This window comes from Pseudothermotoga hypogea DSM 11164 = NBRC 106472 (genome assembly GCF_000816145.1).
GTDB lineage: Bacteria > Thermotogota > Thermotogae > Thermotogales > DSM-5069 > Pseudothermotoga_A > Pseudothermotoga_A hypogea.
The window spans coordinates 691,634-806,976 of sequence record NZ_CP007141.1 but is presented as its reverse complement, the minus strand read 5'-3'; the positions used below and the strand labels follow the sequence as shown (position 1 = coordinate 806,976).

The 115,343-nt window shown below is 49.1% G+C and carries 109 protein-coding genes, 3 pseudogenes and 1 riboswitch (2 of these 113 running past the window's edge); of the genes and pseudogenes, 74 read left to right on the top strand and 38 right to left on the bottom strand.

All coding sequences use genetic code 11. The features are described 5' to 3' along the window. Nucleotides 1–214, bottom strand: the 5' end (the start) of a protein-coding gene (locus AJ81_RS04100; protein WP_031504708.1) for a PASTA domain-containing protein. 308 nt of this gene lie to the left of the window's left edge; only the first 214 of its 522 coding nucleotides appear in the window; the start codon lies at nt 212–214; the stop codon falls past the left edge of the window. Next, a complete protein-coding gene (gene rlmN, locus AJ81_RS04095; RefSeq protein ID WP_031504706.1) occupies nt 172–1,185 on the bottom strand; it encodes a 23S rRNA (adenine(2503)-C(2))-methyltransferase RlmN in 1,014 nt (337 codons plus the stop codon). Before rlmN ends, AJ81_RS04100 begins: the two co-directional genes overlap by 43 nt. A 139-nt stretch (nt 1,186–1,324) precedes the next feature. Here rlmN and AJ81_RS04090 point away from each other — a divergent pair, with 139 nt between their 5' ends. The 11 genes from AJ81_RS04090 to AJ81_RS04040 all read left to right on the top strand — a co-directional run bounded on the left by AJ81_RS04090 (nt 1,325) and on the right by AJ81_RS04040 (nt 11,632). Further along, entirely contained in the window at nt 1,325–2,389 is a 1,065-nt protein-coding gene (locus tag AJ81_RS04090; protein WP_031504705.1) for an AAA family ATPase, read from the top strand. Then, entirely contained in the window at nt 2,389–3,564 is a 1,176-nt protein-coding gene (locus tag AJ81_RS04085; protein WP_031504703.1) for a vWA domain-containing protein, read from the top strand. The genes AJ81_RS04090 and AJ81_RS04085 overlap by 1 nt, the downstream gene beginning before the upstream one ends. Then, on the top strand, nt 3,558–4,349 hold the full coding sequence (locus tag AJ81_RS04080; RefSeq protein ID WP_031504702.1) for a DUF4895 domain-containing protein: 792 nt from the start codon (nt 3,558–3,560) through the stop codon (nt 4,347–4,349). Before AJ81_RS04085 ends, AJ81_RS04080 begins: the two co-directional genes overlap by 7 nt. 382 nt (nt 4,350–4,731) lie before the next feature. Beyond that, nucleotides 4,732–5,805, top strand: coding sequence for a tetratricopeptide repeat protein (locus AJ81_RS04075; protein WP_031504701.1), 1,074 nt, complete (start codon nt 4,732–4,734; stop codon nt 5,803–5,805). Then, on the top strand, nt 5,790–6,503 hold the full coding sequence (locus AJ81_RS04070) for a prepilin peptidase (RefSeq protein ID WP_031504700.1): 714 nt from the start codon (nt 5,790–5,792) through the stop codon (nt 6,501–6,503). Before AJ81_RS04075 ends, AJ81_RS04070 begins: the two co-directional genes overlap by 16 nt. A gap of 23 nt (nt 6,504–6,526) precedes the next feature. Beyond that, nucleotides 6,527–7,027, top strand: coding sequence for a lytic transglycosylase domain-containing protein (locus tag AJ81_RS04065; RefSeq protein ID WP_038059814.1), 501 nt, complete (start codon nt 6,527–6,529; stop codon nt 7,025–7,027). Continuing rightward, a complete protein-coding gene (locus AJ81_RS04060) occupies nt 7,008–8,537 on the top strand; it encodes a bifunctional ADP-dependent NAD(P)H-hydrate dehydratase/NAD(P)H-hydrate epimerase (RefSeq protein ID WP_031504697.1) in 1,530 nt (509 codons plus the stop codon). The genes AJ81_RS04065 and AJ81_RS04060 overlap by 20 nt, the downstream gene beginning before the upstream one ends. Further along, complete coding sequence (locus AJ81_RS04055) at nt 8,534–9,220, top strand: tetratricopeptide repeat protein (RefSeq protein ID WP_031504696.1); 687 nt, start codon at nt 8,534–8,536, stop codon at nt 9,218–9,220. The genes AJ81_RS04060 and AJ81_RS04055 overlap by 4 nt, the downstream gene beginning before the upstream one ends. Beyond that, complete coding sequence (locus tag AJ81_RS04050) at nt 9,220–9,696, top strand: tetratricopeptide repeat protein (RefSeq protein WP_041425772.1); 477 nt, start codon at nt 9,220–9,222, stop codon at nt 9,694–9,696. The genes AJ81_RS04055 and AJ81_RS04050 overlap by 1 nt, the downstream gene beginning before the upstream one ends. Further along, the gene (gene trmB / locus AJ81_RS04045) at nt 9,696–10,625 is read left to right on the top strand and encodes a tRNA (guanosine(46)-N7)-methyltransferase TrmB (RefSeq protein ID WP_051368678.1); all 930 of its coding nucleotides are present in this window, start codon (nt 9,696–9,698) and stop codon (nt 10,623–10,625) included. The genes AJ81_RS04050 and trmB overlap by 1 nt, the downstream gene beginning before the upstream one ends. Further along, a complete protein-coding gene (locus AJ81_RS04040) occupies nt 10,622–11,632 on the top strand; it encodes an NAD(P)H-dependent glycerol-3-phosphate dehydrogenase (protein ID WP_031504690.1) in 1,011 nt (336 codons plus the stop codon). The genes trmB and AJ81_RS04040 overlap by 4 nt, the downstream gene beginning before the upstream one ends. Here AJ81_RS04040 and dnaA read toward each other — a convergent pair. Then, nucleotides 11,601–12,923 (bottom strand): chromosomal replication initiator protein DnaA, encoded by a 1,323-nt coding sequence (gene dnaA, locus AJ81_RS04035; RefSeq protein ID WP_031504689.1) that lies wholly within the window; start codon nt 12,921–12,923, stop codon nt 11,601–11,603. The genes AJ81_RS04040 and dnaA overlap by 32 nt on opposite strands. 144 nt (nt 12,924–13,067) lie before the next feature. Then, a complete protein-coding gene (locus tag AJ81_RS04030) occupies nt 13,068–13,250 on the bottom strand; it encodes a ferredoxin (protein ID WP_031504687.1) in 183 nt (60 codons plus the stop codon). 87 nt (nt 13,251–13,337) lie between these two features. On the opposite strand from AJ81_RS04030, the gene AJ81_RS04025 reads away from it, so the two are divergent. From AJ81_RS04025 to AJ81_RS03940, 19 genes and pseudogenes are all read left to right on the top strand, one after another. Continuing rightward, entirely contained in the window at nt 13,338–14,009 is a 672-nt protein-coding gene (locus AJ81_RS04025) for a lipid-binding SYLF domain-containing protein (protein WP_031504686.1), read from the top strand. Nucleotides 14,010–14,025: 16 nt separating this feature from the next. Next, complete coding sequence (uvrB, locus tag AJ81_RS04020) at nt 14,026–16,002, top strand: excinuclease ABC subunit UvrB (RefSeq protein WP_031504684.1); 1,977 nt, start codon at nt 14,026–14,028, stop codon at nt 16,000–16,002. Beyond that, complete coding sequence (locus AJ81_RS04015) at nt 15,986–16,750, top strand: inositol monophosphatase family protein (RefSeq protein WP_031504683.1); 765 nt, start codon at nt 15,986–15,988, stop codon at nt 16,748–16,750. Before uvrB ends, AJ81_RS04015 begins: the two co-directional genes overlap by 17 nt. Further along, nucleotides 16,747–17,406 (top strand): deoxynucleoside kinase, encoded by a 660-nt coding sequence (locus AJ81_RS04010; RefSeq protein ID WP_031504682.1) that lies wholly within the window; start codon nt 16,747–16,749, stop codon nt 17,404–17,406. The genes AJ81_RS04015 and AJ81_RS04010 overlap by 4 nt, the downstream gene beginning before the upstream one ends. Next, complete coding sequence (locus tag AJ81_RS04005; protein WP_031504680.1) at nt 17,399–18,073, top strand: deoxynucleoside kinase; 675 nt, start codon at nt 17,399–17,401, stop codon at nt 18,071–18,073. The genes AJ81_RS04010 and AJ81_RS04005 overlap by 8 nt, the downstream gene beginning before the upstream one ends. Before the next feature lie 22 nt (nt 18,074–18,095). Next, nucleotides 18,096–18,671: a helix-turn-helix domain-containing protein gene (locus AJ81_RS04000; RefSeq protein ID WP_031504679.1), complete on the top strand. Its 576-nt coding sequence runs from the start codon at nt 18,096–18,098 to the stop codon at nt 18,669–18,671. Next, nucleotides 18,659–19,297, top strand: a complete 639-nt coding sequence (locus AJ81_RS03995; RefSeq protein ID WP_031504677.1) for a DUF4416 family protein — start codon at nt 18,659–18,661, stop codon at nt 19,295–19,297. Before AJ81_RS04000 ends, AJ81_RS03995 begins: the two co-directional genes overlap by 13 nt. Beyond that, nucleotides 19,209–20,501, top strand: coding sequence for a 30S ribosomal protein S12 methylthiotransferase RimO (gene rimO / locus AJ81_RS03990; RefSeq protein WP_031504676.1), 1,293 nt, complete (start codon nt 19,209–19,211; stop codon nt 20,499–20,501). Before AJ81_RS03995 ends, rimO begins: the two co-directional genes overlap by 89 nt. Beyond that, entirely contained in the window at nt 20,498–21,016 is a 519-nt protein-coding gene (gene pgsA / locus AJ81_RS03985; RefSeq protein WP_031504675.1) for a CDP-diacylglycerol--glycerol-3-phosphate 3-phosphatidyltransferase, read from the top strand. The genes rimO and pgsA overlap by 4 nt, the downstream gene beginning before the upstream one ends. A gap of 2 nt (nt 21,017–21,018) precedes the next feature. Next, nucleotides 21,019–21,582, top strand: a complete 564-nt coding sequence (gene thpR, locus AJ81_RS03980; RefSeq protein ID WP_031504673.1) for an RNA 2',3'-cyclic phosphodiesterase — start codon at nt 21,019–21,021, stop codon at nt 21,580–21,582. Next, nucleotides 21,575–22,618: a recombinase RecA gene (gene recA / locus AJ81_RS03975; RefSeq protein WP_031504672.1), complete on the top strand. Its 1,044-nt coding sequence runs from the start codon at nt 21,575–21,577 to the stop codon at nt 22,616–22,618. Before thpR ends, recA begins: the two co-directional genes overlap by 8 nt. After that, nucleotides 22,605–23,039, top strand: coding sequence for a regulatory protein RecX (locus AJ81_RS03970; protein WP_038059809.1), 435 nt, complete (start codon nt 22,605–22,607; stop codon nt 23,037–23,039). The genes recA and AJ81_RS03970 overlap by 14 nt, the downstream gene beginning before the upstream one ends. Before the next feature lie 2 nt (nt 23,040–23,041). Further along, nucleotides 23,042–24,565, top strand: a complete 1,524-nt coding sequence (rny, locus tag AJ81_RS03965; protein WP_031504669.1) for a ribonuclease Y — start codon at nt 23,042–23,044, stop codon at nt 24,563–24,565. A gap of 41 nt (nt 24,566–24,606) precedes the next feature. Then, complete coding sequence (locus AJ81_RS03960) at nt 24,607–25,197, top strand: cysteine hydrolase family protein (protein WP_031504667.1); 591 nt, start codon at nt 24,607–24,609, stop codon at nt 25,195–25,197. Further along, nucleotides 25,158–25,955 (top strand): NAD(P)/FAD-dependent oxidoreductase, encoded by a 798-nt coding sequence (locus AJ81_RS03955; RefSeq protein WP_031504665.1) that lies wholly within the window; start codon nt 25,158–25,160, stop codon nt 25,953–25,955. The genes AJ81_RS03960 and AJ81_RS03955 overlap by 40 nt, the downstream gene beginning before the upstream one ends. Further along, a pseudogene (locus AJ81_RS03950) lies at nt 25,952–26,455 on the top strand (radical SAM protein); the annotation flags it as partial. The gene AJ81_RS03955 and the pseudogene AJ81_RS03950, both read left to right, overlap by 4 nt. Nucleotides 26,456–26,548: 93 nt before the next feature. Then, nucleotides 26,549–26,823: pseudogene (gene tnpA, locus AJ81_RS11095) on the top strand (IS200/IS605 family transposase). Beyond that, nucleotides 26,808–28,025, top strand: coding sequence for an RNA-guided endonuclease InsQ/TnpB family protein (locus tag AJ81_RS03945; protein WP_039658577.1), 1,218 nt, complete (start codon nt 26,808–26,810; stop codon nt 28,023–28,025). Before tnpA (AJ81_RS11095) ends, AJ81_RS03945 begins: the two are co-directional and overlap by 16 nt. Nucleotides 28,026–28,057: 32 nt before the next feature. Continuing rightward, nucleotides 28,058–28,945, top strand: coding sequence for an ABC transporter ATP-binding protein (locus tag AJ81_RS03940; RefSeq protein ID WP_051368875.1), 888 nt, complete (start codon nt 28,058–28,060; stop codon nt 28,943–28,945). 40 nt (nt 28,946–28,985) lie between these two features. Here AJ81_RS03940 and AJ81_RS03935 read toward each other — a convergent pair whose 3' ends face one another. The 4 genes from AJ81_RS03935 to AJ81_RS03920 form a co-directional block, all read right to left on the bottom strand. Next, complete coding sequence (locus AJ81_RS03935) at nt 28,986–29,348, bottom strand: hypothetical protein (protein WP_031505230.1); 363 nt, start codon at nt 29,346–29,348, stop codon at nt 28,986–28,988. After that, nucleotides 29,345–30,274: a cytochrome b5-like heme/steroid binding domain-containing protein gene (locus tag AJ81_RS10925; RefSeq protein ID WP_051368873.1), complete on the bottom strand. Its 930-nt coding sequence runs from the start codon at nt 30,272–30,274 to the stop codon at nt 29,345–29,347. The genes AJ81_RS03935 and AJ81_RS10925 overlap by 4 nt, the downstream gene beginning before the upstream one ends. A gap of 92 nt (nt 30,275–30,366) precedes the next feature. After that, entirely contained in the window at nt 30,367–31,551 is a 1,185-nt protein-coding gene (gene rmuC / locus AJ81_RS03925) for a DNA recombination protein RmuC (RefSeq protein WP_051368871.1), read from the bottom strand. Between the two features lie 19 nt (nt 31,552–31,570). Next, complete coding sequence (locus AJ81_RS03920; protein WP_031505233.1) at nt 31,571–32,323, bottom strand: acyltransferase; 753 nt, start codon at nt 32,321–32,323, stop codon at nt 31,571–31,573. Nucleotides 32,324–32,670: 347 nt separating this feature from the next. On the opposite strand from AJ81_RS03920, the gene AJ81_RS03915 reads away from it, so the two are divergent. From AJ81_RS03915 to AJ81_RS03905, 3 genes are all read left to right on the top strand, one after another. Then, nucleotides 32,671–32,883 (top strand): hypothetical protein, encoded by a 213-nt coding sequence (locus tag AJ81_RS03915; protein ID WP_031505234.1) that lies wholly within the window; start codon nt 32,671–32,673, stop codon nt 32,881–32,883. A gap of 5 nt (nt 32,884–32,888) precedes the next feature. Next, nucleotides 32,889–33,197 carry a hypothetical protein gene (locus tag AJ81_RS03910; RefSeq protein WP_051368869.1) on the top strand — a complete coding sequence of 103 codons (309 nt, stop codon included), beginning with the start codon at nt 32,889–32,891 and terminating at the stop codon, nt 33,195–33,197. Between the two features lie 436 nt (nt 33,198–33,633). Next, nucleotides 33,634–35,271 carry a hypothetical protein gene (locus AJ81_RS03905; protein ID WP_031505236.1) on the top strand — a complete coding sequence of 546 codons (1,638 nt, stop codon included), beginning with the start codon at nt 33,634–33,636 and terminating at the stop codon, nt 35,269–35,271. Between the two features lie 78 nt (nt 35,272–35,349). On the opposite strand, the gene AJ81_RS03900 is transcribed toward AJ81_RS03905, so the two are convergent. The 4 genes from AJ81_RS03900 to AJ81_RS03885 form a co-directional block, all read right to left on the bottom strand. Then, entirely contained in the window at nt 35,350–36,048 is a 699-nt protein-coding gene (locus tag AJ81_RS03900) for an ABC transporter ATP-binding protein (protein ID WP_031505237.1), read from the bottom strand. A gap of 15 nt (nt 36,049–36,063) precedes the next feature. Beyond that, nucleotides 36,064–38,625, bottom strand: coding sequence for an FtsX-like permease family protein (locus AJ81_RS03895; RefSeq protein ID WP_144316878.1), 2,562 nt, complete (start codon nt 38,623–38,625; stop codon nt 36,064–36,066). A 425-nt stretch (nt 38,626–39,050) separates the two neighbouring features. Next, complete coding sequence (locus AJ81_RS03890) at nt 39,051–40,514, bottom strand: M16 family metallopeptidase (protein ID WP_031505239.1); 1,464 nt, start codon at nt 40,512–40,514, stop codon at nt 39,051–39,053. A gap of 20 nt (nt 40,515–40,534) precedes the next feature. Next, on the bottom strand, nt 40,535–41,842 hold the full coding sequence (locus tag AJ81_RS03885; protein ID WP_081708897.1) for a M16 family metallopeptidase: 1,308 nt from the start codon (nt 41,840–41,842) through the stop codon (nt 40,535–40,537). A 67-nt stretch (nt 41,843–41,909) separates the two neighbouring features. Between AJ81_RS03885 and AJ81_RS10995 the strand changes: the two genes are divergently transcribed. After that, nucleotides 41,910–43,463 (top strand): diguanylate cyclase, encoded by a 1,554-nt coding sequence (locus AJ81_RS10995; RefSeq protein ID WP_038059875.1) that lies wholly within the window; start codon nt 41,910–41,912, stop codon nt 43,461–43,463. Between the two features lie 115 nt (nt 43,464–43,578). Here AJ81_RS10995 and AJ81_RS03875 read toward each other — a convergent pair whose 3' ends face one another. Together AJ81_RS03875 and AJ81_RS10940 are read right to left on the bottom strand one after the other, a co-directional pair. Beyond that, nucleotides 43,579–43,851: an HD-GYP domain-containing protein gene (locus AJ81_RS03875; protein WP_081708895.1), complete on the bottom strand. Its 273-nt coding sequence runs from the start codon at nt 43,849–43,851 to the stop codon at nt 43,579–43,581. Continuing rightward, nucleotides 43,820–43,966: an HD domain-containing phosphohydrolase gene (locus tag AJ81_RS10940; RefSeq protein WP_157724355.1), complete on the bottom strand. Its 147-nt coding sequence runs from the start codon at nt 43,964–43,966 to the stop codon at nt 43,820–43,822. The genes AJ81_RS03875 and AJ81_RS10940 overlap by 32 nt, the downstream gene beginning before the upstream one ends. Before the next feature lie 479 nt (nt 43,967–44,445). On the opposite strand from AJ81_RS10940, the gene AJ81_RS03865 reads away from it, so the two are divergent. Both AJ81_RS03865 and AJ81_RS03860 read left to right on the top strand, forming a co-directional pair. Then, complete coding sequence (locus AJ81_RS03865; protein ID WP_031505242.1) at nt 44,446–45,147, top strand: hypothetical protein; 702 nt, start codon at nt 44,446–44,448, stop codon at nt 45,145–45,147. A gap of 341 nt (nt 45,148–45,488) precedes the next feature. After that, a complete protein-coding gene (locus tag AJ81_RS03860) occupies nt 45,489–46,805 on the top strand; it encodes an MFS transporter (protein ID WP_051368861.1) in 1,317 nt (438 codons plus the stop codon). A 276-nt stretch (nt 46,806–47,081) separates the two neighbouring features. Here the strand turns inward: AJ81_RS03860 and AJ81_RS03855 are convergent, their stop codons facing one another. The 13 genes from AJ81_RS03855 to AJ81_RS03795 all read right to left on the bottom strand — a co-directional run bounded on the left by AJ81_RS03855 (nt 47,082) and on the right by AJ81_RS03795 (nt 63,739). Further along, entirely contained in the window at nt 47,082–47,702 is a 621-nt protein-coding gene (locus tag AJ81_RS03855; protein WP_031505244.1) for a WD40 repeat domain-containing protein, read from the bottom strand. Between the two features lie 50 nt (nt 47,703–47,752). Beyond that, the gene (locus tag AJ81_RS03850; RefSeq protein ID WP_031505245.1) at nt 47,753–48,223 is read right to left on the bottom strand and encodes a pyridoxamine 5'-phosphate oxidase family protein; all 471 of its coding nucleotides are present in this window, start codon (nt 48,221–48,223) and stop codon (nt 47,753–47,755) included. Nucleotides 48,224–48,305: 82 nt separating this feature from the next. Continuing rightward, nucleotides 48,306–50,189, bottom strand: a complete 1,884-nt coding sequence (locus tag AJ81_RS03845) for a carboxypeptidase-like regulatory domain-containing protein (protein WP_031505246.1) — start codon at nt 50,187–50,189, stop codon at nt 48,306–48,308. A gap of 185 nt (nt 50,190–50,374) precedes the next feature. Further along, complete coding sequence (locus AJ81_RS03840) at nt 50,375–51,862, bottom strand: GLUG motif-containing protein (RefSeq protein WP_031505247.1); 1,488 nt, start codon at nt 51,860–51,862, stop codon at nt 50,375–50,377. Between the two features lie 244 nt (nt 51,863–52,106). Further along, a complete protein-coding gene (locus AJ81_RS03835; RefSeq protein WP_051368859.1) occupies nt 52,107–53,924 on the bottom strand; it encodes a WD40 repeat domain-containing protein in 1,818 nt (605 codons plus the stop codon). Nucleotides 53,925–53,942: 18 nt separating this feature from the next. Continuing rightward, on the bottom strand, nt 53,943–54,497 hold the full coding sequence (locus AJ81_RS03830) for a hypothetical protein (RefSeq protein WP_144316877.1): 555 nt from the start codon (nt 54,495–54,497) through the stop codon (nt 53,943–53,945). Between the two features lie 5 nt (nt 54,498–54,502). Further along, nucleotides 54,503–55,423: a hypothetical protein gene (locus tag AJ81_RS03825; RefSeq protein ID WP_031505250.1), complete on the bottom strand. Its 921-nt coding sequence runs from the start codon at nt 55,421–55,423 to the stop codon at nt 54,503–54,505. An 11-nt stretch (nt 55,424–55,434) separates the two neighbouring features. After that, nucleotides 55,435–58,224 carry a hypothetical protein gene (locus AJ81_RS03820; RefSeq protein ID WP_144316876.1) on the bottom strand — a complete coding sequence of 930 codons (2,790 nt, stop codon included), beginning with the start codon at nt 58,222–58,224 and terminating at the stop codon, nt 55,435–55,437. Between the two features lie 11 nt (nt 58,225–58,235). Next, nucleotides 58,236–58,784: a hypothetical protein gene (locus tag AJ81_RS03815; protein WP_031505252.1), complete on the bottom strand. Its 549-nt coding sequence runs from the start codon at nt 58,782–58,784 to the stop codon at nt 58,236–58,238. Between the two features lie 10 nt (nt 58,785–58,794). Continuing rightward, nucleotides 58,795–59,364 (bottom strand): hypothetical protein, encoded by a 570-nt coding sequence (locus tag AJ81_RS03810; protein ID WP_031505253.1) that lies wholly within the window; start codon nt 59,362–59,364, stop codon nt 58,795–58,797. Between the two features lie 12 nt (nt 59,365–59,376). Then, a complete protein-coding gene (locus AJ81_RS03805) occupies nt 59,377–59,688 on the bottom strand; it encodes a hypothetical protein (protein ID WP_144316875.1) in 312 nt (103 codons plus the stop codon). Between the two features lie 249 nt (nt 59,689–59,937). Further along, complete coding sequence (locus AJ81_RS03800) at nt 59,938–61,866, bottom strand: S8 family peptidase (RefSeq protein ID WP_031505255.1); 1,929 nt, start codon at nt 61,864–61,866, stop codon at nt 59,938–59,940. A gap of 16 nt (nt 61,867–61,882) precedes the next feature. Further along, a complete protein-coding gene (locus AJ81_RS03795) occupies nt 61,883–63,739 on the bottom strand; it encodes a fibronectin type III domain-containing protein (RefSeq protein ID WP_031505256.1) in 1,857 nt (618 codons plus the stop codon). Nucleotides 63,740–64,104: 365 nt separating this feature from the next. On the opposite strand from AJ81_RS03795, the gene AJ81_RS03790 reads away from it, so the two are divergent. The 8 genes from AJ81_RS03790 to AJ81_RS03755 all read left to right on the top strand — a co-directional run bounded on the left by AJ81_RS03790 (nt 64,105) and on the right by AJ81_RS03755 (nt 72,402). Continuing rightward, nucleotides 64,105–64,671, top strand: coding sequence for a YkgJ family cysteine cluster protein (locus AJ81_RS03790; protein WP_051368857.1), 567 nt, complete (start codon nt 64,105–64,107; stop codon nt 64,669–64,671). Nucleotides 64,672–64,714: 43 nt separating this feature from the next. After that, entirely contained in the window at nt 64,715–66,079 is a 1,365-nt protein-coding gene (locus AJ81_RS03785; protein ID WP_031505258.1) for an MATE family efflux transporter, read from the top strand. Nucleotides 66,080–66,082: 3 nt separating this feature from the next. Beyond that, nucleotides 66,083–66,143: riboswitch (Fluoride riboswitch) on the top strand. Nucleotides 66,144–66,172: 29 nt separating this feature from the next. Beyond that, nucleotides 66,173–66,823: a DUF6062 family protein gene (locus AJ81_RS03780; protein ID WP_031505259.1), complete on the top strand. Its 651-nt coding sequence runs from the start codon at nt 66,173–66,175 to the stop codon at nt 66,821–66,823. Next, the gene (locus tag AJ81_RS03775; RefSeq protein WP_031505260.1) at nt 66,820–67,761 is read left to right on the top strand and encodes an AAA family ATPase; all 942 of its coding nucleotides are present in this window, start codon (nt 66,820–66,822) and stop codon (nt 67,759–67,761) included. Before AJ81_RS03780 ends, AJ81_RS03775 begins: the two co-directional genes overlap by 4 nt. Then, on the top strand, nt 67,758–69,035 hold the full coding sequence (locus AJ81_RS03770; RefSeq protein ID WP_031505261.1) for a DUF58 domain-containing protein: 1,278 nt from the start codon (nt 67,758–67,760) through the stop codon (nt 69,033–69,035). The genes AJ81_RS03775 and AJ81_RS03770 overlap by 4 nt, the downstream gene beginning before the upstream one ends. Continuing rightward, a complete protein-coding gene (locus AJ81_RS03765) occupies nt 69,013–70,380 on the top strand; it encodes a hypothetical protein (RefSeq protein ID WP_031505262.1) in 1,368 nt (455 codons plus the stop codon). The genes AJ81_RS03770 and AJ81_RS03765 overlap by 23 nt, the downstream gene beginning before the upstream one ends. 72 nt (nt 70,381–70,452) lie before the next feature. Then, on the top strand, nt 70,453–71,211 hold the full coding sequence (locus tag AJ81_RS03760; protein ID WP_031505263.1) for an alpha/beta hydrolase: 759 nt from the start codon (nt 70,453–70,455) through the stop codon (nt 71,209–71,211). 12 nt (nt 71,212–71,223) lie between these two features. Continuing rightward, nucleotides 71,224–72,402, top strand: a complete 1,179-nt coding sequence (locus tag AJ81_RS03755; protein ID WP_064462316.1) for an EamA family transporter — start codon at nt 71,224–71,226, stop codon at nt 72,400–72,402. A 106-nt stretch (nt 72,403–72,508) separates the two neighbouring features. Here AJ81_RS03755 and AJ81_RS03750 read toward each other — a convergent pair whose 3' ends face one another. From AJ81_RS03750 to AJ81_RS03740, 3 genes are all read right to left on the bottom strand, one after another. Further along, a complete protein-coding gene (locus AJ81_RS03750) occupies nt 72,509–74,044 on the bottom strand; it encodes a glutathione ABC transporter substrate-binding protein (protein ID WP_031505265.1) in 1,536 nt (511 codons plus the stop codon). A gap of 114 nt (nt 74,045–74,158) precedes the next feature. Beyond that, on the bottom strand, nt 74,159–75,346 hold the full coding sequence (gene folP / locus AJ81_RS03745) for a dihydropteroate synthase (protein WP_081708892.1): 1,188 nt from the start codon (nt 75,344–75,346) through the stop codon (nt 74,159–74,161). Beyond that, entirely contained in the window at nt 75,318–75,827 is a 510-nt protein-coding gene (locus tag AJ81_RS03740) for an NUDIX hydrolase (RefSeq protein ID WP_038059885.1), read from the bottom strand. Before AJ81_RS03740 ends, folP begins: the two co-directional genes overlap by 29 nt. 146 nt (nt 75,828–75,973) lie before the next feature. Here AJ81_RS03740 and AJ81_RS03735 point away from each other — a divergent pair, with 146 nt between their 5' ends. The 9 genes from AJ81_RS03735 (at nt 75,974) to AJ81_RS03695 (ending at nt 84,949) form a co-directional block, all read left to right on the top strand. Next, nucleotides 75,974–77,056 carry an NAD/NADP-dependent octopine/nopaline dehydrogenase family protein gene (locus tag AJ81_RS03735; protein WP_031505268.1) on the top strand — a complete coding sequence of 361 codons (1,083 nt, stop codon included), beginning with the start codon at nt 75,974–75,976 and terminating at the stop codon, nt 77,054–77,056. After that, the gene (locus tag AJ81_RS03730; protein ID WP_031505269.1) at nt 77,053–78,687 is read left to right on the top strand and encodes a cobalamin-dependent protein; all 1,635 of its coding nucleotides are present in this window, start codon (nt 77,053–77,055) and stop codon (nt 78,685–78,687) included. Before AJ81_RS03735 ends, AJ81_RS03730 begins: the two co-directional genes overlap by 4 nt. Next, the gene (locus AJ81_RS03725; RefSeq protein ID WP_031505270.1) at nt 78,684–79,601 is read left to right on the top strand and encodes a D-alanine--D-alanine ligase family protein; all 918 of its coding nucleotides are present in this window, start codon (nt 78,684–78,686) and stop codon (nt 79,599–79,601) included. The genes AJ81_RS03730 and AJ81_RS03725 overlap by 4 nt, the downstream gene beginning before the upstream one ends. A gap of 81 nt (nt 79,602–79,682) precedes the next feature. Beyond that, nucleotides 79,683–80,363, top strand: coding sequence for a ribonuclease HII (locus tag AJ81_RS03720; protein ID WP_031505271.1), 681 nt, complete (start codon nt 79,683–79,685; stop codon nt 80,361–80,363). A 72-nt stretch (nt 80,364–80,435) separates the two neighbouring features. Then, nucleotides 80,436–81,755, top strand: a complete 1,320-nt coding sequence (gene glnA / locus AJ81_RS03715; protein ID WP_031505272.1) for a type I glutamate--ammonia ligase — start codon at nt 80,436–80,438, stop codon at nt 81,753–81,755. Nucleotides 81,756–81,786: 31 nt separating this feature from the next. Further along, complete coding sequence (locus AJ81_RS03710) at nt 81,787–82,398, top strand: response regulator (RefSeq protein WP_031505273.1); 612 nt, start codon at nt 81,787–81,789, stop codon at nt 82,396–82,398. Then, nucleotides 82,385–82,810, top strand: a complete 426-nt coding sequence (locus AJ81_RS03705) for a potassium channel family protein (protein WP_031505274.1) — start codon at nt 82,385–82,387, stop codon at nt 82,808–82,810. The genes AJ81_RS03710 and AJ81_RS03705 overlap by 14 nt, the downstream gene beginning before the upstream one ends. Then, on the top strand, nt 82,807–83,466 hold the full coding sequence (locus AJ81_RS03700) for a potassium channel family protein (protein ID WP_031505275.1): 660 nt from the start codon (nt 82,807–82,809) through the stop codon (nt 83,464–83,466). Before AJ81_RS03705 ends, AJ81_RS03700 begins: the two co-directional genes overlap by 4 nt. A gap of 73 nt (nt 83,467–83,539) precedes the next feature. After that, the gene (locus tag AJ81_RS03695) at nt 83,540–84,949 is read left to right on the top strand and encodes a TrkH family potassium uptake protein (protein ID WP_231845501.1); all 1,410 of its coding nucleotides are present in this window, start codon (nt 83,540–83,542) and stop codon (nt 84,947–84,949) included. On the opposite strand, the gene AJ81_RS03690 is transcribed toward AJ81_RS03695, so the two are convergent. Continuing rightward, the gene (locus tag AJ81_RS03690; protein ID WP_031505277.1) at nt 84,929–86,860 is read right to left on the bottom strand and encodes an outer membrane protein assembly factor BamB family protein; all 1,932 of its coding nucleotides are present in this window, start codon (nt 86,858–86,860) and stop codon (nt 84,929–84,931) included. The two genes, AJ81_RS03695 and AJ81_RS03690, sit on opposite strands and share 21 nt — an antisense overlap. A 16-nt stretch (nt 86,861–86,876) precedes the next feature. Next, the gene (locus AJ81_RS03685) at nt 86,877–88,028 is read right to left on the bottom strand and encodes an MFS transporter (RefSeq protein WP_031505278.1); all 1,152 of its coding nucleotides are present in this window, start codon (nt 88,026–88,028) and stop codon (nt 86,877–86,879) included. A gap of 110 nt (nt 88,029–88,138) precedes the next feature. Between AJ81_RS03685 and AJ81_RS03680 the strand changes: the two genes are divergently transcribed. From AJ81_RS03680 to AJ81_RS03645, 8 genes are all read left to right on the top strand, one after another. Next, a complete protein-coding gene (locus AJ81_RS03680; protein WP_306452431.1) occupies nt 88,139–89,233 on the top strand; it encodes a GntR family transcriptional regulator in 1,095 nt (364 codons plus the stop codon). A 199-nt stretch (nt 89,234–89,432) separates the two neighbouring features. Further along, entirely contained in the window at nt 89,433–90,749 is a 1,317-nt protein-coding gene (locus tag AJ81_RS03675) for an ABC transporter substrate-binding protein (protein WP_231845418.1), read from the top strand. 38 nt (nt 90,750–90,787) lie between these two features. Further along, nucleotides 90,788–91,678 (top strand): carbohydrate ABC transporter permease, encoded by an 891-nt coding sequence (locus AJ81_RS03670; RefSeq protein WP_031505281.1) that lies wholly within the window; start codon nt 90,788–90,790, stop codon nt 91,676–91,678. Then, nucleotides 91,675–92,526 carry a carbohydrate ABC transporter permease gene (locus AJ81_RS03665; protein WP_031505282.1) on the top strand — a complete coding sequence of 284 codons (852 nt, stop codon included), beginning with the start codon at nt 91,675–91,677 and terminating at the stop codon, nt 92,524–92,526. Before AJ81_RS03670 ends, AJ81_RS03665 begins: the two co-directional genes overlap by 4 nt. A 42-nt stretch (nt 92,527–92,568) precedes the next feature. Further along, nucleotides 92,569–94,008 carry an alpha-N-arabinofuranosidase gene (locus tag AJ81_RS03660; protein WP_031505283.1) on the top strand — a complete coding sequence of 480 codons (1,440 nt, stop codon included), beginning with the start codon at nt 92,569–92,571 and terminating at the stop codon, nt 94,006–94,008. A 20-nt stretch (nt 94,009–94,028) separates the two neighbouring features. Beyond that, entirely contained in the window at nt 94,029–94,673 is a 645-nt protein-coding gene (locus AJ81_RS03655; protein ID WP_031505284.1) for an L-ribulose-5-phosphate 4-epimerase, read from the top strand. Between the two features lie 37 nt (nt 94,674–94,710). Beyond that, complete coding sequence (locus AJ81_RS03650; RefSeq protein ID WP_038059876.1) at nt 94,711–96,144, top strand: L-fucose/L-arabinose isomerase family protein; 1,434 nt, start codon at nt 94,711–94,713, stop codon at nt 96,142–96,144. 3 nt (nt 96,145–96,147) lie between these two features. Beyond that, on the top strand, nt 96,148–97,668 hold the full coding sequence (locus tag AJ81_RS03645; protein ID WP_031505286.1) for an FGGY-family carbohydrate kinase: 1,521 nt from the start codon (nt 96,148–96,150) through the stop codon (nt 97,666–97,668). Nucleotides 97,669–97,712: 44 nt separating this feature from the next. Here AJ81_RS03645 and AJ81_RS03640 read toward each other — a convergent pair whose 3' ends face one another. Then, nucleotides 97,713–98,366, bottom strand: coding sequence for an endonuclease III domain-containing protein (locus AJ81_RS03640; RefSeq protein ID WP_031505287.1), 654 nt, complete (start codon nt 98,364–98,366; stop codon nt 97,713–97,715). 50 nt (nt 98,367–98,416) lie between these two features. Here AJ81_RS03640 and AJ81_RS03635 point away from each other — a divergent pair, with 50 nt between their 5' ends. The 6 genes and pseudogenes from AJ81_RS03635 (at nt 98,417) to AJ81_RS10870 (ending at nt 102,209) form a co-directional block, all read left to right on the top strand. Beyond that, a complete protein-coding gene (locus AJ81_RS03635) occupies nt 98,417–99,298 on the top strand; it encodes a DUF4438 domain-containing protein (protein WP_031505288.1) in 882 nt (293 codons plus the stop codon). A 98-nt stretch (nt 99,299–99,396) separates the two neighbouring features. Next, a complete protein-coding gene (locus AJ81_RS03630) occupies nt 99,397–99,864 on the top strand; it encodes a methyl-accepting chemotaxis protein (RefSeq protein WP_031505289.1) in 468 nt (155 codons plus the stop codon). A 72-nt stretch (nt 99,865–99,936) separates the two neighbouring features. After that, on the top strand, nt 99,937–100,275 hold the full coding sequence (locus tag AJ81_RS03625) for a Panacea domain-containing protein (RefSeq protein ID WP_031505290.1): 339 nt from the start codon (nt 99,937–99,939) through the stop codon (nt 100,273–100,275). 85 nt (nt 100,276–100,360) lie between these two features. After that, nucleotides 100,361–100,751, top strand: a pseudogene (gene tnpA, locus AJ81_RS10720) (IS200/IS605 family transposase). Next, nucleotides 100,736–101,953, top strand: a complete 1,218-nt coding sequence (locus AJ81_RS03620) for an RNA-guided endonuclease InsQ/TnpB family protein (RefSeq protein ID WP_039658576.1) — start codon at nt 100,736–100,738, stop codon at nt 101,951–101,953. The pseudogene tnpA (AJ81_RS10720) and the gene AJ81_RS03620 overlap by 16 nt, the downstream one beginning before the upstream one ends. Before the next feature lie 73 nt (nt 101,954–102,026). Then, nucleotides 102,027–102,209 (top strand): hypothetical protein, encoded by a 183-nt coding sequence (locus AJ81_RS10870; RefSeq protein ID WP_051368793.1) that lies wholly within the window; start codon nt 102,027–102,029, stop codon nt 102,207–102,209. Between the two features lie 209 nt (nt 102,210–102,418). On the opposite strand, the gene AJ81_RS03610 is transcribed toward AJ81_RS10870, so the two are convergent. From AJ81_RS03610 to AJ81_RS03590, 5 genes are read right to left on the bottom strand one after another with little or no spacing between them, the layout of a single operon-like run. Continuing rightward, complete coding sequence (locus AJ81_RS03610) at nt 102,419–104,002, bottom strand: CTP synthase (RefSeq protein ID WP_031502191.1); 1,584 nt, start codon at nt 104,000–104,002, stop codon at nt 102,419–102,421. After that, on the bottom strand, nt 103,999–104,931 hold the full coding sequence (locus tag AJ81_RS03605) for a carbohydrate kinase family protein (protein ID WP_031502192.1): 933 nt from the start codon (nt 104,929–104,931) through the stop codon (nt 103,999–104,001). The genes AJ81_RS03610 and AJ81_RS03605 overlap by 4 nt, the downstream gene beginning before the upstream one ends. 24 nt (nt 104,932–104,955) lie before the next feature. Then, nucleotides 104,956–105,693 carry an NAD-dependent protein deacylase gene (locus AJ81_RS03600; protein WP_031502193.1) on the bottom strand — a complete coding sequence of 246 codons (738 nt, stop codon included), beginning with the start codon at nt 105,691–105,693 and terminating at the stop codon, nt 104,956–104,958. After that, nucleotides 105,690–106,271 (bottom strand): DUF4897 domain-containing protein, encoded by a 582-nt coding sequence (locus tag AJ81_RS03595; RefSeq protein WP_031502195.1) that lies wholly within the window; start codon nt 106,269–106,271, stop codon nt 105,690–105,692. The genes AJ81_RS03600 and AJ81_RS03595 overlap by 4 nt, the downstream gene beginning before the upstream one ends. A gap of 30 nt (nt 106,272–106,301) precedes the next feature. Continuing rightward, complete coding sequence (locus AJ81_RS03590) at nt 106,302–106,676, bottom strand: cyclophilin-like fold protein (protein WP_031502197.1); 375 nt, start codon at nt 106,674–106,676, stop codon at nt 106,302–106,304. Nucleotides 106,677–106,774: 98 nt separating this feature from the next. Between AJ81_RS03590 and AJ81_RS03585 the strand changes: the two genes are divergently transcribed. The 7 genes in view from AJ81_RS03585 to dxs are tightly spaced (at most 13 nt apart) and all read left to right on the top strand, a layout consistent with a single transcriptional unit that may run on beyond the window. Continuing rightward, nucleotides 106,775–107,932: a DegT/DnrJ/EryC1/StrS family aminotransferase gene (locus tag AJ81_RS03585; protein ID WP_031502198.1), complete on the top strand. Its 1,158-nt coding sequence runs from the start codon at nt 106,775–106,777 to the stop codon at nt 107,930–107,932. Beyond that, on the top strand, nt 107,926–109,230 hold the full coding sequence (locus AJ81_RS03580; RefSeq protein ID WP_031502201.1) for a nucleotide sugar dehydrogenase: 1,305 nt from the start codon (nt 107,926–107,928) through the stop codon (nt 109,228–109,230). The genes AJ81_RS03585 and AJ81_RS03580 overlap by 7 nt, the downstream gene beginning before the upstream one ends. A gap of 13 nt (nt 109,231–109,243) precedes the next feature. Further along, complete coding sequence (locus AJ81_RS03575; protein WP_096325180.1) at nt 109,244–111,295, top strand: sodium-translocating pyrophosphatase; 2,052 nt, start codon at nt 109,244–109,246, stop codon at nt 111,293–111,295. Between the two features lie 4 nt (nt 111,296–111,299). Next, nucleotides 111,300–112,799 (top strand): MutS-related protein, encoded by a 1,500-nt coding sequence (locus AJ81_RS03570; RefSeq protein ID WP_031502204.1) that lies wholly within the window; start codon nt 111,300–111,302, stop codon nt 112,797–112,799. Further along, a complete protein-coding gene (xseA, locus tag AJ81_RS03565) occupies nt 112,786–113,994 on the top strand; it encodes an exodeoxyribonuclease VII large subunit (protein ID WP_038059519.1) in 1,209 nt (402 codons plus the stop codon). Before AJ81_RS03570 ends, xseA begins: the two co-directional genes overlap by 14 nt. Further along, a complete protein-coding gene (gene xseB, locus AJ81_RS03560; protein WP_051368794.1) occupies nt 113,963–114,199 on the top strand; it encodes an exodeoxyribonuclease VII small subunit in 237 nt (78 codons plus the stop codon). The genes xseA and xseB overlap by 32 nt, the downstream gene beginning before the upstream one ends. Next, on the top strand, nt 114,165–115,343 hold the 5' portion of the coding sequence (dxs, locus tag AJ81_RS03555) for a 1-deoxy-D-xylulose-5-phosphate synthase (RefSeq protein WP_161687852.1). It continues 699 nt past the right edge of the window; only the first 1,179 of its 1,878 coding nucleotides appear in the window; its start codon is at nt 114,165–114,167; the stop codon falls past the right edge of the window. Before xseB ends, dxs begins: the two co-directional genes overlap by 35 nt.

Sequence of the window (115,343 nt, the reverse complement as noted above, 5' to 3'; positions counted from 1 at the left end):
GTCCCACCTTGAGCCCAGCATTTTGGAGAATTTGTTTTGCTCGATCAACGCTCATACCCGCCACGTCGGGAACGATCACTTGGGCTGGCCTGAACCAGAAAAAGATCAAAAAAACGAACGTCCCAAGCAAGGAACCGATGAGAAAGAAGAGGATGAATCCAAAGATTGCTTTCAAGACTTTGCTTGCATTCTTCTCAACCTGAGCTGACCGCATGCCGCTTCTATGTCCGCTCCTTTCTCCTGCCTGAGCTCTGCCTCGATACCATTTTCAAGCAGAATCTCCTTGAATCTGACCATTTTCCAGTGCGATGGTCTTTCGAAACTGGCCGAGGTTGCATTGACGGGAATCAGGTTGACATAGGCCTTCAGATCTTTCAACAGCTTCGCGAGCCTGCGAGCGTCTTCGTCAAAGTCGTTGAATTCCTTAATGAGGATGTACTCGATCGTGATTCGTCTGTCGGTCTTTTCCTGGTAGATCTTTGCGGCCTGCAACACTTCCTCGATCGAGTATTTTCTGTTGATGGGCACTATCGTGTCTCGTTTCTCGTTACTCGCAGCGTGCAACGATATGGCCAGTCGAACATCGAGGCCTTCATCGGCGAACCTGGTTATCTTGTCTGGTATCCCCACCGTGCTCACGGTGATCCTTCTAACTCCCATGTCTTTCATCTTCGGATGGATCAAAATCTTGATGCTCTTCACCACGTTATCGTAGTTCAGAAATGGTTCTCCCATGCCCATGTAAACGACGTTTCTGATGTTCCTACCCGAATCGTTCTCTACCGCGAGCACCTGTCCGACGATCTCGGCAACGGTCAGGTTCCTAACATAACCACTTTGGCCGGTTGCGCAGAAAGCACATTTTATGGGACAGCCCACCTGCGTGGAGATGCATGCGGTGGCATAGCCTTCGTGGAACAAAAGCACCGATTCGATGGTGTTGCCATCTTCCAGCTCGTAGAGAAATTTCGTTGTCTTATCTATCTTCGACACTCTCTTTTCGATCAACCTTGGCAACTTTACAGTGAACTTCTCTCTGAAGAGCGCTCTGTGCTCCTTGGAAAGGTTCGTCATGCCTTCGAAGGTGAAGACACGCTTCTTGTAAACCCAATCCAGCAACTGGTCCGCACGGTATTTTTCCAAACCCATCTGCTTAACAACGTCCACAACTTCTTCGTAACTCATCTCGAGTAGGTTCAATTTATCACCTCAAGAACGATTATAGACCGCAGAGGAGAAATTCACATGAATTTTGTTCGATGGTGTTTTGAACTGAACAAAAGTTTTCAACTGTTCTATAATCTTTTGGTCGGGAGTGATGAACGTGACGGTCAACGAGGCGAAGTTTCTGTGCAAGAAGATCATGCAAGCAGGCGAAGTTCCTCTGCTCGTGGGACACTTCGGTGTGGGCAAGACCGACATAGCAAGACAGATCGCAGCGGAGAATGACAAAAAGATCGTCATTCTCGTTCTCTCACAGATGGAGCCTGGTGACTTGATAGGACTTCCTGCGAGAGGGGAAGACAGAACGACCTTCTTGAGGCCGGATTGGTGGCCAGAGGATGGGAACTATCTCATCGTGCTGGATGAGATAAACCGTGCCCACAGGTCGATAAGGAACGCAATCATGCAACTTTTGATAGACAAGCGCATACACAACCACGTGTTGCCAGACGGAGTCTGGATCATGGCCACGATGAACCCGCCGGATGAGGAGTACGACCAAGCAGACCTCATCACGGATCCAGCCTTCATATCGCGTTTCTTTGTCCTGCACGTGAACCCCACGGTGGATGAATGGAAAGAGTGGGCACAGATCAACGGTGTCGACCCAAAGGTGATAGATTTCGTAGCGAGTTATCCTGAGTTTCTCTACACGAGTTCGCCACTATCCCTCAGAGTGGAGTTGAGACCAAGCCCGAGGAGCTGGTACAAGCTCAGCAACGTTCTGAGACTGCTTTCGAAGGATGAGATCGACAAGTACGGTTACATCCTCGCTTCGGCGATCGTTGGTGCCGAAGCTGCGAAGGCGTTCGTTGAATTCAAGAAATCTGAATACGTGCCCATGCCACGCAAAATCTTGCTGGAGGGTCTGGAAGCATCTTACAAGGACGATGTGGACAGATCGAACTCGTTGGTGGTCCGGCTCATAGACTACTTCTCCAAGCTGAGCGATGAAGAGATAGAATTGCTGTCTGCACACATCTCGAGGGTGGCGCAGAATTTGGATAAACTCGCTTCAATTCTGCCAAGAGATTCCTTCTACGCACTGGTGAGATTCATCGTTGACAGGGCAAACCAAGATGAGAACAGCTCGCAGTTTTTCGAAAGACTCCTCGAAAGACTCTCGAACCTTAACAACACGAAAACGGTGCTCAGAGACCTATGATGGAAAAGATCTTCATCAACCTCGCGCGGCGTTCACCGTTCTACATGTATTTGCTTTTGAACATGTCCGTTCAGCCTTCAGTTGAGGCTGAGAAAATGCACGTGTCCTTCAGGAACGGAAGGTTCACCGTCGTTTACAACCCACGGTGGGTGGAGCGAAAGTCCGAACAATTTATCGAGGCGTTTCTTTTACACCAGCTGATGCACCTGATAAACCTTCACTTTCTCATCAGACCCAAGAACGATCGTGACAGAGCCGTGTGGGACCTGGCGATGGATGCTGCGATCAACCAGCATATCCCCGAACTGGCGGCGTTCGGTGTACCGTTGAATCTGCTCGTTGAAGAAGGGCATGGTGTGGACAACGAGAATCTTTTCGTCCTTCCGCCAGACTGGATGCCCGATAGATCGGCCGAGGAGTACCACGCGTGGATTCTTGAAGAAATGGAGAAACTTGGCAGGTTTGACGTGTTGATCGTTGCAAGATCACGCGAGAACAGTTTGGATTCTCACGAGAAGCTTTACACGCAGGACAGTGTGGACATGGTGCTCGAGTTGAGCCAGAGCCTGCTATCGAAGGCGTTCAACCTCTACGGGAAAGAGCTACCTTCCGGTGTGAGAAGGATGGTGGAACTTTCGATATTCAAACCGTTTTTGAACTGGCGAGACACGCTCAGGAGATTCGCCGGCGTTTCCGAACATGGAGAGAGATACCTGACGCCCCTGAAACCCAACAGGCGTTATGCGGACCAACCGGGTTGGAAAACAGAAAGCGCCGCGAGGCTCGGTCTCATCGTCGACACGAGCGGAAGCATAGTGCAGGAAGAACTGGACGCTTTTTTCACCGAGATCGAAGCGCTCTCACGCTACGTTGATACGAGTCTGGTACTCGTGCAGGTGGACCGAGCTGTGAACTTGAAGGTGAATTACACCAAGGGTATGTGGAGGAACATGCAGATCGTGGGTGGTGGTGAGACGGACTTGCAACCAGCTGTGGATTATCTCGAGCACAACTACAGACCTGAAGGTTTGATCGTCTTCACGGACGGTTATGCGGACCTGCCGAAAGTGAAGAGGAGGGTGCTCTTCGTGCTTTCGAAGTATCACAACGACGAATTTCTGCTTCAGGCTCGTGAAACGTACGGCCGTTCGAGTGTGGTGGTGCTGGAATGGTGAGCCTCGGCTCCAGTGAAGTTGTGGACCATTTGAGACGTGTTCTCGAGAGAATCGATGCGAATCAGCTTCTGAGCCACATGGAGGTTTTCAAAGAGAAATTGGACCAATATCACAGACACGCGTTGTTGTTCTGTACAGGAAATCCCGATAACTTTCATCTGTTCGTGGCTGTGGACCATCTTGCAAGGCGGATGGTGGGCGTTTCGATCGTGAACCCTTTCGAGAAGAACCTTCCCATATACTCGTTGCAACTGACAGTTCCGATCGATGACGTTTATGAAAAGCTCTTCTCGGTCCAATCGAACTACCACAAATGTGGCATCGTGCGACTTCCGTTTAAGTTCAAAATGATCAGTGGCTTGGGTGATGAAGACTTTTTGGCCAAGGAGATCTTCAAGGAGAAGGTCTATGGGGAAAGAAAGTTGTCCTTTGCAGAACTCATAAACGATTCGATCTACAAACAGCTGGTTTCTCTCAACAACTCTTCGATAGATCTGATGACAATTCGATTGCTGGACGAAGGTATTTTGTGCTTGCTGAGGGCACCAAACGAAGTGGAAAGATCGCGCGTTCCTCTGCTTGCCGAGATGGCACAGATTTTAAAGTCAAGGTACAGATTCGCGTGCGAAGCGAAGTTCAAGAGCATCACCTCAACGTCACCGATCTTGACGAGCGTTTGCATAGAGTACGATAAGTTCTTCTCAGGCTTCGATGTTCAAACCTTCTGTCACGAATTTTCGAGAAAACTGATGCAGGCCTACGAATGCGTGGTGCGAAACATTTGAAAAAAAACGGGGGCACTGCCCCCAAATGTGTGAGAAGGTGCTTGTATGGGTAGAGGTTGCTGGTGGCCGTCAATATTTTCACTTTCATAATAACATTGCTTCGCACCACTTTTCAGTTCCTTAATCCTCGCTTATCCGTCACGTTTCGCACCTTAACATCGATTTCCACTGAATCATGTGGAATTCACGCTTCATCTGTCGCATTTGCCTCACGATCTGGCATACTTTAATTGGATGCGAATGAAGGTTGTATCTCGAAAGAGAATGGGGCTCAGTGCGCAAGAGAATGGTGAAAGGGATGCGCGTGAGGCTGGTTGTATCTTGAAGATATGGGTTATAATGTAAAGTAGAGGTGAAGCGAAGATTTCAAGGGAGTGGTTCGGTGGAACGAGTCATCGATCTCATCATTGGTGACAGAAGGATCGAGGTTACGACGGATACGCCTATGGTTGTGATGGTTAGAGACCTGCTCTACGATGGTGACTGGCACACCATGAAGCAGGATCTCAAGGAAAAGAAGGACGTGGTCGAGGAGATCGAGAAGTGCGCTTTTATCGAAGAAAACGTTGTGTTGCTCGATGAGAGAATCTACGACCCGGTCTGTTTCGACGAACTCAAAGAATGGCTCGAGTGTAAGAAGATTTTCCCGAAAGACTTCGTTCACGCATCTTTGGCTGGCCTTTACGATCTGGCTCTGGATTACGCCGACAGGGACCTTCACGAAGAGGCTTTCAAGGTGGTCAAGTACATTCTCGAAGTGGACAAAAATTATGCCCCCGCGTACGAACTTTACGGGTCGCTTCTCATCGAAAAGGGAGAAATCGAGCAGGGAATCAAGTACTTAGACAAAGCGATCGAGATAGACCCGTGGCTTGTACCTGCCTATTCTTCACTCGGTGAGGCTTACTACAACAGTGGTGATTATCTGAGGGCTGCTTCTTATTGGGAAAGGGAAATCGAGTACGCACCGGACAACAAGCTCACTTACTTCATGCTCGCCGACGCCTACAGAAAGCTCAAAGCTTACGACAAAGTGTGCGAGGTTCTGGAGCGTCTGTTGAAGAGAGATCCGGATAGTATCATGGCGATGTTTCAGCTCGTACAGGCCTACGGGGACGCTGGAAGGCTCGAGGACGCAAAACGCATGGAGGAGCAGATACTCAGCTTGAGACCAACACGTGCAGAAGATGTTGAGCCCTGGGCGAGGATACAGTTGAAGCATGGTAACTACAAACGTGTCGAAGAATTTTTGAACCTGTTACCGGATTCGGAGAGGATGAAACCTTACGTGAAGTTGCTGTTGGCGCTCTGCGCCTTGAAACAGGGAAATCTGGAACAGGCCAAGCGCACATTCTTTGAGGTCAAGGATCACAGTCCTTGGTATCTGTACGGTAACAAAGACTTTCTTTCCGAGTTCCTGAACGAGGAGGAAATGCGTGCTTGTGGCATTTCTTGAACTTTCTGCTCGGAGCGGCGATTGGAAGTTTTCTAAACGTGGTCATATACAGACTGCCAAGGGTGCATCTGAGCATAGTTAAGCCTGCAAGATCACTCTGTCCCAAGTGCGGAGCACAGATCCCTTGGTACGACAACGTTCCGATCTTGAGCTACTTTCTGCTGAAGGGAAGATGTAGGAGCTGTGGTTCACCCATAAGCGTCAGATACCCGTTGGTGGAAATCGTGAGTGCGCTCGCTTTTCTGGCCAACTCTTTCATTCCCAACGTGGTCCTCTATCTCTCCATGTGTTTGTTCTTTTCCTCTGCGATAGTCATAAGCTGCATCGATCTGGAGTTCCTCGCCATACCCGATGTGACGCTTGCTCTCAGCTGGGTCTCGGGTCTTCTCATCTGGTGGGTGCGGGGTTTTCCCGTGTGGAACGTCCTCGGTGCGGTCGTAGCGATGATCCTTCTGTGGCTTTTGGGCGTTGCGTACAAAGGTGGTATGGGTGAAGGTGACATCATTCTCATAGGTGCGATCGGTATAGCGCTCGGGTTCATCGAGTCTTTCTACGTGTTGCTGTTGTCTTCGGTGTCTGCGATAATCTACGCACTTGTGAGGGGAAAAGGAAAACTGGATCCGAAGCAGAAGATCCCCTTTGGAACGTTCTTGGCACCGGCTGGATACACCATCTTGCTGATAAACTTGTTGATGTGAGTGTGTTCTGAAGGGGGTCACGGATGGAAAATTGGAAGTACGTTCTTGCGTTTTTGCTTTTCTCGATGTGTATCGTGGTCTTCATGTTCTACAAACTTTTTCCTATAAAGTATTACGAGGTTGTGCTCAGAGAAGCTCAAGGTGTTGATCCTTTACTCGTCATGGCGCTGATAAAGGTCGAGAGTGGCTTCCGCGAAGACGCAGTTTCCGCGGCTGGTGCGATCGGACTGATGCAATTGATGCCGTCCACGGCTTCGTGGCTGAAAGAGAGGTTCAAACTGGACGGAGACATTCGCCAGGCTGAGGACAACATCGCGTTCGGTTTGTTCTATTTGAGGTACTTGTCGAACCTGTACGACGGAGATCTTGAAAAGGCGCTCGCGGCTTACTACGTAGGACCCTCGCGAGTCAACGATTTTGAACGCGAGGCCAAGAACTATGTGAAAAAGGTGATGAGTTACTATAAGATATACAAAACGCTCTATTTCTGGTTGGGGTGGGGAAATGAAGATCATCAGCGGTGAAGAGATGAGAGAACTCGAACGCATGACGGAGGAGTCTTTGAAGATTCCTGCATCTTTTCTGATGGAACGGGCCGGGCTTGCGGTGGTGCTGGCGCTCGAACAGGAGCTCGGTGATTTGTCTGGCAAATCCTTTCTCGTTCTGTGTGGAACTGGCAACAACGGTGGAGATGGCCTGGTCGTGGCGAGAAACTTGCTGGACCACACAGACATGGTGAGTTGTGTCATCGTAGGTGAAGAAGAAAGAATGACGAACTTGACCCGTGAGAATCTTGAAAGGCTGAGGTTGCTCGGTGTTGACGTCAAAAAGTTCGGAGTGGACATCGACCTCGACGGTTTGGCAGAAATGATAAAAAGAAGCGATGTGATCGTGGATGCGCTGCTCGGCACGGGCAGTCGGGGCGAAGTGAGAAACCCGTTATCGGACATCATAAATCTGGTGAACCTATACGCGGGCTACGTTGTCTCTGTGGACCTCCCCTCCGGCCTGGAGTGCGACACGGGAAGAATTCTCGGTATGGCCATCAAAGCGAATCTGACTGTCACTTTCGTACTTCCAAAGCCCTGTCACGTGCTCTTTCCTGGCAGGGAACTGACGGGCAAACTGAAGGTGGCGAACATAGGAATTCCCAGATCACTGTGCGAATCGATGAACTTGAAAAGAAGCATCATCACCAAAAGCCATGTCAAGAGAATCCTGCCAGAGAGAAAGAAAGATTCGCACAAAAAAACCTTCGGCACCCTGCTCGTGATCGCAGGCTCGCGTCAGTATCTGGGAGCTCCCATACTGACGTGTCTGGGGGCGTTGAGGATTGGCTGTGGATATGTGAGGCTGCTCAGCTGTGAAGAAGTTGGAAGACTGGCGGTGGGTCGGGAACCGGGGCTGGTTTTCACAAGTATTGATGGAGACAGTTTCTCTCTGAAAGAGCTCGATCTGGCACTGGAACTGGCTCAAGAGTCTGACGCGATCGTGCTCGGCCCAGGTCTGACAAATCGGGAACATGTCTGTGAGTTCGTGATGAACTTTCTTATGCAGATTGATAAACCTGTGCTGATCGATGCGGATGGACTGAACTGCATTTCTAAGAATGTGGATGTTCTGAATTCGGTGCGAGCTCCAGTTATAATTACACCACATCCTGGGGAGTTCGCCCGCTTGGTCAAGCAACCAACTGAGCAGGTCAAGTACAACTACTTGCTGGCTGAGAGGTTCGCTTTGGACCACAACGTCATCGTGGTCTTGAAAGGGGCCACAACGATTGTCACTGATGGTAAGAACACGTATTACAATCTGGTTGGAAACACTTCGCTGGCCAAGGCCGGCAGTGGAGATGTTCTGTCTGGTGTCATAGGAGGTTTCCTCGCCCAGGGTGTGGCACCTACGGAGGCTTGTGTTTTGGGCGTTTACGTGCATGGACTTGCGAGCGAAAAATACAGCATGAGGGAAGGGACCATGTTGGTCAGCGAACTGGTGGATCTCATACCGTACGCCGTTGAGGAGGTGGCGAGATGAGCGATGCCGTTGAGAGACTGGTGAGGGAACTGATCAGGGAAAATCAATTGTCTCGTGCGCGTGATGTTCTGAGCATCTTTCAGGAGGATTATCCGCATCTTTTGCTCGAGCTTGAGGCCGCGTCTGGAAACTGGATTGCAGTGCTGAAACTCTACGAACGGTTGAGCGATGAGAAAAAAGAAGAGTACAAGACTCTGTACAAGACCGCTCAGGAGAGGGTGAGGGAGGATTACAGAGAGGACATCAAAGATTCTCTCGAAGAGATTGATAGGACCAACTTCGAAGGCGCGATGGCGATCCTGGAATCCGTATCCAAAGCTTATCCAGAACTGGTCGAAGCGATCGCTCTGAAACTCGAACTTGCACGTAAAAAGGGTGACAAAGCGCGAGAGAAGGTGTTCGAAGAGTTGTTGAAAAAGCTCGATTCTTCACATCCAAGTCTCTCGAAAAAAGCTGAGACTGCACGCAGGAGTCCCGTCGATCTGATCACTCTGATTCTGGTCTGTGCCACGCTCGCTGTTAGTTTCATTGGCCTGATGCTATCAGGTGTGGACAGAGTCTCGATCGGTAGTGTTGTGGAAGAAAAGATCACTCCACTGTCAGAAAAGATAGACAAACTCAGCGTGACATCGAACACGTTGACCGCGAAGACGGCAAACATAGAATCGAGCTTCAAGGTGTGATGCGTTCGCAAAACGAACTGTCTCAGGAGTTTTCGGAACTGAGACTCAGTGTGAACAGTGCGATTACGATGATCCAGTCTTCTGAACAAAGGAACGTCGAGTCAATGGATGAAATCAAACAGACATTGAAACGGATCGAGCAGGTTTTGAACAGTGTGGGAAAAGCTTCTGAAAAGGTTGAATACACGTTGCGCGGGAAGTTCGATATCGAGACCGCACGATCCATCTGGTTGTTCGGCTACAACCTCTACAGGAGGGGATACTATCTCGACGCCGCAGAGATACTCAGAAACCTGCTCGATCAATTGAGTGACGATGTCTATTTCAAAGACGATGTGCACTATTACATGGCTCTGAGTTATTATTCTGCTGGTAATAGCGATGAAGCAAAGAAGAGCTTCGAGAGCTTTTTAGAAAAATATCCAGAGAGTGTATACGTTGTGCATGCGAGGAATTTCTTGAATCGCATAGAGTGATGAACAAAAACGTCTTTTCGTACTGCATCGATGCCAAAAAGTTGACTCTTCCAATAGATTGGAGGAGCGTTTTCAACAGGGAGGCCGAGCTCGTCGTGGAGCTCGGTTTTGGTAATGGGGAATTCCTGGTGAACCTCGCGAAGGAGAATCCTTCAAGAAATTATGTTGGTTTCGAGACATCCCTCACGAGCATCGTCAAGATCCAGAAGAAAATTCAAGTAGAAGGCCTTGAAAACGTTCGAGTCTTCATCGTGGACGGGCAGTTCGGCCTTAGAGAATTTTTCGAGGACGAATCCATCCAGGAGATCTATGTGAACTTTCCATGCCCCTGGCCCAAGAAATCTCACGAGCACCGGAGGTTCACGAACGAAGAGTTCGTTCGGATCGTGGCTGCCGTTCTGAAGAAGAACGGTTTTTTTCAACTCACGAGCGATGTCGACTGGTACGTCCATGACATGGCGAAACTGATCGAAGCGAGCGGATGTTTCGGTGAGATCTTTGTCTGGAAGAACGAACGTGTTGTTTTGGGAACTCGGTACGAAAAGAAGTGGTTCTCGCAGGGGAAGGTGAGTTTCACGGTCAAAGCTGTTAAAGTGAATCACAGAAGGGTAGAAAGATGGACGTGGGGAGAGATAACCATGCCGCACGTACACGTCAAGAACGTAGATGTCGAAAAATTGCTTCGATTGAAAGAACAAGTTTTTCACCACGAACGTGGGGTGTTTGTCGTTAAAGGTGTTTACGCCTCAGAAAATGAATATCTTTTGAGAATAGTGTCGAACGAATCGAACTTTCAACAGAGATACTTCGTAAGTGTTGAGAAGAAACAGGATGGTTGGTTAGTTAAGCTGGACCCCGACGCTCTCGCGTACAGAACGTATGTGGTCAAGTTCTCCGTCAGAAAGATCGCTGAGGTGATAACCACGTGAAGTTCTCGATCCTCGGTGCTGGTAGCTGGGGAACTGCGTTCGCGAAGCTTTTGGTTGAAAACGGGCACGATGTGCTGTTGTGGGCGAGAAGAAAAGAGGTGGCCCGGAAGATAAACGATGATCACAAAAGTGAATACCTTGAAGGCATCGAGCTTCCAGTCGAACTGAGAGCGACAACAGATCTCCAAGAGCTCAGTCGTTTTTCCGATCTGGTCGTGATAGCAGTGCCTGTGAAGCATGTGAGAAAAGTTTTGAAGAGGTTATGGCCTGCTCCAAGAATGGTTCTGAATCTGTCCAAGGGCATCGATGAAAGTTTGAAGACTGTGAGTCAAATCGTTCAAGAGATTTGGCCCGATACGACCTATGCGGTGCTGTCTGGTCCCTGTCACGCGATAGAGGTTGCCAGGAAACTACCCACGGCTGTGGTCGTCGCGTCCAGAAACTTGGAAGTTGCCAAAACACTGCAAAAAGCGGTGAGCAACTCTTACTTCAGAGTTTACCTCAGTCACGATGTGCTCGGTGTGGAAGTCAGTGGTGCTGTGAAAAACGTGATTGCCATTGCGGCCGGTGTTGTGGACGGGCTGGGAGGATGGCACAACGCCAAGGCTTCGCTCATCACTCGTGGTTTGCACGAGATGGCTCGCTTTGGGTTGGCTTTTGGGGCAGAGAATCCTCTGACGTTCATGGGCTTGGCAGGAGTCGGTGATCTCATCGTCACGTGCAACAGTCCTTACAGCAGGAACAGATACGTTGGCGAGATGGTTGCGAAGGGGGCCGAACTATCACAAGTGCTCGAACACATGAAGATGGTTGCAGAAGGCGTTCACACCGTGGGACCGCTCTTGAGACTGGCGAGAGATTTGGACGTTGAGATGCCCATATGCGAGCAGGTGTATGAGATCCTCTTCAAGAAAAAGAATCCAGCTTCGAGCATTAAGGAATTGATGGAACGCCCATTGAAGCTGGAGAGTTGTCTCACAGCGTTTGATTTGCCGTCTTCTCTCTGAACTGTTCCAAGAGTTTGTTGAGTATGGTCTCGAGCGATTTGTTGCTCTTCGCGTTCAGTTCGAACCTCTGGATCGCGTTGGATACGGTCGGATGTGATTTGTTGAACATCTCGGCGACCTTCCTCAGCGACAGACCCAGGTAGTTCTTCGCAACGTACATGCCCATTTGGCGGGCAATCAACACGTTGCTTTTCCTGCTGTTTCCCCTGAGTTCTTCCGTGGTGACCCTAAAGAACTGGCACAGCACTTCGAACAATCTTTCTTCTACTGTCGTAAACTTGGTGGATGGTTCTATGGAGAGTATCTGCCTCGCTTTGGCAAGGTCGATGTCTTCGTTGTGGATCTGCTTGTACATCAAGAGCTTGACGATCGCACCCTTAAGCCTCCTCATGTTGTCGCTGAACTTTTCTGCGACGAGCATCAAAACGTCTTCAGGCAGTTCTGCGCCCTCGAGCTTGACCATCTTCTGCGCTATCTTAAAACACGTTTCGATGTCTGGTTTTTCGATCTTCACGACCACGCCCATCTGGAAACGGCTTATCAGTCTGTCTTGAAAACCATCGAGCATCTGCGGGTCTCTGTCAGAACAAATCACGATCTGTTTGCCAGCGTTGTAGAGTTCGTTGAAGGTGTGGAAGAGTTCGGTCTGAATGCCGTTTTTCCCGATGAGAAATTGCACGTCGTCCAGCAACAGGACGTCTATCTTCGTTCTGTAGCGTTCCCTGAACTCCTGTGTCGTGCCCCTCTGAATGGCCTCTATCAACTCGTTCAGAAAGCGTTCACTCGTCAGATAAACGACCCGCATCTCTGGCTGGTTTTTGAAAAGGTAATGCCCTATAGCTTGCAGCAGATGAGTTTTACCGAGGCCCACACCCCCATATAGGAACAGCGGATTGTACTTGCCGGGATGCTTTGCTGCCTCAAGACATGCACTGTAGGCGAACATGTTGCCTGTACCTACCACGAAGTTTTCAAAGGTGAAGATGGGGTTGAGCGGTGTCAAAACGAGTGGCCTCTTCCTCACCAAAGGTTCATGCTCGTCTTCCTCGGGTTGGTTCTGTAGCGGTGCGTGCTCTATCTTGAACTCGATCGGACGATTGAAGACCTCTCTCAATGTGCGCGCTATGAGGCTACCATACTTCATCTCGAGCCAGTCTTTGATGAAGAGGTTACCAACCTCAAAAACGACGAGATTCTCCCCAATGTCCTTCACATCAAAAGTGCTGAACCAGCTGTCCCAAACCCGACGATTAAGTTTGGCCTTCAAAGCCTCTATGATCTTTTCTTTCATAGTGAAACCCCAATCTGTGTGAGAGGTGAGCAATTACTATTATCCAACCGGGGTGGGGAAAGATCAAGGAACAGAATTGTTTATGTTCTAAAAAAGTTCCACCGACTCCCAGAAAAAAGAAAAGAGGCGGATCTCCGCCTCTTTTCACTCCTCGATGTGGATCGCGCCTGTTGGGCAGCTGTCGGCAGCGTCGCGCGCACAGCTTTCCTCTGTCTCTGGCTGGAGAACCTTCGCCTTGCCATCGTCTGACATTTTGAACACCTCAGGACAAAGGCTTTCGCAGACGCCGCAGCCGATGCAAGCAGCTTCGTCAACCCTGACTCTCATTTCAAACACCTCCTGTGTTCTTTGAACCTAAGTCTTATTATAGTAGAAACACCCTAACGTAGTAAACTCTTTCCGGGAGGTGTTAACATGAAAAAGGCGGTGGTCCTCATGTTGTGCGTGCCTTTGGTGATATTCGCGGTTCCCGCGAACGAAAGGCTCAGTTCCGCACTCTCGATCCTGAGAGAATTGTCGAGCATTCCAGACAGCGGGGCTTTCGTGGAACTGTTGAGACAGTCCGAGGGCGTCGCAATCTTTCCATCGCTGATCAGAGTTGGTTTGGTCATAGGTGGGCAGTACGGAGAAGGTTTTCTGCTCAAACGTGACGTTCCAAGTGGTAAATGGTACGGACCTGTTTTTTTGAAGCTCACGGGCTTGAGCCTCGGAGCGCAACTGGGAATTCAGAATGTCGGATTGGTCCTCGTGTTGATGAACGAACAGGCGGTGAAAAATCTCGTGTCGGGCAACGTGACACTCGGTGGCAACATCAGCATCGCGGCAGGACCTATGGGAAGATCGCTGTCAGCGGAAACGGACTACAGACTCCAATCTTCGATCTATTCCTACTCCGTGAGCAAAGGATTCTTCGCAGGTTTATCCTTGCAGGGTTCAATCGTCCAAGTTGACAACGACGCGAACAAGGAGTACTATGGCTCTCTGCTGACAAGCGATGAGATGATGAGGCGCGAACCTCAAACAAAAGAAGCCGTCGAACTGATCAAGTACCTCAACAGCATGATCTATCTACAGCCGGGTGAGTGATCGGAGGTATCACAATTTGTTCGAACTGATAAGCGATTTCGAACCCACGGGTGATCAACCTCAAGCGATAGAAAAGCTCGTTGAAGGAATCCTGAAGGGTTACAGGTTCCAGACGCTCATAGGCGTCACGGGCAGTGGTAAGACCTTCACGATGGCCAACGTCATCGCACGGTTGAACAGACCAGCACTGGTCATCTCACCGAACAAAACGCTCGCCGCACAACTCTACGGAGAGTTCAAGACCTTCTTTCCGAAAAACAGGGTCGAATACTTCATCAGCTACTACGATTACTACCAACCCGAGGCGTACGTGCCCTCGAAAGACCTCTACATCGAAAAGAACGCCGACATAAACGACGTTCTGGTGCGCATGAGGATGTCCACGTTCAAGTCCGTGAGGACCAGAAGGGATGTCGTGGTGGTTGCGAGCGTTTCCTGTATCTACGCCTCGGGTGATCCAACGGATTTCGACACGATGAACATCCAGTTGCACGTTGGACAAAGGATCGATCCGCACGAGGTGGCTCAAAAGCTTGCGAGGATCGGTTATTCCAGAAGCAGTGAGATCACTCTGAAAGGATGTTTCAGGCTCGCGGGAGACGTGCTGGAAATTTATCCGACATATCAGGACGAGGGTATACGTGTCGAATTCTTCGGTTCAAATGTGGACAGGATAGAATCCTTCGACAAAATGAACAGGACCAGCATCGAAGAGTACCAGAAGATCACGATCTATCCAGCGGTGGAGTTCATAACCACCGAAGAAAAGCTGAGACGCGCCGTTGAATCGATCGAGGAAGAGCTCAAAGAGAGGCTCGAGGAGTTGAAAAGACAAGGCAAATTGCTTGAAATGCAGAGGCTTCAACAGAGAACGATGCATGACTTGGAACTCTTGATGTCCATAGGACACTGTCCGGGCATAGAGAACTACTCGAGGCATTTCGATGCTCGTAAGCCTGGCGAACCACCCTACACGCTTCTCGACTATTTTGACGAGGACTTCATAGTCTTCATAGACGAGTCGCACATCGCCGTACCACAGTTGAGAGCCATGTGGCGTGGCGAGTTCTCACGAAAGAAAAACTTGGTGGACTACGGTTTCAGATTACCTTCGGCCTACGACAACCGGCCCCTCACCTTCGAAGAGTTTCTCAAGAAGGTGCCACAGATCATCTTCGTCTCCGCAACGCCCGGTCCGTTCGAATTGCAGGTGAGCGAGCAGGTTGTTGAACAACTCATCAGACCGACAGGACTGGTGGATCCAGAAGTCGAAGTCAGGCCCACGAAAGGACAGATAGACGATCTCGTCTTCGAAATCAGGAAGGTCGTGGAGAGAGGAGAAAGGGCTCTGGTGACCGTTCTCACGAAGAAAACCGCCGAAAGACTCAGCGAATATCTCACAGAACTGGGAATCAGATCGCTGTACATACATTCGGAGCTCGATGCGATCGAGCGAATCGAGGTACTCAAGAAGCTCAGGCGTGGCGATGTCGACGTTGTAGTAGGAATAAACCTCCTCAGAGAAGGTTTGGACCTTCCAGAAGTTTCTCTTGTCGCAATAATGGACTGTGACAAGGAAGGCTTTTTGAGATCAGAAACCACGCTCATACAGATCATGGGAAGGGTCGCGAGAAATCTCAACGGGAAAGTTCTCATGTATGCAGACAGGATCACCCCAGCAATGCAGAGGGCGATAGAGGAGACCAACAGGAGGAGAAAGATCCAGATCGAGTACAACAGAAAACACAACATAACACCCAAACCCATCATAAAGCCATTGCAAATAGAGATATTCGAAAGGTTCATCGAGGAAAAGCCCAAGCTGGAATATCTCGATCTTGTAAAAGATCTCAGCCTGGAAGAACGCATAGCTATCTTGGAGGAAGAGATGTACAGAGCCGCGAGTGAATTGAGGTACGAAGATGCGGCCGTTCTGAGAGATGAGATATTCAGGTTGAAGGAGGAGCTGAGGAAAAATGAGACCCATCTGTGAGGCTGCCAAAAAGGCTGGCGAGATCGCCATGCATTTCTTCGAGAAGGAACTCTCGATAAAGATGAAGAGCATGAGATCTGACGTAGTGACCCAGGCAGACGTTGAGTGCCAGAAGGCCATAGTCGAGGTTTTGAAGAAGTATTATCCCAGCGCCACATTCGTTCTTGAGGAAGGATACGAAGAGGCAAAGATACCCAGCGTCGAAACGGTCTTCGTCGTTGACCCCATCGACGGTACGTTGAACTACTCGCACTCCTTGCCGTACTTTGCTGTGAGCGTGGCCAGACTGAGCTTTGGCAAGATTGTGGAGGGAGCGATCTACATACCCTTCACGAACGAGATGTTCTATGCAGAACTCGGAAGGGGAGCATTCCTGAATGACAAACGTATCGTAAATAAAAAGAGACCGACCATGGATCGATCCCTTTTGGTGACTGGATGGCCTTACGATGAAACAAAGCTGAAATGGTCGATGAGAAGCGTCGAGAAGCTCAGCGAAATGTGCCAGGAAGTCAGAATCATAGGTTCCTCAGCCCTCGAGCTGTGTTATCTTGCCTGTGGCAGGTTCGATGGATACTGGGAAGTTGCCCTTAAGCCTTGGGACGTGGCTGCAGGAGCCTTGATCGCTCAGGAGGCCGGTGTCGTGGTTGGGGGATTGAACGGTGAGTTCGATCTGGAGAGTGGAGAGATAGTCGCTGCCGTGCCATCAATATTCGAGCAGTTGAGATCTGCTCTGATGGAATTGTGAGACCGAAAATCGTTGTCGAAGGAACGGTCGGAGCTGGTAAGACCACGCTCATCAGGGTCATTTCGGAGAGGCTCGGTTTGAAACCTCTCTATGAGTTGACGGACGAAAAGATTGTCGATCTTCTGAGCAACTTCTACGCTGATCCTGCAAAATGGGGTTTCCATCTGCAAATCTATTTTCTGACGAAAAGGTTTCAGCAAATTGAGCTGGCGAAACAGATCGGAAACGTGGTGATGGACAGGTGCATTTTCTGCGATCACATCTTTCCAACGGTACTTTTGAAAAGGAGAGAGATGAACCAGCTCGAGTACGAGATCTATCGGGAAGTTCAGAGGGAGTTTTTGAAGTATTCGGTTCCCCCGCAGTTGATGATCTATCTACGCTGTTCAACCCGAACGGCGATAGAACGAATCAAAAAGAGAGGAAGAAACTGGGAACTCGTGATTGACGAAGCGTACTGGCATGCTCTGAATGTAGAGTACGAGAGATACTTTGCAGATTACGATCTTTCCTCTTTGCTGATCGTCGAGTCCGATTCGATGGACGAAAGTTTTTCCAACATCGAGAACGCCATCGTCTCTGTCTTGGAAACGGAGGAAAAAGGAGTTTGGCTATACGATGGCAAAGAGCTCAAAAGGAGGAATCAACGTGCTTGAAATCATTGTCGAAGGAACTGTGGGAGCAGGGAAGACCGCACTGGTCGAGATACTCGAGAAAGAATGGAATATGAAAGGTTTTTACGAGATGAACGACGAGCTCGCCGATCAACTTCTGGAGAGATACTATGCCGACAGGCACAGATGGTGTCTCACCATGGAACTTTACTTCTTGCACAAGAGATTTCTTCAGTTGCAGCAAGCCAGCCAGATCGAGCGTGCGGTCATGGACCGATCAATGCTCGGAGATTTCGTGTTCGTAAGGATGCAGAAGCATTTGGGTTTCCTTCAGCCGGTGGAGTATACCATCTACGAACAGTTCTACAAGACTATGTCGAAGATCTCGCCACAGCCTAAACTGTTGGTGTACATCAAGTGTGACGTCAGAACGGCAATGCGACGTATCAGAAAGAGAGGTAGACCGTACGAAATGAACGTCGAAGAAGAATACTGGAAACAACTGGTGAAGTTCTATGATGAGGCATTCTTTGCGGATATGAAAGGAAACGTTCTGATCGTGGACGGTGACGATCTGGACTTCGTCGAGAATGAACGGCACAGAACGCTTGTGCTCGAAGCAATTGAGAGAAGCTTGAGGACAGAGGCTGTTCGGTGCTTGGACAGCGGCGGTCTCAGAACCTTAGAGAGCTGGTATAATAAAGTTTAGCCAAGTTTGAGGTGTGGTCTGCGTGGAAAAGGAAAAGTGGATCGTCGTCGGTGAAACGCTGAAAAAAGCGCGTGAAGCGCTTGGTTTGACGCTTGAGCAACTTTCAGAAAAGACGGCCATACCCGTGTGGAAGCTCAGGCTCATAGAAGAGGGACAATTCGACAGGGTCGATGCACCTTTCTACGTGAGGCATTACATAAAGTTGTGCGCAGAACAGCTTGGGCTCGATGCGGGTCAACTGATAGGTACAGAAGACCTCTCGAGAGAGTCGGCTCAGGCAAAGCCGAAAAAGTCTGCGTTCTCCGAGAAAGTCAATTTGCTCATGCTTGCGATGTGCTTGATCGCAGCGATACTGTTTTTCTATTCAGTGGTGAGGTTTTTCAGCGTGCTCGGTCAACCGGGCGCCAAGCTTGTGAACACGGGCGGTCAGGCAATCTTGCTCGATGACAAGCCTGTCGTGCCGGGAGAGTCGGTCTTACTGAAGGTCGGCAACAGGTACGAAGTGAAGAACAACAAAGACGGTTGTGCGATTGTCTCAGCGAACAAACAGTGGCTCATAAGGGTCGAGAACTTTGAGGTGGTCCTGTGGGAGAGGTGAAAAAGCCGGATCTGGTGAACTTGGTCATCTTTGTGTTCTCCCAATACGTCGATTACTGGGTGGAAGCGTTGAAACCCGAGCTCGAGTCGGCCTTCGGTAAGATAGATTACATCTCAAAGAAGTTGCCGTTCAGTGTCTATACCAGCTATTACGACAGAGAGCTGGGTTCAGATCTCTGGGGCGTACTTCTGAGTTTCGAGAATTTGATTCACCCGTCGTTGCTCGCCGACGTGAAGATTTACACGAACGAGCTCGAGAGAAAGTACAGTGTAGAGGGAAAAAGAAAGTTCAATCTTGATCCTGGTTATGTTCATCATTCGAACTTCGTCTTGGCATCGACGAAATCGTGGGGTAACAGGGTATATTTGAAGAACGGCGTGTACGCTGAAGTTACTTTGCTTTATCTTTCTGGAGAATTCAAGCATTGGGAATTCACTTATCAGAACTACAGGAGCGACGAGTACAAGCAGGCGCTGAAGAACATCAGAGAACTCTACATGCGCAAGAGGAAACATTTTTTAAAGGGTGAGGAGATCGATGAAAATAGGTATAAAAGTTCTGGGTTGTCCGAAGAACGAGGCGGACTGCGATGTACTGGAGGCGATCCTTCGGGGCAGGGGCCATGAGATAGTACACAGTGTTGATGCGGCAGACGCCATAGTCATAGACACGTGTTGCTTCATAGAAGACGCGAAGAGAGAGTCAATAGATGAAATACTCGATTTCATAGAGTACAAGAAGAAAAAGCCTTTCTTTCTCTGTGTAAAGGGTTGCCTCGTACAGAGGTATGCTCCGCAACTTGTCGAGGAACTGCCCGAAGTGGATGCCTGGTACGGTGTGCTTTCTCCTCAACGGCTTGCCGAGGCCCTCGAAAAGAGAGTCCGCTTTCTGGTAGAACAGCCAGAGACAGTCTACGAGTGTGCCCCGCGCTCGAGGTTCAACAGTTATGCGTACGTCAAGATCGCGGACGGATGTGATCGAAACTGCACTTTCTGCGCCATTCCGTCGTTCAAGGGAAGGTTCAGGAGTCGCAGCATCGAGAGCATAGAGGCGGAAGTGAGAGAACTCGTTCGAAACGGTGTTAAAGAGATCATACTCGTCGCTCAAGATACGACCGGTTATGGGATCGATCTGTACGGTGAACCTTCCCTTCCAAAACTCTTGAGAGCTCTGGACTCTGTAGAAGGTGAATTCCGCTTGAGGGTCATGTACATGCACCCTGACCATTTCGACGAAGAAATACTGAGCAGTTTCTGTAATGCTCGTAAAGTTCTGCATTATTTTGATCTGCCAGTCCAGCATGGCAGCGATGAGGTGCTCGCTAAGATGGGTAGGGTCAAAAAGAGTGATCAGCTACTGGAAATGATCTTTTCGATACGCAAAGCCCTGCCGGACGCAGCCATTCGATCGAGTGTTATCGTCGGATTTCCTGGGGAGAAGGAGGAAAACTTTGAGGAACTGTTGGAGTTCCTCAAGGTAGCGAAGTTCGAAAGACTTGGCTGTTTTGTTTACTCGGACGAAGAAGGGACCTTGGCGAGCGAGTTGCGAGGCAAAGTGGACGAAGAGATCGCGAAAGAAAGGATGGAAGAGATCCTGGCACTGCAGGCGGAGCTTGCGAGAGAGAGTCTGTCCAGGTTCGTGGGTGAAAAACTGCAGGTTCTCGTGGAAAAAGAGACGAAAAATCACTACATAGCCCGCTCACATCTGGACGCCCCGGAGGTGGATGGAATCGTCAAAGTTCGTAAGAATGGGAAACTAAACCTTCCGTCGTTTCAACTCGTCAGAATACTTGACACAGATGGCTTTGACCTGAGAGGGGTGCTCGCATGAACGTGCCCAACACGGTCACACTTTCGAGACTGGTACTGACTGTTCCAGTCTTCCTTGCGATCGAAGCGAGATCGTGGAAGTTGGCTCTGTTGTTCTTCGTACTTGGAGCGCTCAGCGATTATTTGGATGGTTTCCTCGCCAGGAAGTTGAACCAGGTCACAAGCACGGGCAAAGTCATCGATCAGATCGTCGACAAAGTCTTCGTCAACTCCACACTCATAGCCCTCATACCCCTGGTCCCAGCATGGTTGGTCGCGTTCATCGTGGCGAGGGATACCGTCGTGAGCGCCGTGAGGATCTTGGCAGCCAGCAAGGGAACGATAGTTCAGGCCAACATCTATGGAAAGCTGAAGACAGTTGTGCAGATGATCCTCATAGTCGTGGTACTGTTCTTCAGAAGTCTTTCCGTCTCACTTGCTGCGCTGGAGGTAATCCTGATATATCTGTGTGCGTTCTTCACAATGCTGTCGGCTATAGTGTATCTTTACCAGAACAGGAAAGCGCTGGGGGGATGAACGTGAGAACCTTCATTGCGATCGATGTCAACGACACGGTGAGAGACGTATCACAACAGGTGATCGAGAAACTCATGAGGAGGGGATTCAAGGCGAACTGGGTCAGCAGGGAGAACGTGCACCTGACTTTGTTCTTCCTTGGTGAGGTTGATCCGAAGAGGGTTGCCGAGGCTGTTCAGCACATCTCCCACAGGATCAGAGGTTTCCCCTCGTTTTCGTTCGTGGTCGAAAAGGTGGGTTATTTCGCTCGAAACAATCAACCAAGGGTGATCTGGCTTGGTGTGAGGGCCAATCAACTTCTCCACAGGCTCTACGACGAAACCAAGGCTGAACTGGCCAAGCACAGTTTTAGCTTTGAGGAGAGGTTCTCACCGCACATAACGATCGGTAGAATCAAAGATTTCCCAGCAGCTTGGCAACATCTGATAGAAGACATCACCTACGATCCCATAACAGTTGCGGTGGATCGAATCGTCGTGTACTCTTCCACTCTCACGCCTAAAGGTTCGATCTACAGAAAGGTTTATGAGTGTCTCTTTGAAGGAGGTTTGATTGAGCATGAATGAGAAGGAGCAAAAGGAAAAACTCGAGGTTCTTGAAAAGGCTATCAAGAAGATCGAGAGCAGTTATGGAAAAGGTTCGATCATGATTCTTGGAGAAGAGGCGCAGGTCACACCGGTGGAAGTCATTTCGACAGGTTCACTCGCTCTGGACATAGCCACAGGCGTCGGTGGATATCCCAGAGGAAGGATCATAGAGATCTTTGGCCCGGAATCCAGTGGAAAAACTACTCTCGCACTGCACGCGATAGCTGAGGCGCAGAGAGCAGGTGGTGTGGCAGCGATAATCGATGCGGAGCACGCTCTGGATCCTCTGTACGCGAAGGCGCTTGGAATCGATCTGAAGCGTCTGCTGATCTCGCAACCGGACTACGGCGAGCAAGCTCTGGAAATCGTGGACGAACTGGTTAGAAGCAACGCGGTCGATCTCATCGTCGTTGATTCCGTCGCTGCCCTGGTTCCCCGCACGGAGATCGAGGGAAGCATGGGGGACATGCAGGTAGGTCTTCAGGCGCGCCTGATGTCCCAGGCACTGAGGAAGATCGCCGGTAGCGTGAGCAAATCCAAGACTGTAGTTATCTTCACTAACCAGATCAGGATGAAGATCGGTGTGATGTTCGCCAACCCCGAGACAACAACAGGTGGTCTGGCTCTGAAGTTTTATGCGACGATGAGAATCGAGGTCAGAAGGACGGACACGATAAAGGATGCAACCGAACCGGTTGGCATAACGGTCACGGCGAAGATTGTCAAGAACAAGGTCGCCCCACCTTTCAAGAAGGCTGAACTGGACATCATATTCGGCAAGGGAATCGTGAGAGAAAACGAGTTGTTCAATCTCGGTGTGGCCGAAGAACTGATCCAGAAGAAGGGTAGCTGGTTCTTCTACGTCGCCGACGATGGTAAAGAGTACACGCTTGGGCAGGGCAAGAGCAATGCTGTGTTATTCCTCGCACAGAATCCTCAAATAGCTACGGAGATGGAGAGGAAAATAAGAGAAAAGTACAACTTGCCGATGGGTGAAAAGAATGCAGCTGAATGAGGCGATCAAGTACGCAAAAAGGCTCTTGAAGTTCAGACTGAGGTCCAGAGCGGAACTGAGAGACAGACTTTTGATGAAAGGCTTTGATGCGGAAACGGTCGAAGCAGCCTTGGAAAGTCTCGAGAGAAGTGGCTTTCTCGACGATGAGAAGTTTGCCTATCTCTACGCGGACGACATGTTGACTGTTCATGGCTATGGACCTCTCAAGATAAAGATGAAACTGAAACAGCTCAAGGTGGACGAGGAAGTAATCGAAAGAGTTTTGGAGAGAGTTATGAAGGAAGAGGATGTGAAACAGATAATGAGGAGGATCCTGGAGAAAGAAAAACTTGAAGGCCCCAAGGCGAGAGAATACCTATTTCGTCGCGGTTTTACCGCAAAAGAAATAGATCTGCTCAAAGAAGGAGGTGCTGAGATGTGACGATAGTCATCGCATTGGCCTGTGCTGTAGCAGGCTTGCTGTTAGGATATTTGATCGCAAAATCGAGCATAGAGAGATCCTACAGAAAGGCACAGAAAGACGCTGAAAGCATCATCAAAAAAGCGGAACAAGAGGTTGCGGAGTTGAGGAGAAAGGCGATAGTTGAGGCGAGAGAGGAAGCGCACAGACTCAGAGAAGAGATGGAGTCGGAGCTCCGCAAGAAAGAGCAGGAGATCAGAGCCATCGAGGAAAGACTTCTGAAGAGAGAAGAAATGCTTTCAAGGAGAGAAGAGATCGTAGAAAAGAAGGAAACTCACCTAGAATCCCTGAGGTCCCAGCTCGAAGCGGCGAAGAAGAGGATCGAACAAAGGGAGAAGGAACTCGATGAGAAATTCACGGAACTGGCAGGCATGACCGTGGAAGAAGCGAGAAAGATAGTGCTGGAGGAAGCACGTAACCGCTACGAACACGATCTGGCGTTGATGTTCAAGCAGATCAAGGAACGGTACGAAGAAGAGGCTGAGAAGGAAGCAAAGAGGATCATCGCAACAGCCGTGCAGCGTTACGCACCAGAATACATCGGAGAGATCACCGTTTCAACGGTCAGCTTACCCAACGATGAAATGAAAGGAAGGATCATAGGTCGAGAGGGAAGAAACATAAGGGCGTTCGAAAAGATCACCGGCGTTGATCTTGTGATTGACGATACACCAGAGGTCGTGGTACTTTCGAGTTTTAATCCGATTCGCAGGGAAATAGCCCGCATCACGCTGGAAAAATTGGTCGCGGACGGAAGGATACATCCTGCGAGAATAGAAGAAATGTACGAAAAGGCCAAACAGGAAGTTGAAAAGTCGATCAAAGAGTCTGGGCAAGAAGCTGCGCTGAAGGTGGGCGTGACAGGAATTCATCCGGAATTGATCAAACTGCTCGGCAAGCTCAAGTACAGGACGAGCTATGGACAGAACGTGCTGGCCCACTCGATAGAGGTGGCTCAGCTTGCCGCGTTGATGGCCGAGGAGCTCGGCTTGGATGCGGAGAAGGCAAAGCGCGGAGGCTTGTTGCACGATATAGGCAAGGCTTTGGATCACGAGGTCGAAGGTTCACACACGGAGATCGGAGCCGAGATAGTCAAGCGTTACGGTGAACCAGATTACGTGGTGAATGCGATCATGAGTCATCATGGAGAAGCCGAGCCCTCCTATCCAGAATCGGTTCTCGTGGCCGCCGCAGATGCTCTGTCTGCTGCAAGACCCGGTGCGAGACGTGAAGATCTTGAGAACTACATCAGAAGATTGGTGAAGATGGAAAAGATCGCCATGAGTTTCAAAAACGTGGAAAAGGCCTACGCAATACAGGCGGGTAGAGAAGTGAGAGTCATCGTCGAACCAGACAAGGTGGACGACGCCGAAGCGGACAAGATGGCTTACGAGATCGCAAAGAAAATAGAGGAAGAGATGGAGTATCCAGGAGTTCTCAAGGTGGTTGTGATAAGAGAGAAGAGGTCCGTTGCTTACGCAAAATGAGGGGGCGCTTGTCCCCCTCGTTTTGTCCTTGGGGTGATGGTGTGTACTTCGAAAGGGAAAGGACCAAGCATCCGCTCGTACTGAGTAAACCCGCTTTGCTCCTTATAGACCTTCAGAAGTATTTCTGCCAAAGGGAGGGCAAGGCTTATCTTCCGGGGGTTGAGAGAATACTTCCCACGGCACAAAAGTTGCTGAAAGCGTTCGTTGAGAAGGATTTGCCAGTGATCATGACCATCCACAGGGGGAACAGCCCGTCCATGATGAGATGGTGGAACAACGTTGTTGAAGACGAGCAGTCGGAACCAAGTCTGGACTGCGCAGGTACGATCCTTTTGTACAAAGATTCTTACGATGCCTTCTACATGACGGACTTGGAAGAAACGCTCAGAAAGAGAAGAGTGGAACAAATCATCATAGGAGGAGTCATGACACATTTGTGTGTTGAGACAACGGCGAGGAGTGGATTCGTCAGGGGGTTTGACGTGATCATCGTTGAAGATGTGTGCTGGGACAAAGATGACTGGTATCATTTCGCGGCACTGAAGAACTTGGCACACGGTTTCAGCGTGATCACGAATTCCAATGAACTGCTATGCGCGTTGCGATCGTTGGTGCCGGACCGGCAGGTATAACAGCAGCCGTCTTCTTGAAGAGATACGATTTTGATGTGACCGTCTTCGAAAAGGAAGAGATCGGGGGACTCATCAGAAACGCTTGGAGAATCGAGAATTTACCCATTATTTCGCCCTGTAGTGGAGAAGAGCTGGCCGAGGTTTTGAAGGCGAGACTGCTGGAGTCCAACGCGACGTTAGTCTTCGAAGAGGTTGTGTCCGTGGACAGAAACTTATTGAAGACCAAACTTGGAACCTTCGAGTTCGACAAGATAATAGTGGCGAGTGGAACGGTCCCGAGGAGAATCGAGGAGTTCGAGGTTGATGAAAACGTCGTCTACGAGTTCAGAAAATTGCCAAAGCGATTGAGAACCTTGGCGATTTACGGTGCTGGCGATGTGGCCTTCGATGGTGCGTTAAAGGCCAGAGAATTTGGCGTAGATGTGCATATTTTTAACAGATCCAACACTATAAAGGCTTTGCCAAGGCTCGTCAGTTTGGCAAGAAACAGTGGAATCGTTTACCATGAGCAGGAACCAATAATTGCAGTGGAACGTTCTTGTAACGGTCTGAGAATTTGGACGGAAAAGGGTTCCTACGACTTTGAAGGGTTGCTCATATGCATTGGTAGAATCCCAAACGTTTCTTTTATAAGGACGTCCTTAGAGGGGTTGGAAGTGGTTGGAGATGCGCGTGGTGGATTCAGACAAATTGCCATTGCCATGGGTCAGGCGATCGAAGTTTGTATGAAGATCGTCGAAGAGAGGTGTTTGTCGTGAGGATATTGGCCCAGTTTGGAAAAGAGGACATCGCGATCGTTTATCTTGGGGAAACTTCGAAAGGAAATTTGGTCGAGTTTGTTGAGGCCCTCCAACCTCCCTTTCCGAGGGAAGAAAAGTGGGTACTCATAGTCTCAACGCTCAACGGGTGTCCGGTGAAGTGTAAGATGTGCGATGCGGGTGGATCGTACGCCGGTGTTCTGGACAAAGACGAAATACTCGAGCAGATAGATTTCATGGTGAAAAAACGGTACCCGGCCGGGAAAGTGAACACTAAGAAGTTCAAGGTGCAGTTCGCGAGGGTCGGAGAACCGGCTTTCAACCACCATGTCCTCGAAGTCTTGGAAGAACTGTCATTTTACGACAATCTGATTCCATCCATTTCAACGGTGGCACCGGTCGGTTGCGACCAGTTCTTTGAAGAACTCTTAAGAATAAAGGATCGCTTTTACAAAGGTAGATTTCAACTCCAGTTCTCGATACATTCAACTGACAGAAAATAGTGTTCTGCAAGCCCTTCTCCTTCAGGGGATGGGTAAGGAGCTTGTTCGTTATTAGCATGTGTTATAATTGTATAGGGTGAAAACTATGCAATTAAGAAAAACAACGCCAAAAAACATGGGATTGAAGTCCTATCTCTATCAGTTCAGCCAGACCATGTCCATCTTTTGTTTCAGCACCACCGCGCTTATCCCCAGCTCAAATAGCCAATTTGTTTAAAGGAGTGTCTTCTAAAAAACTTCTTGAGAAGTTTCCACATCTAAGAACAAAGGAAGGATTATGGAGCAGAACATATTATGTTGGCTCAGCAGGAACGGTTTCAGAAGAGACTATCAGGAGGTACATCGAAGAATGTCAAGATATATAGTCAGAACTTACAAAGTGCCTGTTCCGAGAGAATTGTATCCTCTGTGTTCTGAGCTGAACAGGCTCGCTGGTCGAATCTACAACAAAACCATGTCGCTGGTCAAGAAAGTAAAAAGCAAGAAAGGTTTCTGGCTTTCACCAGGAGCAACACAAAAATATATCCTGCGTTGGAGTAGCACTATCAATATCCATACCCATTCCAAACAGGCTATAGTTCAGCAATACTTTCAGGCGCTTAACAGTTACTTTACTGCAGTCAAGACAAACCCACAGTTGAAACCACCACATAAGAAGAAAAGGTTTATGCCGTTCATCTGGAAAGATACTGCTATAAAACTTTCACCAGAAGGGGTTCTGAGACTTTCAATGGGTAGTAGTCAGGAGCCAATTTTGATACAAACGACACTGCCAGCCGGTACAACAATTAGGCAAGTAAGACTTGTGTATGAGGCTGAGAAATATTATCTTCACCTTGCAATAGAGGTGAAGAATGAGCATAAGAAGAAACAGTCTGTTGAAGTTATGTCTGTAGACCTTGGCATACTTCGTCCAATAACTTGCTTTGATGGCTCTGAAGTGATTTCGTATCACGGTGGTATTCTCAACAGTCTAATCAGATATCGCAACAAGAAGTTGGCAGACTTTCAGCGAACGTTAAGCAAATGCAAGAAAGGTTCCAAGAGGTATAGAAAACTGTTGAAAGCAAAGCAGCGAATGCTGAAACGAACAAAACATCAAATAACGGACATACTGCACAAGATAACCAGCAACTTTCTTAAGATGTGTTTACAGAAAGGGTATGGGACTATTGTAATTGGTGATATCACAAATATTCGAGAGCGTGTAGAAGGGAACGATAACTTTAATCAAAAAGTTCATCAGTGGTGTTTCAGAAAGATGGTGGACATGATAACCTACAAAGCACAGCTACTGGGAATTGAAGTGAAACTTGCTTCGGAAGAATATACGAGTCAGGTCTGTCCTGTATGTGGTAGCAAGAATCATGCGGTTGGTCGCAACTATGAATGTAAAAGTTGTGGATTTAGGTATCACAGGGACGGAGTAGGAGCGATAAACATCTGGCAGAGGTATCTTGGGAAGAAGTCCCAAGTAGTAGCGGGATTGGCACCCGTCAGAGGTGTAAGGTTCAAACCACACCTCTGTGGCCATGGAGTATCAAATGCTCCGTGGAAGGCAGCCTAAAGAGCTGCTAAGAATCCCATCCCCTTCAGGGGATTGGGAGTGTCAAGCTCAAAGCTTTACGCGGTGTCGATCTTGAACTGAACGAAAACGAGATTGTCTCGGTGGTCGGCGAGAGCGGCTGTGGGAAAACGACGCTGCTGAGAGTTTTGGCAAGATTGTATGAACCAACAGCAGGAAAGATTTTGCTCTTTGGCGAGGAGTTGCCAAGACGACTCAATCGGAAAGAAGAACTCAAGTTCAGAAAACTCGTGCAGATGGTGTTTCAAGATCCGTTCGCCTCACTCAATCCGACAAAGAGGATATCTCACATACTGGAGAGACCTCTGAAGATTCACAGAATAGAGAACGAAGAACAGATCCTGAAAAATGTTCTCGAAGACGTCGAACTCATCCCACCTGAGAGCTTCTTGGAAAAGTTTCCACACGAACTCTCTGGTGGCCAGAGACAGCGCATCGTTTTCGCGAGGGCGATCATAACGAAACCAAAGATAATTTTGGCGGACGAACCCACATCAATGCTGGATGTTTCGATAAAGTCAGGTATTTTGAACTTGATGCTCAAGCTGAAAGAGGAACACGGAATATCCTTCCTGCACGTCACACACGATCTGGCGGCGGCGAAGTACATCTCAAACAGAATTGTCGTCATGTACGCCGGATTGATCGTCGAAGAGGGAGACGCTAAAGAGATCGTCAACAGACCCATGCATCCTTACACGATGTTGCTCAGAGAGGCCGCACCAGATCCGGACCGAGGTTCGTCCACGACCTTGGTGGACGTCGGTGAACCTCCAAGCTTGATCGATCCCCCTTTAGGTTGTCCCTTCGAACCGAGATGCAAGTACGCAAAAGCAGAGTGCAAAGAGCCGGTCCAGCTAAGAGAAGTGGATGGAAGAAAGGTTAGGTGTGTTTTGTATTGATCTCATGGCCTACTCGCACGTTCTTGACTCACCTACGGTGTCAGAACAACCATGGGAAGAAGAAATGAACGAAGAACCATGCGACAACGAAAAAGTCTGTGAATCTGTGAAGGATCAGCCATCTTCTTTTCAAACGCTTTCTCAGCAAATAGTAGATAAAGAGCAAAAGCACACCGGACCATAGCAACCATCCGGTGTGCAATGTTATCGTTCCGAGCGCGAGATAACCGTGGATCGCACCTGTGATTAAAAGCAGAATACCAGTGAATCGGTGCAGCTTGGATCCAAAAATGAGAAACTTCTGTGCGCCTTTGTAGCGCTTCAAAATCCTGCGCAATGGAAATAGAGAGAAATTGTAGAACAACAGAACCACACTTATCCAAGCGAAAACTTTGTACGTCATTTCACCAGCTCAAAGCCGACGATCTTGAACTCTTTGAGCACATCTGAGTCAGGATGATCGTGACCGCAAGTTTCTTCCAGCTCGCACTCGAATTGGGAAGTGTAATCCTTTCCAGCGACCGCGTCCGGTTCGAGGTGTAACTTTTCCCTCCAGTCCGGAACTTCTGTGACGTCGTAGACAATGTTCCCGACTTTTATGAACGCTTCCACATTTTGCTGACCATCGAACTTGGCAAGGTTTTTTTCATCGAATACCAAAAGTCCTATAGCGTAGGACTTCGAGAGTGTGTCTGCATAGTTTGGGATTTTCAGAAGTTCAGAAGTCGCCTCGGTTCCGAATGGATAGTTCGGAGCAGGCCTTAGGTGGCTCAGATCGTAAACAACACCTTGGAAGGCGATGTAAGACTTTGCACGATTCTTACCGTTGAACTTGGCAAGTTGCTCAATTGTGAAGACCAAAACTCCGAACGGTTTGACGTTGGCGATTTTCCCAACACCGTGTGGAGAATTCCTCACCAGTTCGTGAGTCAGTTCTTCGCCGGCTTTGTGTCTGTTCTTGTGATTACCAGCAGGCCAGTGTCTGGATGGTGTGACATCGTAGACTATCCCGTTCGCCGCAACGAGCGCTTGTTTTTCCTTTCCAGTGAAAGTGCTGAGTTCGTCTATGTCTATGGCTAAGATTCCAACCAAGTTGGACTCGTTTAGGAGCTTCGGATCAACCTCGTCCCTGGTGAGGAATCTCTTCGAAGCACTTATTCTGTAGACGATGCCTTCCACCGACACGAATTCGTCCGTTTCAAGAAGTCTACTCAGACTTATCAAAGGATACTGACCTTTGAACTCTTTGACGTTGAATTGAGCGAGGTTCAGTGGAAAGACGATCGCCACCAGCAGGGACAACAAAAGAAGGACTAAGATGTTTTTCATAGTCAAACCTCCTTTCAGTGATTATTCTAAATTGTGTCTGGAACCATTGAAAAAAATGTGAGTAACTTCTACGTAAAGCAATCTATCGAAACTCATACGCCTTGGTCCATACCTTCATTGCTTTCTGTCTTCACATTTGCAACTGAAAATGCTTGTGAAACCAAGGACTTGATCTCGTTGTTCGCGTTGGTTATCTGTTTCAACGCCCTGTCCAGAGAATGGGTCTTCTGATCCACCTGCTCGAGAAGGTTCAAAAGACTTTGGATCAACTGTTTGTATCTTCCGATTTCGTCTTGTTTCATCGTCATGTGTCTCGCTTCCAGATAGTGCGCGACCGCGAAGATGTCTCTGTATGTGCAGAGGAACACGTTTTGCTTTTTTCCTTCTGCAATCAACTCTGGTGCTATATCTATCACGGCTGAGGGTACCACCATGATGCAACTATCAATGGTATTTGGTTGATTTTGATACTTTCTCACGTTATCTATCTCGCGCCTTATTTTCTGAACGATCTCTTTCTTCCTCTGTTCTCGAATTTCCTGATCTTGTGTGCTCTCAAATTGTGCTACCAAATCCGAAAGGGCCGGCAACTTTGAATCTATCGGGATGTATTTGCCATCATTCAGGTTCCAAGCGAACTCGACAACCATCGAACCAACAGAAAGGTTTTTCACGACGGTACCAACCTTGATTGACTCACTTAGAGCCTCACTCAGAAGCATCTCACCGATTTGGCCTCTCGTCTTGGTCCCAGAGACGGTTTTCACAAATTCTTCTACGATCCTCCTCATGTCCTTGAGTTCCGCGTCTCTTTTCTTCTCGATCTCTTCCCGTGATTGACCCTGTTGCAAAAGAAATCTCTCCATCGCGGCTCGTTGTTCACCGGAAAAGCGCCTCATTTGCTCGAGTAGTTCGGTGATTCGCTTTTCTTTCTCCTCGTCAAGCTTTATGGTTCTGTTGGAAACTTCTTCGAACATCTTTCTCATGTTCTCAATGAACTCTTCAAGTCTCTTATCTCTCTCCGCACTCAATCTCTTCTCTGCTTCCTTCGTCTCCTCGTACCTCGCTTTGAGTTCACTCACCAAGCTCGACAGTCCACTCAGAGTTCCAAGTGAAGAAGATAGAGCGCCTTGTTGGGAAACGAGATAGTTGATCTGTTCCCTCAAATTCTTGATCGATTCTTCGAAGCTCTTTCGCTCACCGCGTAACTTTAAAATCCCCATGTAATAACCAACGAAAACACCGATGAGAATTCCAAGCAGGAACAAGCCGAGCACCTCGACTCCCCCTCAGGATTCAACCTTTGTAATAAACTTGGTTCTCCAACAATTGCTCAGTTGGCACATCTTTCAACTCCTTTGCAGGAATTCCAACGTAGATCTTTCTTGCAGGCACGTTCCTCGTGACCACCGCACCGGCGCCTATCAACGCGTCTTCACCAATCTCTATGCCTGGTAAGATGGTCGCGTTCGCACCTATCCTGGCACCTTTTCTGATCGTAGGACCTTTGAAGTACTTCTTCCTTTCCTCCGTTCTACCCAAAAAATTGTCGTTGGTGAACGTGACCTCTGGTGCGATGAAACAATAATCTTCTATCGTCGACAGAGCCGTGATGTAAGCCTCGGTTTCGATCTTCACGTATTTGCCTATGGTCGTTTTGTTCTCCACGGTGACGCCCCTTCCTATAACTGTGTACTCGCCAATTGTCACGTCCTCTCTTATGCTCGCCAGATCTCCCACGAAGACGTGATCCTTTAAAATCGCACCGCGGTATATGACACAGCTGGCGCCTATTGTGACGTATTTTCCAAGAACGAGAGGGGCTAATTCTTTCTTCTCTGTGGTTGCTGAAATGCTTGCTTTGAAGGGTTCTTTACCCAAAACGGTGTTGTCACCGATCACGCATCCCTCACTTATGATCGTGTCTTTCCTTATTACCACGTTGTGACCTATGGTGACATTGTCACCTATCACCACGTTGTCTTCGATGACCACATTGTGGCCTAAAGTTACGTTGGAACCGATCTTTGCGCTTTGAGAGATGTACATTCGCTCACCCCCCAAGGAGATCTTAACATCTTTGAACTCAAGGTCAGAATTCAATGTGACACGGTGTCTGTATGATTAACGAAGCATTACCACAAGGTGTGATAGACGAAGATCGAGGCCCATTCGTGAAGAGCTTACAAAAAGAGACGCTCTTGGTCTTGGAACAAGAGTTTCAAAGATTTCTGTTTTTGTCCGTCCGTATATTATGAAATGGACAGCAACGCCTGGGCGGTCCGTGTGCACACGGGAAGGTGTACTTTGGGATAGGTCTACCTCGTCGGAGAAATCTTGCAGAAGTTTCCTCCTTTGGAGTTATAATCAGTCAACTCTTCCAAGGGGGATGTCAGGTGAAAGGTGTACTGGTATTTGTTGCCGTGGTAGCGGTTCTGCTCTTTGCCAGCTGTGGTGGAATTTTTCCCACTGGTCCGAAACCAGAAGATCTCGCAAAAGCCTTGGCGGACAAGATCATGGAGTTGGTTGAGTCGGGTGGAGTCCAACTTACGAGGAACTACGCGAGCTCATCTATGTACCAGACGAAGATGCTTCGAACGAGGATGTAGAGGATTTGGCTTTCGAAGCAACCGAGTTTGTCGTCTTCACGTTGTGTACACCATCTATACCGACATCGATCAGCGTGGCTGGTGTGAGTAAGATCGAAACGAAGCTGATACCTTGGTTCAGCGATGGAAAACCAACTTTCGTCGAGAACGTCTATTCAGTCACATACGTGTGCACAAGAAGCGCTTCGACAACGGTGGTCAACCTTCCGATGATAATCGTGCAAGACAAGGGGTATTACTTCGCAACTTGGATCCAGGAAACGGGTGGAGCGACTGAGCTAAAGTATTATCCTACATTTGTACCATTCCTGTAGTGAGAAAAACAGTTCAGAAGTGATGTTCGAAGAAAGCGGTCCCGTGTGGGACCGCTTTTTGTTTGCATGTCTCTTCTTTTTGACACTCCCAATCCCCTGAAGGGGATGGGATTCTTAGCAGCTCTTTAGGCTGCCTTCCACGGAGCATTTGATACTCCATGGCCACATAGGTGTGGTTTAAACCTTACACCTCTGACGGGTGCCAATCCCGCTACTACTTGGGACTTCTTCCCAAGATACCTATGCCGAATGGCATAGTTCCCACGCTATGATGATAACACAAGTGCTAATAATCAAGCCTCTTACCCATCCCCCTGAAGAAGAAAGGCTTGCGAGGCAGTATTTTCTGTCAACCTCGGTGTGTTGAAGAAACCTTCTAACGATTTTCTAATTAGTTCGTGCAATAATCGGTCATCCCACAAAAGGAGGGGTCGCGGTGACCCGAAGGATCGTATTCGTACTGATCTTGGTTTTTTCGATCGTCGTCGGTGCAGTTGAGTACAGAAGGACGATCGAAGAGAGAATCGAGATCCAACAGGATGGTTCCGCTTTGATAACACGAAAAGAGTACTTGCCGGCGTCCGAACTTTCGAAGATCTACGTCACACACTACCGTGAGATGAGTGCGCCAAGCAGCTTGGCGGCGAGGATCTCGGAGCTTCAGCAAGAATACATCAACGAGATCGCCAAAGGTTATTACTTTCTGTACAACACCGCTCCCACGCTCGTCCAAAATGGTATGAGCGTCACCATCGACGGTGCGGGCAACTACACCTGTGTTCTTCAGCTGAGGGCGAACGGCTTCGTCACGGCCAAGGGTGGAAACTTCGCGATCTCGAGAAAGATGTTTGGGGATGAAACGTTGGCGGAAAAACTCATACCGAAGTACTTCGAGTACGAGATAGACGCCAGAATCTTCGAATCGATCTTTCTGAAATCAGGGCGCGACACGATCGTCACAGAAAAAACAACGGTCGTGGTCTTACCCGCTGGTTCGCAGATACAACAAATAAATCCCATCTTTGAAAGTGCTTTCACTGGTAGTTGGTCTGTGGACTTTGGAGGGGGGACTTCTTACAAAGCAACTTTCGAAAAACGTCCAGATGGTTTCGTTCTCAAAGAAACCATCGTGAGCAGTGGGGCAAATCCGTCGAACCTCGCGGATGAAAAACGGAGCGAGATCGTCCTCGAAAAGCTTAGAGATTACACCGCTTTCCAAGTCGTTTTTTCGACCAACAAGATTTCTGCGCTCACCAAACCCACACCGCACCCTGTGAAGGATGACTTTTCCAAAAGCTGGAACTACGATGTGTGGAACCAGAGGGAGTTCTCAACCACCTTCACTGAGCAAAATTCGTCCATCACCACGAAGATCGTCGTGACGTTGAGCATGAATACCAAGATCCTCTGGGAACATCACTGGGTCAAGACTGGCAAGTTCAAATGGAGCTACAAGCTCAAAAGGTTCGAAACGACGCTGACTTTTTCTCCATCCTTCACACCTTCGTTGCAAGTGCGCGCCAACGGGAACGTCGACAAGAGCTGGTCTAAAGAACTCTTCTCAGTGGGTCAAACCAAGACCTTCACGGTCTCTGGGATCCCAGTCGTGATAGTCTTTCAAGCCAGGTTGAACGCGCAGACGAACACGAAGATGAACGGAAGGATGAACATAGACGCATCCACGACTTTCGGTGCGACAGCCGCGGTCACAGTGAAATACCAAAACGGTTGGAGCTTCACACCCACCTACAGCGTGAACTACTCGAACATAAACTTCGACGCCAACGCGAAGCTGAACAGTGAGAACAAGGGTGAGCTTCCCATCACATTCAGTGCCTACCTCTACGATGTCGCTGGGCCATTCTTGAGGTTGACGCCGTGGATAAAGTCAGAGACCAACGCTTCAATGGGCGGGGCGAACCAGGTGGGTTACACGATCAGCGGCGGCGTGAAAGCTTCAGGTGGTGTGGAGATGGCGGGTTGGTTGAAAACGCTCTGCGGAAACGTGCCTTCTGTCAGCTACACCTTCTGGGAATGGAGCAGGACGCTGGCGAGTGGCACGAAGACGTTTTGAAAAAACAGGGCCGGGGTCGTCCCGGCTCTTTTGTTTACATAGAGAGGCTCTTACGATCATCAGATCGAAGATCAACGTTCAACTTTCATTGTTCAAATTCTCTTTTTCACGCACCTCTGTTATCCGGCCGTCCCTCATGAACAGGATTCTATCGGCTCTCTGGGCGATGCGTTCATCGTGTGTCACAACGACGAGTGTGGTGCCAAGTTCTTTCTTCATCGACTCCAGAAGTTCTATCACGTTCATGCCAGTTTCGGAATCCAGATTACCCGTAGGCTCATCCGCCCAGACGACCTTAGGGTTGTGCACCAAAGCTCTGGCTATGGCGACTCGTTGCTGTTCTCCACCGGAAAGCTGCGATGGAAACCTGTCGATCTTGTCGCGTAAGCCAACCCTTTCGAGCATAGCCACCACGCGCTGTTTTGCCTCACCGTGGTTGATTCCCAGAATCTTGAGTGGCAACAGGACGTTCTCCAGTGCGGTGAGCACGGGTATGAGGTTGAAGAACTGAAAGACAAAACCCATGTGACGGGCACGGAACTGCGTCTTTTGCTCTTCGCTGAGGGTGTGAAACGGCAAATCGTCGAAGTAGATCTCTCCATTCGTTGGTGAGTCTATTCCAGATAGACAATTCAAAAGCGTGGTTTTTCCAGATCCAGACGGTCCGAAGATGGCGACGAACTCACCGTCCTTTATGGTGACGTTTATTCCTTTCAGCGCTTCCACCTTTCTTTCTCCTTTTCCATAGATCTTCCAGAGCTCTTTAACAACTATCATAGTCTTGTCCTCCCGTTAATCCTGGGTTCTCAAAGATTCAGCTGGGTTTGCTTTATTGAGGATTACTGGTAGAGCGATCGTAACAGTCACGATCACATAGAGTCCTGCCATGAAACTGAGTACATTCCAACCAGGGAAAACGAACTGTCCAGATCCGATCATTGAAAATATCTGGTCCATCACGTCCTTCGAGAACAAAACTGCGGCGAACACGCCTACGAGAATCCCGAGTGACGCCATGGCAACGTTCTCTACGATGAACGCAAGCCCGACACTCTTGTTCGTCATTCCAATGGCTTTCAGGACTGCGGTCAGTCTCCTTCTCACCACGATACTCCTCATCGTGTGGAAAACGACACCGCAGAGTCCACTCAACAGTCCGAAGTAAAGCAAGATCAATCCCGTCTTTATAAGAAAATCGATACCGGAAAACATACGATTCAACTCTTCGGCTATGTGCATGGGAAAGTCGAACCTTTCGCTGTAGAAGTCCTTGACCTTCGATACGTTTTGTTCATCGACCTTGGCGAGCAGAACGGGTACCAACTTCACGTTCTTGGGCATGCTGTTGATCGATGCGACGTATTTGATCGGCACCAGGATCTGCCTGAGATCGAATTTGCCTATGATTTGGAAAGTCAAGTTTTCCGATCCACCAAGGCCAAAAAGTGGACGAATTCTACCGTTGATCTGCTCTGGGACGGATTCGTCCCCGAGTACGCCCACCGCGATTGTTCCAGTCTCGAGCAGGATCTTCCTCCATTCGTTGTTCTTTATACTCTTCACCAGCGCATCCCTCAGGAAGTTCTCATCCACGAACGCTATCGGATCGTTGTTCAGCTGCGCCACGTATACTCTCGCATATTTCTCGATCCCTTCCGCTATCTCAAGTTCAGTCCTTGTGAAGATCAGCTTCAAGGGATTCTGCACAACCATGAAGTTGTAACCGAAGATGCCCGTTTCGAGTTGCTCGCTGACGAACATTCGCAGATTGTAGGGAATCACCAAGGTCAATATCACCACGAAAACGATCAGGCTGAACATCAGTGCGATGATGAAGCTGTTTCTCTTGTTCCTCTGTACGTAAGAAAGTGCCACGAACGTTGAGACGGAACCTTCGAAGGCCGATCTTGAAAAAAGCTTCCTCAACAGCGTAAGGAGCGAGAAAAAAAGAAGCCAGCTCGCCAAAAAGAAAGCTCCACCCCTTTGAAGAACGTCCCAACTTGTTAGGTCGGCTGGCCGGAACCAAATCACGTAGGCGAAAAGCCCTGTTGCGAGAAAGATTCCAAGATAAGAAGAAGGAAAAGCTATGAGAACACCTATAACGGCCAATAAGATCAATGCGATGGAAAATCTCGGATATAAGAACATCAAAAGAATCGCAAGCATGGTTGTGGCTAACCCAACATATCTTATGCTGGATTTCTTTAAAGAGAACTGACCCTCTTCCTCAAAGCGGAGCAAGCGAACGGCTGGACCCGAGACGATCTTTCTGGCCTTCAGAACGAATATCATCAGAGGCATCGCTAATCCGCCGAGAACACCCGTCAAGATCGACAAGAACGACACTCGTAGCTCCAGCTTCGACAGCCAGAGCGTACCACTCATCATAGCGCTTGAAAAATTCTTCAACCTCTCGAGCAGAAATTGAGCCAACAACATCCCAACGCTCGCACCGAACAAGCCAGAGACCAAAAAGTAAGCGAATCCCTCCAAGATCAAGAGGAGAAGGACGTGGGAAGATTTAAAACCGAGGATTCTCAACGTGACGAGCGTCGTGTTGCGTTCATCCAAAAAGCTTTGCACGAAGAGATAGACCAAGATCAGAGAGGCCAGTATCGAAAAACCACCGAAGGCGATCGTCAGATAGCCGAGAGCCTTGTTGACAGGCGAATTCAGAAGCCTCGATTTCATGGCGACAGCGGAGACTCTAACCTGCTGTCTCAAATTGTTGACGAAAGCTTCGTGCTCTTCAATCTTTCCGCCTATGTGAAGGTACACGCGCGTTGGAAAACCCACGACTCCAGTCAATTCGTCTACGTTCATGAAAATGACGCCGGGCAGCTGAAGGTGATCTCCTTTGAAGTTGAGGAAACCTTCCTCACCTATCTGAACCACTTTGAACTCACTGGCTTGACCCGTCATGTTGATTGAAACGATGTCATTTTGTTTGATATTCAAAGCTTCCGCGAGATCCCTTGAAACTATCACGCTCCATGGAGGAATGTTGATCTCTTTTCCCACGAAATTACTGAGATCTTCAGATCTCACACCCATTGCGAGACAGTCGATCGTTTTGTCGTTGTGTTTCAGCCGGACGAGCGATTCTGAAACTGGGAGGATCGCCAAGACATCTTGTCCCGCTTTGATCGCATCTACCGTCTGTTGATCGAGCGTCAACCTCACGAAGATGTTGTTCCTCGGATTTTCCACGTACACATCTGCGGGTCCGAAGTTTTCCTTCAAGCTCCTATTCACCCAGTTCGCGACGGTGTCGTTCAGCGATAAACCACCCACCAACAACATCGCGGGAATGCTCATACCGACTATCAGCACAAAAGTCGATTTGAAACGCATCAAGAAATTTCTCAACGCTATTTTGACGATGGCCTTGAAGATTCAAATCACCTCGGTCTTCGTGTAAGATTTTACTCCTGAGCCCCAGTGCGACGATCAAGTCTTTGAATGATTCCCAGCCGAGGCCGTTTTTGGTTCAACGGCGACTCAAGAAAGTCGAAACGAACCTATGAGAGGAAACGGATGGTGCGCCGACAGTACAGCTCTACACCGAGAGTTTATAGCCCACCATCTCAAGCATTCAGCACTCTGAGGACGAGCCGAACTGAACAAAAGGCGGTTCCTTACGGAACCGCCCTCTGGTTCATTTCTGTGGGTCACTGGGTTACCTTGGTTCACCTTCGTTCGGTATGGTGGTGAAGATCGGCACGGAATTTCTGAACATCAGCTGATCGTGAGGAAGAATCGGTGTTTTGTTCGACATTTCACTTACCGAACTCAATCACTTCGTAATTTGTGTATCCATTCGCTTCCAGATTCTGGACGATTTTATCCTTTTGTCCAACCAAAACGACAACGAATTTCTCGGGATACGAATATTTGGAAAAGACCTCGTTTGCTGTTTTCGCATCCAGTGCGTTGTAGGCTTGAATGAACTCGTTGACGTAGTTTGGGCTTCTACCTCTGATCTCTGCGTTCAGCACGACGCTGTCCAAGATGGATATGGTGTCCTTGTAGGCGTCTGGGAACTGTGCGTTGTAGAGATTTATGACTTCGAACAGCTCGTCCTCACCGATCGCTTTTTCTCCACTCTTGATGGCCTTCATCTCTTCGATGATCGAGCGTATGGTGTCAGCGACCGCGTCGTATTTGACGGAAGTTGTAACGTAATATTCGCCACCAAGCTCGTAGAGTTGCATCGAAGAGCTCACACCGTACACGTAGCCTTTCTCTGTTCTGAGGGATTTCATCAACCTGCAGTTGAACATGCCGCTGCCGTAGACCCTGTTCGCCATCAAGAACGCGATTCTCTCTGGGAATCTGTGGTCGAAGAACTCGTATCCCATCATGAGATATGCCTGTGTGGAGGTCGGTCTGTCGAGGACAAAAACTTTGCCATATGGTGGAGTGTGCTCGATCTTCGGTAGCTCAAACCTTTCGGACTCGGGTGATTTCCAATCGCCAAAGTATTTCAACAGCAGGTTCTTGAGCTCTTCTATTTCGAAATCACCAGCGATCGCCAGAACGATTCTGTCAGGAACGATGACTTTGCTGTAGAACTCCTCCACGATGTCTGGCGTCAACGTCGGCATGACTTTCGATAACAACGCGTAGTTCGTTGAGAACGAGTAGGGATGGTTCTCGCCGTAGATTGCTGTGTAGAAATATCTCCTCGCCATTGGTTGCTCTTGAGTTTTCGCCTGAGCGAAGCTCTGCATGTATTCTTGTTGTTTTCTGGCGAAGTTGTCCGCTCTGAATTCTGGATTTCTCAGCTCGTCCGAAAGCAGTTCAAACAAGGCTTCCACATCGTCTGATAGAGCAGAGGCACTAATCTGGTAGTAATCTGGCTGAGCGAAGAAAGAGATCGAAACTCCTTTCAGCTCCTTCTCCTCGGCGAGGGTGAACTCGTCGCGGTTCTTGGTCGCTGAGTTCATCAGATCGAGCATGAAGGCGGATATTCCAGCGATCTCAGGTGTTTCATTCAAAATGCCGTACCTTACGTACCCTTTTATTTCCACGATTGGCAGACGCTTATCCTGGGCTATGTAACACACCATCCCGTTCGGTAGAACGAATCTCTCGTACGCGGGGATAGGTATCGTGGGTATCTTGTTCTTCGCACCCGCCAATTGTTTGAACAGCTCAGGTGTGAATTTGGATGCGTAAACTAAGACAGACAGAACGACGAGTAGGATAACAAAAACTTTTCTCAGAACGTCTCTTTTCATCTCGCTTCACCCCCCTCGTCTCAGTTCTTGGGAACGATGTAACCGACGTATCGATCCTTGCAGAGGAAGTACTGTCTCGCGACGCGTTGGATGTCTTCACTGGTGAGCCTGGATATGGTCTCGATCTGTTTCTTGTAGAGATACGGATCGTCGTATCGCAGAGCGCTGAGAACGATCACGTCGGAGAACTCCCGTATGTCCTTCAAGCCAAAGATGATCTCTTTAAGGCGGGCTTTCTTCACTTTTTCGAGTTCCTCTTCGGAAACTCCTTCTTCTGCAATCTTTCTTAGTTCTTCGTCCATCGCCGCTTTTATCTGGTCCAGATCATCCTCCTTGTAGCCGAAGGCGTAGACCAAGGCGTAGCCTGGTATCCTCAGTGCGGTGGTGAAGCCTCCACAGCCCAGGATCATACCCCTCTTGTAGTAGAGTTCATTAACCACCCTTGAGCTTTCACTGTTCAGCCAGATGTCGAGTAGGGCTTCGATCGCAGGTAAATCCTCGTGGTCACCACGTGGGATTTGGTACAGTTGCAACATCAGCGCGTACCTCGTGATCCTCGGGAGTCTGAGAACCTTCTCTCCCTCGAACTTCGTCCTTGCATAGATTGGTCGTTTGATCTCCATGGGCTCGTAGTCACCGAAGTATTTCTCAACGAGCGCTATGGCTTCCTGAGGATCCACATCCCCGGATATGGCAACGATCGCGTTGTTCGGAGCGTAGAACATCTCGTAGAAACTTCGTATGTAATCGTGCGTCATGTTGTTGAGATCTTCCATCCATCCGATGACGAAATGTCCAAGCGGTGTCCCGGCGAAAGCGGCGCTTTGAAGCTCTTCCCAGCCAGATTGGATGTAGTTGTTCTCGATTCGCTGTCTTCGTTCTTGTTTGACGACCTCCAGTTCTCTGTAGAAGTCAATTGGGTCGATCTTCAAATTCCTCATCCTGTCCGCTTCTATTGCTAATGCGAGCTCGAGCTTTGCAGAGGGCACGATTTCGTAATAGACGGTGTAATCGTAGTAAGTTCCTGCGTTGAGTTGACCTCCGACCGAGGTGATGAGCTCGTCGATCTCGCCTTTTTCAAGAGCTTCCGTACCGTTGAACATCTCGTGTTCCAAAAGGTGAGCTGACCCCGTTCGTCCCTCTTCTTCGTCGATCGATCCAACTTTGTACCAAACCTGAACTTTTACCAGTGGAACGGTGTGATCTTCGAAGACGTAGATCTGCAACCCATTTGGAAGCCGGTGGTAGACGTACTGAACTGTGGGCACTTCGATGGCCAAGAGTGTCAGCGTGAGGAGAACAAACACGGTCAAGAGCAACCTCTTCAAAGTGACCACCTCCCACGTTGAATTCAATTCCATTATAATAGAGAAATAGATATGAAACACACAGGGAGTGAAGCAACTGGAGCTTCTAAAATACTACTCAAAGGTGCTGTTTCTCTCAACCTTAGCCTTCTTAGGACTGTTTTTACTCTTCAGATGGGCTCTGAATGCGCATGGTGTTCAGCTACTCTCTTGGCAGGTTCTGAGTGACGAGAATCGTCTTTTTCAAGCTCAGAACGTTACAGCACCTTTCTACAAGCTGTTGCGAAAACCTTCCACTGTGATTCTCACGACTACAGTCGAGAAAACCTCAAAACCGCTCTATCTTTATCTGCCACAAGTGAGCGGATCATTCTGGGCTGTTTATTCAAACGATCATCTGATCGGCTCGATGGGTTTCAGAAACGATAGGACCGGGCATTTTTGGTATAAACCCTTTTTGTTGGAAGTGCCAGCCAATACAGAAAGCATAACGATCGAGTTGAGCGGTATCTACGAACTTGGTTTGGATATAGTGCCACGTCTGATCGAAGAAAAAGAAAGATTTAGATTCAGTGTCCTGAACTTCTTGTGTGATAATTTCTTGAATATCAGCATGGGCTTATGTGTCACTCTTTTTCTGGTGCTTTACCTCGTTTCTCGTAGTATGCCTCAAAACAAACGAAGATCGAACCGACTATTCGCTATATCAACGTTGCTTGCAGCTTTATGGATGCTTGATTTGATCACTCTCTCCTCGATGTACAGCGTCGGTGGGATGCTTCTTTTAAGAAAGATTTTTGTGACCTCGGCTTATTTTGGCTTTGCCTGTCTTTTTACAGCAGTTAGTTTGGGATTCTTCGAGAAATTGTCCCGCATTGATCTTGCAATGATTTTTCTCAACCTTTCGGCTGCGATCGTTCTATGGTTTGCACCAGACAACTACACGTTCAAGCTCACAACATCAAGATTCGGGCTGGTACTGCTCTTAAATGCTTTCCACATTGGCTACAAGATTTTCCATAGTTACTCGAAGATTCTGTTTGGATTTTCGTTCTTCTTCGTTTTGACCGTCGCATTCGACGCGTTCATACTTTTGTTCAACGTGAAATTCAAACTCCTATCAAACTTTGGTGTTGTGTCGCTCTTTTTCGGCTTTTCCTACAATCTGGTCCTCGAATACAGAGAAATGATGGTCCAAGCGACCGTTTCACACATGAGGAGTCTGGTGGATCCATTGACGGGTGCCTACAACAGAGGCATATTGGTTGAAACTGCCTTCAATGAAAAAGATTGCTTCGTCTATCTTGATCTGAATTCTTTCAAGCAGATAAACGACACACATGGACACGAAGTTGGTGACAAGATCTTGGTCTTACTCGTCAACACGATAAGAGCGAAGATAAAACAAAACGACATCGTGGTGCGCATGGGTGGCGACGAGTTCTTGGTGATTGTGAGGGACTGTGATCCTGTGAGTGTGAAGAAATTGTTCGATGAGGCCCTCGTTGAGTTCCAGAACTCACATGAGTTGAAACCCACGTTTTCGTACGGGATCAAGAGATTTGAAGGCTCCTACCAGCAAACTCTGCGTGCCGTTGACACAGAGATGTATAGAATGAAGGCAGAGTTCAAAAGGTCCTGAAAAAATCGCTGACGACGTTCATGTTCAGCATAGTGCAGAACGATTCGTAGAGCTTGTGCCTTTGTGTTTCCATATTGTGTGGATTAGCAGAAAAATTCACGAGCATGATCGATTGTCACAGATGCAATTTGATTTCTCCAGGTTCGATATCTATGAGTTCTTGGTATATCGCGTAGATCTTGTCGATGTTGTCTTTAAAGGCTTTCACCACCGCTGGGTCGAAATGTTTATCACTGTTTTCTTCGACGATCCTGACTGATTCTTCGAAAGGATACGGATTCTTGTAAGGTCTTTTGTTGGTGAGCGCATCGAAAACGTCAGCAACCGCAACTATCCTTCCTTCGATACTGATATCCTCACCTTTTTTCTGGCAGGATACCAGTTCCATCCCAACGTTCGTGGTGGTCCGCAACGATGTTGATCGCCGTCTGCAAAGCCCGCCTATCGACAAGGGTTCTATTGTTTTCCAAAACTCTCACGCCGATCTGAACGTGTGTCTTCATCGTCCCCCATTCCTGTTCGTCCAACTTTCCGGCTTCAACAATATGGGGTCCTGACGATATTCCGCGTTCGCCCTGTAAGTCATCCAACCCGCGAACGAGGTGATGAGAATCGCTGAAGAGACTATCAGAGCGAACTTTTTTCGACTCTCGCGATCGTTTGAGCCAAGAGTTTCTTCTTTTCCGCCCTTCGTATCTGATACCCCCTTCAACAATGAAAAACTCGCACTTCACGAATTGATTCCTACAAAATACCATTCTCGTTGTGACAGTACATAACATTCCTGATGAAACCCTAATAGTTGGACGAAATGATCAGGAATAGTTATGGAAAGCCCTCATTTTATAGTCCTTCAAAGATTGAGTAGGAAGTTAAATAAATTATATTTCTCGACACATCGAACCCAAATTCAACGAAGGGTTCAAAGCTTCACTCGTTGTTGTATAATTATTTCAACATCTTCCAGAGGGGGGTGATCAGTGTGAGGGCGTTGGTGATTTTTTCGCTCATTCTTCTTGCGACGATCTACCTCGCTGCAAACTACGTAATCTACTACGACTGCACACCTGATTACAAGACCAGCGTACTGATATCGAATCTGAGCGATGAGAAGGCGTACTTCAGAGTGACGGTGTACGACTCCAACGGTCAGAGACTGTGGAGGGAAACTTACAACAAACCACCGTACAGTTCGGTCTTCATCGACCTTTCGCAAGTTGTGAATCGTTCCGAAAGTAGCTGGGGGCTGGTGCTGGTTCAGTGCGATCAACTCTTGCACGTGATGGTCTTGTACCGAGAAGAGGAGGGAACTCTGCTCAACAGTAACCACATCATTGAGCCACTCAACTTTTCTAAGGACGCAAAGTATTATTGGTACTCGGCTGGTTATGTGAACGCTGAAGAGTCACAACCAGCTTTGATCTTGGTTAATCCCAACGACAAGACTATCGACGTGGCCGTTTGGATCTACGATGAAGCTGGACAACTTGTCAAGGACCTGGAAGGAGAGATAGAGCCTTTCGCTGCGGCTTACGTCAATTTGATCAAGTACGTACAACAGGGTAGTGGAGTTGTGGACATCCGAAGCACCTTGCCAATTTTGTTGGCCGTTGAGCATTACGACGATGGACTGCTCTGGAACATCAACAACATAGTGGATTGGTACACGACGACGAGTTGGTGAACGCCGACAGATTTTGATCTTGCGTTCGTGAACTCACTTCCATTGGTTTGGAATTGTTCTTTCTGAGCGCGCTCGTCTAAGCGCACGTGTTTTGTTGGAACGTTCTTTGAGCACAGTTGTGCCTCGAGTCGCTCGCGTGATCTGCATGATTATAATCAAATACCTTCCTTTTACGCTCGCACAATTTGCTTGAAAGTGTGTGATTCAAACGGGTTGTTGTGATTTTAAAACTTGTGACTATTCTTGATCGATCCATCTGGACAGAGAGTGTTTGAAAATGATGTGGCTTGGTATAATTTTCATCGAGAGTTCTTGATTGCTCAAAAGAGGGAGGATTCGAGATGAAGGATTTTTTGTACAGTCTCGGTTCTTTCAGCGCTGGCTTACTCTCAAATCCCATCTCAACTTTCGCAATCTTCTACTACGTGGATGTTTTGAAGGCACCCGTGGAAAAGATCAGCCTGGTGATGCTTCTGTATGGTCTGTGGAACGCGGTGAACGATCCTCTGTTCGGTTATCTGTCAGACATCACTAAAACAAGGTGGGGAAGACGTAGACCGTACATTTTCTTTTTCTCTCTTCCACTCGCTTTGAGTTTTGCGTTCTTCTGGGCTCCACCCTTCGACGCTTCCAAGCCCACAGCCTTGGTCCTGTACTACGCTGTGATGATCTTCCTCTTTGACAGTTTCTTCACCATCGTCATACTGAACTGGACTGCTCTCTTTCCAGAGATGTATCCAACGTTGCAGCAAAGGGCAAAGGTATCCGCGCTGAGGCAGATCCTCGGCATTCCGAGTTTGCTCATAGGTGTCGCCGCCACACCGATGATCGTTGCGAGGCTCGGCTGGCAGAAGATGGGTGTGATCTTTGCGATTGTGGGAGGCTCACTGCTGTATCTCTCGCTGCTCGGTGTGAGGGAGAATCCCAAGTTCTACAGCAAGGAGACTCTCAAGCTCTCAGAGGCTATCAAGCACACGTTTCTCAACAAATCTTTCATCACGTATGTTTCCGCTTCGTTTTTGCTCCAGTACACCTACACAGCCCTCCTCGCCGCACTGCCTTTCTACGCGAAGTACGTCCTCAAGCTGAACGAGACACAGACCACGCTCTTGCTCGCTATGATCTTCGTCTTCACCTTCCTGCTCGTACCAGTTTGGCAGAGGTTCACGCCGAAACTCGGCGCGAAGAAAACGATGATGGTCTCGATGATCCTCTGGGCGATCCTGTTGAGTGGCTTTGCGTTCATCAAAACGTTCGTTCAGGGTCTGATCTTGGCCTGCTGTTTGGCGCTGAGTCTCGCGGGAGCCTTCATCATATTGGACATAATGATCGCGGAAATTGCGGACGAAGACGAAGTCAAGACAGGAAGAAGAAGGGAGGGCATGTACTTCGGGGCGAACGCGTTGATTATAAGACTTGGAATATCGTTGAACTCTCTGATCATGGGTTTGGTTCTTTCAAAAAGTGGCTACGATCCGAACTTGCCTGTGGAAGGCCAGCCTGCGAGTGCGATCCTTGGAATCCGTGCTCTGTGTAGTTTCATACCGATTGCCGCCACCTTGTTGGGCATATTCGTACTCAGAAAGTATCCACTGGAAGGTGAATATCTCGAGCAGGTCAAAGAGAGACTGAAACAGATGCACGCTACTGAGACGTGAAAAGAACGACAATTTGGAAAGCGGCGTTGTTTCGCGCCTGTTTGGTAGCGCGCCGAATCAACTTGATAGTCCGTTAGAGCGGGCCATTATTAGTACCGTCCAGGCAGAACCACGCCTTGACACTCCCAATCCCCTGAAGGGGATGGGATTCTTAGCAGCTCTTTAGGCTGCCTTCCATGGAGCATTTGATACTCCATGGCCACAGAGGTGTGGTTTAACCTTACACCTCTGACGGGTGCCAATCCCGCTACTACTTGGAACTTCTTCCCAAGATACCTATGCCGAATGGCATAGTTTCCACGCTATGATGATAACACAAGTGCTAATAAAAATCAAGCCTCTTACCCATCCCCCTGAAGAAGAAAGGCTTGCGAGGCAGTATTTTCTGTCAGGTGTGAAGGCGACGGTGTGAACCCAGTCTTTGTGACCGACCAAGGTTTGCACGAGTTCGCCCGTCTCGAGCTCCCAGATCGAGACTGTCGAGTCGTACGATCCGGCAGCTATGTACTTCCCATCTGGGCTGATGGCTACAGAACGAACCGTGAAGTTGTGCGCCGACCAACTTCGAATCTTCTGTCTCGTCTCGAAGTCCCAGACAATGATCGAACCGTCTCCCAAGCCCGTGACGAAGTACTTTCCGCTCGCTTCTATGGCAAGACCGTAGACGGTCGCACCACAGCGTATCGTCTCACCCACCTGTTGATTGGTCTGTGCGTCTAAGATCTTCACGTTTCCATCTTGAGTGCCGACGAGGATGTACTTCGAATCTGGACTGATCACGAGTGAAACAACAGGTCCAGCTGCAATTGAGAGGACCGGCCTTGTGATGTCCTGAACGAGTGCAAAAGTGCTACAAACAAACACAAGTACCAGAATCAGTACGTTCAACGATCTCATCTTCATTCCCCCTTGGATGAGCTTCGAACGTAGTCTAACACGATCCGTGATCAGCGGTTTGCCTTGCCTTGTACGTGTTCGATCTTTATTCTTATTACAGCGACATCTTTGAAAGAATCTTGAATGATTCTCTCTGCCTCATTTGTGTAGCGTGGACTGTACTTCTGCGCCAACTTTCTGAGAGCCGGTATGACCTGTTCATCGTGTAAGATGTCTGCCCTGCCAAAGACGACGACACTTTCGTACTTGGTTGAGAACTCGTTCTCCATCACTTGAGAACTCCCAACGACGGTGAAACAAACTCTGTCGAAAGACTTTATACTCTCGATCTTGTGACCTTCTTTTGCGGAATGAATGTAGATGAAACCATCTTCGTAGACGTAGTTCACTGGCACACCGTAAGGATAGTTTCCATCGAAGACACATAATACACCGTAGTTAGACTTTGACAAAATCTCGAGTGCTTCATCGTCTTTCAAAGCTCGGTCCTTTCTGCGCAGGGGTTTGAAGTATTTGCCCACATCGATCACCTCGAGATGATTTTTCAAGATTGTACCAAGAAGAACCGCTGGGAAGCTTCACCCAGCGGTCTTGAAACTTGATTCAAATACCGTCTTCCCACCTGAGATAGGGATAACCATCGTTTTTCACAGCGTTGATCGCCCAAACATTTGTGAAATCCCAAGTTGAATAAGTGCTCTGCGTCTTCATCTGGCTGGTGCCCTTGCCTTCGGCCGTTGAGTGGTCTTGGATCGTACTGGTCAGTTGGTTGTCCCAGTAGCAATGAGGAGTTTGAAGCGAAGAAGATGAAAAGTTGTACAGAAAACCATGATCGGTGTTCGAAACGGCGACGTAGTTTTTTGACACGTCTGGAACTTGATCTAATGTGTTCATCCTCAAAAAACCTGCCGATTGTGCTTGAGCACTCGTTGAACCCTTCGCGTAGCAGTTCTTGATCGTGATGTTGTTTCCATCCGTCATGCTCAAAAATCCGGCGACCCTGGCGTTCGAATCTGCGTTGACTTCGAACCTCGCGTAACATTCTTGAATGTTCACTTCACCAGTTGCTGGATTGTAAGCAAAACCACCAAAACCACCTATGTCGGAAAATTCCTCAGAATTGCCCGTGATCGAACCTTGAAAGCCACACTGGTGGAATGTGTTGAGCCCGCTAATCTCTGCGAAGAAGCCACCCGCAGTGAAACCGTAGTGCGGAACTTCTATGTCCGCTTGAACAACGCAGGTTTTGAAAGAAATTCTCTTCACTGCGTCGATAAAACCAACGAAGCCACCTATTCTGACCATATCCATCGTCGAAGTATCCCTCTGCGCGCTCAAAGAAGCCGACACAGCGCAATCTTCGAAGACGTTCACACTGAGATCTTCGTCCTGTTCAGCATAGGCCACGAAACCACCAACGTAGGTTGCTGTAACATCCTCTATGGTACCTTGGAAACGACAATTCTGAAAGACGCTCGTGTCTGAATTTGCCGCAAAGCCTCCGATTCTTGTAGACTTACCGGTTATCGCGCTCGATCGCACGGTGCAGTTTTGAAAGTTCGAAAAACTCGAATCACCTACGAACCCTCCCACGTAGAACGATGGGTTAGCCTGTGGTGAGTTGAGGATGACTTGAACCGAACAGTTCTTGAAGGTCGAAGAGCTGGCAAACCCCACGAGCCCACCCATGTAGGAAGCTTGAGAGACTCTCGAGTTGAGCACGATCACATTATCGATGGTGCTGTCGTCGATCCTTCCAGCCAGAACACCCGCGTCGAAGGCATCTGCATAGTCAACCTGAGCGTTCTCGAAGACCACGTTGGTGATCGTTGCCTCAAAGAGGCGCCCAAAGAAACCAGAGTATCTGTCGCTGGTGTTGTTGCCCGTCAAAACCACCATGTTCTTTATGGAAAATCCCATCCCGTTGTAGCTTCCGTTGAAGGGTTTGTCTGGACCCATCGAATCGACGGGTGTCCAGTTCGCTTCGGTCGGAGTGACCCTTGCTATCAGATCGTTCAAGTCCAGATCTCTCATCTGTTTGTAATGTCTCGGTGTGGATGGATCGACGTAGTGTCTCATGTTGTCCAACTGCCACACGTTCACAATGATCCAAGGATCGTCTTGTGTACCGTACCCGCCACCGAACTCTTCGGTTTCGGAATAGGCTGTGAAGTTGATCGTCGAAGCGTTCGAAACGTTCTTGGTGGTTTGTACAGTGCCCGCGATGACGATGTGATAATCAGTGTTCTGCGCTCTCACCGTGACCGCACCACTCAAATCTGCGATCGTCCAAGTCCCGTTCGCGTCGGTAGTCGCCGTCTTCGTGCCCGCACTGATCGTGACACCTTGCAATGGTGTGTCGTTCCACAGCTTCACGACGCCTTGGATCGTGTAAGTCGAAGGTTCCCCTGGTACAACTGGTGCGGCGCAACTGAACAGCAAAAACAAAACCAGCGATGAAACCAACAGAATCTGCCACTTTCTCATGAACTCTCCTCCTCTCAGGGTGTGGAACTTCTCTATATTGAACCAAGATCGTTAAAAAACGATTAGAAACTTCGATCGAACAGAAATTCACCTGAGAGGAGGAGAGCAAACCTCACGGTCAGGAACTGTTCGGTCCAGTCTTCTCGCCGTTGACTATGCGTTAATTGTTACCAAATCTCGCAATCCTACTGCTCCCATTGCGCATCGGGCGAACCATTTTGAACCCAATCACCAAAAAAACCTAAGGGTGCCGAACTTATAACATTTGTGTTCCCGTCGGGAGTGATATACTTGGCACGGACGAAACTGTTGTCGAGAATGAGTTTTGCATCATTACCGTAGCCATAACCATATCCTATCAATCCGCAAATATAATTAGTCCCCGCTCGGTCGGCCGTTAGGATGAGCCAAGAGCCCGACAAGACTTTGCAGCTTTCGAAGTTGCTGTTATCCGTGTTCGCATAAGCCAAAGCGGCGAAGCCGGCGATGTATGCCTGTGGGGAATTCGATGTTCCAACTTCCACACGACCTTTGAAAGTGCAGTTTGTGAAGTTGTTTGTTCGTGAGAATCCCACGAACCCGCCCGCGTATTGACAATCACTGGCCGACAGCGTTGCTTCCACCACATCGCAATCGACAAACGAAGAATGCGATAAATGAGCAGCGAAGCCACCAACAGTCGAGCGCAAGTCCTGCATGAGCAGCGTATCGAGATCACAGTTCTCAAAGAAAGAGTTTTCTGCAAGTCCCACGAACCCGCCAGCAAGTTGAGAGAACTTACCTTTGATCGTTGTCGTTCTCAAAAGATTTTCCTCGAAAGAAGAAGAATCCTGAGCAGAACCAACGAAACCACCGATTGCACCACCGATGCTGACATCGTACTCGGCTTCGATCGTCAACTCATCGACCCTGCAATTCGTGATGGTAGAATCGTAAGTTGCACCCACGAGACCGCCTATAAAATCAGGATTCGCAACCCTAATGATCACGCGAGAGTTCCGAACAACGACGTTGTCTATCGTGCAGCCTGAGTAAACCGAGCCAGCCAGGATTCCCGTGTTGGTAAAAGTTTTCGTAGCGACGACAGTGGCGTTCTCGAAGATGACGTTCCGAATAGTTGAGTTCTCAATAGCGTGGAAGAAGCCGTTGCTCAGTGAACCATCGTCGACCACGACCATGTTCTTTATTGAAAACTCCGAGCCATTGTACACGCAGATGTATGGTTGATCAGATCTTCCAAGTGGTGTCCAGTTTGGCTGTGGATCTGAAGATATATTTCTGGGTACAACAGCGTCGTTCAAGTCGATATCCCTTATCTGCGTGAAATACAGAGGTGTTGAATCTGAGCTGTCTGGGACATGGTTCGCCATATTCAGCAACTGTTGCACGTTCACTATGATGTATGGATTCTCTTGCGTGCCATTACCACCGCCGAACTCTTCTGTTTCAGAATAATCTGTGAAGTTTATTGTCCTCTCGTTGGACGCTTCGATCTGAGTTTCATAATTCGTCCCATCCACCACGATGTAGTAGTTCTGCAACTGCGCACTCACCACGACGGTTCCACTCAAACCTGAGATGGACCAATGTCCTTGTGAATCACTCGTTGTGCTGACTCCACCCGCGCTGATCGTCACACCTTGAAGTGGTTCACCGTTCCATTTTTTCACCACACCTTGGATCGTGTAACCAGTTGGTTAGCTCGGTTCCTCACCCGGTGGTTGACTGGGTGGCTGAGTTGGTGGCTGTGTAGGCGGCTGAGTGGGCGGAGGACTCGGTGGATTCTGCGGCGCAGGTTTGAAACATCCAAAGAGAAGCAGAACCACACAAACCATCACCAGATGAACCATCACCCTTTTCATGATAAACCTCCTCTCTCGCCATGAAGGCAGAGTTTTGAAACCAAAAAGACTTCGCTCACTTCACTTTCCATACCTTGACTGTCCTGTCGAAGGAAGCGGAGAAGAGCAGCGTTCCATCTGGGCTGAAACAGACAGAATTGACTGCTTCCCCGTGCCCCACAAGCAAGCTGATCTCTTTGCCCGAGCTGACGTCCCAAAGTCTGATGGTTCCATCGAGCGAGCCAGCCGCCAAGGTCTTCCCATCAGGGCTGAAACAGACTGACGTGACGCTCGATGCATGTCCCACGAGTGTTGCGATCATCTTGCCAGTCGCTGTCTCCCAAATCTTGATCGTTTTGTCGTGCGAACCAGAGGCGAAGGTTTTCCCGTCTGGGCTGAAGGCGACCGTCGTGACGGAACGGTCATGAGCCGGGATGCTGTGGATCAACTTACCGGTTTCTACGTTCCAGACGTTGACAACGTACGAATCATTGGAACCGGCTACGAGCAACTTGCTGTCCGGTGAGAAAGATAGGCATACGAACGTTTCGAAGCCTCCTTTCAAAGTTCTAAGTAGCTGACCTGTTGATGTACTCCAAAGTTCAATGTCGATCAAATTCCCCGGAGAGGCGATCAGTTCGCCGTTGGGACTCATGACAGCGTAGAAGTGTTCCTGTTCAGATTTGAGTTCGCGGACGAGTCTAGCTGAGTTCACCTCCCAAACTCTCACCGTTCCATCGTCCGACGCGGAAACGAGCAACTTGCCGTCTGGGCTGAACGAGATCGTGTTCAAGGTGCTGGTGTGACCTTCGATGGTACGGATCAACTGGTTTGTCTCAATGTTCCAAAGTCTTATTTTGTAGTCATCGGAACCGGACGCGATCGTCTTGCCATCTGGACTGGCCGCAACGACGCGAACTGGGGCGTTGCTACCGTAATGCATTTCTCGCGAGAGTTCCCAGTTTCCCACCTTCCAGACCCTGATAGATCCATCTTCACTGCCTGACGCAATGAGCTTGCCGTCGGGACTGAAGGTGACCGAGTAGGCGTAACTGACACCGCCGGTGAGTTGTACGATCTGTTTGCCACTCGCAACATCCCACACATTTACCGTTCCGTCCTCACGACTGCATGCCAAAACCTTACCGTCTGGGCTGAAAGAGATGGCGAAGATCATTTGGCTACCGGATTCAAGCGTTTTTTCTAACTTACCCGTTTTCATGTTCCAGAGTCTGACTGTACCATCGTCGGAGCATGAGGCAATGAGCTTGTCGTCTTTACTGATCGCAACGTGGTACACGGCTCCTTCGTGTCCTGTGATGGTTCGAACCAAACTACCCTTTGAAGCGTTCCATACCTTGATCGTTTTGTCGCCCGAACTGGACACGAGGAACTTACCATCATGACTGAAGACAACGTGGGAAACACCCTCTGTGTGTCCGGTCAACGTACGGATTTCATTGCCGTTGCTCACGTTCCAAAGCTTTATCGTTTCGTCCGCGGATGCTGAAACAAGGACCTTGCCGTCGGGGCTGAAAGCTACAGAGAAGATCTCGTCTTTGTGGCCTTTGAGGGTGAGTATCTCCTTACCCGTTGCCACGTCCCAGAGTTTTATGGATCTGTCCCAAGAACCACTGGCAAGTTTTTTTCCGTCTGGACTGAAGGATACGCTGAAAACTGGAAGTTTGTGCCCCTCGAAGGTGCGGATCACCTGCCAGGTGTTGGTGTCGATCAGATGAACGGCGATGCTGCCGGCGGCCATGTACTTGCCATCTGGGGAGAAGGCTATCGATGTGACCGGACCCATACCGAGCGTTTTGATGGAACTTTGAGTGAAGCCAAGGACCACGAGTGCGATGACCAAAAGGATCGTGAGTTCTTTCAGCCACCTCATAACGATCACCTCGCAAGTTCAGGTTTTGAAGAAGTTCGTCAAAAACACGTACAACAGTTTTATTCCACCCTCCGCATACAGGGGCAACCTCGCAGCGAAGGCGGAATAGTAGATCCATAGTACAGCAAAGATTGAGCTCACGACGAAAGCTACGATCGTGTTCGCGACCTTCGGTTTTTCTCTGAGCGAGTTCACGCTGTTCGCCGCAGCGAACGCACAGACCACCAAGGCGCTCGAAAACAAAGGAGTGACCAAGGACCAGCCGAGGAAGAACCGTGCGACGAAGGAGACGACGGCGAAGGGGAAAAAGTAGACCAACCCATTCTGCGCGGCCCTCTTGACGGCTTTCTTGTCGTACTTCTGTTTCAGGTCTCGGTTGAAAAGTTTTATGAACCCGACGAGGAAGAGCTGATAAAACCCGCCGAAGAACAGGCCCATCGAGAAACTCAAGAGCGCGTTCAGTGGATCGATCTCTCTGGCGGGTTTTGAGAACGCGACCAAACCAAAGATCGCGAACGACAATGTCTTGATAAGCCCCTTCGAGCGGCTGAACTTCAGAACGTTCTCTCTCAAAGCGATCACCTGCCTTGTGTTGAGCCTTGCTCTATCTCTGGACAGGCCATGGCCAACTCTATCTCCTGAATCTGGTCCCTCGCCGCCACGCTCTCGACGAGAATCTCGTCTTTCAAGAATTGCAACCTGAGAACGTCGTGGACCGAGAAGTTGAAGAACAAAACGCTCAGAACCGAAAGCACGTCCTGCTTCAGAGCGAGGATCTCGAGAAGAGTTATCGAGCGAACGAAAAGCGAGTTTCGAGCCAAGAGCATTGGAACGAGTGTGAACTTCGTTGATCCTTCTTTTTCGATCAGACCTCTCTTTCTCAGTTCCGAAAGCGGTTCGTTCAGATCGAAAAGCGTTAGTTGTTTGTAGTTCGCCTTCAACATGGCCACGAGATCGGTGCTCGAAGGTTTCTCCAACTGCTGAGCGATCTGTTCCAAAGTGAAGCTCTCGGTGGTGGAAGTTTCGTTCAAATACGCGCGCAGTGTGTCTTTCCTGTAGAGATCGACGATGGCGAAGAAGGTGAACAACTCGTTCTTCGAAAACTTCTGAGAAAAATCGACCGTTTTCAAATTCGAGCCACCGAAAAGGTCGATCATCTGGTGGACGACTCTCTTCAGATCATCCGGAACGCTGAGCAAGATATCTCTGTTCTCGTTCTCGACCAAGACGAGCTTGTCTTTCTTGCGGTAGCTGTACTTTTCGACGAACAGATAGCCACTCTGAACGACCAGTCGGCACACTCTTTCAGGCTGAGCTACGATCGCAAGAAACTCTTCGATCCCCGGAGCGAACTTGTCGTTCTCTAAGAAGCCTTTCTTGGTCAGAGTTTCCTGCTCGTTTCCCTTCAAAGGTGCGTTCACGTTCGAAAGCAGTCCTATCGCGTTCTTGTGAGGAAAGATCTTGGAAAGATAACTGATTTCTTCGAGCGTCAGTTTCATGGTTTCACCTCTCATTCACCCAAAATCACGGGTTTAACGGCGAACTCGCTGGTGAGAGCATTAGCTGTCTTTGCGGTCATCTGTGCCGTCTCGTTGACAAGCTTTTTGGCGACGATGCGGGACAGATCCTCTCCGGTTGGGGATGTAAGGATGGAAGCGTTTGAAGGTCTGGCAGGTATGGAAAGCTTTGAGAGCTCGGGATTCCACCATTCGCCGCGAGTTGCCGTGACCTCATCACCGTAGCCTTTGAAGATCGATTTCGCGAGTGCCTCGAAGGAGTTGTCTATCGCCGATTCTATGAAGCTCTCTTTCGCTCCCTCCAACCCTCCGTCGATCAGACCACCGATCGTCGAACCCGCAGTCTTGAAGACGGCTTCTGTCGCAGGTCCCACGATGCTTTTGCCGTATTTGAAACCTTCGCCCAACGAGTCGAAATTTATGAAATCGCTGGCGATGTCCGTGCCCGTGTCGATCAAGGTGCCTATGGTTAGATTACCTTCCGCAGCGGCTCCAGCAACTCCCTTGACACCCTTGTATGCAGCCCTCACCATTCTTCCTGGAAAACCTGTGCAGTTGGCGAGCGCGTCCACGGCATTGTCCGCGACTATCTCCGTCACTTTTGCCACTGTCTCTGCGGTCTCATACCATTCCGCATCACGCTTGTACCTTTCGGCGTCTCTGCTGGAACGTTCCACAGATTGGCTTATCTTATCCTTCAGTTGATCCCTGCTCACGCCGTACTTTTGTTCCAGACGTCTCATGTATTCTTCTCGGGTTAGGTCGATACCCTCCAATTTGGTCGGCTGTTGCATCTTCTGCCTCTGTGCCTCGATGAAGGCTTTGTCTTTGGGAAGGTTCGGCAGGACCACTTTGCTGTAGATCTCCATGTTGAAAATGTTGCCAGTTTCAGTGTTGTACCATTCGTCGGTCAGCGGATCGTAAGCTATCTGGACCGTCCTGCCGTAGATGTCCACGGGAACTTCGAGGACTGTTTGTGGTATCTCTGGGATCGTCACTTCTGGCTCTTTCTGTGAAGGTCGCTGCGTTTCTTCAACTGGTTCTGGCTCGTGGATTGGAGCTTCTTCGTACTCTTCAGTTTCCTCTTCTATCACTTCTGATTCAGTTTCACTGACAGCTTCAGACTGAACAGCTTCACTCGCAGCCTCTCGCGCCGCTGCCCTCCTCGCCGCACCCCTCTGAGCGCGGGTGTAATCTTGAAAGACCTCCGCGACACCGCCGGGTTTCGGTTTCAAAAGTTCTTGGAGCGCATAGCCTATGGCCGCAACGAGTGGTGGAAAGAGCAAGCCCGTCGCCATCTGCTCGGCAGAGGAGGGGCCTGGGATGTTGCCGGCGCTACCGAGTTTCTTGTTCATGGCGTAGGTGACGAAGGGAGGAAGTTGCTCCATGAACCTGTATCCATCGCCGCTGATAACGTAGTCGTTGACGTCGGTTCCAAGGTGTGGATCGTCGATTCTTATGTATTTCGCGGAACCTGAGATCATCACACCAGGTGTCAAGCCTGGTCGTGTCTTGAAGGTCAAAACGACCGCTACCGTAGTAGTACCAACTATGAACCTGTTCACAGCGGGCATGTCACTGAAATTCAAGCTCAAGTCGAAGGCGCAGCTGAGGCTGTCTTTCTTGCGGTCGATCACCTTGCAAGGTTGAGAGAAAGGAAAGACCTCGGTGTATTCGGCGTTCACTTTTCTGCCAGTCTGTTCTTCGAGCAACTGAACGATCTGATTGAGATCGATCTTTCCTACCAGTTCTACGTAGTCGAAGTGGTCTATCAGTCCAACTTCGAAATTCTTCACGTCGAGCGTCTTTTTCTCGGAAGGTCCGAAGATCGTCGCCACCCTTTTCACGACGAAACTCATTTTGTAAGTGCCTGTGAAGTCGAAAGGAGGATCGTACGGGAAGAATTTCAGAGCGAAGATCGGTTTTCCATCGGATCTGTAGTTCAAGACAGATTCGTCCGAGAACTTGATCGTGTAACTTCCCGACGCGAGCGGAAGCTTAGGGCTGAAGAAGATCACGCTGTTTTCTTCGTCGAAATCGCTGACTTGGTATGGGCCGAACAATCTTGAGTTCTTGTCGACGATCAGTATGTTGGTCTGGGGAAAGTCCTTGGGGATGTCGACCAAATCTATCGCGACAGCTTCGATGAGAGAAGATTCGTTCAAGGTGAACTCGATGGGTTTACGCTGGACCGTTCGCGGTGACTGAGTCTGGACAGACTTACCCTCCAACAGTGCGTTCTCACCTTGAACTTTCGCTGGTTGCGTTTGCACTTCTTTTGCGATGTTCTCTTTGAGTGCGTCGTATTCTCTACCAATCAAGAGGACCACCGGTTCGAAGTTGACGATGTCTCTCTCCAGACTCTTGAGATTCGAGAACTTCAGCGTGTATTTACCCTTCTTGAGCACAAGCTCTCCCATCGGTGTGAAGACCACATGATCTTTCTCGAACCTTTGAACATCGAAGGTCGTATAAGCTCTGCCCTTCTCGTCCAACAATGTGATCTTCTGTTCTTGCTTTGGATCACAGATCGTGTGGATCGAGATCAGGACAACGTCCGAAGGAACAGTGAAAGAGATTGAATCTTTCGTGGCTTCTTTACGACCCACCAGTTCTTTCAGAAGCTCGGGGATCCCCTCGTAGCCGACGATCAACACCTGTCTGCCCTGTATTTCTTCCTGCGTCGTGGTCCAGTTTCCATTTTTGAAGATGACCTTCTCGTGAGGTTGAACGGCGAAGACGAGCACGCTCAAAACCGAAAGGAACAGAACGATCTTTCTCACGTTCTCACCCCTCACGTGTTGCCCACATAGTACCAACTGAGCAACACGAGAACTCCGAACACTGTAGATAGAATGACTGAAAGTGCAGTCTTTCCACCACTCAGCTGGCGAATCGTGCCCATCGTGGCGCCCATGGACCAAACCACACCCGTCGCACCGAAAGCGATCGAGGTCCGCCAGTTCAGAAAGATGGAAAAGATCATTCCAAAGGCCATGTAGACGAGCAAGCCACTGTAGGACAAACACATGGCTCCGATCGTTTCCTTGAAGGACACCTTGGATTTGGAGATCTTCAAAAACAGCCACAGAAGAACACCGAAAAAAGGTACCACCAGGGCGCCATAGGCGAGACCCACGATGGAAATGGTGTAAACGAAGTTCATGGATTTTTGTCCCGTCTTGAAGAGGTCCAAACCCGTCTGCATGAAGAAGAGACCGAAACCAAGTGCTGGAACGAACAGAGAGAACAAGACATTCACGTCTTTCAAACGAACTTGCAGAAACGCACCGGGGTTGAACATCATCGGTAAGATGGCGCCCAGCGTTGCACGATTTTTCATAGAAATCACCTTACTTCAGCAGCGGGACCTTGCATTTTTTGCAGAAATCGTCGTGAATGTCGTTGAAGGTGAGACAAGCTACGCACAAGATCTTGGAATCTTTGGATTTGTCGTACTTTTCGTAGTAGGAAAAGCCTTTGTGGTGTCTGACCCTCTCGCCGATCTGGTAGTAATCGAAGATGGTGCGGTTGTCACGTACGCTGTGCGTGAAGATCTTGCCATCGTCGCGCTTGACCTTGAGCACGTACAGCGTGTAAGGAACGGTTTTCATTTTGTTTCCATACCGAACGCGCTCGGTCTTCTGCAAAATTTGCCTGTCGGCGACGACACCGTCCCACGTGGTGTCGGTCTTTCTCTTCACCTCTTGCAAGAGCGCGATGACTATGAACAGGGCACCAATACCGAGACCGTAGAAGAGCGAATGAGGCATCTTGATCTGCCCAGACATCTCTCCGTACACCACGAAACCGACGATCGTGACTACGGCGAGTATGATAGCGAAGAGAAAGGACCATTTTCGTGTTTTCTTCCTGTAGTTTTCGTACATCGGATCGTTGATCTTTTCTGAGAAGCCAACCATGCAACCACCTCCTCAAAGAGAGAACACGGTGAATTTCTCGTTGAACACGGTCTTCAACACGAAGGCAGCCTGATCCGCGGTTTCGCTCGATTCGAAGTTTACGAGGATTGAACCGTTCTGCGTCTGTATCTCGAGCTCAGAGAGTGAACCTCTGTAGAGAAAGATCTTCTTGAGACGATCAGTGTGAACGGAGAAACTTGTTCCGGCTTGTTCCACGGGTTCGAACAGTATCTCTGAGCCCGAGATCGACATTTTGTAAGGTAGTTTCTTGAAAAAACCAACCCTCAGCAGAACACGAAAACAAGCCACCCCGATCACACTCACACCTTCTTGACCAAACTTTAGCCGATCTCGGTGGGAAGCTCTCGGTCAAAGAACGTTTGTCATTGACAAAATTTGTCACGACGGCGTGACAAAAAAGAGTTTCCATACCGATGGAGAAGGATCATTTCATAGCGAGGACTTCTCGTTTTTGAGAGATGAGGGCAAGTGACAGGGCCACAGGCCAGCACTACACAGGCTGATCAAAAAAAGAGGGGCGTTCGCCCCTCTTTTTGTGTTTCAACGTTTGGTTCAGAAGATGTACAGAAATGGCCGCCAGTCTTCAAAGAGCAGGGAATACCTGACAAAAACGTAAGCACCAATATTGGAGTCATACAACGATTCCATCTCGAAGGTGTGTCCGTTCAGTGTGATGTTCGCCCTCAAATCTTCACCCACGTTGTGGACCATCAGGTACTTACCAGGTGAAGCGCTCGACGGCAGAACGTAGGTGAAGTAACCAGTTCCAGCTGGAACGTTCAAACTGATCGTTTCACCAGTTGTGCCGTTGATCAAATCAACGGTGTAAGACGAGGATCTTCTTGGAAGCTCTATCTTCAAAGAGCTGAGGAATGTTTGTGTCAGCAGCGTGGTCTGACCGCCCAGCAAGGTGACCGTCCTTTTGTAGTGGAGTTGTTCTTCTGGAAAGCTCAAGGAAAGTTCACCCAAATACATGTCCGGACCGCCGATGTAAACGTCGTAGGTTCCAGGTTCGACGAATTCGAATCTGGCGACGAGTTCATCATCGTCTTCATCGTAGTAAGTCTTCTCGTAATAGGCTTTGCCGCTTGCTCTGTGGATTATGGTCACGAAGACATCGTCGATTGGATTTCCCTGTCTATTAACTACCTTGACCTTCAAAGTCGCTGGCTGAAGTTCGTCCAAATCGGGCGCTGGTTTGTTTGGATCGAGTCCAAGCGCAGCTTTTGGATCTATCCTTCCATGGCCACTCGCGACGTCGTATCCTGGACTCTCTATGTCCACGGCGGTCATTTCGAGCAATTTTCTGATCTGATAGCAGTTTGCGTCCGGATACTTCTGTTTCAACAGCGCTGCCGCAGCTGAGACGTAAGGACAAGCCATGGAAGTTCCGGACATGAAAACGTACGGTTGATTGAGAAGCGCATTTACGTGGTAAGTGGACAAGACGTAATCTCCAGGAGCTCCGACCGAGACGTATTCACCGCGCGAGGAGAAGCTTGTGACCTTGTCGTTCGCAGTTGTTGCGGCAACACCTATGACACCGGTGTGAGCGGACGGATAGTGCCAAGCTTGGTCGGAGTAATCGTTGCCAGCCGAGAAGACAACCACTACGTTCCTTCTGAGAGCATAGTCTATAGCACGTTTGATAGTCTCAGAATAACCCGGTCCACCCCAGCTGTTCGACAGAACCTGCGCGCCGTTTTCCACAGCCCACACTATACCAGCTGCCGTGTTGATATCACCAACATAAGATGGATCGAATATCCTCACCGGCATTACGTAAACTTCCGGTGCTAGACCGACGACCTTACCGCCGCCTATCGCCGCGGCTATGATTCCAGCGCAGTGAGTTCCATGGCCGTGCGTGTCGCTGTTAGAATCTGGCTGGAAAGTGCCTCCGGTTCTCGCATTGTAACCAGTCAGAACTCTGCCAACAAGGTCCGGATGGGTTCCATTCACACCCGTGTCTATCACCGCGACGATCACACCGGTGCCTTTGTAGCCAGCGGACCAGATGGATTGAGAATCGAAGAGCCTGTGTGGATATTGATATATGAACCAATCATCTTGCGAGGTCGGCGCTGATTTCAAAAACACCGAAGAGATCGTCTGATCTTCCAGAGGAAGAACGGGGAGCTTTCTTTCATAGCTCGGCTCGACATAATCTATCCCGCTCAGTTTGAGCTTTCTTATTTCGTTGACCACTTGCTTGACCGTTCTTCCGCTGAATTTCAAGGAAGCTGCCTTTATCTGCGGCACCACGACGTCTATCTGTGCTCCTATCGCCTGTGCCAATTTCTCCAAATCCTCCAACGTCCTGTAGCCTACCAGGACTTCTCCCTCTCTGTACTCCGCCTCGAACGGTTCAACGATGTTTATTGGGTTCTTGGCGCTATCACGGGTTGAGTTCGGGTTGAACGAAACGCATCCAAACATTAAGAAGGCCAACAGAACAGCAACAATTACAATTCTTTTCATCTCCCTTCACCCCCTTTCACAGTCCAGAACCTACCGTGAACTGGTTGAACGCGTCCTGTTCCATGTAGGATATTGGATCAAATCTGTATCGCAGAGAGGAATATATCCAATCGCACGCCACGGAGATAGCGACGCTATCTTCGTCCTCAACGATCGCATAGGCATACCCAACCGTCCAATCGTACGTCTGCCCAGCCTCGAGCATGTCTGGACATTCAAAGAGTGGGCTGACTACTCCGCTGGCAACCCAGAACATGTACCATTTGTGCTCGGCGAATGAAACTTCTACAACATTCGTGTTGGTTGTGGAGAAGTTAACTAAATTGCCTTCTTCATCAAAGGCAGTCATTGGGTATGTCTCGCTTTGCACCCAGGGATAGATGGCAACGTTGAAGTTGTAAGTTACAGTACCTTCCGGAGAAAAGAGCTGTTTGGTCGGTTTGAACTTGAAGATCGGTCTTCTCGAAACATTTGTTTCTTTATCGGCTGGACTGATCAACTGAACGTTGAAAACATCCAGCGGAACGACGCTTCCAAAGTCGACCAACTCCGTCTCAAAGTCGCCCTTGACCGCGCTCACAGCGTACCAAACTCTCTTGCCCGGTGAAAGTTCCGATGAAAAGTCGTAGGCGTAGTTGTACGTTGTGCTGTACGGGACAGTGGCTATGAGGGTATAGTTCTCTCCGTCGAAGGATCTGTAGACGTTGTAGGCGTCCGGTCTGTCCTTTCCGCTAGCCGCAGACCACAGTTTCCATCTGATCAAGACCAACAGGTTCGAACCTTCCGGAGCCACCTCCGGCAAGATGTTCTCAAGGCCTGGTAACGAGTAAAACTCAATCCCGCGCCTGCGCGTGATGGCCATCAACAGGTCCTTTTCAGGTCTGTAGAGGTTGTCCAGCGCATAGGTGCTCTGTTGGATGGTGAGGTAGATGATCTTTTCGTATCTGTTGTCGTTCGCATCGTAGGCGACCACGTAGAGTGGAACTTCGCCTTTGAACCCGGCGATGCCCATCGTGAACGTGGCTAGGTAAACGTTTGAAGCGCTTGATCTTGGATTGGTTATCGTACCTGCACCTGGGATGGAACCAAGTTTCGAATAGATGAGCCTTGGAAGGTGCTGAGTGTTGAAAGTGATCTGCACTTTGAAGTTAGCGGTTATCGGTTGTGTGATGTCGATCGGGTTGTTCGACAGATCGAGGATTTCGACGTTCAAAGCCAAGTTACTGTTGATAGGATCGTTTGGATCTGGGTGGTTTGTGGCAAGCCTTATGGGCACGGTCTTGGCTTCTTTGCCAGTCGGTTTGAGCCCTTCAACGATACTCACGCCTCTAGCGTACTTCTTCATGACGATCTTGAGGCTTTCACGATCGGTGGCGAATTTCACCAAGCCTTCGGCGTTCGTCGTTTTTTGAACGAGTAGCTCCGATTCGTCGAAGAAGCAGACCAAAACACCTTCGACTGGTCCTCCAGAGTTGTATTCCACGGCTTGAACCACGTACAGGTGCGGTGCGGTTTCGAAACTGAAGATGGGGCTTTCGACCGTCCTACCCCTTGGGTCCCTCGACAGCACTTTCCATTCGTACTTGGAATTTGGCTCGAGGTTCGTCAGGACGTATCTCGGTTCAGTCAAATTGGACGCAACGAGTTGCCATGTTCCAACGCTTCTTGTGACTCTTCTGAGGTAGAGATCGTAAGTCAAGTTTTCACCCGTCGCAGCCCACTGGAGCAGCACACCATCCACATCAACGTTCGTTTGGCCGTCCTGAATTGGAGCATCTGTGGGGATGTTTGGTGGCACCAGCGGTGTGGGACCTATGCAAGAACTGAGTATGAAAGCTACCAGGGCTAACACCACGAAGAAAACTTTTCTCATCAATCCACCCCCCTGCGGATAATCTCAAATTTCATTATACTAAAACAAAGTACGCATTGTCAACGTGGTAAATTGATTCTGATCTGACGCTGAAAGCATCGATCTGTAGAATCTTGATGATGTTCTTATCACACTTTCGATATGCCCTGAGCGTCTCGATCATTGCCAAAGTTCTCACTCACTTTGAAGACTGGACGGACTCATTAATCTAAAGTTAACTCACGATGGTGAATCAACCAAGACAGATTCACGGGCCACACGTACGGATCCAGACCACAATTCGAAAAACCGGCGAAACACTCTCGTTCGTACGAACAACTTTGTTGTCACATCTTCCTGCTATTTGATATCAGTGGTGTTTATGTATGTGGCGACAATTGGAATCGCTCTCGCGTCAGGTATCGAACATCTATGAAGAACTAGATTCATTGCATGATGCGCTCGATGCCAGTTGCAACGGCTGTAGAGAGTGTTGCAAAACGGCAGCGCGCAACATTGAAGCAACGATTTTGGAGTTTGTTCCGCTTGCTCTTCACCTGGTTGAATCTGAGCAGTTCGACTTTTGGTTCACAAAAGTGCAAACAGCGACGCCGAACGATCGGTGTGTGCTTTTCGCGGATGAATCGATCAAGATAGAAGGTGGATGTTCCTTACATCGATACAGACCACTCGTGTGCCGACTGTTTTCTGCAAGTTACGTCAGAAGAAAAAACAATGTAGAAATTCTATCTTGCCGATTCTTGAAGGCAGACCTTTCAAAGAAAATAGATCGATTGGTGGAAGCTCAGGCCTATTTCGATCGACTGTACGATATCGATCCTTATCTTGCCGTTCAGAGGAGAGACATCAACACAGCCTTTAGAGAGGCTTTAGAATACGTGGGAATGAAACTTTTGTTGAACACGCCTCCTTTTTTGCCATTCGCGAGCTGAGGAATTCTATATAATAGTCTTCGGATTGAAAGGAGCTTCGCACATGCCGAGAGATTTGACCGAGGGAAGCCTCAGCAAGAATCTTTTGTACATGGCTGTGCCCACGATGGGTGGTTTTGCCGTTCAGGTGCTCTACGATATCGTGGACATGTTCTGGATCGGTAAGATCTCTTCGCGTGCGATAGCTGGGGTGGCGGTGTTTTCCTCAATTTTCTGGCTCATCTCAGTTCTGAACGAGATCATTGGCACAGGTTCGGTCTCCATGATATCTCAGGCGTACGGGGCTAAAGATTACGCACGCGTGAATCGAACGATCGAGCAGACGATAGTGTTCAAGATCTTCGTCGCGCTGATCGCGACAATTCTGTTGATCCTTTTTCTCAAACCTTTGATGATGTTCTTCAGCAAGGATGAGGAAGTTATTGCTGCAGGGATCGATTATGGTTTTTGGAGAATATTCTTTCTGCCCATTTTCTTTGCCACCTATTCGATTTACACAGCTTTGCGGACCACAGGTGAATCCAAACTGCCCAACATCATGATGGCGGTCGGTGCGGTTACGAACATGGTTTTGGATCCCATATTCATGTTCACACGTGTACCTGGTCTCAACATAAGAGGTTTAGGACTTGGAGTCAAAGGTGCTGCGATCGCTACCGTTGTGGCTTCGTCCGTGGTGTTCGTTTGGGGTCTGATCGTGCTGTTTCGAGGCCAGGGTGTGATCAAAATAACACCTGCTGGGCTTTTCAAACTCGATTGGTCGATAGACAAAAAACTTTTGGTGGTGGGGTTACCGAGTGGGATCGAAATGTTTCTGAGAAACCTTTCGAACATGATCATGGTGAAACTGTTCAGCATGTACGGTTCGACCGTGCTGGCGGCGATAGGCATCGTCGACCGCATGATAGGACTTGCGTTTGTTCCCTTGATGGGTTTTTCCATCGGGACGAGCACCATAGTTGGACAGTGCCTTGGAGCGAACAAGATCGAGAGGGCAGAGCAAACGGTGTTGCTTGCCGCACTCTACAATGCGCTTTTCCTTTCAGCTCTTGTTGTGCTCGCGAACATATCGCCACAACTGGTCATCGAGTTCTTCACGAAGGATCAAGCTGTTGTTCGTGAAGGTGCCTTCGCGATAAGACTCGGTTCTTGGGCAGTGCTCATCGCAGGTTTTTCCATCTCTCTCATGAGTGCGTTCTTTGGTGCGGGTTACACCAAGGCGGCGATGTTTTCGAGCATCGTGGGAAGATGGTTCGTCCAGGTTCCTTATTCCGTGTTGGTGGCGCTTGTGTTGAAACTGCCGATCAAGTTTTTGTGGTTTTCTTTTCTGTTCGCTGAGATCGGGGAGATATCCTACGCATCTGCTGTGTTTTTCAAAGGTAAATGGAAGAGCTATCGGGTGATATGATAAAATCTTCTTGGCGATGGAGTCCGCCACAATCGCCCAATGGGCTGATGACTCCTACCATGAGGGTAGGAGTTTTTTGTTTGGGTGGGACGAATGGGTCTTGTTGAGATCAGCTTGAAGGATGCGATCGCTCAAGCGCGACTGGAATGTCCAATATGCTTACTCATAGATAAGGCTTTAGATTCAACCATCGACAGCCTTCTGTACGAAATGGTGAACGACGTAACTGTTAGGTCCGAGCTTCGATCCAAAGGATTGTGTCGTGGGCACGTTGCGAGGATAGAAACGTATCTGTCAAAACACATGGAACTGGGATACATGGGCTTGGCGATAATCTATTCTGACGTTCTGGATCATCTCACCAAACTGTTGGAAAACCACTTCGATTTGGATCGTGGCTCCAGCTGTTTCTTGTGCGAGAAGGAAAGGACCTTCGAGTCGCTGTACCTGAAGGCGTTTCTGAACAACCTTGGTGAACTGCTCGATCTGTACAAATCTTCAGAATCTGTGTTGTGTTTCGACCATTACGCCTTCGTCTTCTCAAGGCTCAAGAACTCTCTCAGAGAGACTTTCAAGGCGATTCAACTCTCGAAGCACAGGCATCTGATAGGATTGCTGAACTCGTTTGTCAACAAGCACGATTACAGAAACAAAGAGAGCTTCACTCCTGAGGAAATTGTGGCGAGAAAAACTGTAGGGAAACTCATTGCGAAGAATCTTCATCATTGGAGGCGTTTGAAATGAAACAGGTTGCTGACTTTGCTGAACGCGTTCTGAAGAATGTCTCTCGTGTCATCGTTGGTAAAGACGAGGTCATAAAAAAGATACTGGCAGCTTTTCTGAGCTCGGCGCACGTGCTCATCAACGACGTACCCGGTGTGGGAAAGACCATGCTTGCAAGATCTTTCGCCATCTCACTCGGCTTGAACTTCAGCAGAGTGCAGTGCACCCCAGATCTCACACCTTCCGACATCACAGGATTCAACGTGCTCGATCCGAGAACCGGACAGTTCAGCTTCAAGAAGGGAGTTCTCTTCACGGACGTTCTGTTGGTGGACGAGATAAACAGGGCCACACCGAGGACACAGTCGGCCTTGCTTCAAGCCATGGCTGAAAAACAGGTGAGTATCGATGGGGTGACGTACCAGCTGAGCGAACATTTCTTCGTGATAGCGACACAGAATCCTGTGGAGTTCGAAGGAACGTTCCCGTTGCCCGAGGCGCAGCTGGATCGATTCGCGATTTGTCTGAGCCTTGGGTACCTCGAGAGGGACCAGGAGATAGAACTACTGAGAAGATTGGAAAGATCTCATCCCATAGAGTCGCTCGAACCTGTGTGTGAAGCAGGCGAACTTTCGAGGATGAAAGAACTCGTAAAAGAAGTCTACGTTGATGATTCCGTCATGGATTACGCCGTCAGGATCGTGGCCAGGACGAGGACTCATCCGGATGTCGCGCTCGGATCCAGCCCAAGGGGAAGTATCGCGTTGGTGCATCTGTCCAGAGCTCTGGCCGCGATGAGCGAGCGAAACTTCGTCTTACCCGACGATGTGAAGAGTATCGCTCTGGATGTACTCGCACACAGATTGATACTCAAGCCGGAAGCCAGATTGATGCGAAAGACCAAGCAAGAGATCGTGGAGGAAATACTCAACAGCGAGGAGGCACCGATAAGAGGGTGAAACTGAAGCTCAGATCGATCAGCTGGAACGTTCAACCGTTAATCGTCCTGTCCGTGGCCTCGATCGTCTGGTTGATCCTGAATATGAGCGTTTTCAGCGTTCTTTTCGCTTTGTTGTGTGGTTTTCTGTGGTCGCATTTTTTGGAAACGAAACGAGACATCTCAAGGCTACAAATTGAAAGAAAAATCTCAACTGAGAGGGCGTTCACGAACCAGGATGTCTCGTTCCACCACAGCGTCGCGTCATCGAAGCGTTTGAAGGTTACTCTCTTGGGGCAGATCGAGGTGGGATCTTCACTGACGTACAACCTGTTCGAGAGAGATGTCTTTGTTGGGCCTGAACCTGTGCGAATCGATGTGAAGACTTCTTTCCCAACCAGAGGTAGAAAGGTTCTGAAGAACTTGGTCTGCTATTACGAACATCCTCTGGGTTTGTTCAAGATCTGGGCGCAGTTCAACGCGCCACAGGAGGTGCTCGTGCTGCCAAGGTTGATGCCTTTGGAGTTCTTTCCGGCACGTCTGAGAGAACCGTTACCGGGGCGAATCTCTGATTTCAAACTCTTCGAAGATCCGTTGAGGATCAAGGGCTTGAGAGAATATTCTAACGATCCGATTAAGAAGGTTCACTGGAAGGCGTCGGCGAAATTTGGAAAACTCTTGGTGAAAGAATACGAAAGCACGGCGATCAGCAAGGTCTTCATGTTCGTGGATCTGAACATGGCGAAGGAGATCTTCGCGAGAAACGTCTGGGCTCAGATTCGAACCAGTTACGAAGAAGAGGCCGTGCGTGCAGCGACGGCCATTCTGTACTGGCTCTCTCAGGGAAACGACACGATAAACATGACCGTGGTTGGAAAGCAGGTTCTCGAAATGGACTGGGCATCACGGGATGGTTGGGTGAGGGCGGTGGAGATGTTGGCGCTCGCGGAGGGCGCAGAAGATGGGCCACAGCTCAGCGAAGTGCTCTTCTCACAGGTGCCGAAGCTCACGTTCACTTCAACGGTGGTCGTGCTCTCGATGTACCTGACCGATTCGATCTTGCCAGTCTTACTCGAAACAAGGGCAAGATGTTCGCGTGTCATGATCTTTTTGCTACCCTACGGCTACAGAGATCCAAAATACAGAGCCGGAAGAACCTACGAGATGTATCCTCTGGACATGGTGAAGCTCAGAGAGAAAGCGAAACTGCTGGAACAGGAACAGATCATCGTGAGGATCATCAAGCCCAATCAGACACTTCAGGAGGTCTTTTATGAGATCGACGAGGTTCGCTGACTGGCTTTTGAGCTTCGCTGCGTCGTTGCTATCGCTTTTGCTTGTTGGCCTGGATCGTCCGTTGTGGGCGTATCTGGTGGTACCGGGCGCGGTGTTTTTTGTCTCGCTACTGTCGAGCCAACGTTCAGGCTGCGTTACTCTTTTGTTGTCTGGGATGCTCTTTCTTTCGAATTGGATCTTGTTTTACGCAACGTCGAAAGACAGTTTGCAGTCGTTTCTGTTCGCCCTGTGTCTCGCTACCCTTGTGAACGCGTTGGCTTCAAAGACTAACTTGACGTGGCTTTGGCTCATCTTTCTGGGTGTCGCATTGAATTCTTCTTCGTGGATGGAAAAGTGGCAAGCGGCAACGTTGTTCGTGATCGTTCTGCTTGCTGTTGTGTGGTCGAAGGTTCGGCTCGAAAGACGAAGGTTTTTTGCTCTCTTGTTTGCTTCGATCCTCTGTGCTCTGCTTCTTGTCAATCTCAACTACTCGATAGCGGCGCAGATACTCAGACTGATTCCACAAAAAAGTGTGCAGGAAGAAAAGCAAACGGTTCAGATCACGCCGGTGGAACGCGGCGTTGAAGAAGGTTCAAACGAATCACAGAATCGTTCCCGCATGTTCGATATCGCACTGGAAAAGATATTCTTTCCGGTCTTTTTGATCCTCTTCGGCGTGTTCCTGCTCACGCTGAGCCTGAAACTGTTCAAATTGAAAGGCACACTTCTGCTCTTACTCCTCGGCGCAGTGACCTTTGCTGTGGTGATGTCTCTACTTTCCCTTGTTTTTTCAATCATAAAGCCCAGGTTCGAACTAACGCGAGCACAGTTGACACAGGACACAGTTGCAACGGAAGCTTCACAAACTGAGATCGAGTTTGTGGAATCGACGCCCGTGAGAGTGACCGAGACGCGGCGTGATTCGAGAAGAATTGTAGATTTTCTGAACTGGGCTTCACTGACCTTGCTGATCTTTGCAGGCGTCTTCATGATTTATCTGACCGTTTACGTTTCAAAGAATGTCGGTACTCTGATCGAAGAACATAAAGCTGCCGGGCCAGTCGCGGAAGAAGACTCACGGCACGAAGAATCTCTGAAATTCGATCCTTCCGAACATTTCGTCGTTGAGGGATACTGGTGGTTGAGGAACAAATTCTTTGCTGGCTTTAATCATCTCACCCCATATGAGGTCCTGAAAATGAAAGGCTCGTTCGAACCGTTCGGAAGGCTTACGGACATCTACGTTAAGCTCCGTTACGGCAACGAGAGACTGACGAACGAGGAAATCGAAGAGTTCCGCGACCACTTGTTGAAGACCGTTGAATGGCTCAAGAAAAATTTGCAAACGCAAGAGCCTTCATCTTGACGAGGTTGATGGTGGCGCTTCCACTTCGTGCTGGGATAGAATGTTTCTGAGAAGGGATGGGAGGTGAACGGCGTGCGTTTCGTTGATTGCAAGACTGCAAGTTGCTCGCTGCCAGTTTTTCAAATCAACGGCGAAGTGGGGGTTCTGTTCGTCCACGGTTTCACGGGTTCACCCCACGATTTCACTTACATGGCGAAGAAGACCTATGAAGCTGGCTTTACGGTCTCAGTTCCCCGCTTGCCCGGGCACGGTACATGCGGTGAAGATTTCCTAACCACCAAGGCACACGACTGGCTCCGTCGGGCGTTCGATGCCTATTACGATCTGAAAGCGATCTGTAAGGATGTACACATAGTCGGTCTGTCCATGGGTGGGGTTATAGCGATCATCATGGCGTCCGTTTTGAAACCGAAAAAACTTGTGACTTTAGCGGCAGCCACTCACCTGACCAGCAACAGAATAAAATTTGCCAAGTTCGTCGCTCTCTTCAGGGACAAGCTCCCAAAGCAAAAATCGCAGACGTACGAAGATCCCGCGATGGAGACTCTCAACAGAGAGTATTGGTCCTACGAATGGCCCAAGCAGGGCGCAGAACTCTACAAGTTGATCAAGATGTCGAGAAAGGCTGTGCGACAAATAGTTTCTGAAACGCTCGTCGTCGCGGCGCGAAACGATGAACTGGTGCCTCTGAAAGCCGCACAGTTCATCTACGACAACGTGCGCTCTGAGAAGAGAAAACTCTTGATCTTCGAAAAGTCGGGGCACGTACTTTCCAACGACGTGGAGAAGGAAGCGGTGACAGATGCGGTTCTGGAGTGGCTGAAGTCCTGAAGGAGTGATCGGGTGAGTTGGCAGGTCGTTTTAGCAGGCTTTTGTGTCTCATTGATTTTCGGCTTCTCATTCCTTTTCACCAAGAACGCGCTGGATCATTTGAATCCTTTGACATTCCTTTCGTACCGTTTTTTCGTCGCGAGCGTTTTGTTCGTAGCGCTCAAATTTTTCGGTGTGATCAGGTTCGAGAAAAAGCCATACTGGAAGCTCTGGAGATTGATCATTTTTCAGCCCATCCTGTATTTTCTTTTCGAAACGATGGGAGTTGCGAGGATCAACTCTTCTGAAGCTGGCATGATCGTTGCACTGATACCCATCGTTGTGAACGTTCTTGCGATCTTCATGCTCAAGGAACGCGGCGATAGTATCCACTACGCTCTGTTGCTTACAAGCTTTCTTGGTAGTGTACTCATAGTTGGGTTCAACATGACGGCTCAGAACCTGTTCGGTAAACTGTTGATGTTGCTTGCGGTTTTTTCGGCGGCACTGTACACAATCAACGCGAGAAAGTTCTCGAAAGAGTTCACCCCAGAGGAGATAAGCTTTTTCATGATGCTGTCTGGATTCGTCTTTTTCACTCTTCTCAGCACACTCACAGGTCAGTTCAAACTCCTGCTCAATGTCCATACTGTCTCGGCGGCGCTGTATCTTGGAATACTTTCATCGGCCGTGGCCTTCTTCCTACTCAACTACATGGTGAAACACGCTTCGCCCATTCTGACCAGCCTGTTTTCGAACCTGACCACGGTTGTTGCGTGCTTAGCTGGTGTGATTTTCAGAGGCGAAAGAATAGGCTCCGAGCAGATCCTTGGGGTCACGATCGTACTCGCATCACTCTTTGCGATCACCTACAGAAGTCGTCAGACAAAGACGGAATTTTTTAATCGACGCAAAGTGACGCACGATAACGTAAACACGGTTATCCACGTGAATCTGTTGGGAAAGAACCTTCTTCTGACTCCGCATGCGTACGAGAGAATGATTGAGAGAGGCGTGAGCTTGGAAGAGTTGAAGAATGTGCTCGAGTCTAAGGATTCCCGAGCGATGGTTCAGAGGAACGGAAGGATCAAAGTGAGTGACGGGCACATCGAAGTGATCCTACAGCCTTCAGCTGCAGTGCTGTACCTCGTGACGGTTATGAAAAAAGGAGAACGAAGGCGGAAGCGATCATCTCCCGACTCAATCGTTTGAAAAAAGCTCCCTTGTTCAGATGCTTTGAACTCATTACGAAAGAGGCCTTGCCTGTGAAGAGAAAAGCTTCAATGAGAGAAAAAGGTGCGGCGTGAGCCGCACCTTTTCATTCGAACCAAGCGTACTTGAGAATGACGAACTCTGTAGGCAGCAGCCAGACGTTTTTCAACTGTTTCTTGTGCGCCACGATGTTAGTCATATTGTAGAGGAAGATCCAAGGTGCGTCTTGCACGATGATCTTTTGTACCTCCGCATAGTACTGCAGAAGCTTTTCTTTGTCAAGCTCGTGGGCGATTTTGTCTATGAGCTCGTCGACCTTCGGGTTGCTGTAGAAAGTGTTGTTGTCTCCCGTACCGTTAGGATTCATGTTGTCAGAGTGGAAAAGCGGATAGAGCACCCAGTGTCCTTCGCCAGTCGAAGGGGCCCAACCGAGCAGGAAGAGCTCGTAGTCCCAGTCTGCCGGGTTGCTCGAGAACAGCTTGTTTATGTAACTCGCCCACTCCATTGGTTTCACGTCCACCGTGACTCCCACTTCTTTCAACATGCCCTGCACGGCGACCGCGACTTCGTAATCGTTGAGGTATCTGCCCTTCGGTGTCAACAGCTCAAGTTTGAGATTCTCGACACCAGCTTCCTTCAACAACTGCTTCGCCTTCGCTGGATCGTAGGGATAACCTCCAGTTGAGTAATAGCCAAAGGTGTATTTAGCAAGCGGTGAATCGGATGGGATCGCAAGGTTTCTCATGATCGTGGCGCAGAGCTTCTGCTTGTCGATCGCATAGTTGAGTGCTTGTCTAACTCTAACATCGCTCAGTGGGGCTTTCCTCGTGTTGAATCCGATGTAGATCACCCTCAGGCTCGGTTCAACCCTCACGACGAGTTTTTCGTCCTTTTGAAGAACGGGCACGAGTGCAGGTGGTGGGTTGAACATCACATCCACATCGCCGGCCCTCAGCTGTGTGACCCTCGAAACATCTTCCGGAACGATTGTGAAGACGATACCGTCCAGGTAAGGTTGACCCTCTCTCCAGTAATTCGGGTTCTTGACAAGTTCTATCCTTTCTCCGATCTTCCATTCTTTGAGCATGAATGGGCCTGTTCCAACAGGATTTTTACCGAGTTTGGCTGGATCGCTGCCATATGCATCGATAGCCTTTGGAGAGACTATCAGGGCGGCTTCGTGAGCGAGCCTGTTCAAGAACGGAGAATACGGCTTTTCAAGAATGAACTTCACTGTGTAGTCATCGACGACGACAATCTCTTTCACGATGCCTTTGAACAAACCGGTTCTTCTGAGAGAGCTGTTCAGAACATAGTCGTAGTACTTTTTGACCGCCTGGGCGTTGAAGTCGGCTCCATCGTGGAACTTCACACCTTTTCTGAGGTAGAAGGTGTACTCAGTACCATCTTGTGAAATCTCCCACCTTTCCGCAAGCGCAGGTGTGATGTTCAACTTCTCGTCAAACTCGACAAGACCGTCGAAGATATGGCGGCACACCGTTCCGCTGATGTTGTCGGTCTGGTTGGCTGGTAACAAACTGACCGCGTCGGCACCCATCACGTAGCGAGCAACTCCACCGTACTTAGCGGAGAACGAGAGGACTGCGATGAGAACCAGAGAGAAGAACAGAAACTTCTTCACCAGACACACCTCCCCTTCAAAGTTTGTAATATTGTACCATAAGATTTAGGCACAAAACAACGCGGGTTTACTGATGAGTGTTGCGAACCGATACTGCACAGTTTTCAACCAACTTCATCTACTTTGCGGCTGAATCGCCCGGATCAGCTTGACAACGTGCAGATTTTCCTTAACATCGTGAACTCTGACGATGTCAACACCGTTCAGAACACAGTAAGCTGTCACCGCGAGGGTACCGTACAGTCTTTCTTCGGGAGGCACGTTGCCCAGAACCTGGCCTATGAAAGACTTTCTTGAAGCCCCCACGAGCACGGGTTTCCCCAAACTCTTGAATTCGGAAATTCGTTTTATTATCTCCAGATTGTCAACGAGCCTTTTTCCAAAACCGATGCCAGGATCGATTATGATTTTGTCTTCCAGACCGATTTCGCGAAGTTTCTCGATTCTCTCTTTGAAGAAGTAGAGGACCTCTTTGACGACATCTTCGTAATAGGGATTCTCCTGCATCGTCTTTGGCTCACCTTTCATGTGCATCAACACCACCGCGGGTTTGTAGGTCTTGAGAACATTTATCATCTCTGGATCGAACCTGAGCGCGCTCACGTCGTTCACGATCTCTGCACCGTTCTTCAGCGCTTCTTCTGCGACCTTCGCTTTGTAGGTGTCAACAGAAATGAAAACATCAAAGTTTTTCCGCACGGTCTCGACGGCGGGTACGACTCTGTTGAGTTCTTCATCCTCGCTGACCCTTTCAGAACCGGGTCTGGTCGATTCGCCACCGATGTCGATGATGTCCACACCTTCTTTAACCATTCTCGCGGCAAGATCGATCAGTTTATCTTTCTCAACACGACTCGCAGCATAGAAAGAGTCCGGTGTGACGTTAACGATGCCCATGATCAAAGGTTTCTCGAACTCCAATCTTCGACCCGATGGAAGCTCTATGGCACGAACTTTGGTCTCGAAGAGACAGTTCTTTATGTCCCGTGCGATCTCATCGAGGTTCCAGTAGTGCATCAAGGAAAGTTTTTCAACGAGTTTTTTGTGCTGTGCGAGCGTTCCCATCGTCAGAACATGGGTAGACTGGACCTTCAGCGTGATCGAGTGTTTGTGAACGGCTGCATCTCCACCAGCGGCGAGCATTTCTTGTTTGATCACGTTCGCGCTGATCGCTGGAACGTCGTAGATGAGCAAGCTGACGAACTCACCCTTGTTTTTGAAGATCGGTATCGACGCAGGATCGACGCCGACTCGCGAAAGATGTTCAACAGGATCAGTCACCCGGGCGATCAGAAAGTTCATCTTTGAATCCCTCCAGTAATCGTTTCATTTTCTCCAGAGAATCTCTGATGATCCTTGCCGTCGCACCCCATATCACGATCCCATCGATGACGAATCTGCACGTTCTGCCACCGCTTGGAAGCACGATCTCGTCACACGAAATTCTATCGAACAACGATAAACTGACGAGGTAAAGATCCTGCACCTCAGATTTGTTAAGTCTGAAATGGGGCCGATCAATTTGAACGAGGAACGCTTGAACCAAGAGGTTTGACTTTCCCGTCACAGTCGAGGACAACGTACCAAGTAAGCTGCAGCGATCTTTTGCAACACCAATTTCTTCTTCGAGCTCCCGAAACATAGCTTCTACGAGTGTTTCACCGTCTTCGACTAAGCCTCCCGGAAAGGCAACTTGATTCGCGTGTCTGCTCAAGTGGTGAGCTCTGCGTATGAAGACCATGTATGGTTCATTGAAGATGAAGACTATGGGGACCGCAACCACGGACAGCAAAGTTTCTTCACCAGGAGTGATTATACCAAATAAACAGTAAGAAATTTATAAGTAACTTTGATTGATATCCTCCGCATCTTGAATCGGACCGTAACATGTGTTAAGATTGCAATAGTACCGATACGGAGGTGATGTATGTGAAAATATGCGTAATTGGCGCAGGCAATGGTGGGCAAGCTCTTGCAGGGTATCTTGCTCTAAAAGGGTATGACGTTTCACTGTACAACAGATCCGAAAAAAGGATCGCACCCATTTTGAAGACGAGGAAGATCAAGCTCGAGGGTGAAGTCAACGCAACGGCGCAGATTTCTTTTGCAACGACGGATTTGGCAGAAGCGATCAAGGGTAGAAAACTCCTCATGGTCGTCGTTCCAGCCAACGCACACCGTGAAGTGGCCGAAAAGCTCGCCCCACTGCTCGAAGATGGTCAAATCATCGTGCTCAATCCAGGAAGAACGGCTGGAGCTCTGGAGTTCGCCAACGTGTTGAAGGAAAAGGGTGTGCAGAAAGACGTTGTCATCGCTGAGGCCCAAACATTCGTCTTCGCATCACGCATGTCTAATCCTGGCGTGGTACGAATCTTCAGAATCAAGAACGCCGTGCCGGTTGCGGCTCTCCCTGCGGCGAGAAACAAAGACCTGGAAGAAACCCTTCTGAAGGTCATGCCCGAGTTTGAACTCGCGCCGAACACGCTTTACACGAGTTTCAACAACATAGGTGCAGTTTTTCATCCTGCCACAATTGTCTTGAACGCAGGTTGGGTGGAAACGACGTTCGGAAAGTTTGAGTTCTACTTTGAGGGCATAAGCCCATCTGTGGCGAAGGTTCTGCAAGCGATCGACGAAGAAAGGTGCGCAGTCGCAAGGAAGTTTGGCATTGAACCCATGACGGCCGTGCAGTGGTTATCCTACGCGTACGATGTGAAGGGGAAGGATCTGTACGATGCGATACACAACAACGAAGGTTACAGGGGCATACAGGCGCCCACGAGCCTCGAGAACAGATACATCTTGGAGGACGTGCCCACAAGTTTGGTGCCCATATCAGCCTTCGGAAAGTTGGTTAAGGTGAAAACACCCACGATCGATGCCATCGTCAAGCTCGCCTCGATCATGATGGGCATCGACTTCTTCAAAGAGGGTAGGAACTTTGAGAGGCTTCATCTCAAGGGGAAAACCCTCGAAGAGGTCAAGCGAATCATGGAGGAGGGATGGCAATGAAGATGATCGGTGCCTCCATAGGAAGCTGCGTTCACAACGTTGGTTTGCTCAATTTTCTCAACTTGGCGAAGGAGAACGGTTACGAAACACTGTACATAGGTTCCGCCGTACCGATAGAGAAACTCGTGGAAGAGATAGAGAAGCACGATCCTGATGTCGTCGCGATGAGTTACAGACTCGGTGCGGAAGCACTGAGAAATCTTCTGCAAACCTTGGAACATCTGTTGAAAGAACGTGGTCTTCTGAATAAGACATACATATTCGGTGGTACGGTGGAGACGGCCAGTGTCGCGAGAACGTTCAATTTTATAAGTAAGGTCTTCGATGGGACCGAAGAGATGGATGAAATCGTCATGTTCTTGAGAGGAGAGGCGCGGAAATTACAAAGAATGGAGATTTACCCGCAGAGGCTGGGTGAAAGAATAAAATTCAAAAGCCCTTTTCCTCTCATACGACATCACATAGGGTTACAAACGCTCGAAGAGACCATAAAAGAGATCGAAAAAATGGCGGATTCTCAACTGCTGGACGTCATATCCATTGCACCTGATCAGAACTGTCAACAGTTCTTTTTCGAACCGGAGAAGATGGATCCAAAGCAAGATGGTGCCGGTGGGGCACCGATAAGAACAAAAGAAGACTTCGTGAGATCGTACCAAGCAAGCAGAAGAGGAAATTATCCGCTCGTCAGGTGCTACGCAGGCACGAGACACATGGTGGAGTTTTCAAAACTGCTGAAGGAGACACTTAACAATGCGTGGGCGGCGATACCGCTCATGTGGTACAGCGACCTCGACAGACGCTCCGACAGGCCTTTGCTTGAAGCGATCAAGGAGAACATGGAGGCGATACGCTGGAACGGTGAGAACGATGTGCCGGTTGAAGTGACCGACTCTCACCAGTGGGCCTTGAGATTAGCCCACGATGCCGTGGAGGTCGCCGCGGCGTACCTCGCCACCTTTGCCGCGAAGAAGCTTGGTGTGAAGGAGTACGTGCAACAGTTCATGCTGGAAACACCCATGGGTTTATCGCCGAAAGGTGACATCGCCAAGATGATGGCGAAAAGGGAACTTGTTGAAAGCCTCGCAGATGAAAATTTCAAAGTTTATCGAATGATAAGAACAGGTCTGATGTCTATGCCAGCAGACCCCGATGCGGCAAAGGGACAGATAGGCGTCTCCATGTTCTACGGGATGGCGCTTGAACCGCACATAGTGCACGTCGTCGCCTATTGTGAATCTGTGAAGAGAGCTACGGCAAAGGAGATCATAGAGAGCGTCAAGATTGCCAGAAGGGCCATAAACGTTGCACTGCGCGGTCTTTCAGATCCTCTGGCGGATCCTTGGATACGAGGGGAAAAGGAGCGAATCAAAGAAGAAGCCTTGCAGATAATTGAAGCCATCAAGTCACTCGGTGGTGGCTCCGATGAAGATTTACTTAACCCAGACCTACTCTTCGAAGCCGTTAAGATCGGAATACTGGACGCTCCGGCACTCAAAGGTTTCTCCGTGGCGAAAGGCGAGGTCAGAACTGCGATAATAGATGGACAGTGCAGATGCGTTGATGAAAATGGAAGAGTAATTAGTGAGAAAGAAAGACTTGCAAAAATTCTGGGGAGGTCACATGAATGAAAGTTGCCGTCGTCTACGATCTTGAAAATCTCGACGAGTCACGTGTCAAAATGATCGACAGCGTTTGCGAGGCTTTGTCGAAACATCACGACGTTGAAAAGCTTCCATTTGGTGATGACTTCATCGAACGCGTCAAGACTTTCGATGCGGTCTTCAATCTGTCGACTGCACATCTTCAAATGCATGTTCCTGCTGTACTCGACGTCTTGAGAATACCCTATACGGGTTCTTCTGCACTCGCACACGCTCTCTGCACCGACAAGATCATGACCAAGATCGTTCTTCAGCATTACGGAATACCAACGCCGAATTTCTTCGTCGTACCGGTCGGTGAAGAGCCAAAGACGATGGATTTTCGTCCCGCCATAGTGAAACCTTCGAGACAAGGTAGTGCAAAGGGAATCGATGCGGATTCGGTGGTCGAGAGTGTGGAAGCACTCAAAAAGGCTGTGAAGAGGGTTCACGAAGAGTTCAACGAACCTGCACTGGTGGAAGAGTTCATAGAAGGAAAAGAACTCAGTGTGGGTATCGTGGCGAATGAAGTGCTACCCATTCTCGAGATAGATTTTTCCACACTGCCAGACGGGCTCGAGCGGTTTTATTCCTACAGGGTTAAACATTACTATGGTGAGCAGACGCGTTACTTCTGTCCTGCGCGCATCGATGAAGATCTGAGAAGAAAGATAGAACATTACGCACGAATGGCTTTCAAGGCTTTGAACCTGAGAAATTACACTCGCATGGATCTGCGTGTAAGGGGAAACGAGGTTTACTTTCTCGACGTGAACTCACTTCCGATGCTCACTCCAAACTATTCCGACATAATCAAGATGGCGGAAGCCGCGAAGTTGAGTTACGAGGAATTGATTATCAAGATATTCGACGACGCCGTGCGTTGTTCACGAAAACTTTGAAGTGGCACCTTTGTTGACGGATCTTTGAAGGTTCGTGCTGGAGCGTCACACGAGATGAAGCTGTAGTAATATAGATCCTTGATGAGAAGAGAGTTGTTCCTTTTTGACGAGTTTTACAGATCAAGTTTTGGCACCATCATAGGGGTGGATGAAGCAGGGAGAGGTTGCATAGCGGGACCTGTGGTCGCCGCCGCGGTTGTGTTGCTCGAACCGCTGGACGTGTACGATTCAAAGCAATTGAGTCCAGGACAGAGGGAGCGTCTCTTTGAAGAGATACAGAAATGCGCCGAGGTTGGAGTTGGTATCGCGTCCGAAGAGGAGATAGACACGTACAACATCCTGAACGCAACAAGAATCGCCATGAACCGCGCCCTCGAGAATCTCCACTATCCGGGCGCTTTTGTTTTGGTCGATGGAAAATCGTTGAAACTTTCTCAACAGGGCACGTGCGTGGTGAAAGGAGACCGAAAGAGTGCTTCCATCGCCGCGGCATCGATAGTTGCGAAAGTGACGCGAGATCACCTCATGGAAATGTTCCACGAGCGCTATCCTGATTATGGTTTTTACAAACACAAAGGCTACCCAACCAGAGAACACCTTGAGAATCTTCGTCGTTATGGCCCGACAGAGTTTCACAGACTCACGTTCAAACCCGTTCTGGAAATGCTCACCGAAGAACTGCTCGCTAAGATCGTTTCAAAGGATTCGCAGCGCTTCTTATCGGTTCTGAGAAAAATGAACCGACTCGTCTCTTCCACTTAATTTCCCTTAACGAACGCGAAAAATTACTCGTCATAAAATACATGCATATAAGAGTCGCGAGGGGGAATCGAAATGAAAGCGGAGGATGTTCTGAAGCTCGTGGAGGAAGAAAGTATCCAGTTCGTGAGATTGCAGTTTTCGGACATCAACGGGAACGTCAAGAACGTGGAGATACCCACTCAAGAGCTACCCAGGGCCTTTGAAAGGGGTATCATGTTCGATGGATCGTCCATCGAAGGTTTTGTGAGAATCGAAGAATCGGACATGTACCTGAGGCCCGATCCAGAAACTTTCGCCATTCTGCCTTGGACAACCGACGGTATCAAGAGCGCGAGGTTGATCTGTGATGTGTACAAACCTGACGGAACACCGTTTGAGGGGGATCCGCGATACAGACTGAAACTCGTCGTCGAAAAGGCAAAGAAGATGGGCTTTGTCCCCTATGCCGGGCCTGAACTGGAATTCTTCGTTGTACCAAGAGACTCGAAAGGTTTCCCCGTGGCAGAGACGCTCGATCGGGGAAGTTACTTTGACCTGTTGCCCCTCAACCAGGTTGAATCTCTGAGAAGCGAAGCGGCCGTGGCCCTTAGAACGATGGGCATCGACGTTGAGGCTTCACACCATGAAGGGGCACCCTCACAGCACGAGGTCGATTTTCGTTACGATGAACTGGTCAGGACAGCAGACAACACACAGACTGTGAAGTTGGTTTTGAAGACGATCGCCATAAAGTACAACTTGCACGTCACGTTCATGCCGAAACCCTTCTTTGGGATCAACGGTTCGGGGATGCACACGCACTTGAGTCTCTTCAGGGACGGAGAAAACGCTTTCCATGATCCCAGCGCTTCGGACGGCCTTTCAAAGACGCTGTATTACTTCGTTGGTGGTTTGATCGCACACGCCAAGGAGATCACCGCAATCACGAACCCAACAGTGAACAGTTACAAACGCTTGGTACCAGGTTATGAGGCTCCCGTGAACATCGCCTGGTCGAAGGCGAACAGGAGTGCTCTGATAAGGGTTCCAGCTGCCAGGGGCAAATCGACGAGGATTGAGTACAGAGCACCAGATCCCAGCTGCAACACCTATCTGGCACTCGCCGTGATGGTGGCAGCGGGCCTGGATGGAATCGAAAAACGTACCGACCCACCTCTGCCGATCGAGGAAAACATCTACACGATGAGCGATGAGAAGAAGGCTCAGATAAAGATAGAATCGTTGCCCGGTTCGCTGAAGGACGCATTGGAGGAAATGAAAAACTCCACTCTCGTCAAAGAAGTTCTCGGAGAGCACATTTTCAGAAAATTCCTGGAACTGAAGAGAAGAGAATGGAGAGAATTCAGTATCAGTGTAACCGATTGGGAGATCAGAAGGTACTTGAACGTGTGAAGAGTGATACACTATGAAAATGTGAAAGCGTATGGCTAACATTTTGGTAGTGGACGATGAGCGGAACGTCAGAAATCTCATCAAAAAGATCCTCGAGGAAAACGATCACAGTGTGACGACAATTGCTACTGGCGAGGAAGCGCTTGTAGAACTACGTAAAGTGAAGTTTGATCTGCTCATACTCGACTTGAGATTGCCGGGTATGTCGGGTACTGAGTTGTTGAAGCGTATGAAACAGGAAGGCATAGAGGTGCCCGCCCTGATAGTTTCAGCGGTTACCAATGCCACACCCGTAGTTGAAGCTCTGAAGCAGGGTGCTGGAGACTATCTCTCCAAACCTTTTTCGGCTCAGGATCTTGTGAAGAAGGTAGAAGAGCTACTCAACAGAGAGCAACTGAGCTTTGAAAGACTCGCTCGTCTGGTGGAGGAAAAGCTGGAGCAAGGCAAGCTGACCACAGCCGAGAAACTTGCCCGTGAACTCTTCTCAATACGACCTGATGCAGAAGCGCACGTCATTTACGCAATGGTGATGGAAAAGCTTGGCAACAAGACACTTGCGCACAAGTACCTGAAGGCCGCGTTGGCGCTCGATCCAGACCACAAGAAGGCGTTAAAGGAGATTGCAAAGTATGAAGAAAACTGAATCTTTGTATGTGGTCATAGCAGGTTGTGGAAGAATTGGTTCGATCGTGGCGACGAGCCTCTCAGTTTCTGGAAGCAACGTTGTAGTGATCGATACGGATGAAACAGCGCTCGAGAATCTTCCTGAAGAGTTCACCGGGTTCAAGATCAACGGAGACGTGACTGAGATCTCCGTTTTGAGAGAGGCTCGACTCGATAAAGCTGACGTGTTGGTCGCGTTGACGGGTGACGACAACACCAATTTCATGGTCTCAACGGTGGCCAAAAGGTTCTTCGGAGTCAAGCGAGTGATAGCGCGAGTCAACGATCCATCGAACGAGGACATATTCAAAGAATTCGACATCGACATCGTATCACCCACACGACTCACTGCGATGAGTATTCTGCGAGAATTAGGGGTGCGAGAAACTTGAAGTTCGTAATCATAGGTGGGCAGAAAATCGCTTATCATTTGGCACGCATGATGATTTCAAAAGGCTATCACGTGTACATAGTGAACAAAGACCCACGCGCTTGCGAGAGCCTCGCTAAGAACCTTTCAGCGGTTGTCATCTTAGGCGATGGGAGCAAGAAGAGTGTGCTCGATCAGCTCGATCTCAGTGGTGAGGATCTGGTCGTGGTGTTGACGAACACGGATCGTGATAACCTCATAATATCCCAAATGCTTCGACACTATTACGGGGTAGAGCGCATAGTTACGCTCGTCAACGATCCGGAAGACATAGAGATCTTTTATCGTCTCGGTGTGAAAGCAGCGGTCAGCCCAACGAACCTGTTGTTACAGACGATCCAGGGTCTTTTGCTTGTCGATGAGATGGAGGAGTTTTCACCCGTTGAGGAAGGAAGACTTGTTTTTTTGCGTCTCGAGATACCCAGAACCTCGCCCTCTGTCGGCAAAAAGCTGAAGGATATACCACTACCGAACAACTGTGTCATCGGTGCGATCATCAGAAACAATGCTGTCGTGATACCACGCGGAGAAACGGAACTGCTGGCTGAGGACAGGGTCATGGTGCTCTGTGAACCAGCGGTTCAATCGCAAGTGATAAACTTACTCGTCGGTGAATGATATGATATCTTCGATGCATGAATACGGTGTCGTATTTCGTACAGTGGGTCGACTCCTGGTGTTCTTTTCTTTGGTGCTCCTCGTTCCTCTCGTCTGGATTTTTGAAGAAACAAGCGTCACTCACTGTTTGATATCCTTTGTGTTGCCCTCCCTCATATCGCTCACGATCGGTTTGATCGTTAGTCGTTTGTCGAAAGCTGAAAAGGAAGAGGTCATAACGGTCAAAGAAGGAGCAGTGATCGTAACCTTTTCCTGGGCATCGGCCGTCGTGATCTCCGCACTGCCTTACATTATCTACGGGCTTTTGAACTTCTCCCAAGCGATCTTCGAGGCAACGAGCGGGTGGACTACCACGGGTCTAACGATGTTTCAAGACGTTGAAGGCTTACCCAAACCAATCCTGTTCTGGAGAAGCTTTACCCAGTACCTCGGGGGGGCCGGTTTTGCTGTCATCATGATGAGCACAATCATAGGTCCAACAGGTTTGGGTTTCTACCAGGCTGAAGGTCGTGTCGATAACATAGCACCGAACATAAGACATTCGACAAGACTCATAGTCACTTACTATCTTCTCTACGCTCTCTTTGGAACGATCGCTTTGAAGTTCGCAGGTCTGAGCTTCTTCGACGCGCTGAACCATTCCTTCACAGCCCTTGCCACAGGAGGATTCTCAACCAAAAACAATAGCATCGCATCCTTCAACAAATTGTCGGTCGAGTTGATACTGATGTTTCTCATGTTCCTCGGATCTATGGGGTTTGGGATTCACCACACCTTCTGGAGCAGAGATTGGCACGCTTTGAAGAAGAACAGTGAACCCAAACAAATGTTGGTGCTCATCTTTTTGGGCACAGTGTGCGTATCTCTCGCGGGCGTTGGTAAAGTTTTTTCAACGCCGGCGGACGCCCTCAGACACTCCCTCTTTCAGATAATTTCTGCTCTCACCGGGACTGGTTTTTCGACCGTTGATCTCACATCGTGGTTGTTTTTCCCGACAGGGCTCTTTGTACTGATAGTCCTGATGCTACTTGGAGGTTGCATGGATTCGACGTCCGGTGGCATAAAGCAGTACAGGCTCTCCGTGCTCATCAAGGCGTTCAAGATCTCACTCAGAAGGTTTCTGTTACCCAAGAGTTCCGTTGTCTACGTTGAGATCTGGAAGGGTTCTACAAAAAAGTATCTCGATCCACAACTGATCAAGGAAGCGTTTCTAACGAGCGCAGTTTACGTTATTTCCCATGCTCTGGGAACGATCATCCTCACTCTCTTTGGTTACACTTTGGAAGAGGCCATGTTCGAGTTCGCCTCCGCATTGGCCGGTGTAGGACTTTCGTGTGGAATCACATCATCGACCATGCCACTCGGTGCGATGTGGACGCTGACAATCGGGATGTTCATGGGAAGGCTTGAGTTCCTCGTAGTCGTGTACGCACTTGCGAAGATCTTTTCGAACTTGTTCAGATCATTTTCGGAAAAGGCTTGAGTTCATAGCATCTCTGAGGTACATCGGCCAACCTGCTGTGGGTGAACTCTTCAACTTGTAGAGGAGTATTCTATCTTCTGCCATCAGGGTCAACAAACCCGAGTCAGACAACTTCATCTTGCCCGTTGTCGAAACTGGTAAAGACTCCTCCAAAAGGATCGAACCATCTTTCGACGAGAGCAGATACAACTTTTCACCGGCGGCGATTAGACCTGTTTGCGTCGACAGAATCGTTCTTGCGGAAAGATTTTCCCTCATCCAGATCGTCCTGCCCGAGAAATCCAGCGCATAAACGTTCCCGACAGCGTCACAGAGATACAGAGTTTCACCATCACTGACTGCCTGCAGCAATTCTGCGTTTTCGAAATGTTCTGTCCATCTTGTCTTTCCGTCTTTGATCTGCAGGCACCAAACTGATCTTTGAGTGACTACAAAGATCAGTTCGCTTGTCACGACGATCTCTGCCGACTTTGTCGATTCTGTGATGGATGACCAGATCCCTTTTCCAGAAAAGTCCACAAGGTGCAGTATCCCAAGCCAATCCAGGACGAATATTCCGTAATCTTCATGTACCGCGGGTGGACACACGAACCAACCTGTTAGACGTACTTTGATCGGGTCTCCACTCCTTCTTGAGTCAAATATGTACAAGGTTCCATCGTCGTCGACGGCGACAAAACCGTACGGAGTTTTTGCCACAGCCAAAGAGATGGACGAATCGGTGCCCATTTTGGCTATTCTGTCAGTGACCACACAGATGTTTTTGTCCCAGGAACCCAGTACGATGGACCCATCATCCATGACAACTGGATCCGCAGTGAGTATGAACGCCACCTTCGTTGGATAAACCTTGAGGCTATTCGGATCCACTCTGAGTAAGTTGCCATCCAGAGTAGACAAATAGAGCTCCCTGCCGATCGCCAGGGTCGTACTCACTTTTTGTGGTAGCTTCACATCCCCGAGGAAACTCAAAAGTTTCTCTTCTTCGTGTTTCTCTTGATAGCTTGTCGTTTCGGTGGTTGTTTGAACTTCAGCCACGGTAGTTGTCTTCAGCAAACCCGTCTCGCTCATACCTGCCCACTTCACGTTCGTTGCGATGGTCTGGAAAAGCTTGATTGAGCTTGGAAGCACGCTTGCAACTACAATTGTACCTTTGTCGGTGACAACATAGAGATAATCTTTGTAGCTGGTGATCGAAACTGCCGAAATGTTCAATCTGTCGATGACGGACAGATCTGCCCTCGAGAGCATCAGGATGGATTTATCATCCAACAACGCGACGAGATTGTTTCTCACAGAGAGGATCTGCTGAAAGTTCAGAGCGAATTTGTGCTTCGATTCGAGCACGGGTATGCCTTGAGAAATGTTCATGATGTAGAATTCTTTGTTCGTCGAAAACATCAGATAGCTTCCGACAACCTGTGCGCTGATGATGGAACTCGGCGCCGAGATCTCCCAGAATCGCTTGAGATTTCGGTCGAATGCGATGATTCTTCCACCAGAAAGCGCAATCAAGAGATTCGAATAAGCACTTATTCTGTCCAACCTCTCGTTCAACGTGTAGGAAGCCTTGAGGTTCAAATTCCTGTCAAACACACTGATTGAATAGTCATGTACAACGTAGAGGTCCTCCAAAAGAACGGCGTCAATGATCCTGCGGTTCAGCTCGATCTTGCTGACTGGTCGTAAGTTCAGATCGAAGGCCTCGATTCTCATCGTTCCCAGGACGTAGACAAGACTGTCACTGGACAAGATTTTCACAGCGTTTGAAACATCGATCGATCCCGATTTGACCGGTATGAGTGGAACAGAGACATCGTAGAGCTCGATCGTTCCTTCCTTAACAACAAACAAACTTGCAGGAAGGACCATCTGTGAAAAAAACAGCAGCACGATCAGAACATGTTTCACACGTCACACCTCAGTTCTATGATACCAACTTTTCAAGACGTTTCTTGAACCACCAAGTCAGCAATGCGTTCAACCCATAGAACAACGTACTGATCAACAGGAGTCTGGTGTAATCCTTTGGGCCTTCAACGATCCAGCCGTACAGATAAGCCGCCAATGCACGCGAAGAACTGTTCAACAGATTGCCGAATCCGTTGGCTGACATGATCAACTGTTCAGGCAGGTTGCTGAACACCAGCACCGTAAGGGATGGGTTCACCATGTTCATCAACATGAACCTCACAACGTAAAGACTGGTGAAGGCTATCAGATTTCTCGTGAACGAGAGTGAAAGCATGAGAGGTACCACAACTGTATGACATGTCAAGAGAACTCTGAGCGTACCGAATCTTTTTTGCAGAGCACCACTGCTGAAACTTCCCAGAGCTGTCATCAACTGCGCCAGGGCCATGATCAGACCGACATGACCCAGCGGCAGATTGAAAAGATCGTAGAACATCAGGTTGCTGAAGTTCAAAAAGAGTCCCGCTCCAAAGCCAATCAGTACGTTTGAAAGAATGTAATACGTGAGCACGCGCTTCTGGACAGAATCAAGCGAAAAACCTTTCAAAAGGGGAGAAACGTTCCTGACACTGCCAATCTTTCGGATCAGGAATGCTGAGCACAGTTGCAAACTTGCGGCGAACAGGAGGCTGAAAGAGTAACCCAGGTTGTCAGCCATGGTACCACCAAGAATGTTTCCCAGAACGCTCGCTGTCATCGTAACCGAGAACTGAGAACCGAACACCGAATATCTTTTCTTCAGTTCGGTTTTTGCCAAAAGAGATACCGTGAAAGCCATGCCCGACAGGCTCGAAAAGGCACCGAAAACGAAAGCGAGAAGGATTTGTGCAGGGAAAGACAAAATCAGAGTCCTCAAGATCATTAGGATACCCGTCAGAAGACTCGAGAAGAATAGAATTCTTCGCTTTTCAAACTTGTTCAAAACTAAGGCAAGGATCAATCCAAGCACAGCGCTTCCCCAGAGGCTGCTGGATACGATGGCACCTATCTGCGCGTTTGTGAAGTGTTGCCCGCGCATGTGTAAGTTGAAGATTATCCCGTATGCTTGTCCAGCGAAACCCGTCAAGAAAGCGAAACTGTAGAAGACATACCTCGAGCTGTCCACAACTGTCGATTATAAACACGTGGGTGTGAACTGTCGTACACGCGGTCGTTAAGGAACTCGTAGTTTTCAGGAGTCTGCTTGACTGGGTGGAGGCAACGGCGTAGAATAGGATCAGGATTAAACGTACGTACATAGGGAGGTATCATCTGATCGCACCCAAGTACAGACTCATCGAGCAGTTCCTGCTTTCACAAATAAAATCTGGAAAGTACGGGCCCGGCACGAGATTACCAACAGAACAAGAGCTCATGGAAAAGTTTGGGGCGAGCAGAGAAACCGTGAGAAAGGCCCTGGATCGTCTCGTGGTGAGAGGCATCATAGTCAGAAAGCCGGGCGTGGGATCTTTCGTCAATTCGGAAAAGACCAATCACCTGGTTGGCATAATCGTTCAGCAGATAACCAGTTACATATTTCCCTACGTCGTTTTTGGAGCAGAGGATTATCTCTTCAGAAACGGTTACAAGTTGTTGCTTGGTAACGCTTCGGAGGATCCCTCCCGAGAGAAGCAGATCATAGAGGAGTGGGTTGAATCTGGTGTCACAGGCTTGATAGTGGATCCTGTTTACAGCGCCACGAGACGTTGTAACAGGGACTACATGAAATCACTCGTCAAGCAAGGTATCAAAGTGGTTTTGGTGCACAGCGACTGGAACATAGAAGGAGCAGGTTGTGTGGTCTTGGACGACACGTACGGTGGCACAAAAGCTGCCGAGGTCTTTCATCAACACGGGCACAAGAGGGTGGCGGTGCTCTACAAGTCGATACACCTGCCAAGCTTCGCCAGAGCGATGAGCTTCATTCAACGAGCGCGTGAGCTTGGTTTTGAGAAGATCTACGAAAAGTCTTTCAATGTGTCGGAGTTCACGGGCGTGCCGATGCAAATGGCCTACGAACTTCTCACCATGCCCAAACAACTTCGACCAACCGCAGTTTTCTGCTACAACGACGCGACAGCCCTGCAACTACAGTTGGTTGCGAAGAGATTAGGTCTGACTATTCCGGACGATCTGTCCGTCATAGGCTTCGACGACGCACCCATAGGTGATTTCAGAGACGTACTCACCTCCTTTGCCCATCCCAAGGAGGATGTGGGAAGAAAAGCTGCCGAGATACTTCTGAAGATGCTTTCTGGTGGAGAAGCAGAAAAGTATGTCTTTCAACCAGAGTTCATCGAAAGATCATCCGTGGCACCTCCACGGGCTTGAGTAGTGAAACGTACGTACAAAAGCCGTGCGACTTCCTCTCCTTGAACGATGCTCTAATGTGGTCTTCTAATGCTTGCTTCTCAAGCTCTTGACACCAACACGATAAGGGTTTATAATGATAACGTAAAGTAATTGACTGTACCTAAGACGACAATCGTGACCGTAGGGGGCTTCAACTTTGCCGAAGGAGGGGTGTTTCATGGTGCGGAAGTTTCTGACGATCGTTGTAGCCTTGCTTGCCGTGGCAGCTTTCGCCGCAGTCAAAATTTCCGTTTTGTGCTCTCCCGACAACGCGGACGCTCTGAAGTGGCTCGCAGGCGAGTTCATGAAGCAGAATCCAGACATTCAGGTCGAGATCGTGCCACTGTCCTGGGAGGTTCTCTATCCAAAGCTGTTGCAGGATCTGAGATCCCAAGCCGGCTCGTTCGAAGCGTTCACCTACGACGTCATGACGACTGGCGCGGTTTCCTTTGGACTTGAGGACCTTGGAGAGTTCATGAAGAAGTATGCAAACTTGTTGCCGGCCGATTTCGATATCGACGATTTCATACCACAGGTTCTTGAGGAATCCGGCAAATGGCAGGGCAAATTGATCGGTCTACCCTTTTACAACAACACGATGCTGTTCTATTACCGCAAAGATCTTCTCGAAGATCCGAAACTGAAGCAGGCGTTCAAGGAGAAGTACGGTAGGGAACTGACTCTGCCAGTCACCTGGGAAGAGGTCAAAGAAATAGCTGAATTCTTCACGAAGAAATTCAATAAGAACTCCCCGACCGAGTATGGAATCGCGCTCATGTTCCCACGAACGCACACGCTGTTCTACATGTACCTGTTGTTCTTCGGTGAGTACAGAAACGCACCACTCGGTATCATGAGGCATGGAACGGCGGATCTTGAGTATGGTGAATACTTCACCGCTGACCACAAGCCTGCGTTCAACAGCGAGGAAGGTTTGAAGGCTCTCGAAATGATGAAGAAACTCATGCCCTACAGCCCAGACCCACTCGGATCGGATTACGGTGAAACGATCGAGTACTTCAACCAGGGTCTCGTTGCGATGGTACCTCAATGGACCGGACCATACTTGATCTTCAAATCGACGATTGGAGCGGACAAAGTTGGCATCATACCGATGCCCGGCAGGTCCGTGAGCGGTCAGTGGGCACTTGCCATCAACAAGTTCATACCTGAAGACAAGAAGGTTGCGGCCTTCAAATTCATAACCTTCGCAACCAGTAAATGGGCAGACAAGCAGAAGTTCCTCAGATTCGCTGTTGCACCTGCGAGGATGTCGACGCTCAAAGATCCAGAGGTCAGGGCGGCTGACCCAAGGGTTCCAGCACTGGAAGTCACCTACGTGTCTCAGACTCACAGACCAAGAATTCCTGAGGAACCACGTCTGGAAGACATAACGGTCGAAACGTTCTCGAAGATACTCGCTGGAACTTTGCCACTCTCTATGGACACGTTGAACGACCTAGCAAAGAAGTGGCAAGAAGTACTTGGAAAGTGAAGGGGGTGAAGAGGGGGCGCTGAGCCCCCTCATTTGTAATGAAGAACAAGAGATTGGTCCCTTGGTTGATGGTCCTGCCGGTCTTGGCCCTCTTTCTCTCCATGACTATTTACCCTTTTGCCTTCATGATATGGGCTTCTTTCAGGCACTATGACCTATCGAAAGGTGCAGAAACACGTTTCATAGGTCTTGCCAACTACTTTCAGATATTTTCGGACAGTACGGCGATCGAATCTTTCAAGTTCACAGCCAAGCTCTTGGCCATCGCCGTTCCGATCGAGCTCATGCTGGGAATAGGTGTGGCGTTTCTGATCAGGGGTGTACGTGGTGAGAAAATCATACGCTCTTCCCTGCTGGTACCTATGATGGTTCCCGCTGCAGTTTCGGGTGTGGCCTGGAAGATGCTCTACAACTACGCGTTCGGTCCTGTCAATTGGTTTCTCTCATTGTTCGGAGTTCCCAAGATATCTTGGCTGGGTGATATGAACTACGCTCAGCTGGGAATCATTCTCATTGATATCTGGCAGTGGACGCCCTTCGTATTTCTCATGATTTACGCAGGCCTCCAATCTGTGCCTCAGGATTTGATAGACGCGGCGAGGGTTGACGGCGCCGACTGGGGTAAAGTGTTTCTCCATGTGGAATTCCCACTGCTTCGACCTTTGATACTCGTAGCTCTCGTGTTGAGAATCATCGACTGTCTTAAGACCTTCGACATCGTGTTCATGACGACCTGGGGTGGACCTGGAGCTGCGACGCACACGTACAGCTTCTACATCTACAAAGTCGGCATTTCATTCGGCTGGAACATCGGATACGCCTCCGCGCTAAGTGTTTTGCTCTTGCTGGTGAGCATGTTACTCGTGAACGTCGTGTTCAGATTGGTGAGAATGAGGCAACAGCTTGGTTTCGGGGGTGAAGAAAGATGAAAGCAATCTTGAGGGTGTTTAGATACATCTTGATCGTCTTCTGCTTGATATTCTTCCTTTTCCCAGTCTATTGGCTTGTGATAACGGCGTTCAAGCCATCGAACGAATGGTTCACGTCGCCACCAAGGTTCTGGCCCACCCAGCTGACGTTCTCGAACTTCCTTGGAGCTAAGGAAACTGAGGTGTTTGGTGGTACCACCGGCTCGATAGAAAACATCTTTCCTTACCTCAGAAACAGCATCATCGTCGGTATATCTGTCTCGTTGATTGCGACGATCATAAGTGCCTCAGCCGCTTACGCGATAGCGAGGTACAAAGTTGGTGGTGCCTTCTTGGCCGAATGGATCATTTCCATCAGGATGCTTCCTCCCATCGTTTCTGCCGTGCCTTTGTACGTCATCTTCTCACGATTGAGACTCATCAACACCTGGTGGGCGCTGATTCTGTCACACCTTGTCATCGTGGTTCCGTTGGGAGTCTGGTTGCTCATCAGTTTCTTCAGAGAGATCCCGAGAGAGATAGACGAAGCGGCCTACGTCGATGGCGCAAGCACTTTCCAGACATTTTTCTACGTTATCTTTCCGCTGAGCGCACCTGGCTTGGCAGCTGTGGCGGTGCTTTCGCTGATACAGAGTTGGGGTGAATTCCTCCTCGCTCTGGTGCTCACGAACGATGCAAGGGCGCAGACGTTGCCGATATTCCTGGGTAGGTACATCACAGGCTGGCGTGTTGCCTGGGGTCCGCTCTCGGCAGCAGGAATCGTCACGATGTTGCCTGTCGTGGTGTTCGCAATCTTGGCACAGCGATATCTGATAAGAGGTCTCACGTTCGGAGCGGTCAAAGGTTGATGAGAGTGTCACGTGAAGGTGGTGTGATCTTTGTACAGCGTGATGGTGAATCCCGGCAAGATAACGAAAGCGGTGAGCAGGTACATTTATGGTCACTTCATTGAGCATCTGGGCAGGTGCATCTACGGTGGCATCTACGAGGAAGGTTCTCCTCTCTCCGATGAACGCGGTTTCAGAAAAGACGTGATGGAGGCGGTGAAGGAACTCAAGGTCCCAATACTCAGATGGCCTGGCGGGAACTTCGCTTCAAACTATCATTGGGAAGATGGAATTGGTCCGAAGGATCAAAGGCCTGCGAGGTTCGATCTTGCTTGGCGGAGCGTGGAAACGAACAGGTTCGGCACGGACGAATACATCGAATACTGCAGAGAGATAGGTGCAGAGCCATACATCTGCGTGAATCTGGGTACAGGAACACTCGATGAAGCTTTGCGTTGGCTTGAGTACTGCAACGGTGAAGAGAATACCTACTATGTGAATCTCAGAAGGAAATATGGGCATATGGAACCGTACGGTGTGAAATTCTGGGGCATAGGCAACGAGATGTACGGTGAATGGCAAGTGAACCACATGAACGCCGATGAGTATGCCAAGATTGCAAAGGAGTACGCGAAATGGATGAAGGTTCTCGATCCTTCCATAAAGACTGTCGCGGTGGGATGCGACGATCCAGAATGGAATCTGAGGGTCCTCGATGTGTCTGGACCACACATTGACTACATTTCCTACCATTTCTATACGGGTTCAGAAGATTACTACGAAACAGTCTCCACCGTTTATCTGCTCAAAGAGAGATTGCTGGGCTTGAAGAAGCTGATCGACATGTCTCGTGTTTCACAAAAGAGACAGATAAAGATTGCTTTAGACGAGTGGAACGTTTGGTACAGGGTCGCGGAAGAAGGACTTGAAGAACCCTACGAACTGAAAGATGGACTCTTCGCGTGTGGGGTACTGATCACTCTACAGAAGATGAGCGACATCGTTCCAATAGCGAACCTGGCACAACTTGTGAACGCGCTTGGCGCAATACACACGGAAAGCGATGGTCTGTACTTGACACCAGTGTACAAAGCGTTTGAACTGTTGGCGAACCATTCTGGGCAGAACTTGGTCGAAACGCACATTGAAACCGAAACCTACGACATAGATGGGAGAATGTTCTTCACGAAAACGCCGTTTGAACTTAGGGATGTACCTTACATTGATGCCTCAGCAACGGTGAGTGTGGACGGTAAGAAGCTGTACTTAGCTGTGGTGAACTACAAGAAAGAAGATGCGGTAAAAGTCTCGATCACGATCAAAGGTATGGGGGAGAAAATCGCACGCGCTTACGTGCTGAGCGGGCCAGATGTGCACGCCCGCAACTCGATGGATCATCCGAACGTCGTCGACATCGTGTGTGAACAGATCAAAGTCGGTTCACAGTTCACCCACACGTTTAAACCCTTCTCATGCACAGTGATTGAAATCGAACGAGACTGAAAAAGAAGAGGTGAAGAGCATTGTACGAGGAAATGAGGAAACAGCTTCACGAGGCTCACCTGACGCTCGAGAAGTACGGCTTGGTGGCGTACACGAGTGGAAATGTGAGTGTGAAAGTGAACGAGCACGTGATTATCAAGCCTTCGGGAGTACCTTATTCGCTCTTGAGGCCTGAAGATTACGTCGTCGTTGATCTGGACGGAAACATCATCGAAGGGAACAAAAAGCCATCCATTGACACTGCAACACATCTACATCTGTACAGGGGCATCGAATGGGCAAAATCGATCATACACACACACTCGACTTTTGCCACCGTTTGGGCCGTCGCGGAGAAGCCTATCCCAGTTTTGTGCACGGCGCACGCGGACGTTTTCGGCGAGGAAATTCCGCTGAGCGAGTACGCGCCTGTGGGGTCTGAGGCGATAGCGAAGGCCGTGTTCAAAGTGCTTGGAAAATCTGGTGTGGTACTACTGCGGAAACACGGCGTTATGGTTGTCGGCAGCTCTTTGGATGACGCCATCAAGAAGGCTATCTTTCTGGAAGAGGTTGCAAGGATCGCTTATTTTGCTCAAATGATGACCGTTCCCGTGCCACTGGCTAAGGACGAAGTCGAGAGGCTGTATCTGCAGTACCATACGAAGTATGGACAGAATAAAGGTTAAAATGTACATGAATAAAAATTTTTCGGAGGTGTGAAGAATGACAGAGAAAGTGACGCTGGGTCTTCTCGTGGGTAACAGAGGATTCTTCCCAGGCTCGCTCGTCGAGGAGGGCAGGAAGAGGATCCTCAAGGTTCTGGAAGATATGAACGTCAACGTTGTCACTTTGTCTACGGAAGATACAAAATATGGAGCCGTTGAGAACCTTCAGGACGCTGAAAAGTGTGCAAGACTTTTCAGAGAACACGCGCACGAGATCGATGGTATTCTTGTGACCTTGCCAAATTTCGGTGACGAAGGTTCGGCTGCACTCGCGATACGCATGTCGAACTTGAACGTTCCTGTCTTGGTCCACGCCTTTCCCGACGAGCTGGGTAAGATGGACATCAGCCACAGGCGCGATTCGTTCTGCGGAAAGATTTCTCTGTGCAACAATCTCGTGCAGTACGGAATTTCCTTCACGGACACAACGTTCCACGTGGAGTCACCTGAGAGTGATGAGTTCAAAAAGGATCTGGAGAAGTTCCTGGCTGTGTGCCGTATAGTGAAAGGCCTGAAGGGACTCAAGATCGGAGCTATAGGCGCGAGACCCGCTGCGTTCAACACGGTGAGGTTCAGCGAGAAGATACTGGAAAGACACGGCATCAGCGTCGTGACGGTCGATCTCTCGGAAATCATCGCACGTGCCAAAGCTTTCGAGTCGAAGTCGGATAAAGTAGTACATGAGCTTGAGAAACTGGAAAAAACGTTCAACGTTAACAAAGTTCCAAGCGAAGCTCTCGAAAGGATGGCTCGTCTGGCCGCCGCAATAAACGAATGGATCGAACAGAACAAGGTTCAAGCGATAGCGTTGCAATGCTGGACAGCGTTGGAATTGCTGTACGGGGTCGTACCGTGTGCGGTGATGAGTTTGCTATCGGAATCGTTGTTACCCAGTGCGTGTGAGACAGACGTTATGGGTGCTTTGTCAATGTACATACTCCAGCTCGCGTCTGGCAAACCTTCTGCACTGTTGGATTGGAACAACAACTACGGAAACGATCCAGAAAAAGCGGTGATGTTCCACTGCAGCAACCTGCCCGTTTCGTTCTTCAAGAGTTGTGAGATGTCTTATCAGGAAATAATCGCAGGCACGGTTGGGGCGGAGAACGCGTATGGAACATGCGTTGGCAGGATCTCGCCAGGTCCTGTAACGTTCTTGAGGCTTTCGACGTTCGATGACGAAGGTATCATCGCTGGATTCGTGGCGGAGGGAGAGTTCACGGATGATCCAATCGAAACTTTTGGTGGTTACGGCGTTGCAAGGATTGAGAATCTCAGATCACTCCTAAGGTTGATCACCAAGTACGGATTCGAACATCACGTCGCGGCGAACAAGAGCTTGGTTAAGGAGGCCGTCGTTGAGGCTCTCGACAATTATCTCGACTGGGAAATATTCACAGTGGATGGTTGCGAATGTCACAGGGAGGAATGAACCATGTACTTGCTCGGCACGGACATAGGAACGCAAGGAACCAAGACGGTGCTTGTGGATGAGAAAGGAATTGTCCTCGCTGAAGCTTCAAGAGAATACGATGTGATCACTCCAAAACCCAACTGGGCCGAACAGTGGCCGGAAGTGTGGGTGAAGGCAGTCTTCGAAACGGTGAAAGAGGTCGTCGAAAAGGCCAACGTACCCAAGAAGCAGATTGCGGGCATAGCCATAAGTGGTCTCTATGGTGGTTCTGGTGTTCCCGTCGACAGGAACATGCAACCGTTGAGACCCTGTTTGATATGGATGGACAGGCGCGCCGTGAAAGAGACTGAATGGGTCAAGAAAAACGTACCAAAGGAGCAGATCTTCTCCATAACTGGTAATTACGTCGATTCTTACTTCGGTTTCACGAAAATCATGTGGATCAGGAACAACGAACCAGAAATATGGAAGAAGATCTACAAGTTCGTTACGCCGAAGGACTACGTCATCTACAAGATGACGAATCAATTGGTGATAGACTACTCGTCTGCGGGAAACCTCGGCGGTGTTTTTGACATCAGAAAACTCACCTGGTCGAAAGAGATGTGTGACGTTCTGGGCATACCAATCGAATATCTCCCGGAACGGATCGTCAAGTCTTCCGACGTGGTTGGAAAGATCAGTAAGGAAGCTTCTGAGCTCTGTGGTCTATTGGAAGGCACTCCTGTCGTGGCTGGAGGAATAGACGCACCTGTAGCACAGCTTTCTGCGGGTGCATTGCAAGAAGGAGAACACGTTGCGATGGTGGGAACCTCCACGTGCTGGGGGACGGTGCACGATGGGAGCAAACTTGCCTTTGGTCTGGTGAGCTATCCTTACGTGGTTTACGACACAGAAAGGATCTACACCTTTGGAGGCTCTGCGACCACTGGTGCCCTCGCGCGCTGGTTCAAAGAGCAATTCGCAGAATCAGAAACGGTCGTTGGAGAAAGAATGGGGGTATCTGCCTACCAACTGCTCGATCAGGAGGTTAAGTCCATACCCGCAGGAAGTGATGGGATAATTGTTTTACCTTACTTCATGGGCGAAAGATCTCCAATCTGGGATCCCAACGCACGTGGCGTCATTTTTGGTGTCACGCTCTATCACAAGAGAGCTCACATTTACAAAGCCTTCATGGAAGCAGGCGCATACGCGTTGAGACACAACATAGAAGCTGGATTGAACGCGGGGTTGAAACTGAACGATGAATGTTGGATCGTCGGAGGCGTCGCAAGATCTTCCGTCTGGGTACAGATCTTCGCCGATGTGACAGGATTCAAGATGAGACAGGTGGCGAGTCTCGTAGAAGCGCCCTTTGGTGATGCGTTCTTGGCGGGCCTCGGCACTGGAGTGATAGACAAACCCGAACGCATCAAGGAGTGGGTGAAGTACAAAGAACCTGTGGAACCAAGATCTGAGAACAAGAAGGTTTACGACAGATACTATCAGATCTATCTACAACTTTACGAAAGAACGAAGGACCTAATGGAAGCTCTATGAATAAAGATCCCCGTCCACCCGGACGGGGTTTTCCTTCAAACACCTCAGGATTCAGTTCGAATTTTGTTGCAGGTTCTGCATAGATCTTTCAAAACGCAAAAGTCGCATTTGGGCTCTCTCTTTTTACAAACCCTCTTTGCGTGTTCGACCAATAACGCGTGGTATTCCTTCATGGTTTCTATGTCTTTGATAGCACGGTGAAACATCGATTGGATCTGCGGATAGCTTTCTTTACCATTGAGAATTCCGACTCTGGTGAGAATTCGCCTCGTGTAGTTGTCGACGACGAATACTGGTTGCTCGAAGGCGTACAGAAGAATAGAATCGGCGGTTTCTGGACCGATTCCGGCGACCGAGAGTAGCTCGTCCCTCGTGAGAGATTCTCTGAGGCGATAGAAATCGAAATCATGCTCGGCAAGCTTTTGCAAGAGATTCTTCAGTCTTCTCGTTTTCAATTTCCAAAAACCTGCAGGCTTGATCAGCATCTCTACGAATTCATCGTTCGTTTCGTAAAGCTTCCTCGGTTCGAGCAACCCGGCTCGCTTCAAATTCCCAATGGCCCTTTCGACGTTCTTCCACGCGGTGTTCTGGGTGAGCACGGCGCCGACGACAACTTCAAACCACGTTTGGGCTGGCCACCAGCTCTGTGGCCCGTAAGCTTCGTACAGTCTTCGATAGATTTCCGCGACAAGGTCCAAGCTTGATTCCTCCCAGTCTTTGAATGTTATCATAGCAGAGGGGTGAGAAGATGAGAATCAACAAGGAAAGGCTGGTCATGATTTCCGTTCAGGGAACGATCGTCAAACCCGAGCACAGTGGAAGGCACGCGGTCGCGCACGATGGAAAGCCCTTCATGCTCCCTGGAACAGGTGGAATCACGTACAACGTCAAGGTGGGAGATCCCGTCTTTGGCTGGGCGGCAGACCACGTTGAGCCGGGTGTTTCGACGATTCTGGACCAGGAAAAGCGTGATTCCGGACAGAACAGGGGTTACAATTTCTACGCTTGTATTGGAAACGAAGCTCGAGTCGTCAGTGGAGATGCAAAGGGTGCCAAGGGAATCGTCACGGGGCACCATGGTGGCGCAGAACATGTCCTGATAGATTTTCCAGATGAAGTTCTTGAGAAGCTAACGCTGGACGACAAGATCTTGATAAAGTCTTTCGGTCAAGGGTTGGAACTTCTGGATTATCCCGATGTTCACGTGTACAACATAGATCCGAACCTGTTCGAAAAACTCGGCATCGAAGAGAAAGATGGAAAACTCTTCGTTCCCGTCGTGGCGGTTGTACCGTCTTACTTGATGGGTTCGGGCATAGGTTCCACGAGCATGGGTACGGGTGATTACGACATCATGACGGCTGATCAAGACGTTTTGAAGGAGCATGGACTCTTGGATCTTCGCTTTGGCGACATCGTTTACATCAAAGACTATGACAACAGTTATGGTCGATGCTACAGAAAAGGTGCTGCAAGCATCGGAGTTGTGATCCACAGCGACTGCAAATATGCAGGCCATGGTCCTGGTGTGACCATATTTATGACTTCTGCTAAACCTTTGATTGAGCCCGTTTTGAATCCAGATGCGAACATCGGAAAGATCCTGAGGATAGGAAGGTATCGTGATTGAGACAAAAAGCCCCATCTTTGAAAGAAAGGGCTCGGTCTATATCAGTACGAATCCATCTTCTTTGAAGAAGACTCGCTTCTTGAAACCGTGCTTTTCGATTGTTTCGTAGTCGGTTCGCCGTCGTTGCCGATGAGATAAGGAAACTCGCAGAACAGAGTAAGCTTTCAACGGAGAAGATAAGCCAGATCCTCGGGGGGATAAAGCAGGAGGCTGAGAAAGCCTCCAACGCAACCAAGGACATGGTCACATCGGTTCAGCACATGAGTCAAGAGTCTGGAACAGTCTTGACATCGCTCAACAAGATGGCACAACATGTGAACGAAATTGCGTCCATGGCGGACAGTCTTGCCGCAAGTGCACAACAACAGAGTGCATCAGCTGAAGAGATGAGTGCCGCGGTGAAATCTCTCGAACAATCGATGAACTCTATCTTAGACAAAGTTGAAAAGGTGGGTGAATCCGTTACAGATCAATTGAAGATCAGCGATCAAATAAGCGAAGCAAGTAAACATTTGGTGGAACTATCTCAGATTCTGCGAGAGCATATGAATCATTTCAAGATATGAGCTGAGACAGTCGAGGATGATTTTCACTTTTCAGCGTGGTCTTCTCGATTTTGGCAGACCAAAGGGTATAATTTGGAAAGAGTGCAGGAGATGCCGAGTGAAGCTAAAAAGAAATTAACCATCGTTTGCCAGTGGTTCCTCGGTAAGGGCTGTACGGACGTTGAAAAAATAGCTTTACTCACGTACCTGTCGGACAGGGAACACCTACGCAGGTATGGAAGAACTATAAACCGTGAACTCTGCCGCAGAAGCGGACACGAGATTCTGTATTCGTTGAACCTGAGAAACTTCAAGCTCGAGAACAGAATCTTTGACGAAGACGAGCTGTCTGACACCGAGCGTGAGGTCCTGAACCTCGTCTGGGATCTATTCGGTGCACTGGATGTTGCTCAACTCAATGACAGAAAATAGTGTTCTGCAAGCCCTTCTTCTTCAGGGGATGGGTAAGGAGCTTGTTCGTTATTAGCATGTGTTATAATTGTATAGGGTGAAAGCTATGCAATTAAGAAAAACAAGATGGAGTCTTTATAATTTGAACTATCATTTTGTGTGGATAGCCTAAATACCGCAAAAAGATTCTGGTAGATAGCGTTAGGCAAGAGCTCGAGAAACTTATTTTTGAAATCGCCAAAAAACATGGGATTGAAGTCCTATCTCTATCAGTTCAGCCAGACCATGTCCATCTTTTTGTTTCAGCACCACCGCGCTTATCCCCAGCTCAAATAGCCAATTTGTTTAAAGGAGTGTCTTCTAAAAAACTTCTTGAGAAGTTTCCACATCTAAGAACAAAGGAAGGATTATGGAGCAGAACATATTATGTTGGCTCAGCAGGAACGGTTTCAGAAGAGACTATCAGGAGGTACATCGAAGAATGTCAAGATATATAGTCAGAACTTATAAAGTGCCTGTTCCGAGAGAATTGTATCCTCTGTGTTCTGAGCTGAACAGGCTCGCTGGTCGAATCTACAACAAAACCATGTCGCTGGTCAAGAAAGTAAAAAGCAAGAAAGGTTTCTGGCTTTCACCAGGAGCAACACAAAAATATATCCTGCGTTGGAGTAGCACTATCAATATCCATACCCATTCCAAACAGGCTATAGTTCAGCAATACTTTCAGGCGCTTAACAGTTACTTTACTGCAGTCAAGACAAACCCACAGTTGAAACCACCACATAAGAAGAAAAGGTTTATGCCGTTCATCTGGAAAGATACTGCTATAAAACTTTCACCAGAAGGGGTTCTGAGACTTTCAATGGGTAGTAGTCAGGAGCCAATTTTGATACAAACGACACTGCCAGCCGGTACAACAATTAGGCAAGTAAGACTTGTGTATGAGGCTGAGAAATATTATCTTCACCTTGCAATAGAGGTGAAGAATGAGCATAAGAAGAAACAGTCTGTTGAAGTTATGTCTGTAGACCTTGGCATACTCCGTCCAATAACTTGCTTTGATGGCTCTGAAGTGATTTCGTATCACGGTGGTGTTCTCAACAGTCTAATCAGATATCGCAACAAGAAGTTGGCAGACTTTCAGCAAACGTTAAGCAAATGCAAGAAAGGTTCCAAGAGGTATAGAAAACTGTTGAAAGCAAAGCAGCGAATGCTGAAACGAACAAAACATCAAATAACGGACATACTGCACAAGATAACCAGCAACTTTCTTAAGATGTGTTTACAGAAAGGGTATGGGACTATTGTAATTGGAGATATCACAAATATTCGAGAGCGTGTAGAAGGGAACGATAACTTTAATCAAAAAGTTCATCAGTGGTGTTTCAGAAAGATGGTGGACATGATAACCTACAAAGCACAGCTACTGGGGATTGAAGTGAAACTTGCTTCAGAAGAATATACGAGTCAGGTCTGTCCTGTATGTGGTAGCAAGAATCATGCGGTTGGTCGCAACTATGAGTGTAAAAGTTGTGGATTTAGTTATCACAGGGACGGAGTAGGAGCGATAAACATCTGGCAGAGGTATCTTGGGAAGAAGTCCCAAGTAGTAGCGGGATTGGCACCCGTCAGAGGTGTAAGGTTTAAACCACACCTCTGTGGCCATGGAGTATCAAACGCTCCATGGAAGGCAGCCTAAGGAGCTGCTAAGAATCCCATCCCCTTCAGGGGATTGGGAGTGTCAAGAGAAACAGAGAGACGAAATCATACCCGTGAAGAAGTGGTCACTTCAGCAGGTGGCCGAGTACGGCGAGAGATTTGTGAGTGAAGGCGACAGGAAGGTCACCCTGAACTTTGCCTTGTTCGAACAGGCAAACGTCGAAGCGGTGAGATTGATCGAACTTTTTTCACCACAAAAATTTCTGATAAAGGTTACTCCGGTGAACCCAACGTAAAGCTCAATCAACAACGGCATCGTTTCCGATGTGGACCTGCAAAGTGGATTGCCCATTAAAAATCGAAAGTTTGTAGAAGAACTTCGAGAAAATGGTTTTGAAGTGATACTCAGTGTTGGTGAGCCTGAAGAGAACAAAATAGGTAGTAACTGTGGCTTGTACATAAGAAGACATCTCGTCGAGTCTTCAAAACCCCGAGATGCTTACACTTACATTCCCCGCTGATCGTGCTCTTCGAGCGCATCAATTAAGGCCTTGAACAGCGGGTGAGGCTTACCGACCTTCGTTTTCAGTTCTGGATGGTACTGGATGCCTATGAAGAAGGGATGTTCTTCGAGTTCGATCGCCTCGACGAAGTTTGACTTTGCACTGATGACGAGTTTGTAACCTTGCTCCTTGGGCATTTTGAAGAGCTCCGAGAACTCGTCGTAGTTCACCTCATAGCGGTGCCTGTGTCTCTCGGTAGTTTCCTCAACACCATAGATGTCCCAGAGTTTTGTGCCTTTAAAGATACGCATTCGCTGAGCGCCAAGTCTCATCGTTCCGCCAAGCTGCAGAACTCTCTTTTGCTCTTCCATGAGTGTTATCACAGGATAAGGCGTGTTGGGGTCGAACTCGGTGGAGTTGGCTCCTTCGTATCCGTAGACGTTCCTTGCGAACTCTATCACCATCAGTTGCATGCCGAGGCAAATACCAAGTATCGGTTTTTTGTGTTCTCTGGCATAGCGTATGGCCTTGATCTTTCCTTCGATACCCCTCTTGCCGAACCCGCCTGGAATGATCAGACCATCGTATTCGGACAACCTGTCGCATACCTCTTCATAGCTCATGTCTTCCAAATTCTGTGCGTCGATCACTTCGGGTTTAACACAGCCTGCGAGGAAGATGGATTCTATTATACTCTTGTACGCGTCATCTGTTCCAAGGTATTTCGCAACCAGCGCTATTCTACGTTGTTTGAAAGTTCTTGGATAATCCCAGCTGAAATTCGAGTCATCGAGAGCGAGGTTGAGTTTTCTTGCAACCTTGTTGTGAACCTCAAGATTTTTCAGCAGTTCCACTATCGAATAAACGTTGGAGACGTCAGGCAGGTTTATCACCATGTCCTGTGGAACGCCTCCGAAGAGCGCCACTTTCTTTATGGTGTCGGAATTCACCGCTGTCTCGCTCCTGATGACGATCATGTCTGGGTTGAGTCCGGCCCTCCTCAGCAGTTGCACCGATTGCTGCGTTGGTTTGGTCTTGAACTCGTTCGACGTTCTGAGGTAGGGAACGTAGGTGACGTGAATGAACATGAAATCCCCGAAAGGCTTTTCCAAAGCGAGTTGTCTGACGCTTTCCAGAAACACTTCGCTCTCTATGTCGCCCACAGTGCCTCCGATCTCTATCACGTTGACCTGTCCTTCGAGCGAATCTATCCTGCGTTTGATCTCGTCGGTGACGTGCGGAACTATCTGAACGGTCGAGCCGAGATAACCCCCATCCCTCTCTCTTTTCACGACGGCCGAATAGATTTGCCCGGCCGTTATGTTGTTCTTCCTGCTCATGTCTTCACCGAGGAATCTCTCGTAGTGGCCGAGATCCAGATCCGCCTCGTAACCATCTTCTGTGACGAACACCTCTCCGTGCTGGTTCGGGTTCATCGTACCCGCATCCACGTTCAGGTAAGGATCTATCTTCAGCACGTTCACCTTGACGCCACATTCTTTGAGTAATCTGGCCAAAGATGCACAGAATATACCCTTGCCTACTCCGCTGAGCACACCACCTGTTACGACGATGAACTTTTTCACACAGATCCCTCCAGAACAACCTTTGCCAGCCTTTCCTCCCCTTTGAGTTTCAAGAATTCTGCGAGCTTATCACGCGTTGGACTTGCGCTGGAGCTCCCAATCTTCGTCACGGCCAAAGCAGAAGCTGCGATAGCCAGCTTCAGGCAGTCCTTCACATCCAGTTTCTGCAGCTTTGCGAACATGTAGGCTGCGTTGAAGGCATCCCCCGCACCGGTGGTGTCTACAACCTCCACGTCATGAGCATCGACGTGGTATGACATTTTTTCGGTGTACAGTGTTGCACCCTTCTTGCCGAGTTTCACGACCACTTCCTCCACACCCACATTCAAGAGCTTCTTCACGGCTTTCTCGATCTCACTTTCCTTGGTCATCTTCAGAATCTCTACCTCGTTCGGAGCAATGGTGTCGGCATATGCGAGTGTTTGTAGATCGATCGTTTCCGAGAAACCTGCTGGATCAACAAAGACGTACTTGCCGTTCCGCTTCGACATCATGATGACTTCTTGTGCTGTCTCGCTCGGAATGCCCATTTGAACGAACACGGCCTTGCAGGTTTCGAGGAAAGTCCAGTCGACCTTGTCAGGAGTCAGGTGCGCGTTGGCACCGAGTATGTGAAACATGGTGTTTCTGCCGTCGGATTCAACCACAACAAAGGTTTTGCCTATCTGTTCTTCGCAAACCCTGATCGAACCGATGCCGACTCCATACTTTTCCAGTCGTTTGAGCACCGTCTGAGAGATGGAGTCGTTACCGACCATTGCGACGAGTTCACACGGAACGTTCAGCTTGGCAAGGGCAATGGCCATGTTGGCACCTTTCCCACCTATGTCTGTGAACGTCTTCGTGCACAGATGATTTTCTCCAACGTGTATTCTGTCGATGTAAAGAAACGTGTCGATGTTGATCTTTCCAAAAACTGTCACACTCATGTGCTTCTCTCCCTTTTTGTGATCTTATGTTGAGTGAAGGTGTTTGATCAACTCTCTTGCAAAGTCGCTGAGGTTCCTATCGAACTTGAAGTCTGCAAGATCGTCCAGTCCCGTCTTTCCTTTGTTAACGATGATGAGCTTCGCTCCATGTTCCTTCGCAATGATGGGAAGCTGCGCCGCAGGGTACACGACGAGGGAACTGCCGAGTACGATCATCAAATCGCATTCTCGAGCATGCCGCGTCGCTTCGCTCAGTGCATGCATGGGCAGACTCTCGCCAAAGAACACTATGTTCGGCCTGATCAAACCTCCACAGTCGCACCTTGGCACGGGGTTCGACTCGAGCAACTTTTTCACACTTTCGAGACTTCGAACTTTTCCACACCTGGTGCAATAGTACTCGAAAATGTTTCCGTGAAGTTCTATAACGTTCTTACTGCCTGCTTTTTGATGAAGCCCATCGATGTTCTGTGTGATGACGGCCTCAAGCAAACTTCGACTTTCGAGCTCTGCGAGCAGAGTGTGCGCATCGTTATGTTGAGCTTCGCTCATGGGAAGCAACGCTTCTCTCCAGAAACGATAGAAGCCCTCTGGCTCAGCGTATAAATAATCGATGTCGAAGATGTTCTCTGGGTACTTCGAATACAAACCGTTCGGGCCTCGGAAGTCCGGAATGCCACTCTCGGTACTCACACCCGCACCGGTGAGAGCGACAACGTGGTGTGAAGCTTTGATCTTCTCAAGAAGTTCCCGTTCGGTCACCTTGGTTCACCTTTTCTGAACACGACTCGGGGAAAAGTCATTGAACCTGTTGGTTTCCAATAAATCTGGTTGTCTAAGGTCCTGACGGGCGTCGGTTCCACCGACAGCACCACGGCGTCTTCGGGAATGACCACGACGATCTCGGAATCGGCGACGGCGTTGATCGACACGTCTCTGAGACTGGTATCCACAACGTCTTGCTCGACGACTGCCACATTCGAGAGCACTGCTTTCTCCATCACCTCGAGAATGCCAGACCGTTCTGTCACCGTTGATTCCATCGATATGACCTCAATCTGCCTTCCGAGCCTTTTGCTGACCTCCGCAAAGTACTGTTTGAACTGCTCGAGCGAACTCTGTCTATAATTCTGCAAATACTGCTGCTGCTTGGATGCATCTTTGAAGAAAAGGCCGGCCGTGGTTGTGAACGTGGCAGCGCCCGAATAATCGTACTCCATCCTACTTCTGTAGTAAACGACCTCGAAGGCCGGCCGCTGCAAAAACACACCGATGAGTTGCATCACGGTGAAAAACAGTACAAAAGCGATCAATAGGTAGAGTAACGTTCGCTGGTTCAATTCCTTACCTCCCAAGATATGTTAACACAATCACTCGATCTGGACCACGACTTTTGTACCAGACCTGACGTTTTTCAGCAAGTCCAAGCCCTCTTTGACCTTACCGATAACGTTCACCGCACTCGCCGGTCTAATCTTGTCATCACTGATGGGAGTTTTGCCGAAGAAGATGCAGATGGCCCTTCCAGGTATCCAGAAGGCCACGTCGCCCTCTTCCACCACATCTTTGCTGTTCTCCTCGATGGTCAGACGAACGGGCGTTTCGAAGTATATCTCGTCGCCCCAGCGGTTAGCGACCGATCTGATCGGAAGTTCTTTCCTTATGGCTTCAATCGTGAGAGGTGCCTTCTTTTCGTCCAGCTCCGCCACGCACTCGACTTGACCGAAGATGAATCTGAGTTTCATACCACGTCACCTCCCGTTCAAAGATTTTAGAGCAACCTTCTGCAAAGTTCAACAGCATGATATTGTAAAATTCATTCCAGTGAGAGGAGTGAGTGAAGATGAAAGTTCCGCTCTTTGACATGACCAGGCAGTACGAATCGCTCAGAGACGAGATTCTAAACGTTGTCGACTCGGTTTTCAAATCTGGCAGATTGATCATGGGGGAGAACGTCAAAAGATTCGAAGAAGAGATGCAAAACTATTTGAATGTGAAACACGCGATAGGAGTCGCAAACGGCTCGGACGCGTTGTACATAGCTGCCAGGTCTCTTGGCATCAAGGATGGAGACTTTGTCATCACGACGGCGTTCACCTTCTTTGCCACCGTGAGTTGCGTAACCAGAAACGGTGGCACACCGATCTTCGTCGATATCGATGAGAACACATTCAATATCGATCTGGATCAGGTGGAGAAGGTTCTGAAGGACCATCCAGCCCGAAATAAAATCAGGGCCATAATACCGGTTCATCTCTTCGGACGAACGGTGGACTTGGAAAGACTCGAGTACATCAGACAGCAGTATGGCGTGAAGATCCTCGAAGACTGTGCCCAATCCGTGGGGTCCACGTGGCAGTTTTCAGATGGCACAGTGAAGAAGAGCGGTAGCGTGGGTGATGTCTCGATACTCTCTTTCTTTCCAACCAAGAATCTTGGAGCCCATGGGGATGCCGGCATGATACTCACGAACGATGAGCATTTGGCAGAGTTCTGTCGGATCTTCAGGGTGCACGGTGCTAAGGTGAAATACTTCCATGAGATGGAGGGTGTCAACAGCAGACTGGACGAAGTGCAGGCGGCCATACTGCGTGTGAAGCTCAAAAGGCTCGATAGTTTTCATCAGCGCAGGAGAGATCTCGCAAAGCTGTACAACGAGTTGTTCGAGAAGTACGATTTGACGAACCACGTCGTTTGTCCACCGTTGGGAGAAGGTTTTGAATGTGTGTTCCACCAGTACGTGGTGAGGGTAAAACATGGACACAGGGACAGATTGAAGTCCTACCTTGAATCGCGCGGCGTCGAAACGGCAATCTACTATCCGTTGGGTATGCACAGGCAGAAGTGCTTCGCTCATTTACCTCGTGTGGAGCTTGAAAAAACGGATAGAGCCTGTGCAGAAGTCCTCGCGTTGCCCATGTTTCCTGAGCTTCGTGAAGAAGAAGTCGAGTATGTTGTGAAGTGCATCAAAGACTACTTCGAGGGGGAGTGTGCATGTTGAGAGACAAGCTCATCAACAAAACTGCGATCGTTGGTGTGATAGGGCTCGGTTATGTGGGACTTCCGCTTGCCGTTGAGAAGGCGAAGGCAGGTTTCACCGTCGTGGGTTTCGACATACAGAAAGAACGTGTGGATAAGGTGAACCGCGGTGAGAACTACATTGGTGACGTCGTGTCAGAAGATCTGGAGAGACTCGTGAGGGATGGCAAGCTTTCCGCGACGGTTGATTATGAAAGGCTCAGAGAGTGCGATGTGGTGAGCATATGCGTGCCCACGCCGTTGGACGAATACAAACAACCCGATCTCACGTACGTGGTGAACACCGCCAAGGAGATCGCCTTGAGGTTGCACAGAGACATGCTCGTTGTGCTTGAGTCCACCACGTATCCTGGTACGACGGAGGAAGTTATCAAGCCGATACTCGAGTCGAGTGGATTGAAGTGTGAGGAAGACTTCTATCTGGCCTTTAGCCCAGAGCGAGTCGATCCAGGAAACTTACTATACAAGACCAAGAACACCCCAAAGGTTGTTGGGGGTGTTGGTAAAAAGTCTTCAGAACTTGCGAAGTTGCTGTACGAGAGCGTGCTCGAAGCACCTGTTTTCGTAGTTTCCTCGGCGAAGGCTGCGGAGATGACAAAGATACTGGAGAACACTTTCAGAATCGTCAACATCGCGTTGGCTAACGAAATGGCAATCATCGCCGAGAAGATGGGGATAAACATATGGGAAGTCATAGAGGCAGCCTCTACAAAGCCTTTCGGTTTCATGCCCTTCTATCCCGGTCCGGGTGTCGGTGGTCACTGTATCCCGATCGATCCGTTCTACCTGACCTACAAGGCGAGACAGTACGATTACCACACCAGGCTCATCGAACTTGCCGGTGAGATAAACGACTCGATGCCAGGCTATGTTGTGAACAGGGTTATGAAGTTGCTCAACCAGAGGAAAAAATGTCTCAACGGTGCACACGTTCTGCTCGTTGGAATAGCGTACAAAGGTGATGTGGACGACGTAAGGGAATCACCAGCGCTGAAGGTGCTCAAGCTCTTGGAGGAGGAACAAGCAGAGGTCGTGGTCGTGGATCCGTACGTGGAATCCTTCAAGTGGAGAGGTTCAGAAAGGAAGACTCAGCATTTGACGGTGGAGCTCGCCCGCTGGGCCGATATAGCCATCATAACAACTGCGCACAGAAAGCGCATCGACTACAGAATTTTGGTGGAGAACTGCTCGCTCATTTTTGACACGAAGAACGTTCTGAAGAGTTTCAAACTCTCGAGTCCGAACATCGTGGTGCTGTGAGGAGGTGGAGAACGTGAGCTGGTTCGCACTGAGCCTTTTGGTTGGTGCGGTCTCGATGGTCTTGGCGCTCGCGCTTATGATTTACGTTTTAAGAAAGAATGCGGGCAACGAGAAGATGAAGCAGATCCACGACGCAATCAAAGAAGGGGCGCTCGCCTATCTGAGAAGGCAGAACAGAACTCTGGCTGTTTTCGTTCTGGTCATGGCGATCGTGCTGGGAGCTGTCACGAGTTTTCTCAAAGGAACGACGATGGGTTTTGCGATGGCGATCGCCTACGCACTCGGTTCGGCATGCACCACACTTGCCGCCTACGTGGGTATGAGAGCCGCCGTGGAAGCCAACGTGAGGGTGGCGGCCGCAGCACAGAAGGGACTCAAAGCGGCGTTCCCGGTGGCGTACTACGGCGGAGCGGTCATGGGCTTGTTCGTGGTCGGTATATCGTTGATGGGAATCTCGGTCTTGTTCTTTGTCTTCAAGGTGTTATTGGGTTGGTCTGATCCAGACGCGGCGAGCGTCGTCCTTGGTTTCAGCTTTGGAGCGAGCGCTTTGGCATTGTTCGCGAAGGCGGGTGGAGGCATCTACACCAAGACGGCGGACATCAGTGCCGATCTGGTCGGTAAGGTGGAACTTGGGATAGCGGAGGACGATCCGAGGAACCCTGCGGTGATAGCGGACAACGTCGGGGACAACGTTGGAGACGTTGCCGGCATGGGTGCGGATCTCACAGATTCCTACATTGCGAGCGTCGTTGCGACGATGATCATCGGTGCGGAGATTGCGAGTGAAACGCTCACTGTGTTGCCCTTAACCATAGCTGCGGCGGGATTGCTCTCCTCGATGTTGGCCTTGCTCTTCGTCGCGCGCAGCATCAAGAAGAGTCCGGGGAGGGCTTTGAACCTCGGAACGTTCTTGACGTGTTTCATCTTCATTGCGCTCCTGTTCTTGGTCACACGTTTTTCAGGTCTTGAGGGAAATTCGTGGCTGGGTGTGTTCTTACCGACGCTCGCGGGCCTCGGCGCCGGCATAGTGATAGGACTGACTTCGGATTACTTCACTTCAATAGAGAAGAAGCCGACGAAAACGATCGCCGAGGCATCGGTAACGGGCACTGCGATCAACATACTCATGGGATTCTCGTACGGACTGGTCAGCATCGTTCCACCCATCCTTTGTATCGCCGCGGCGACGATCGCATCTTGGTATCTGGCCAGAGCCTTTGGAATAGATCCGTTCTACGGTGTCGCGTCCGCCGCGCTCGGAATGCTCTCAATCGTGGGTACCATAATTTCTGCAGACGCCTACGGACCGATCTCTGACAACGCCAAAGGTGTAGCGGAGCAATCCGGTTTGGGTGAAGAAGTCATCGCGGTGACGGACATGCTCGATGCGGCCGGGAACACATCCAAAGCTATAACGAAGGGATTCGCCATAGGTTCAGCGGCCCTCACCGTGCTGGCGTTGTTCGCAGCTTACACACACCTTGTCGATATAAAAACGCTGGACTTGATGTCCCCCCAAGTGATCGCAGGCGTCTTTATAGGTGCCATGATGCCGCCACTGCTCTCTGCGATGTTGATTTTGGCGGTGAGCAGAAACTCCGAAAGAATGATAGAGGAAATAAGAAGGCAGTTCCGTGAGATACCCGGCCTTGCTGAGGGAAAGGCGAAGCCCGATTATGCGAAGTGTGTTGACATCGCTACGGCAGGTGCACTCAAAGAATTGCTCCTTCCAGGCATAGTCGCGATCGTGGCTCCGGCGCTGACGCTCGTTGTTCTTGGCCGAGAATCGCTGGCGGGATTCCTCGCGGGTAGTATCGTGAGCGGCATAATCTTCGCACTCTTCATGGCCAACTCTGGAGGTGCTTGGGACAACGCGAAGAAGTACATAGAGGAAGGCCACCTCGGGGGTAAAGGTTCTGAGGCACACAAAGCGGCCGTCGTTGGAGACACCGTTGGAGATCCGTTCAAAGACACCGCAGGTCCATCCCTCAACACGATGATCACGGTGATGTCATTGGTCGCAGAAGTCTTCGCTCCTTTGTTACTGTTGATGGTGAGTCGGTGAAAGAATGAGCGATTTCGTGGACGGACCAACGAGATCCTTCACGATGATCGATGAGATTCTGGGGCCTTTCTTACCAAAGACTGTGTACGGTAGGAGGGCCTTGGAGGATTTTTCTTGCATCATGAACTCTGAGGAACAATTTTCCTCCCACTGGAACAGGTTGAGAAGGGTTTTGAAACTGAGCAACGAGCTCGTGCTGAGTCTGGAGAAGATTCTGGAGAGGATTCCGGATCTGAGTCATCAGTTAGAGAGTGGCTTTCTGGAGATATCGGATTTTGCGAAGCTCAAAAGGTTCGTCTTCAATTTCTTGTCTCTTCGAAGGATTGCAGATCAGACTTGGGACCTACCAGAGATCAACGGCCTTTGGAAGGTTCTGTCGCACTACTTTGGCGATGGAGAAACTCTGCAGCTTCAGTCTGAAAGACTCGTTGCGCTGAGGAAAGCACACCTTGAGACATCAAAGAAATTGAAGATGGAACTCAACCGGCTGTGCGACGAAATACAAACCTTAGTGGGCCTGAGGCCTCGTGGTGAGGAGTTCACAGTTTCTGCACAGGTCGGAGAGAAACTCGTCGAATCGAGACTGGCACAGATTGTGAAGGATTACGGTGAACGTTGGCACCTGCGCCTGGTTGATACCGAGTGGACAACGTCGCTGAAGAACGATCTGGAGCGTTTAGAAGAGGAGATGGAACTCGAGGCTTCAAAACTTTTGAAGGATGTCAGCAGAAAGATTGCAGATTTTGTGGATTTACTCATTTTGTGTGAGCGTGCCGTCGAGACTGTCGATCTGGACCTTTCCCGTTACAGGATGTACTTCGAATATGGTTGTTGCGAACCCACACTCTCACAGAACCTCAGGATGATAAAGGGCAGGTTCGTTCCCACTTTGAATTACTGCAGAAAGAACGGTTACGAGTACTATCCGATCAGTCTGGAAACAGGACCGGGTGTGACGGTGCTGTGTGGGCCAAACATGGGAGGAAAGACGACGGCGCTCAGGACCATAGGTTCATTTGTGCTTCTGTTTCAGCTCGGTTATCCTGTTCCAGCTGAAGAGTTTTCGAGTCCTATTTTCAAGTTCGTACGCTTTGTTTCGAGAGGAGAAGAAATGGGTTTCAGTTCGTTCGCCAAAGAGATCCGCTCGCTCGTTCAAGCACTTCAGCTCGAAGGAAGAAAGTTGCTGTTGCTCGACGAGTTCGGAACGAGCACCAATCCAATTGAAGGAGAGGCGCTCGCACTCGCTATCGTGGAACATTTGCTTGGTTCTTCAGATCATGTTTTCCTGACGACGCACTATCCACGTGTTGTCATGCAAGCTAAGAACGTTTACAGCTGTGGAAGGATAAAGAACTTCGAGGAAGAAGATCCACACAAAATGTTCGATTATTCGCTCGTTCCGAACGTCAAGCAGGTTGAAAGAATCGGTCTCAAACTTGCGCAAAAACTGGGTTTGCCTTCAAAAATCGTCGAGAAGGCGAGGAAGCACTGTGGATTGGAATGAGGAGCGCGTTTACACTGTCAGCGACATCACCTTCTACATAGAGAATCTCTTTGAAGGCGATCCAAACCTGACGGACGTTACGGTCGCAGGCGAGGTTATTGATTGCAGGACGAGGAACAACCATCTGTTCTTCTCTTTGAAGGATGATTACGCTTCGATCGGTTGTATTCTGTTTGGAGGGGCACACATGCAGGTTCATCTGGAGAGCGGACAGATGGTTCAGGTCACCGGAGATGTCAGAGTTTACGCCCCGAGAGGTCAGTACAGACTCCTGTGCAAGAAATTGAAGTTGCTTTCCGGCAGAGGTGCCATGTTTCTGAAGCTGAAAGAAACCTACGAGAAGCTGAACAGGATGGGTGTGTTCTCCAGACCGAAGAAAAAGTTGCCGAGATTTCCTTCGCTGATTGGTGTCATCACCTCGAGGGATTCAGCAGCTTTTCAGGACATAGTGAGAACGATTTCGGAGAGGTTTCCATTCGTCAAACTGGTGCTCTATCACACAAGTGTTCAGGGAGAGTCAGCCAAGGAGGAGATTTTGAGGGCTCTGTCCGATGCAAACCTTCGTGAACTGGACGTTGTCATAATAGCGAGGGGTGGAGGCGCGAAGGAAGATCTGTGGTTGTTCAACGACGAGGAGGTTGTGATGAGCGTTTATGAACTGAGGCATCCTGTGATCACGGGAGTCGGACACCAGATAGACACGGTGCTCGTTGATCTTGTGGCCGATGTGGCTGCCCACACACCGACCGCGGCTGCGCAGTATGCGGTACCCGACATACGAGACGTTATGAACGGCGTGCAACAGTCGTTGGGGTTGTGCTATTCTAACGTGCTGAGAATCTTGAACAACGTCAGGGAACATTCCGAAGAGCTACTGCTCGAGATGAAAGGCAGCGTAATCGAGTCTTTGGAAGACTTCAGAAAACTTTCACAGCAAAGGCTCGAAGAGATGAAATCTGCGATCGATAGAAAGATCGATTCTTTGAACCAAAGGATGGAACTACTGGGTGCCAAGCTGAACCTTCTTGATCCGATCTCTGAACTTAAGCGCGGTTATGTGATCGCGGAAAAGGATGGTGTGAGAATGGTATCGAAAAGCCAGTTATCCCATGGAGATGTGCTCGTGATAAGATTCCACGATGGGTCGGTGAGGGTGATAGTGGATGAAGATAGAAGATATGATGAACGAGCTTGAGAGAATTGTTGAGCTTCTGAACTCTCAGAATTTGTCACTCGATGAATCACTCGAGTTCTACAGAAGGGGCATCGAGATGTACAAAAGGTTGCAGGAAGCGCTGAACAAGGCAAAGATCGAGGTTGAGGATCTGTACGCACAGTTGCATCGGAGCGAGGTGCAAACGTATGCTGACGATAGATCAACTGAAGGACGCGAAGGTTGAGGATTTAGAAAGATTCGCCGATTTGATAAGAAAGAGGATCATCGAGGTCGTTTCACAGAACGGAGGCCATCTGGCTTCCAATCTGGGTGTTGTTGAGCTCACATTGGCGCTCTACAAAGTGTTCGACCCGAGACAAGACGTGATCGTTTGGGACACCTCCCATCAGTGCTACGCGCACAAGCTCTTGACTTACAGATGGAACGAGTTTTCAACGCTCAGAAAGTTTGGGGGCATAAGCGGTTTCAACACCACTAAGGAAAGCCCGCTGGACAGGTTTGGCGCAGGCCATGCTGGTACGGCGGTGGCTGCCGCACTGGGCATAGAGAAGGGGCTGAACCTGCTCGGTCAGAAGAAGAATGTGGTGGTCGTTCTCGGTGACGGTGCACTGACGAATGGAGAAACGCTCGAGAGTTTGAACCAGTTGAAGAGTTTGAATTCGAAATTGAAGATCGTACTCAACGACAACGGTATGTCCATTTCTCAAAACGTTGGAGCACTCTCAGAAGCTTTCGCCAAATTGCGTACGAGCCAGGCGTATCTCACTTTCAAGAATCTGGTCAAAAAGGCGCTCTCGATTTCCTCATTGGGAAAGAATCTCGAAGAAGAATTGAAAAGACTCAGAGAGAGCCTGAAACAATTCATTCAGGGTGTGGATTTCTTCGAGGCACTCGGCTTGAAACACATCGGGCCCGTGGACGGCCACGATCTGAGGCTCCTCGTTGGGATATTCGAAAGAATAAGGGATTACGATTATCCTGTCGTCGTGCATGTCGTCACACAGAAGGGTAGAGGTTACAAACCGGCGGAGGAGAACTGTGTTTTCTTCCACAGCTCACCGAAATTCGATCCAGAATCTGGCGAGCCCGTCCTCAAGGAAGGTTGGCTCTCCTACAGTGAGGTCTTTGGTGAAACCCTGTTAAGACTGGCTCAGACCGACGAAAAGTTGTTCGCTATAACGGCGGCGATGCCAGACGGAACCGGCCTGAGGAAGTTTTCAGAAAGCCTGCCCGACAGGTTCGTGGATCTGGGTATCACCGAACAGTCATGTGTGACTTTCGCAGCGGGGCTCGCGAGCGTCGGCATGAGACCAGTTGTGGCTATCTATTCGACATTCCTGCAACGTGCGTACGATCAGATCGTTCAC

What these genes read in the sequence shown, in the direction of transcription:
- rlmN (WP_031504706.1), bottom strand. Translation starts at nt 1,185, where the DNA reads ATGAGTTACGAAGAAGTTGTGGACGTTGTTAAGCAGATGGGTTTGGAA.
- AJ81_RS04085 (WP_031504703.1), top strand. Translation starts at nt 2,389, where the DNA reads ATGGAAAAGATCTTCATCAACCTCGCGCGGCGTTCACCGTTCTACATG.
- AJ81_RS04080 (WP_031504702.1), top strand. Translation starts at nt 3,558, where the DNA reads ATGGTGAGCCTCGGCTCCAGTGAAGTTGTGGACCATTTGAGACGTGTT.
- AJ81_RS04065 (WP_038059814.1), top strand. Translation starts at nt 6,527, where the DNA reads ATGGAAAATTGGAAGTACGTTCTTGCGTTTTTGCTTTTCTCGATGTGT.
- AJ81_RS04060 (WP_031504697.1), top strand. Translation starts at nt 7,008, where the DNA reads ATGAAGATCATCAGCGGTGAAGAGATGAGAGAACTCGAACGCATGACG.
- AJ81_RS04055 (WP_031504696.1), top strand. Translation starts at nt 8,534, where the DNA reads ATGAGCGATGCCGTTGAGAGACTGGTGAGGGAACTGATCAGGGAAAAT.
- AJ81_RS04050 (WP_041425772.1), top strand. Translation starts at nt 9,220, where the DNA reads ATGCGTTCGCAAAACGAACTGTCTCAGGAGTTTTCGGAACTGAGACTC.
- trmB (WP_051368678.1), top strand. Translation starts at nt 9,696, where the DNA reads ATGAACAAAAACGTCTTTTCGTACTGCATCGATGCCAAAAAGTTGACT.
- dnaA (WP_031504689.1), bottom strand. Translation starts at nt 12,923, where the DNA reads ATGAAAGAAAAGATCATAGAGGCTTTGAAGGCCAAACTTAATCGTCGG.
- AJ81_RS04030 (WP_031504687.1), bottom strand. Translation starts at nt 13,250, where the DNA reads ATGAGAGTCAGGGTTGACGAAGCTGCTTGCATCGGCTGCGGCGTCTGC.
- AJ81_RS04025 (WP_031504686.1), top strand. Translation starts at nt 13,338, where the DNA reads ATGAAAAAGGCGGTGGTCCTCATGTTGTGCGTGCCTTTGGTGATATTC.
- AJ81_RS04015 (WP_031504683.1), top strand. Translation starts at nt 15,986, where the DNA reads ATGAGACCCATCTGTGAGGCTGCCAAAAAGGCTGGCGAGATCGCCATG.
- rimO (WP_031504676.1), top strand. Translation starts at nt 19,209, where the DNA reads ATGAAAATAGGTATAAAAGTTCTGGGTTGTCCGAAGAACGAGGCGGAC.
- pgsA (WP_031504675.1), top strand. Translation starts at nt 20,498, where the DNA reads ATGAACGTGCCCAACACGGTCACACTTTCGAGACTGGTACTGACTGTT.
- recA (WP_031504672.1), top strand. Translation starts at nt 21,575, where the DNA reads ATGAATGAGAAGGAGCAAAAGGAAAAACTCGAGGTTCTTGAAAAGGCT.
- AJ81_RS03970 (WP_038059809.1), top strand. Translation starts at nt 22,605, where the DNA reads ATGCAGCTGAATGAGGCGATCAAGTACGCAAAAAGGCTCTTGAAGTTC.
- AJ81_RS03955 (WP_031504665.1), top strand. Translation starts at nt 25,158, where the DNA reads ATGCGCGTTGCGATCGTTGGTGCCGGACCGGCAGGTATAACAGCAGCC.
- AJ81_RS03945 (WP_039658577.1), top strand. Translation starts at nt 26,808, where the DNA reads ATGTCAAGATATATAGTCAGAACTTACAAAGTGCCTGTTCCGAGAGAA.
- AJ81_RS03935 (WP_031505230.1), bottom strand. Translation starts at nt 29,348, where the DNA reads ATGACGTACAAAGTTTTCGCTTGGATAAGTGTGGTTCTGTTGTTCTAC.
- AJ81_RS10925 (WP_051368873.1), bottom strand. Translation starts at nt 30,274, where the DNA reads ATGAAAAACATCTTAGTCCTTCTTTTGTTGTCCCTGCTGGTGGCGATC.
- AJ81_RS03920 (WP_031505233.1), bottom strand. Translation starts at nt 32,323, where the DNA reads ATGTACATCTCTCAAAGCGCAAAGATCGGTTCCAACGTAACTTTAGGC.
- AJ81_RS03900 (WP_031505237.1), bottom strand. Translation starts at nt 36,048, where the DNA reads ATGATAGTTGTTAAAGAGCTCTGGAAGATCTATGGAAAAGGAGAAAGA.
- AJ81_RS03895 (WP_144316878.1), bottom strand. Translation starts at nt 38,625, where the DNA reads ATGCGTTTCAAATCGACTTTTGTGCTGATAGTCGGTATGAGCATTCCC.
- AJ81_RS03890 (WP_031505239.1), bottom strand. Translation starts at nt 40,514, where the DNA reads ATGAAAAGAGACGTTCTGAGAAAAGTTTTTGTTATCCTACTCGTCGTT.
- AJ81_RS03875 (WP_081708895.1), bottom strand. Translation starts at nt 43,851, where the DNA reads ATGGAACTGGTATCCTGCCAGAAAAAAGGTGAGGATATCAGTATCGAA.
- AJ81_RS10940 (WP_157724355.1), bottom strand. Translation starts at nt 43,966, where the DNA reads ATGAAGACACACGTTCAGATCGGCGTGAGAGTTTTGGAAAACAATAGA.
- AJ81_RS03860 (WP_051368861.1), top strand. Translation starts at nt 45,489, where the DNA reads ATGAAGGATTTTTTGTACAGTCTCGGTTCTTTCAGCGCTGGCTTACTC.
- AJ81_RS03855 (WP_031505244.1), bottom strand. Translation starts at nt 47,702, where the DNA reads ATGAGATCGTTGAACGTACTGATTCTGGTACTTGTGTTTGTTTGTAGC.
- AJ81_RS03845 (WP_031505246.1), bottom strand. Translation starts at nt 50,189, where the DNA reads ATGAGAAAGTGGCAGATTCTGTTGGTTTCATCGCTGGTTTTGTTTTTG.
- AJ81_RS03835 (WP_051368859.1), bottom strand. Translation starts at nt 53,924, where the DNA reads ATGAGGTGGCTGAAAGAACTCACGATCCTTTTGGTCATCGCACTCGTG.
- AJ81_RS03825 (WP_031505250.1), bottom strand. Translation starts at nt 55,423, where the DNA reads ATGAAACTGACGCTCGAAGAAATCAGTTATCTTTCCAAGATCTTTCCT.
- AJ81_RS03815 (WP_031505252.1), bottom strand. Translation starts at nt 58,784, where the DNA reads ATGAAAAATCGTGCAACGCTGGGCGCCATCTTACCGATGATGTTCAAC.
- AJ81_RS03810 (WP_031505253.1), bottom strand. Translation starts at nt 59,364, where the DNA reads ATGGTTGGCTTCTCAGAAAAGATCAACGATCCGATGTACGAAAACTAC.
- AJ81_RS03800 (WP_031505255.1), bottom strand. Translation starts at nt 61,866, where the DNA reads ATGAAAAGAATTGTAATTGTTGCTGTTCTGTTGGCCTTCTTAATGTTT.
- AJ81_RS03795 (WP_031505256.1), bottom strand. Translation starts at nt 63,739, where the DNA reads ATGAGAAAAGTTTTCTTCGTGGTGTTAGCCCTGGTAGCTTTCATACTC.
- AJ81_RS03790 (WP_051368857.1), top strand. Translation starts at nt 64,105, where the DNA reads ATGTGGCGACAATTGGAATCGCTCTCGCGTCAGGTATCGAACATCTAT.
- AJ81_RS03785 (WP_031505258.1), top strand. Translation starts at nt 64,715, where the DNA reads ATGCCGAGAGATTTGACCGAGGGAAGCCTCAGCAAGAATCTTTTGTAC.
- AJ81_RS03780 (WP_031505259.1), top strand. Translation starts at nt 66,173, where the DNA reads ATGGGTCTTGTTGAGATCAGCTTGAAGGATGCGATCGCTCAAGCGCGA.
- AJ81_RS03775 (WP_031505260.1), top strand. Translation starts at nt 66,820, where the DNA reads ATGAAACAGGTTGCTGACTTTGCTGAACGCGTTCTGAAGAATGTCTCT.
- AJ81_RS03765 (WP_031505262.1), top strand. Translation starts at nt 69,013, where the DNA reads ATGAGATCGACGAGGTTCGCTGACTGGCTTTTGAGCTTCGCTGCGTCG.
- folP (WP_081708892.1), bottom strand. Translation starts at nt 75,346, where the DNA reads ATGAACTTTCTGATCGCCCGGGTGACTGATCCTGTTGAACATCTTTCG.
- AJ81_RS03730 (WP_031505269.1), top strand. Translation starts at nt 77,053, where the DNA reads ATGAAGATGATCGGTGCCTCCATAGGAAGCTGCGTTCACAACGTTGGT.
- AJ81_RS03725 (WP_031505270.1), top strand. Translation starts at nt 78,684, where the DNA reads ATGAAAGTTGCCGTCGTCTACGATCTTGAAAATCTCGACGAGTCACGT.
- AJ81_RS03720 (WP_031505271.1), top strand. Translation starts at nt 79,683, where the DNA reads ATGAGAAGAGAGTTGTTCCTTTTTGACGAGTTTTACAGATCAAGTTTT.
- glnA (WP_031505272.1), top strand. Translation starts at nt 80,436, where the DNA reads ATGAAAGCGGAGGATGTTCTGAAGCTCGTGGAGGAAGAAAGTATCCAG.
- AJ81_RS03710 (WP_031505273.1), top strand. Translation starts at nt 81,787, where the DNA reads ATGGCTAACATTTTGGTAGTGGACGATGAGCGGAACGTCAGAAATCTC.
- AJ81_RS03705 (WP_031505274.1), top strand. Translation starts at nt 82,385, where the DNA reads ATGAAGAAAACTGAATCTTTGTATGTGGTCATAGCAGGTTGTGGAAGA.
- AJ81_RS03675 (WP_231845418.1), top strand. Translation starts at nt 89,433, where the DNA reads ATGGTGCGGAAGTTTCTGACGATCGTTGTAGCCTTGCTTGCCGTGGCA.
- AJ81_RS03670 (WP_031505281.1), top strand. Translation starts at nt 90,788, where the DNA reads ATGAAGAACAAGAGATTGGTCCCTTGGTTGATGGTCCTGCCGGTCTTG.
- AJ81_RS03665 (WP_031505282.1), top strand. Translation starts at nt 91,675, where the DNA reads ATGAAAGCAATCTTGAGGGTGTTTAGATACATCTTGATCGTCTTCTGC.
- AJ81_RS03660 (WP_031505283.1), top strand. Translation starts at nt 92,569, where the DNA reads ATGGTGAATCCCGGCAAGATAACGAAAGCGGTGAGCAGGTACATTTAT.
- AJ81_RS03650 (WP_038059876.1), top strand. Translation starts at nt 94,711, where the DNA reads ATGACAGAGAAAGTGACGCTGGGTCTTCTCGTGGGTAACAGAGGATTC.
- AJ81_RS03645 (WP_031505286.1), top strand. Translation starts at nt 96,148, where the DNA reads ATGTACTTGCTCGGCACGGACATAGGAACGCAAGGAACCAAGACGGTG.
- AJ81_RS03635 (WP_031505288.1), top strand. Translation starts at nt 98,417, where the DNA reads ATGAGAATCAACAAGGAAAGGCTGGTCATGATTTCCGTTCAGGGAACG.
- AJ81_RS03620 (WP_039658576.1), top strand. Translation starts at nt 100,736, where the DNA reads ATGTCAAGATATATAGTCAGAACTTATAAAGTGCCTGTTCCGAGAGAA.
- AJ81_RS03605 (WP_031502192.1), bottom strand. Translation starts at nt 104,931, where the DNA reads ATGAGTGTGACAGTTTTTGGAAAGATCAACATCGACACGTTTCTTTAC.
- AJ81_RS03590 (WP_031502197.1), bottom strand. Translation starts at nt 106,676, where the DNA reads ATGAAACTCAGATTCATCTTCGGTCAAGTCGAGTGCGTGGCGGAGCTG.
- AJ81_RS03585 (WP_031502198.1), top strand. Translation starts at nt 106,775, where the DNA reads ATGAAAGTTCCGCTCTTTGACATGACCAGGCAGTACGAATCGCTCAGA.
- AJ81_RS03580 (WP_031502201.1), top strand. Translation starts at nt 107,926, where the DNA reads ATGTTGAGAGACAAGCTCATCAACAAAACTGCGATCGTTGGTGTGATA.
- AJ81_RS03570 (WP_031502204.1), top strand. Translation starts at nt 111,300, where the DNA reads ATGAGCGATTTCGTGGACGGACCAACGAGATCCTTCACGATGATCGAT.
- xseB (WP_051368794.1), top strand. Translation starts at nt 113,963, where the DNA reads ATGAAGATAGAAGATATGATGAACGAGCTTGAGAGAATTGTTGAGCTT.